82 protein-coding genes and 1 pseudogene (1 of these 83 only partly in view) are annotated in these 96,971 nt (G+C 60.4%); 47 read left to right on the forward strand and 36 right to left on the reverse strand.

Features of this window, described 5'->3' with window-relative positions; all coding sequences use genetic code 11:
- The 4 genes from AB4Z13_RS20165 to AB4Z13_RS20180 form a co-directional block, all read left to right on the forward strand.
- Positions 1–781, forward strand: the 3' end of a protein-coding gene (locus AB4Z13_RS20165) for a sugar ABC transporter ATP-binding protein (protein ID WP_162748091.1). 788 nt of this gene lie to the left of the window's left edge; only the last 781 of its 1,569 coding nucleotides appear in the window; the start codon falls outside the window, past its left edge; its stop codon occupies positions 779–781.
- Complete coding sequence (locus AB4Z13_RS20170; RefSeq protein ID WP_439018268.1) at positions 778–1,770, forward strand: ABC transporter permease; 993 nt, start codon at positions 778–780, stop codon at positions 1,768–1,770. Before AB4Z13_RS20165 ends, AB4Z13_RS20170 begins: the two co-directional genes overlap by 4 nt.
- Positions 1,771–1,823: 53 nt before the next feature.
- The gene (locus AB4Z13_RS20175; protein ID WP_113324382.1) at positions 1,824–2,771 is read left to right on the forward strand and encodes a substrate-binding domain-containing protein; all 948 of its coding nucleotides are present in this window, start codon (positions 1,824–1,826) and stop codon (positions 2,769–2,771) included.
- Between the two features lie 62 nt (positions 2,772–2,833).
- A complete protein-coding gene (locus AB4Z13_RS20180) occupies positions 2,834–3,448 on the forward strand; it encodes a DJ-1/PfpI family protein (protein WP_112972442.1) in 615 nt (204 codons plus the stop codon).
- Between the two features lie 274 nt (positions 3,449–3,722).
- Here AB4Z13_RS20180 and AB4Z13_RS20185 read toward each other — a convergent pair whose 3' ends face one another.
- Entirely contained in the window at positions 3,723–4,469 is a 747-nt protein-coding gene (locus AB4Z13_RS20185; protein WP_113324381.1) for a FadR/GntR family transcriptional regulator, read from the reverse strand.
- Positions 4,470–4,607: 138 nt separating this feature from the next.
- Here AB4Z13_RS20185 and AB4Z13_RS20190 point away from each other — a divergent pair, with 138 nt between their 5' ends.
- Together AB4Z13_RS20190 and AB4Z13_RS20195 are read left to right on the forward strand one after the other, a co-directional pair.
- Positions 4,608–5,894 (forward strand): extracellular solute-binding protein, encoded by a 1,287-nt coding sequence (locus tag AB4Z13_RS20190; protein ID WP_442206618.1) that lies wholly within the window; start codon positions 4,608–4,610, stop codon positions 5,892–5,894.
- A gap of 212 nt (positions 5,895–6,106) precedes the next feature.
- The gene (locus AB4Z13_RS20195) at positions 6,107–7,258 is read left to right on the forward strand and encodes a mandelate racemase/muconate lactonizing enzyme family protein (RefSeq protein ID WP_113324379.1); all 1,152 of its coding nucleotides are present in this window, start codon (positions 6,107–6,109) and stop codon (positions 7,256–7,258) included.
- A gap of 165 nt (positions 7,259–7,423) precedes the next feature.
- Here AB4Z13_RS20195 and AB4Z13_RS20200 read toward each other — a convergent pair whose 3' ends face one another.
- Together AB4Z13_RS20200 and AB4Z13_RS20205 are read right to left on the reverse strand one after the other, a co-directional pair.
- On the reverse strand, positions 7,424–8,473 hold the full coding sequence (locus AB4Z13_RS20200; RefSeq protein ID WP_442206619.1) for an ABC transporter ATP-binding protein: 1,050 nt from the start codon (positions 8,471–8,473) through the stop codon (positions 7,424–7,426).
- Entirely contained in the window at positions 8,473–8,934 is a 462-nt protein-coding gene (locus AB4Z13_RS20205) for an HIT domain-containing protein (RefSeq protein ID WP_442206620.1), read from the reverse strand. Before AB4Z13_RS20205 ends, AB4Z13_RS20200 begins: the two co-directional genes overlap by 1 nt.
- A gap of 167 nt (positions 8,935–9,101) precedes the next feature.
- Between AB4Z13_RS20205 and AB4Z13_RS20210 the strand changes: the two genes are divergently transcribed.
- From AB4Z13_RS20210 to AB4Z13_RS20240, 7 genes are all read left to right on the forward strand, one after another.
- Complete coding sequence (locus AB4Z13_RS20210) at positions 9,102–10,385, forward strand: ABC transporter substrate-binding protein (protein WP_439018262.1); 1,284 nt, start codon at positions 9,102–9,104, stop codon at positions 10,383–10,385.
- A gap of 48 nt (positions 10,386–10,433) precedes the next feature.
- The gene (locus AB4Z13_RS20215) at positions 10,434–11,369 is read left to right on the forward strand and encodes a carbohydrate ABC transporter permease (protein WP_113324817.1); all 936 of its coding nucleotides are present in this window, start codon (positions 10,434–10,436) and stop codon (positions 11,367–11,369) included.
- Positions 11,362–12,225 carry a carbohydrate ABC transporter permease gene (locus AB4Z13_RS20220; protein WP_439018260.1) on the forward strand — a complete coding sequence of 288 codons (864 nt, stop codon included), beginning with the start codon at positions 11,362–11,364 and terminating at the stop codon, positions 12,223–12,225. Before AB4Z13_RS20215 ends, AB4Z13_RS20220 begins: the two co-directional genes overlap by 8 nt.
- Before the next feature lie 37 nt (positions 12,226–12,262).
- Positions 12,263–13,018: an SDR family NAD(P)-dependent oxidoreductase gene (locus AB4Z13_RS20225; RefSeq protein WP_442206621.1), complete on the forward strand. Its 756-nt coding sequence runs from the start codon at positions 12,263–12,265 to the stop codon at positions 13,016–13,018.
- An 86-nt stretch (positions 13,019–13,104) separates the two neighbouring features.
- A complete protein-coding gene (locus AB4Z13_RS20230) occupies positions 13,105–13,935 on the forward strand; it encodes a TIM barrel protein (RefSeq protein ID WP_162748120.1) in 831 nt (276 codons plus the stop codon).
- Positions 13,936–13,951: 16 nt separating this feature from the next.
- Positions 13,952–14,950 carry a Gfo/Idh/MocA family protein gene (locus tag AB4Z13_RS20235; RefSeq protein WP_162748121.1) on the forward strand — a complete coding sequence of 333 codons (999 nt, stop codon included), beginning with the start codon at positions 13,952–13,954 and terminating at the stop codon, positions 14,948–14,950.
- Between the two features lie 23 nt (positions 14,951–14,973).
- Entirely contained in the window at positions 14,974–15,699 is a 726-nt protein-coding gene (locus tag AB4Z13_RS20240) for a FadR/GntR family transcriptional regulator (protein ID WP_162748122.1), read from the forward strand.
- A 35-nt stretch (positions 15,700–15,734) separates the two neighbouring features.
- Here AB4Z13_RS20240 and AB4Z13_RS20245 read toward each other — a convergent pair whose 3' ends face one another.
- From AB4Z13_RS20245 to AB4Z13_RS20280, 8 genes are all read right to left on the reverse strand, one after another.
- The gene (locus tag AB4Z13_RS20245; protein WP_113324823.1) at positions 15,735–16,547 is read right to left on the reverse strand and encodes an ABC transporter ATP-binding protein; all 813 of its coding nucleotides are present in this window, start codon (positions 16,545–16,547) and stop codon (positions 15,735–15,737) included.
- Positions 16,544–17,533, reverse strand: coding sequence for an ABC transporter ATP-binding protein (locus AB4Z13_RS20250; protein ID WP_113324824.1), 990 nt, complete (start codon positions 17,531–17,533; stop codon positions 16,544–16,546). The genes AB4Z13_RS20245 and AB4Z13_RS20250 overlap by 4 nt, the downstream gene beginning before the upstream one ends.
- A gap of 2 nt (positions 17,534–17,535) precedes the next feature.
- Positions 17,536–18,393, reverse strand: coding sequence for an ABC transporter permease (locus tag AB4Z13_RS20255; RefSeq protein ID WP_113324825.1), 858 nt, complete (start codon positions 18,391–18,393; stop codon positions 17,536–17,538).
- A 3-nt stretch (positions 18,394–18,396) separates the two neighbouring features.
- Complete coding sequence (locus tag AB4Z13_RS20260) at positions 18,397–19,401, reverse strand: ABC transporter permease (protein ID WP_113324826.1); 1,005 nt, start codon at positions 19,399–19,401, stop codon at positions 18,397–18,399.
- Positions 19,402–19,510: 109 nt separating this feature from the next.
- Positions 19,511–21,415, reverse strand: a complete 1,905-nt coding sequence (locus AB4Z13_RS20265) for an ABC transporter substrate-binding protein (RefSeq protein ID WP_113324827.1) — start codon at positions 21,413–21,415, stop codon at positions 19,511–19,513.
- A gap of 196 nt (positions 21,416–21,611) precedes the next feature.
- Positions 21,612–23,120, reverse strand: coding sequence for an arabinosylfuranosidase ArfA (gene arfA / locus AB4Z13_RS20270; protein WP_442206622.1), 1,509 nt, complete (start codon positions 23,118–23,120; stop codon positions 21,612–21,614).
- Between the two features lie 206 nt (positions 23,121–23,326).
- Positions 23,327–24,250: an ArsR family transcriptional regulator gene (locus tag AB4Z13_RS20275; protein WP_113324828.1), complete on the reverse strand. Its 924-nt coding sequence runs from the start codon at positions 24,248–24,250 to the stop codon at positions 23,327–23,329.
- Between the two features lie 169 nt (positions 24,251–24,419).
- Entirely contained in the window at positions 24,420–25,358 is a 939-nt protein-coding gene (locus AB4Z13_RS20280; protein ID WP_442206657.1) for a LacI family DNA-binding transcriptional regulator, read from the reverse strand.
- 210 nt (positions 25,359–25,568) lie between these two features.
- Between AB4Z13_RS20280 and ltnD the strand changes: the two genes are divergently transcribed.
- The 7 genes from ltnD (at position 25,569) to AB4Z13_RS20315 (ending at position 33,154) form a co-directional block, all read left to right on the forward strand.
- Positions 25,569–26,495 (forward strand): L-threonate dehydrogenase, encoded by a 927-nt coding sequence (gene ltnD / locus AB4Z13_RS20285; RefSeq protein WP_113324830.1) that lies wholly within the window; start codon positions 25,569–25,571, stop codon positions 26,493–26,495.
- 277 nt (positions 26,496–26,772) lie between these two features.
- Positions 26,773–27,759, forward strand: a complete 987-nt coding sequence (denD, locus tag AB4Z13_RS20290; RefSeq protein ID WP_113324831.1) for a D-erythronate dehydrogenase — start codon at positions 26,773–26,775, stop codon at positions 27,757–27,759.
- Complete coding sequence (locus AB4Z13_RS20295) at positions 27,756–28,529, forward strand: SDR family oxidoreductase (RefSeq protein WP_113324832.1); 774 nt, start codon at positions 27,756–27,758, stop codon at positions 28,527–28,529. Before denD ends, AB4Z13_RS20295 begins: the two co-directional genes overlap by 4 nt.
- Positions 28,530–28,606: 77 nt before the next feature.
- Positions 28,607–29,674, forward strand: a complete 1,068-nt coding sequence (locus AB4Z13_RS20300; protein WP_442206623.1) for an ABC transporter ATP-binding protein — start codon at positions 28,607–28,609, stop codon at positions 29,672–29,674.
- 152 nt (positions 29,675–29,826) lie between these two features.
- The gene (locus AB4Z13_RS20305; RefSeq protein WP_113322551.1) at positions 29,827–31,131 is read left to right on the forward strand and encodes an ABC transporter substrate-binding protein; all 1,305 of its coding nucleotides are present in this window, start codon (positions 29,827–29,829) and stop codon (positions 31,129–31,131) included.
- A gap of 81 nt (positions 31,132–31,212) precedes the next feature.
- A complete protein-coding gene (locus AB4Z13_RS20310; protein WP_113322550.1) occupies positions 31,213–32,145 on the forward strand; it encodes a carbohydrate ABC transporter permease in 933 nt (310 codons plus the stop codon).
- A 109-nt stretch (positions 32,146–32,254) separates the two neighbouring features.
- The gene (locus AB4Z13_RS20315; RefSeq protein WP_113322549.1) at positions 32,255–33,154 is read left to right on the forward strand and encodes a carbohydrate ABC transporter permease; all 900 of its coding nucleotides are present in this window, start codon (positions 32,255–32,257) and stop codon (positions 33,152–33,154) included.
- A 30-nt stretch (positions 33,155–33,184) separates the two neighbouring features.
- On the opposite strand, the gene AB4Z13_RS20320 is transcribed toward AB4Z13_RS20315, so the two are convergent.
- Positions 33,185–33,907, reverse strand: a complete 723-nt coding sequence (locus tag AB4Z13_RS20320) for a ribonuclease activity regulator RraA (RefSeq protein ID WP_442206624.1) — start codon at positions 33,905–33,907, stop codon at positions 33,185–33,187.
- Positions 33,908–33,924: 17 nt separating this feature from the next.
- Positions 33,925–35,661 (reverse strand): L-arabinonate dehydratase, encoded by a 1,737-nt coding sequence (gene araD / locus AB4Z13_RS20325; protein WP_442206625.1) that lies wholly within the window; start codon positions 35,659–35,661, stop codon positions 33,925–33,927.
- Positions 35,662–35,817: 156 nt separating this feature from the next.
- Here araD and AB4Z13_RS20330 point away from each other — a divergent pair, with 156 nt between their 5' ends.
- Entirely contained in the window at positions 35,818–36,510 is a 693-nt protein-coding gene (locus AB4Z13_RS20330) for a GntR family transcriptional regulator (protein ID WP_113322547.1), read from the forward strand.
- On the opposite strand, the gene AB4Z13_RS20335 is transcribed toward AB4Z13_RS20330, so the two are convergent.
- Positions 36,473–37,351, reverse strand: coding sequence for an SMP-30/gluconolactonase/LRE family protein (locus AB4Z13_RS20335; RefSeq protein ID WP_442206626.1), 879 nt, complete (start codon positions 37,349–37,351; stop codon positions 36,473–36,475). The two genes, AB4Z13_RS20330 and AB4Z13_RS20335, sit on opposite strands and share 38 nt — an antisense overlap.
- Before the next feature lie 261 nt (positions 37,352–37,612).
- On the opposite strand from AB4Z13_RS20335, the gene AB4Z13_RS20340 reads away from it, so the two are divergent.
- Entirely contained in the window at positions 37,613–37,855 is a 243-nt protein-coding gene (locus AB4Z13_RS20340) for a hypothetical protein (RefSeq protein ID WP_442206659.1), read from the forward strand.
- A gap of 75 nt (positions 37,856–37,930) precedes the next feature.
- Here AB4Z13_RS20340 and AB4Z13_RS20345 read toward each other — a convergent pair whose 3' ends face one another.
- The 3 genes and pseudogenes from AB4Z13_RS20345 to AB4Z13_RS20355 form a co-directional block, all read right to left on the reverse strand.
- Complete coding sequence (locus tag AB4Z13_RS20345) at positions 37,931–38,611, reverse strand: peroxiredoxin-like family protein (protein ID WP_113325555.1); 681 nt, start codon at positions 38,609–38,611, stop codon at positions 37,931–37,933.
- A gap of 73 nt (positions 38,612–38,684) precedes the next feature.
- Positions 38,685–41,933, reverse strand: coding sequence for an adenylate/guanylate cyclase domain-containing protein (locus AB4Z13_RS20350; protein WP_442206627.1), 3,249 nt, complete (start codon positions 41,931–41,933; stop codon positions 38,685–38,687).
- Positions 41,934–42,106: 173 nt separating this feature from the next.
- Positions 42,107–42,281: pseudogene (locus tag AB4Z13_RS20355) on the reverse strand (histidine/lysine/arginine/ornithine ABC transporter ATP-binding protein); the annotation flags it as partial.
- A 568-nt stretch (positions 42,282–42,849) separates the two neighbouring features.
- Here AB4Z13_RS20355 and AB4Z13_RS20360 point away from each other — a divergent pair.
- Positions 42,850–44,964 (forward strand): carboxy terminal-processing peptidase, encoded by a 2,115-nt coding sequence (locus tag AB4Z13_RS20360; protein ID WP_442206628.1) that lies wholly within the window; start codon positions 42,850–42,852, stop codon positions 44,962–44,964.
- A gap of 112 nt (positions 44,965–45,076) precedes the next feature.
- On the opposite strand, the gene AB4Z13_RS20365 is transcribed toward AB4Z13_RS20360, so the two are convergent.
- Positions 45,077–45,376, reverse strand: a complete 300-nt coding sequence (locus AB4Z13_RS20365) for a GCG_CRPN prefix-to-repeats domain-containing protein (RefSeq protein WP_113325552.1) — start codon at positions 45,374–45,376, stop codon at positions 45,077–45,079.
- Between the two features lie 1,206 nt (positions 45,377–46,582).
- On the opposite strand from AB4Z13_RS20365, the gene AB4Z13_RS20370 reads away from it, so the two are divergent.
- The 8 genes from AB4Z13_RS20370 (at position 46,583) to AB4Z13_RS20405 (ending at position 56,492) form a co-directional block, all read left to right on the forward strand.
- A complete protein-coding gene (locus AB4Z13_RS20370) occupies positions 46,583–48,118 on the forward strand; it encodes a histidine kinase dimerization/phosphoacceptor domain -containing protein (protein WP_113325551.1) in 1,536 nt (511 codons plus the stop codon).
- Between the two features lie 296 nt (positions 48,119–48,414).
- Entirely contained in the window at positions 48,415–50,469 is a 2,055-nt protein-coding gene (locus AB4Z13_RS20375; protein ID WP_442206629.1) for an ATP-binding protein, read from the forward strand.
- A 339-nt stretch (positions 50,470–50,808) separates the two neighbouring features.
- Positions 50,809–51,870 (forward strand): LacI family DNA-binding transcriptional regulator, encoded by a 1,062-nt coding sequence (locus AB4Z13_RS20380; RefSeq protein ID WP_113325549.1) that lies wholly within the window; start codon positions 50,809–50,811, stop codon positions 51,868–51,870.
- A complete protein-coding gene (locus AB4Z13_RS20385; protein ID WP_113325548.1) occupies positions 51,867–52,817 on the forward strand; it encodes a substrate-binding domain-containing protein in 951 nt (316 codons plus the stop codon). Before AB4Z13_RS20380 ends, AB4Z13_RS20385 begins: the two co-directional genes overlap by 4 nt.
- Complete coding sequence (locus AB4Z13_RS20390; protein WP_025668588.1) at positions 52,814–53,623, forward strand: ATP-binding cassette domain-containing protein; 810 nt, start codon at positions 52,814–52,816, stop codon at positions 53,621–53,623. The genes AB4Z13_RS20385 and AB4Z13_RS20390 overlap by 4 nt, the downstream gene beginning before the upstream one ends.
- Complete coding sequence (locus tag AB4Z13_RS20395; protein WP_025668589.1) at positions 53,620–54,624, forward strand: ABC transporter permease subunit; 1,005 nt, start codon at positions 53,620–53,622, stop codon at positions 54,622–54,624. The genes AB4Z13_RS20390 and AB4Z13_RS20395 overlap by 4 nt, the downstream gene beginning before the upstream one ends.
- A complete protein-coding gene (locus AB4Z13_RS20400) occupies positions 54,624–55,694 on the forward strand; it encodes a phosphotriesterase family protein (RefSeq protein WP_442206630.1) in 1,071 nt (356 codons plus the stop codon). Before AB4Z13_RS20395 ends, AB4Z13_RS20400 begins: the two co-directional genes overlap by 1 nt.
- A 27-nt stretch (positions 55,695–55,721) precedes the next feature.
- A complete protein-coding gene (locus AB4Z13_RS20405; RefSeq protein WP_442206631.1) occupies positions 55,722–56,492 on the forward strand; it encodes a glutamine amidotransferase in 771 nt (256 codons plus the stop codon).
- A gap of 3 nt (positions 56,493–56,495) precedes the next feature.
- Here AB4Z13_RS20405 and AB4Z13_RS20410 read toward each other — a convergent pair whose 3' ends face one another.
- Positions 56,496–57,398, reverse strand: coding sequence for a PfkB family carbohydrate kinase (locus tag AB4Z13_RS20410; protein WP_113325544.1), 903 nt, complete (start codon positions 57,396–57,398; stop codon positions 56,496–56,498).
- 26 nt (positions 57,399–57,424) lie between these two features.
- Here AB4Z13_RS20410 and AB4Z13_RS20415 point away from each other — a divergent pair, with 26 nt between their 5' ends.
- From AB4Z13_RS20415 to AB4Z13_RS20425, 3 genes are read left to right on the forward strand one after another with little or no spacing between them, the layout of a single operon-like run.
- Complete coding sequence (locus tag AB4Z13_RS20415; protein ID WP_113325543.1) at positions 57,425–58,267, forward strand: BtpA/SgcQ family protein; 843 nt, start codon at positions 57,425–57,427, stop codon at positions 58,265–58,267.
- A gap of 5 nt (positions 58,268–58,272) precedes the next feature.
- Positions 58,273–58,914, forward strand: a complete 642-nt coding sequence (locus AB4Z13_RS20420; protein ID WP_442206632.1) for a TenA family protein — start codon at positions 58,273–58,275, stop codon at positions 58,912–58,914.
- Between the two features lie 11 nt (positions 58,915–58,925).
- The gene (locus AB4Z13_RS20425) at positions 58,926–60,176 is read left to right on the forward strand and encodes a Zn-dependent hydrolase (RefSeq protein WP_442206633.1); all 1,251 of its coding nucleotides are present in this window, start codon (positions 58,926–58,928) and stop codon (positions 60,174–60,176) included.
- 143 nt (positions 60,177–60,319) lie between these two features.
- Here the strand turns inward: AB4Z13_RS20425 and betC are convergent, their stop codons facing one another.
- Entirely contained in the window at positions 60,320–61,834 is a 1,515-nt protein-coding gene (betC, locus tag AB4Z13_RS20430; protein ID WP_442206634.1) for a choline-sulfatase, read from the reverse strand.
- A 416-nt stretch (positions 61,835–62,250) separates the two neighbouring features.
- Here betC and AB4Z13_RS20435 point away from each other — a divergent pair, with 416 nt between their 5' ends.
- Positions 62,251–63,165, forward strand: a complete 915-nt coding sequence (locus AB4Z13_RS20435) for an alpha/beta hydrolase (protein WP_442206635.1) — start codon at positions 62,251–62,253, stop codon at positions 63,163–63,165.
- Between the two features lie 3 nt (positions 63,166–63,168).
- Here AB4Z13_RS20435 and AB4Z13_RS20440 read toward each other — a convergent pair whose 3' ends face one another.
- Positions 63,169–65,172 (reverse strand): CocE/NonD family hydrolase, encoded by a 2,004-nt coding sequence (locus AB4Z13_RS20440; protein WP_442206636.1) that lies wholly within the window; start codon positions 65,170–65,172, stop codon positions 63,169–63,171.
- 21 nt (positions 65,173–65,193) lie between these two features.
- Complete coding sequence (locus AB4Z13_RS20445; protein WP_442206637.1) at positions 65,194–66,774, reverse strand: ABC transporter substrate-binding protein; 1,581 nt, start codon at positions 66,772–66,774, stop codon at positions 65,194–65,196.
- 121 nt (positions 66,775–66,895) lie between these two features.
- Between AB4Z13_RS20445 and AB4Z13_RS20450 the strand changes: the two genes are divergently transcribed.
- Positions 66,896–67,681, forward strand: a complete 786-nt coding sequence (locus tag AB4Z13_RS20450; RefSeq protein ID WP_442206638.1) for a helix-turn-helix domain-containing protein — start codon at positions 66,896–66,898, stop codon at positions 67,679–67,681.
- Between the two features lie 59 nt (positions 67,682–67,740).
- Here AB4Z13_RS20450 and AB4Z13_RS20455 read toward each other — a convergent pair whose 3' ends face one another.
- From AB4Z13_RS20455 to AB4Z13_RS20495, 9 genes are all read right to left on the reverse strand, one after another.
- A complete protein-coding gene (locus AB4Z13_RS20455; protein ID WP_442206639.1) occupies positions 67,741–69,372 on the reverse strand; it encodes an ABC transporter ATP-binding protein in 1,632 nt (543 codons plus the stop codon).
- Positions 69,365–70,192: an ABC transporter permease gene (locus AB4Z13_RS20460; RefSeq protein WP_113325142.1), complete on the reverse strand. Its 828-nt coding sequence runs from the start codon at positions 70,190–70,192 to the stop codon at positions 69,365–69,367. Before AB4Z13_RS20460 ends, AB4Z13_RS20455 begins: the two co-directional genes overlap by 8 nt.
- Positions 70,189–71,196, reverse strand: a complete 1,008-nt coding sequence (locus AB4Z13_RS20465) for an ABC transporter permease (protein ID WP_113325141.1) — start codon at positions 71,194–71,196, stop codon at positions 70,189–70,191. Before AB4Z13_RS20465 ends, AB4Z13_RS20460 begins: the two co-directional genes overlap by 4 nt.
- A gap of 97 nt (positions 71,197–71,293) precedes the next feature.
- On the reverse strand, positions 71,294–72,883 hold the full coding sequence (locus tag AB4Z13_RS20470) for an ABC transporter substrate-binding protein (RefSeq protein WP_113325140.1): 1,590 nt from the start codon (positions 72,881–72,883) through the stop codon (positions 71,294–71,296).
- Between the two features lie 121 nt (positions 72,884–73,004).
- On the reverse strand, positions 73,005–73,787 hold the full coding sequence (locus AB4Z13_RS20475) for a carnitinyl-CoA dehydratase (protein WP_442206640.1): 783 nt from the start codon (positions 73,785–73,787) through the stop codon (positions 73,005–73,007).
- 6 nt (positions 73,788–73,793) lie between these two features.
- Positions 73,794–75,848 carry an acetate--CoA ligase family protein gene (locus AB4Z13_RS20480; protein ID WP_442206641.1) on the reverse strand — a complete coding sequence of 685 codons (2,055 nt, stop codon included), beginning with the start codon at positions 75,846–75,848 and terminating at the stop codon, positions 73,794–73,796.
- A gap of 3 nt (positions 75,849–75,851) precedes the next feature.
- Positions 75,852–77,012 carry an acyl-CoA dehydrogenase family protein gene (locus AB4Z13_RS20485; RefSeq protein ID WP_439018891.1) on the reverse strand — a complete coding sequence of 387 codons (1,161 nt, stop codon included), beginning with the start codon at positions 77,010–77,012 and terminating at the stop codon, positions 75,852–75,854.
- A gap of 10 nt (positions 77,013–77,022) precedes the next feature.
- Positions 77,023–78,513, reverse strand: a complete 1,491-nt coding sequence (locus tag AB4Z13_RS20490) for a carnitine 3-dehydrogenase (protein ID WP_439018224.1) — start codon at positions 78,511–78,513, stop codon at positions 77,023–77,025.
- Positions 78,514–78,520: 7 nt separating this feature from the next.
- Positions 78,521–79,423, reverse strand: coding sequence for a 3-keto-5-aminohexanoate cleavage protein (locus AB4Z13_RS20495; RefSeq protein WP_439018223.1), 903 nt, complete (start codon positions 79,421–79,423; stop codon positions 78,521–78,523).
- Positions 79,424–79,464: 41 nt separating this feature from the next.
- On the opposite strand from AB4Z13_RS20495, the gene AB4Z13_RS20500 reads away from it, so the two are divergent.
- On the forward strand, positions 79,465–80,514 hold the full coding sequence (locus AB4Z13_RS20500; protein ID WP_439018890.1) for a GlxA family transcriptional regulator: 1,050 nt from the start codon (positions 79,465–79,467) through the stop codon (positions 80,512–80,514).
- Here AB4Z13_RS20500 and AB4Z13_RS20505 read toward each other — a convergent pair.
- Positions 80,489–81,364 (reverse strand): LysR family transcriptional regulator, encoded by an 876-nt coding sequence (locus AB4Z13_RS20505; protein ID WP_442206642.1) that lies wholly within the window; start codon positions 81,362–81,364, stop codon positions 80,489–80,491. The two genes, AB4Z13_RS20500 and AB4Z13_RS20505, sit on opposite strands and share 26 nt — an antisense overlap.
- Before the next feature lie 114 nt (positions 81,365–81,478).
- Here AB4Z13_RS20505 and AB4Z13_RS20510 point away from each other — a divergent pair, with 114 nt between their 5' ends.
- On the forward strand, positions 81,479–82,384 hold the full coding sequence (locus tag AB4Z13_RS20510; RefSeq protein ID WP_439018222.1) for a DMT family transporter: 906 nt from the start codon (positions 81,479–81,481) through the stop codon (positions 82,382–82,384).
- An 89-nt stretch (positions 82,385–82,473) separates the two neighbouring features.
- Positions 82,474–84,516 carry an oxidoreductase gene (locus AB4Z13_RS20515; protein ID WP_442206643.1) on the forward strand — a complete coding sequence of 681 codons (2,043 nt, stop codon included), beginning with the start codon at positions 82,474–82,476 and terminating at the stop codon, positions 84,514–84,516.
- Between the two features lie 54 nt (positions 84,517–84,570).
- Here the strand turns inward: AB4Z13_RS20515 and AB4Z13_RS20520 are convergent, their stop codons facing one another.
- The 4 genes from AB4Z13_RS20520 to AB4Z13_RS20535 are packed head-to-tail and all read right to left on the reverse strand — an operon-like array spanning position 84,571 to position 89,556.
- The gene (locus AB4Z13_RS20520; RefSeq protein WP_310381816.1) at positions 84,571–85,092 is read right to left on the reverse strand and encodes a sarcosine oxidase subunit gamma; all 522 of its coding nucleotides are present in this window, start codon (positions 85,090–85,092) and stop codon (positions 84,571–84,573) included.
- Positions 85,085–88,018: a sarcosine oxidase subunit alpha family protein gene (locus AB4Z13_RS20525; protein ID WP_439018220.1), complete on the reverse strand. Its 2,934-nt coding sequence runs from the start codon at positions 88,016–88,018 to the stop codon at positions 85,085–85,087. Before AB4Z13_RS20525 ends, AB4Z13_RS20520 begins: the two co-directional genes overlap by 8 nt.
- A complete protein-coding gene (locus AB4Z13_RS20530) occupies positions 88,015–88,293 on the reverse strand; it encodes a sarcosine oxidase subunit delta (RefSeq protein ID WP_439018219.1) in 279 nt (92 codons plus the stop codon). Before AB4Z13_RS20530 ends, AB4Z13_RS20525 begins: the two co-directional genes overlap by 4 nt.
- Positions 88,294–88,305: 12 nt before the next feature.
- Positions 88,306–89,556, reverse strand: a complete 1,251-nt coding sequence (locus tag AB4Z13_RS20535) for a sarcosine oxidase subunit beta family protein (protein WP_113325129.1) — start codon at positions 89,554–89,556, stop codon at positions 88,306–88,308.
- Positions 89,557–89,644: 88 nt separating this feature from the next.
- Here AB4Z13_RS20535 and AB4Z13_RS20540 point away from each other — a divergent pair, with 88 nt between their 5' ends.
- From AB4Z13_RS20540 to AB4Z13_RS20575, 8 genes are all read left to right on the forward strand, one after another.
- On the forward strand, positions 89,645–90,604 hold the full coding sequence (locus AB4Z13_RS20540; protein ID WP_439018218.1) for a GlxA family transcriptional regulator: 960 nt from the start codon (positions 89,645–89,647) through the stop codon (positions 90,602–90,604).
- 72 nt (positions 90,605–90,676) lie between these two features.
- The gene (locus AB4Z13_RS20545; protein WP_025668617.1) at positions 90,677–91,360 is read left to right on the forward strand and encodes a helix-turn-helix domain-containing protein; all 684 of its coding nucleotides are present in this window, start codon (positions 90,677–90,679) and stop codon (positions 91,358–91,360) included.
- 90 nt (positions 91,361–91,450) lie between these two features.
- Positions 91,451–92,347 (forward strand): class II glutamine amidotransferase, encoded by an 897-nt coding sequence (locus AB4Z13_RS20550; RefSeq protein ID WP_439018217.1) that lies wholly within the window; start codon positions 91,451–91,453, stop codon positions 92,345–92,347.
- 54 nt (positions 92,348–92,401) lie between these two features.
- A complete protein-coding gene (locus tag AB4Z13_RS20555) occupies positions 92,402–93,088 on the forward strand; it encodes a protein GlxC (protein WP_439018216.1) in 687 nt (228 codons plus the stop codon).
- Positions 93,089–93,106: 18 nt separating this feature from the next.
- Positions 93,107–94,435, forward strand: coding sequence for an FMN-binding glutamate synthase family protein (locus tag AB4Z13_RS20560; protein ID WP_037098381.1), 1,329 nt, complete (start codon positions 93,107–93,109; stop codon positions 94,433–94,435).
- Between the two features lie 80 nt (positions 94,436–94,515).
- A complete protein-coding gene (glnT, locus tag AB4Z13_RS20565; RefSeq protein WP_113325125.1) occupies positions 94,516–95,823 on the forward strand; it encodes a type III glutamate--ammonia ligase in 1,308 nt (435 codons plus the stop codon).
- 102 nt (positions 95,824–95,925) lie between these two features.
- Positions 95,926–96,810 carry a formyltetrahydrofolate deformylase gene (purU, locus tag AB4Z13_RS20570; RefSeq protein ID WP_439018215.1) on the forward strand — a complete coding sequence of 295 codons (885 nt, stop codon included), beginning with the start codon at positions 95,926–95,928 and terminating at the stop codon, positions 96,808–96,810.
- Between the two features lie 3 nt (positions 96,811–96,813).
- The coding region (locus AB4Z13_RS20575; RefSeq protein ID WP_442206658.1) for a tetrahydrofolate dehydrogenase/cyclohydrolase catalytic domain-containing protein at positions 96,814–96,971 on the forward strand (158 nt) is incomplete at its 3' end.

The raw sequence follows: 96,971 nt of genomic DNA on the forward strand, positions 1-96,971 counted from the left end.
TCCTGAGAAGACCGTAAAGCCGGCTTTACAGGCGATGCTTGAAGTCCGGGACCTTAGCGTTCCTGGCTTTGCAAGCGACATCTCGTTTACCGCCCACAAAGGCGAAGTCCTCGGATTTGCTGGCATGATCGGTGCTGGCCGCACCGAAGTGTTCGAGGGCATCATGGGCCTGCGTCCCGCCACGGGAACCGTAAAATTGCAGGGCAAGGCGATCGACATCAGGCGCCCCCGGGCGGCGATGGATGCCGGCATCGGTTACCTGACTGAAGACCGCAAGGGTAAGGGGCTGCTGCTGCAAGAGCGGCTCGCGCCGAACCTCACGCTGTCCGCCCTCAGCAGGTTTCATCCCGGCCTTCTGATGCACCGCCGCCGCGAGCGGGGCGCGCTTGTCGAGGCCGTCAGCGCCTACGACATCCGCCTGAAAAGTTACGCGCTCAAGGCGGGCCAGCTTTCCGGCGGCAACCAGCAGAAGCTTCTGCTTGCCAAGGTGCTTCTCACCGACCCATCGGTCGTGGTCATCGACGAGCCGACGCGCGGGATCGACATCGCCAATAAGGCCCAGATCTATGCCTTCATCGAGCGCCTCGTCGCAGAGGGCAGGACTTGCATCGTCATCTCGTCCGAAATGCAGGAACTGATCGGGATCTGCGACAGGATTCTTGTGATGCGGGAGGGGCGCATCACAGGAGAGGTGACGAGCGACAGAATGACGGAACATGAGATTGCGCTTCTTGCCACCAGCGAAACGACGCTTGTGGCGAAGCAGGGAGGAAGGCAATGACTGTGATTACGGGTTCGACGCCGGTTCGGCCGGAACGGGAATGGAACATCGGCTGGTCGGATGTCGGTCCTTTCCTTGCGCTTCTGGCGCTGCTGGTGATCGGTTTTTCGATCAACTCGGATTTTCTCTCTGCGACCAATCTCGGCAATGTGATCACGCGAAGCGCTTTCATTGCCATCATCGCAGTCGGTGCCACCTTCGTTATCTCGTCCGGCGGACTGGATCTGTCCGTCGGTTCGATGGCCGCATTCATCACCGGCATAACCATCATGTTCATGAATAGGATGGCTCCCGACTGGGGTGTCCTGGCAATTCCCGCCGGCATGGCGGTCGCGCTCGTCGTCGGGCTCATCTGCGGGCTGATGAACGGGGTCATCGTTACGGTCGGAAAGATCGAGCCCTTCATCGCAACGCTCGGCACTATGGGGATCTTCCGGGCCCTCATCACCTATATGTCGGACGGCGGAACGATCCCGATCGATCGCAGTCTCCGTGACGCCTATCGGCCCGTCTATTTCGGGACCCTCGGCGGTATTCCTTTTCCGATCCTCATCTCGATTGCCGTCGCCGCCATCGCATCCTTCATCCTCTACAAGATGAAATATGGCCGGAAATGCGCCGCCGTTGGTGCGAACGAGGACGTTGCTCGCTATTCAGGCATTTCTATCATCAAGACGCGCACGATCGCCTATGCGATCCAGGGCGCTTGCGTTGCGATCGCCGCGATCTGCTACGTGCCGCGCCTGGGTGCGGCAACGCCGACCACTGGCGTGCTGTGGGAATTGCAGGTCATCACTGCGGTCGTCATCGGCGGAACCGCCCTGCGGGGTGGCAAGGGCCATGTCTGGGGCACGGTCGCCGGAGCGGTCATCCTCGAACTCATTGCCAACCTCATGGTGCTCTCGGATTTTGTGTCCGAATATCTCGTCGCCGGCGTTCAGGGCGTCATCATCATCATCGCCATGCTCATACAGAGGTTCTCGAAGTAACCGCGTCCGGACCGCGCGGATTGATGTTTGTGGTCCGATTCTGGGAGGAATGAATGTCTAGTAAATGGATTGCGGCCTTGGCCGTCAGTACGGTGCTGCTTGCCAGCCAGGCCCTTTCGGCAGACAAAAAGGTCGTCGCAGTGTCGATCCCGGCAGCCGACCATGGCTGGACGGCGGGCATCGTCTATCACGCGCAGGCCGCCGCCAAGGAAATCAATGCCGCCTTTCCGAATGTCGAGGTCGTCGTGAAGACCTCGCCCTCGGCAACGGCGCAGGTGAGCGCGCTTGAAGATCTCTCCGCAGGACGCAAGCTCGATGCGCTGGTCATCCTGCCCTATACGTCGGAAGAACTGACGACGCCGGTCAAGGCGGTCAAGGATGCAGGCACCTTCATCACCGTCGTGGACCGTGGCCTGAACGATCAGTCCATCCAGGACCTCTATCTTGCCGGCGACAACATCGCGGTCGGCCGCAATACGGCGAAGTTCATGATCGACAAGCTGGGCGGCAAAGGCAACCTCGTCGTTTTGCGCGGCATTCCGACCGTCATCGACGATGAACGCATACAGGGCTTCCAGGACGCCATCAAGGGAACCGATTTCAAGGTTCTGGACATCCAGTACGCGAACTGGAACAGTGACGACGCCTTCAAGCTGATGCAGGACTATCTCGCAAAATACCCGCAGATCGACGCTGTCTGGGCAAATGACGATGATATGCTTCTTGGCGTGCTCGAGGCCGTCAAGGAATCGGGCCGCAAGGACATCAAGCTCGCCCTCGGCGGCAATGGTATGAAGGACATCGTCAAAAAGGTCATCGACGGCGATCAGATGACGCCGGTCGAAACACCCTATCCGCCATCGATGATTAAGACCGCCATCTACATGACCGTTGCCAATATTGTCGGCCAGGCGCCGGTGCGAGGCACTGTCAAGCTGGATGCGCCGCTGATCACGCAGGAGAACGCCAAGGAATATTACTTCCCCGACTCTCCGTTCTGACAATACCTGAAACCGGGGCGGCCGCAGCCGCCGCCCCATTGCATGAAGAAGAGGAGCAAATCATGCCTGGTAAGAAGATACTGATGCTGACCGGTGAGTTCACCGAGGAATATGAAATCTACGTCTATCAGCAGGCGATGGAGGCGGTCGGCCATACGGTCCACGTGATCTGCCCCGACAAGAAGGCTGGCGACCTGATCAAGACCTCGCTCCACGATTTCGAAGGCGATCAGACCTATACGGAGAAGCTCGGGCACTTCTTCACGATCAACAAGACCTTCTCGGAGGCCGAGGCGCAGCTCGACCAGTATCATGCAGTCTATTGCGCAGGCGGTCGCGGCCCCGAATACATCCGGACCGACAAACGCGTCCAGGCAATCGTGCGTCATTTCCACGAGAAGCAGAAGCCGATCTTTACGATTTGCCACGGCGTCCAGATTCTGATTGCCGTCGATGGCGTGGTTCGCGGCAAGAAGGTGGGTGCCTTGGGGGCTTGCGAGCCGGAAGTCACGCTTGCAGGGGGTACCTATATCGATCTGTCGCCGACGGAAGCCTATGTCGATGGCACCATGGTCTCGGCGAAGGGATGGACTGCACTTGCGGCATTCATCCGCGAATGCCTGAAGGTGCTGGGCACCGAAATCCGCCACAGTGACGATATCGCCAAGGCTGCCTGAGCCTTCTCTCTTGCTAAAGCTTGTTTCCTTGGTCTGATGATCAGGCAATCCTCGCAGGACGCGGGGGTTGCCTTTCCGGGGACGGTCCTTGCCTGCCCTCGGGAGGCAGATGCATGCGCAGCATCATTTGCGGGCAGCAATCATGGCGGCGCCGAGAGCGCCCGCCGCAATCCGCCGGCGCTCGCTTCAATCCAAACTATAAATCCCATCTAGAAGATTCTGGGCGAGTGGTCGCGATGTCGATCCACGGTTTGAGCAATCCGAGCGACTTCCCTCATGATCCGAGGGTGGGATCCAAAGATAAGGTCCTTCCGTTCTTGCTCGCACGCTCCAGGCGATCGGCGCCCTCGGAGCCGCGTGCGATCATCGCCATCGCAATATGCCGCGCCTCTTCGGCGAAGCCACCAAGGATCGCATTGGCGAGCGCGAGATGGATCGTCGGGTTTGGATCGTAGATCAAATCGTGCTCGTCGAGCGCAAGGTCCGCGGTAAAGAGCGTCCGCAGCATGATTTCCAGCGAGCGCCCGATCCCCTGCAGCAGGCTGTTGTGACTGGCCCGCAAGATGGCAAGGTGAAAAGCTATATCCTGCTCGATTGCCGCGATGGACGGCAAATCCTGCATCGATCTGGCCATAGAGAGGAGTGTCTGCCGTTCCTCGATGGTCGCGTTTCGAGCAGCCATTGCGGCTGCGCCGGGCTCGATCATTTCGCGCAGTTGCGCGACTTCGCGGCGGAAGGATGCGTGCGATTTCCGGTCTTTGAGCCTCCAGCGGATGATGTCGGCGTCCAGGCCGTTCCAGTCCTCGGTCGTGGCGACGCGCGATCCGTAACGGCGGGCGGTCCTGATCAGGCCCTTGCCTGCGAGGACTTTGACTGCCTCTCGCAGGGCGTTCCTCCCGACGCCGAAGCGGGCGGCGAGTTCCGGTTCCGGCGGCAAATGTTCCCCCGGCTGCCAGTCACCTTCGACGATTGACCTGCCGAACCTCTCGACCGTATCGGCGATCACCCCCTTCGGCAGCATGATGTTGTCCTTCTTGCAAAGTCTTTAGATCCCATCTATAAGCCCGATCAGCTTGAGGAGGCTTCGCGCGTCGCAGGCAATGATGCGGTGATCAATCGATATGTCAACCGGATCAGACATTCAAACGGGGGAAGAAGCATGGGTTTGAGAATATCCACGATGATCGGCCTTTCGACAGCTATCGCCGGCGCTGCAATTTCGCTGTGGCCGTCTGCGGCGGCGGCCGAGACCGTGATCAAATGGCTTCATCCAGAGGCCCAGCCGAAGGTTGTGGCGGTCTGGCGGGGAATTGCCGATGCGTTCGAAAAGGATCATCCGGGTGTCAAGATCCAGATGCAGTTCCTCGAGAACCAGGCCTTCAAGGCCAAGCTGCCGACCCTGTTGCAGTCGTCTGACGCCCCGAGCATGTTTTACAGCTGGGGTGGCGGCGTATTAAGAGCGCAGTCTGAGACTGGGATGCTTCGCGACGTGACGCCGGCCCTGGACGCGAATGGCGCGGCCTGGAGGGCATCGCTGAACGCCGCTGCAATTGACGGCCTTTCGAGCGGCAACAAGGTCTGGGCAGCCCCCTTCAAGGTCAGTCTGGTCTCTTTCTATTACAACAAAGATCTCTTCGCCAAGGCGGGCGCTGATGCCAGCTCGATAACGAGCTGGGAGAAATTTCTCGACGCCGTGAAATCACTCAAAGCTGCCGGCATCACACCGATCGCGGGTGGCGGCGGCGACAAGTGGCCGCTGCATTTCTATTGGGGTTATCTCGCCATCCGCGAAGCCGGCAAGGATGGGTTCAATCAGGCAAAATCCGGCAACGGAGACGGCTTTGTCGCGCCCGCATTTGTGGAGGCCGGCAACCAGCTCGCCGCGTTGGGCAAGATCGAACCTTTCCAGAACGGTTACCTCGGCGCAACGTGGAACGATGCCCTCGGTGCCTTCGGCAATGGCAAAGCCGCAATCATCCTCGGATTTGAAAACACGCCGGGAACGCAGGCCGTCAACGCGGCCGACGGAAAAGGACAACCCCTGTCCAACATTGGACGCTTCGCATTTCCTGCCGTCGACGGTGCACCCGGTCTTGCAACCGACAATCTTGGCGGCATCAACGGCTGGGCGATCACCAAAAACGCTCCGCCCGAAACGGAACAGTTCCTGCAATATCTGAGTTCCATCGGACCGCAGCGCATCCTGGCAAAGGAAACCCGTGTTCTGCCTTCGGCAAAGGGTGCGGCCGATGCCATCGACGAACCGACGGTAAAGGCGGCGGCCGACGCCGTGGCGGCCGAAACCTGGCATCAGAACTTTCTTGATCAGGATCTCGGGCCGAACGTGGGTGCGGTGGTCAATGACATGTCGGTCGAAATCGTCTCCGGGGCCGTGAGCCCCGCTGATGCGGCCCAACAGATACAGGACGCTTTCTCGCTCGAGTAGCCTTGAGCTCTGAGATCAGCAAAAGTCAGCCGCCTCGCGAAAACGGGCGAGGCGGTCAGCTGGTTCATCTCGTCACCGCTGCCTGACTTGGCCGACAAACTCTCCTGCGGGTGGATTGCTGAGGGCGTTCCCGTCAAGCTTAAATTGCATTCGATAGCGAGCGGATCTTAAACTGCTTGAAACGGTCTGATCAATCTGACGGATGATGCAAGATGAAAATCGAACGAATTGAGTGCTTCACGCCAAGGGTGGGGCATCGTAACCAGTTGCTCGTCAAAGTCACGACCGCAGATGGGATTCATGGCTGGGGAGAATCCGGCCTGACGGGTCGGGAACATGCCGTCATTGGAGCGATCCGGCATTATCAGGAATTTCTCGTTGGGCGCGACGCCCGCAGGGCGGGTGCACTATGGCAGGAAATGTACCGCAGCCAATATTTCGAGGGCGGGCGTGTCCTGACAGCGGCGATTGGTGCACTCGATATTGCCTTCCACGACATCCGCGCCAAGGCGCTTGGCGTGCCTGTCCACGAGCTTCTCGGCGGCAAACACCGTGACCGTGTTCCGGCCTTTGCCACCGCGCCGGCCGATCCCGGTCCGGAGATGATGGAGCAGGCCAGGATCCTGATGGACGCGGGCTGGAACTCCATCCGTTTCGTGCCGTGGGGACAGCATTCCCTCGACGTCTTCGAGCCGAGAGAGTCGATTGCACGCACGGCGCCGTGGATGGTCAAGGTCCGGGAAGAATTGGGCGCCGAGGCTGTGCTCGGCATCGACTACCATCATCGGCTGAGCGTCGCCGAGGCGGCGTCCTTCTGCCAGAAAATGCCGTCCGGAACGCTCGATTATATCGAGGAGCCGATCCGGGACGAGACGCCGGAAGCCTATGAAGCGCTTCGAAAGATGACGGATGTGCCGTTTGCGATCGGCGAGGAGTTTTCTTCCAAGTGGCAGTTCCTGCCCTATATCGAGCGCGATATCCATCAGTTCAATCGACTGGACATTTGCAATGTCGGCGGGTTCACAGAGGCCATGAAGGTCGCCGGCTGGAGCGAAGCCCACTATGTCGATCTGATGCCGCACAATCCGCTTGGTCCCGTCTGCACGGCGGCGACAGTGCATCTTGCTGCGGCGGTGCCGAATTTTTCCTGGCTGGAATGCCGTGCTTCTCCCGTCGAGCAGCTCGGCTTCGATTCCCGCGAGCTCTTTCCGCAGCAGGCAGAGTTGAACGGCAGTCACTACGACGTCCCGGAGGTTCCGGGCCTGGGGATCGAGGTGAACGAAGATGCGCTGAACAAGCTCGACTTTCAATATTTCGAGCCCCCGCATCTGCGCCGTCGCGACGGCAGCTTCACCAACTGGTAGCGACAAAAACAGGAATGGTGATTTCAGCATCTTCGTCGCGTGAACGCGGACGGCGACAGGGCCCTTTAAGCCCGATGCGCAAAATCTCCCTTCAATCATCACCTGCTTCCTCAACATTGACGGGTGAAAGCCGCGGGCGGACCGCTGCCTTCCAGTGCGCTCGGCTCATGCGTCGTTTGCGAGGCGGTGGCCTTGCGCATCGAATAGGTGAACTGCCGAGGTATCGATGGAGATCCTGATCTTGACGCCGGGCGCGAATCTCACCCGTTCGCGAATGAGTGCGATCAAGTTCTGGCCACCCAGCCTGACGACGACTTGCGTTTCGGAGCCGGTCGGCTCAACCAGAACGACGTCCACTTCCAGCCCCGATGGATCAAGACCGATCGCTTCGGGGCGAACACCCAAGACTGCTGCTCGTCCATTCGTCGAGTTGACCGGTAGAAGAACGCCATCGGCTGTACGAAACCCCTCGTCGGTCATAAGTCCCTCAAGAAAGTTCATGGATGGCGAACCGATGAAACCAGCGACGAAGGTGTTGCAGGGACGATCATAGAGTTCGAGAGGCGTGCCGATCTGTTCGATGACGCCGCCGCGCATGACGACAATCCTGTCTGCCATCGTCATCGCCTCCATCTGATCGTGCGTTACATAGACCGTTGTCGTGCGCAGGCGTTGATGCAATTCCTTGATTTCGGTACGCATCTGCACGCGCAGCTTCGCATCGAGATTGGAAAGCGGTTCGTCGAACAGGAAAACTGCAGGGTTGCGGACGATGGCGCGGCCCATGGCAACACGCTGGCGCTGCCCGCCCGACAATTGTCGGGGATAGCGCTCCAGGAGGGGCTGAAGGCCCAGGATCGCCGCCGCCCTCTCGACTTTCGCTCGGACCTCGCCACTCGTCTCTCCACGCAGTTTGAGAGAAAATCCCATGTTTTGCGCAACCGTCATGTGCGGATAAAGCGCGTAGTTCTGGAACACCATTGCGATGTTGCGATCCTTGGGCGGCAGGTCGCTGACGATCCGTCCGGCAATTTCGATATCGCCCGAGGTGATGTTTTCAAGGCCGGCAATTGTTCTTAGAAGCGTCGATTTTCCGCATCCCGAGGGGCCGACGAGCACGACGAATTCGCCATCATCGACCTTGAGCGATATGTCTCTCAACGCCTCGAACGCGCCGAAAGTCTTGCGTGCTTCGCGTACGATGACATGCCCCATTATCGCGTCTCCGCGACGGCATTTTGCGGGCTGGTCGTCGCCGGACCGAGCCGTTCGGCGAGGCGGCGCTGCATGCGGCCATGAAACCCGTCAGGAAGGGAACGCGCACTCGCCCTTGAAGGCGGCAACCAGACCGGGTCGGGAAAGGTCGGATCGCCCTCAAAGCGCGGTATGACATGAAAGTGCAGATGCGGTGCTGCCGTCCCGAGCGAGGCGATGTTGATCTTGACGGGCGACAGTTCAGCCCTGAGCGCCTCCTCAAGCGCCACGACGGCCTCCAAAACCTCGCGTCGATCGCCTTCTGAGAGATCGGTGAGTTCCGAAACGTGCTCGTTCCAGATGACGCGGCACCATCCTTCGAAGCCCGTCTCATGGACCAGCACCACTCTGAACGTGGGACCCTGCCACAGCCGATCCTCACCTTTCGCTTCGCAATGAGCGCAGCCTTTCTTGATAGCCATGTTCGGTTTCCTCCCTGCTTATGGCTCTTCAAACATCATACGTAGAATGTTTGAAGTCAAACATATTATGTTATTGACAGGATCGCTTATGTGTTGTTGTCATTGGGAGGGAGAGACGAGGGAGTGGGCTTGCTCAGACCCTCATTGGAGGAAAAGAGGAGGAAATCATGCTTCGAAAGATGGGCTTTATTGCTGCGTTGATGCTGTCGGCGGCCGGTGCCGCTCATGCAGTCGAACTGAAGGTGCTGGTGCCTGCTACCTATTCGCCCTCATCCGGTTTCGTACCGGGGGCCGACATTCACAAGCAGCTCTACGAGAAGTTCCAGGCCGCCAATCCTGATATCAAGATCGATTACGAAGTCTTCGATACAGGCCCGGCCGGCCTGCAAAAACTGCTGACGGCCGCTGCCTCGAATACGCTGCCCGATGCCGTCATCGTGGATGGTCAGTGGATTGCTCGGCTTGTTCAGTCCGATGTCCTGCAGTCACTCGACGGTCTTTGGCCGAACGACGACCAGACGGATTTTCATCCCGCCGTCCTGGCAGCCGAGACCGTTGACGGAAAGCCCTATGCCATCATGTTCCAGACCGGCATGCGCGGCCTTCTCTATCGTCCGAGCGTCATGGCCTCGGTCGGGCTCAAGGAATTTCCCAAGAGCTTCGACGATTTCATGACCGCGTCCAAGACCTTGAAGGAAAAGGGCATCACTGCCGAACTCGTGCCTGCAAAGGCTAACGATGAGCCGGCCACCCTGCATATGCTCAGCATTTTCTGGGGTCTCGGCGGCAAGCTGGTGGACGACCAGGGCGCGCCTGTCTTCTTCGAGGGAAAGAACGGTGAATCCCTGGCCAAGGTCTACCAGATGTATCACGATATGGCGGCTGCGGGGGCAATATCGCCCAATGTCACGACCATGGACGAAACCGCGTTGAGGCCGTTCTTTTATGGCGGCGAGGCTTTTTCGATCGGTGCAAGCTCCTCGGGCATAAAGCAGATGTGGAGCGAACTGCCCGATCTCCAGAATGACCTGGCTGTGGCCCCCTATCCGATGCCCGACGGCAAGCAGCCGGTGACCGTGCTTGGTGGATATGCCTATGCCATCGCAGCCAAGGACGAGGACAAGAAGGCGGCTGCGTGGAAGTTTGTGCAGTTCATGACATCGCCAGAGAACATGACAGCCGTCAATGAAACGCTCGGCCAGCTGCCGGTGCGAAAATCCATCTGGAACACGAGTACGTTCTTTTCGCAGAACGCGCTCATGAAGAGCTACAAGGCGATCTACGACGGTGAGATGCAGACCCGGCCGGCCGTGCCGATCTATACGGCAGTCTCATCGGCTATTTCCTCCCAGCTTGCGGCCGTCATCGGTGGCCAGCTGACCCCAGCCGACGCAGTAGCGGCGGCGAAAGAAGCCGTCATGCGCGAATATGACCGTCAGAAGTCGCGCTGAACTGAGCTCAATCGGCGGGAGCACCTGCTCCCGCCTTGGGAGGAAACAATGAGTTACAACACGCTCGCACAACATCCTGCAAAAACCGTCACGAAGACGAGAAAGAGACGCTTTGCCGTCAATGGCTACTTCTTTTTCGTCCTTCCGGGGGTCGCGATCGTACTCGGCCTGACGCTATTTCCGGCGGTCTACGGTATCTACATCAGCCTGACCAATCTCAATCTCGGCTATGTCGGATCCTCTTTCGTCGGTTTCGAAAACTACATCCGGTTCTTCACGGCCGCCGATCTCGGCCTGATTACGCGCAACACACTGTCCTTCGTGGCAGCTTGCGTGATCCTTCAGGCCTGTCTGGGTTTGGCTGCCGCCGTGCTGCTTGAACAGCGCCTGCCGGGCCATCAGCTGATGCGGTCGATCGTCATCCTTCCGTGGGTCCTTCCTTCGGTCGTCGTCGGTCTCGTCTTCGCGCAGATATTCGGCGGTAGCCGCCTCGGCATCGCCAACTATCTCTTGTCGCTCTTCGGCATTGGTCAGATGTCCTGGTTCTCCGACCCGTTGCTGGCGATGATCATCCTGATCGGCGTATGCACATGGCGCGGCATCCCCTTCACCGTCATCATTCTGCTCGGCGGCTTGCAGACCCTGCCGCGCGACGTCTATGAGGCGGCCGCGATCGACGGAGCAACAGCCTGGCAGCGGTTCCGCTACATCACCGTCCCGCTCCTGCGACCCATCATCATGATCAGCATCATCATGGGAACCGGCGGTGCACTCAACAGCCTCGACATCCCGCTCGCACTGACGGGTGGAGGGCCGGGGAACGCGACCGAGCTCATCTCCATCGCCCTCTACAAGCAGTCTTTCTTTCAGCTCGACGTCAGCTATGGCGCAAGCATCGGTACGGTCATGCTGATCGTCAATATTCTGCTGATCATGCTCTATCTCGCCGTCCTTCAACCGAGGCGGAGGAATGAGGATGGCTGAGGCTCGACCCATATCCCGTCGGCGCCTGCGCCGGCCAATGGAGCCCAATCCGGCTGCCTATATTTTCTATCCGTTGCTTGCCGGGGCAGTTCTGCTTCCCTTGAGCTGGGCCCTGCTCGGCGGATTTAAGAATCCCAACGAGCTCTTCACCTATCCGCCGACCATCTGGCCGAGATCGCCAACCTTCGCCAACTTCATCGATCTCTTCACGCGTCTGGATTTCGGCCACTATATCTGGAACACCGTCATCGTGGCCGTCTTGACGGTCATATTCACGCTGTTCTTCGGCGGGCTGGCTGGATACGCGCTCTCGCGCTGGGATTTTCGCCACAAGGACGTCCTGCTCCTGGTCCTGCTCGGCCTCCAGCTGATACCGAGCACGGTCAACATCGTTCCCTACTACATGATCATGAACCAGTTGGGTCTGCTCAATACGCTGACCGCGCTGGTAATGATCTATACCGCGACCCACATCCCGATCACGATATGGGTGCTCAAGGGGTTCTTCGATACGGTACCCCGCTCGCTCGATGAGGCGGCTGCGATTGACGGCTGCTCCAAGTGGCGGACCTTCTGGAGCGTCATCATGCCGCTCAGCCTGCCCGGCCTTTCAGTCGCAGGCTTCCTGGTCTTCGTGTCGGCCTGGTCGGAGTTCCTGGTGCCTCTGGTCATTGCCGGAGGCAAGGACGTGGCGGTTGCCAGTGTCGGCCTGTTCACCTTCTTCGGCCCAGACTCGGCGACCGCCTATACCTCTCTCTTCGCAGCCACGTTGATCACCGTGCTTCCGGTTCTCATCGGCTATCTTTTTGCCCAGCGTTTCATCGTTTCGGGGCTGACCGCCTTTGCCGAGAAATAGGTCGCGTCGACCCTCTCGTCAGTTTGTAAGGAGAAGAATGGTGACAGAATTAACAGGGACAGTCTCCGTCGTTACCGGCGGTACGTCCGGGATCGGCCTGGCAACCGCAATGGCTCTGCTGACGAAGGGCAGTAACGTGGTGATCAATGCCAGGGCCGAAAAAGGTGATCTCTTCGATAAGCTCTGCGCACTCGGCGCGCCGTCCGGTGCCCGATGCGTCTTCGCTGCCGGCGATGCGTCGGCGCCCGAAACGTCCCAAAAAGTCGTTTCGGCTGCCCTGGACGCCTTCGGCAGGGTCGATGCGGTCGTCCACTCTGCCGGCGGACCGGCAGCGGGTACCATCCTCGACCTGAGCCCCGAGCGGTGGATGGAAGCCTTTGCTGTCCACGTCCATTCCGCCTTCCACCTGTTCCGGGCCGCGCATGGTCCACTATCGGCAAGGGGAGGCTCGGTCACCTTTCTATCGTCGGCAGCCGCACTTCGTGGCTGCCCCGGAACCGTCGCCTATCAGGTCGTCAAGGCCTCTCTCATCCAGCTTGCCCGCGCATTGGCGCGCGATCATGCGGCCGAAAACATCCGCGTCAATTGCGTTGCGCCCGGCATTATCCGCACGCCTTTTCACGATGCGATGAGCCAGGCCGCAAAGGAGAATAACCTGCGCAATCGCATTCCTCTTGGTAGGGAGGGGCGTCCCGAGCAGGTCGCGTCCCTTATTCTGCAACTGATCGAAAACGAGTTCATCACCGGCGAGACCTTTACCATCGACGGGGGCATGTCGATGCGGATGGTCTGACACCCGCTCTACCTTCGAGCCGCCGATGCCGCGGCGAGACCGCAGCAACTTATTCCTGTCCAGCAATTTCCAATTGGAGAATGAAAATGAGCGATATCAAATTCGGGGTGTTCACGAAGCCGTGGACGAACCCCATCGACGAGGTGGCGGAAAGAATGAATTCCCTGGGCGTCGAAGCGATCGAGCTGCCGATCCGGCCCGGCTATCAGGTCACGCCGCAAACGGTCAAGACCGCATTGCCTGAGGTCGTGCGTCGTCTGCGTGGCCACGGGCTGTCGATATGCAGCGTCGCCGCCCCGCTCGACGACGACATTATCTCGGCCTGTGGCGACAGTGGTATTGCGCTCGTGCGCACCATGGTCGGTATCGATCTGTCCAAGGCACGCTACGCCGATACGATCGCCGAGCATCGCGCCCGCTACGACGAGCTTATCCCATTGCTCGAGTCAAGCGGTGTGCGTGTCGGCGTCCAAAACCATTCAGGCAACTGCGTCGGTAGTGCCATCGGCCTTTTCCATCTGATGGAGCGTTATGACGCCAAGCATGTCTGCGCCATCCTCGACATGGCGCATTGCGGCATTGCCGGCGAACCGATCGAACTGTCCGTCGACCTGCTTTGGGAGCGCATCCCCAACCTCGTGAATTTCAAAAATGCCTACCGCGAGAGGATCAATGGGCCGGAAGAGCCGGAGGCCGTCTACCAGACCCATTGGACGACGGGGCGGCATGGCGCCTATTCGTGGTCGGGGCTTGTCAAAGAGCTACATCGCCGCGGTTTTACCGGAACCTTTGTGCTGCCGGGTGAATACAGCGATCCGAATGGTCAGCCGCAGCGCATGGGCGACGACGTCTTGCCTTATCTGTCCGCTGACGTCGCATATCTGCGCTCCCTTGTGTCCTCCGTCTGGTCGCATTGAGAAGGGGATCGATACGATGATCAAGGATCGCAAAGTCCGCGTCTGCATCATTGGCGCCGGCAACATGGCCAACAATGTCCACTATCCCTCATTGACCTCGTTCGATGATGTCGAGATCGTTGGTGTCATAGAAAGCCGGGCAGATCGGCTCAAGCAAACCTGCGACAAGTTTGCAATCCCCGAGACGGCACGTTTCGAAACCCGCCTCGATTCCGATTATCAGGATATCCTGACCAGGCTCAAACCCGATGGCGTCTATGTCATCGGGCAGCCCGAGATCATGTATCCGATCTGGCACTGGTGTCTGACGAACGGCTTCAATCTCTATATTGAAAAGCCGATGGGGCTGACGACACACCAGGCCGAAGCGCTCGCCCATCTGGCCAAACAGAAGGATCTGGTGACGCAGGTCAGCCATCAACGGCGCAATTCGCCGATCCTGCAGCAGGTCAAGGCCCGCCTTCTTGAGAAAGGGCCGATCATCCACGGGGTCGTCGAGTTCTTCAAATGCGATGTCACGCCGATGCTGATTGCCCGCGACCGGATGATGGACGATGGCACGCATGCAATCGACACGGCCCGATGGATCTGTGGTGGGGAGGTGGTCAAGGTCGAAAGCCAGTGCCGTCGGATCGGCGTGCCTGATATCAACTGGTTCGGCGCCACGCTGCATTTCGACAACGGATCGACCTGTTATGTCGTGTGCAATTGGGCATCCGGACGGCGCGTGTTTCGAACCCAGATGCACGTCCAGGGTGGATATGCTGATGTCGAGGTGGAGGCTGAGGCGAAAATCTACCTTGATAACAATTATCAAGGGGAGACGCTTTCGACGCAGCAAGCCGCCAATCACGACCAGAATTTCGTCTACGGAGGATTTGCAGCGAAGAACAGAGAGTTTATTGACTCCCTTAAGTCAGGCATTAATACGTGCTCCTCGCGCTTCGAGGACACGGTCAAGACGATGCGCGTATGTCAGACGATCCTCGCACAGGCACTCGCAGCCGGGGTCTGACATCCGCGAAAGGACATGAACGTATGGGAAGCCCTGTTTTGCTCAGCAAGCATCGCGAAAGCCGCTCGAACCTGCATCTGGCAGTTGCGGGCGAGATTGGCGCAGACATCGTCACCGGTCGCCTTCCAGTCGGCGGACTGGTGCCCTCAGAGCCGGAACTTTGCACTCGTTTCGGCGTCAGCCGGACGGTTATTCGCGAGGCCGTGAAGTTTCTTTCCTGGCGAGGGCTTCTGAAGACCGGCTCGGGTGTCGGAACGGTCGTTCTGCCAACAAGCCAATGGAATTTTCTGGATCCAGTTGTCTTCGGCTGGGTCCAGAAAACCTCCGACTCGCAAAATGCTATCCAGCAGCTCTTTGCGTTCCGCAGCGCCGTCGAACCCGCTGCGGCCGCGGAGGCGGCCAGAAATGCCACACTTGCGCAACTCTACGAGATCGAGGCGGCGCTTCAGGTAATGTCCGAAGCCAAGACGGATTTCAACAAATGGATCGAGGGCGACGTCGCCTTCCACACTGCAATCTACGTCGCGTCCAACAATGTCTTCATCGCTCCGTTGGCCAATCTGTTCAGACAGTATTTCCAGATGAGCTTCAGTGTCTCCAGCTCGAACTTCCACCATCAGCATTGCCTGCAGGAGCACCGCGACGTGTTCGAGGCGATCCGCGAGCGTGATCCTGAAAAGGCGGCGGAAACCGTCCGTATTCTACTTAAGCACGCCGACGAGGACGTGAAGTCGGTTCTGCAGAAATAAGCGAGCCGCGCACGAGACAATTCCGGTTCCCGCCTCTAGGCCGTTGCAGCGAAATCTGCGCTCAGCACGGCCTCCTTCAGCGCTCGCGAGTAGGGGTGCTGAGGATTGTCGAGGACCTTGCGCGCCTCGCCCTGCTCGACGATCTCGCCTTTGCGCATGATGATGATCCGGTCGCTGATGTAGTAAGCGGTTGCGAGATCATGGGTGATGTAGACGATGGAAAGCCCAAGCTCGTGTTTCAGTTGTTCGAAGAGATTGACGATTGCCATGCGCAGTGACGCATCGACCATCGATACCGGCTCGTCGGCGATGAGCAAGCGTGGCTGAGGGATCAGGGCACGGGCAATTGCGGTGCGTTGGAGCTGGCCTCCGGACAGTTCGTGCGGAAACCGGCCCTTCACTTCAGCAAGACTGAGACCCACATGGCCGAGAGCCTCGTCGGCCAATCGTTCGACCTGCTGCCGATCCGGCTTACCCGCGCCAGCTGAGAAGCTCCGCGCCGTTTCGAAAAGGTAGCGATCCACGCGCTTGAGCGGGTTGAAGGCTTCGAAGGGGTTCTGCAGGACTGGCTGTACTTCCCTCATGAAGGCGCGACGCTCGGCCTTGCCGTGGAGGGCCACCGCTTTCTGACGAAATTGGAGTATGCCTTGTGTGGGCGCCGTCTGTCCGAGGATCATCGCTGCGATCGTTGATTTTCCTGAACCGGATTCTCCGACGATGGAGAGAATCTCCGGCTCGCTGCCGATCTCGAAGCTGACATCGTTGACCGCCACAATCTGCCGCCGGCCAAGCATGCCGCCCTGACGGTAGATCTTCGTGACATGAGAGAGAGTGAGAAGAGCGCTCAAGCCTGATCTCCCGTAACCGCAAAGCAAGCTACTCGCCGATCCGGCTCGACCGTGATCATCGGCGGGACCTTCTGCGAGCAGATCTCCATCCGCTTCGGACAGCGCGGATGGAACCGGCAGCCCTCCGGCGGCATGGCAAGGTTCGGCGGACGTCCCTCGAGTGAAGGCCGGGCCTTCGCATCGCCGATACGCGGCAGGCTGCCGACCAGATGCTGCGTGTAAGGGTGCAGCGGCAGGGCGAAGAGCTTCCGGGTCGGCGCTTCCTCGACGAGGCGACCGGCGTAGACGATGCCGACGCGGTCAGAAACTGTCGCATGTACCCCCATATCGTGCGTGACGAATAAGAAGGAGGAGCCTATCTCGCGCTGGATTTCGCGGATCATCGATAGCACGTCGCGCTGGACGATGACGTCGAGCGCCGTCGTCGGCTCGTCGGCAATGATGAATTCGGGTGTCAGGATCGTTGCGAGCGCGATCGTCATACGTTGGCGCATGCCACCGGAGAGTTCGTGAGGATAGGCCTGGAGCAGATGCGGATCAAGTTTCAATCTTTGGAGATGCGAGCCGACTTTTGTGAAGAACTCATTCTTGCCGACCTTCATGTGACGGAAGGCGAAATCGGTGAAGGAGTGATGGATGCGCCGAACCGGGTTCAGCACATTCATCGACGCCTGCATGATATAGGATAGGTACAGCCAGCGAAGCGCCATACGCTCGTCAACCGTCATGGCGTACATGTCCTGCGTGCCACCGGCAAAATGGAATACCACCTTGCCCGATACGACCTTGAGCGGTGGCCGGATGGCGCCAGCAATCGTCTTGATCAAGGTTGTCTTGCCACTGCTGGATTCGCCGGCGATCCCATAGATTTCGCCGCGCCCGATCGTAAGAGTAATGTCGTCGACGGCGCGCACCTCGCGATCGACTCCGTAAAGGAAGGCGCGGTAATAGGCTTTCAGGTTCTGGACTTCGACCAGGGCATCCATGGCTAACCTCCCATCCGGTTCAGCCGGCTGCGCGGATCGTTGTATTCGTTCATCGACATGGACAGGAGAAACAGCGCCAGGAAGAGAACGACGATGACGGCAACGGGTGCGGCCACCCACCACCATATTCCCGATATCAGCGCCGAATGGGCATTCGCCCAGTAGATCATCATGCCCATGGTCGGCGTCTCGATATCGGTGAAGCCCAGCACCGACAGGGTGATCTCCATACCGATCGACCAGATCATGTTGTTCATCGTGGTGGCGAAGACGATCGGCAGAACATAGGGCAGGTGCTCTTCGACGAGGATCTTGCGCATGCTCATGCCTGAATAGACGCTTTGGGTGGTGAAGGGTCTGGTCTTCAGACCGATCGCGACCGAACGGATGAGACGGGCATCGTAAGACCAGCCGAGCGCCGCCATAATAACGATGAGCGCAGTCCAGGTCATGCTGTCCTTCAGCACGAAATAGAACAGGATCAACAGAGGGAACTGCGGGATGACCATGACGCTGTCATTGATCGCCATCAGCACCCGGTCGACCGCGCCGCCGGCGTAACCGGCGACGAGGCCGACGACGAGCGATATGATGCGCGAAAGGAAGGCGACGCCGACGCCGAAAAACAAGGTGTTGCGAAGGGCCGTCGTCAACTGCCAGAAAACGTCCTGGCCACGTGATGTCGTGCCGAGCCAATAGTCGCCGTCAGGTGGCATGTCAGGCGGCAGAAGATAGATGTCCGTGGGACCATAGGGCGAGAAATAGGATATGACTACCAATCCGACTATGACGGCAAAGAGCAGCAGGCCACAGAGGAACTCCATGTTCTGGCGTGCGAGGTCACGGATGATCGTAAACATGCTCTATTCCACCTTGATGCGCGGATCGATCAGCGGGCTCAGAATGTCGATGATGAACACGGCGGCGGCGACGCCGACGATCGACAATGCGCTGAGGCCGAGCACCAGGCTGTAGTCGCCGGCATGCACCGCCGAAATCAGCAGGTTTCCGATACCGGGATAGCCGAAGACGATCTCCGTGATGACGGTGCCGTTGAAGATCCCGCCGAGTGACATCGCAAGCCCGGTGAATTGCGGCACCATGGCATTACGGGCGATGTAGGAGCGGAGAATTTTTCGCTTCGGAACGCCGCCGAGCTCGGCGAAGACGACGTAATCATCGGTGATGATGTTGGAAACAAGCGCGCGCATCCCGATCAGCCAGCTGCCGGCGCCGACTAGTATCAGCGACAGCGCCGGCAGGATCGAGTGTTTCAGGATATCGAGGACGAGCGCGAAGGAGAGGTCCAGATTGGTGTTCATCTCGTAGCCGCCATTGATCGGCAGCACCGGCCAGAGATAACCGAACACGATGAGAAGGACGAAAGCAAGAATGTAATAGGGAATGGGAAGCAGGGCGATGAAGACGAGGCTGACGGCCTTCAGCAGCATATCCTTCCTGTAGTAGCCGGCGAGCGCGCCGATCGCATTTCCGAGCACGAAGGTGATCAGGGTGGAAACCGTCATCAGCCCGATGGTCCAGGGCAGGGACCGCAGAATGATGGTGGAAACAGGTGTGGGAAAAGCCGAGAGCGAGGGGCCGAGATCACCGGTCGCAAGCCGCAGCCAAAAATGCAGATATTGCTGCCAGATCGAACCCTCCATTCCGTAGAGCTCTCGCAGCGACTGACGCATCAGTTCAATCGCATTTGGATCGGATTGCCCCATCTGCGTGATGGCGCCTATGCTTTCTTCGACCGGATCGATCGGGGTCAGGTGGGTGACGAAGAATGTTATGGTCACGCCAAGAAATACGACGAGCAGAAACTGACCGAACCGCTTCAGCACAAAGATCAGATAGGACGTCATAGAGCAGTGGTTCCTCTCTGGTTCCCTTTTTCGAAAGGATTGACGGACATGGGGCGCATGCCCGTCAATAGGGGGCCGGCGCGACATGATCGCGCCGGCGTTGGGAGGATTATTTCGGTTGTGCCGGCTTCAATTTGACCATCATGAGCCTGGAATTCGCCCAATTCGGAACCGGGTCGGTATAGGGGTCTGATATCGTCGGATAACCGGTCCAATACGTCGTATCCATCGAGGTGAAGACGTTATAGGACATCAGCGGGATCGTCGGCATTTCACGGGCGACCAGCTTCAGATAATCGTTGCCGAGTTCGATGCCCTTCGGATCGTCGGCGCTGATGCCGCGGATGCTCTCGATGATCTTGTCGAGCTCCGGATTGCTCCAACGCTGCCAGTTGCGTGGCGGCTGATTGTCACCTTTCTTTGCCACGAATTGCGAGTGCCAGCTGTCGAGGAAGAACGACAGGTCGGGATCGCCGCCCCAGGTCTCGACGCTCCAGGCAATCGCCACTTGGAAATCGCCGGGCTGCAGTGCAACCTGCCACAGTTTCGTGGCGGGCACGGCTTTGGCGTCGATGCCGAAAGAGGCCCATTGCTGTGCGATCAGGGTGCCTGCCCGGGTGAAGACGGAGCGCGTGTCGCCCTCAACCGTCATCCGGATCTTGAACGGCTGGCCGTCCGGGGTCATCCATTTGCCGCCGGTTTTCTTGAAGCCTGCCTTTTCCAGAAGTTCGGCTGCTGCCTGCGGATCCGGTTTCCACCAGCCGTAGCCGAATGCCGTGCTGATCGCTTCCGGATCGGTCGGGATCTGGTCCTTGAACTTCGGCTGCTTGCGCAGGATATCGGCAACCTGTTGTCCGATTGTTGGATCATAGGGTTTGATCTTTCGTTTGCCGGTATCAATCTCGAAATTCTTCAGCCAATCCTGCATCGGCGCCTGGTAGTCTTTCATGGTGGCCGCCGTGGGCGGTACGCCGAGCGCCGACAGCGTGGCAGCGCCGCGGTAGCTCGCCATGTCTACGGCCTTGATGTCGATCAAAAGGGCAAGCGCCCAGCGGACATCGGGATTGGCAAAGGCCGGATCCTGGTTGTTGAAGATCACTGCCGGAAGCGTCGGATCCGGATGGGCAAAAGGAAAGCCCGGGAACCAGGTCTCGACCGACTTTGACTTCTCCTTGAGGGTGAACATGCCCTCGGGCGTGTTGTCGTGAATGATATCGAGATTATGCTCGAGCTGCGCGATGGTGCGTTTGTCCGGCGGGCCGGGATCGACATAGGTCACGTATTTCGGGCCCGGCTCGCCGAAGCGCGCGAGCGATGTTCGCTGCCAGTCGTCACGTTTCTCCCAGGTATACCATTGGCCCTGAGGATCGTACGCCTTGAGCTTATAGGCGCCGAGTGAGACCGGATTGGCGAAATCATAGCGAAGCGGATCGGCCACCTTCTCGAAGACGTGCTTGGGCATGATCCAGGCACCGTTCCAGCGCACGGTGAAGATCGCATGGAAACGGGAATTGGGCTTTTTCAGCTTGAAGACGACCGTATAGGGATCGGTCGCTTCAACGCTCGCCACCTGCACGGAAAAGGCAGCACCCCAGACCATGCTGGGATGGTCCATCTGTGTCTTGACCGTATAGACGAGGTCGTCGGCGGTGAATTCCACGCCGTCGCTCCAATAGAGCCCCTTGCGCAGCTTTACCGTCATCTCGGTAAAGTCGGCATTGTATTGCGGTTTGTCGGCGGCAAGGGAATTGTCCCAGGTCGAGCCGCCGAGACCTTTTTCCGGATCGATGTACCAGAGCGTGTCCATGGTCAACTGTTGCAGCCCGGTTGAAACGCCGCCGCCGCCGTTGACCCAAATATTGAACCAGCCGGGATTCTTGATCGTGCCTTCCGGATTTTCGACGATGAGGGTGTCCTTGCGAGGCAAGGATTTATAGTCATCAGCCTTAGCCGCGGCCATCAGGCCGAGCGTCGCCAAGGCGACGCCGAATGCAAGCTTCTTCCAATGCTGCATAATCTCCTCCCTTTGAATGCGACGAGCGCGCGGCCGCAATGGACGCATGGGACGTCGCGGTTTTGGGTTCGTAGCAGCATTGGGACTTGCGCTTGTCAGGTCCGATGCTTCTGCGAACCATTCCTCCGGCTCGGCTGCCTCCTCGCAGCGAGCGGATATTCTCCAGGCCAGCACAAGTGTGATGGCCGGAAAGGTGTCAGACCGACAGCCGGATGACGCTATAGGACTGGGGCTTTAACGTTGCGCGCAATCTACCATCCTCTATTTTCCCGTTCTCGACTTTGACGGGGGCGACTGTCTCCGGCTGCCGCGCCGTGTTGACGGCCTGCAGGTCCGGATGCGTCATCTCCACCTGTTCCAGCACGCGGGCGTTGGCAAAGCCATCCAGCCGGGCGTCGAGGTCAAGCGCGTTTTGCGGATGACGGTTGACGACAAAGAAGGTCAGCGTCTGGCTGTCATCGGAAAGGACCGCTGATGCGTCGAGATAGGGGACGTCGTCCGCTTCTTCGCAGTCATAGGTCGGCGCGTCGGTAATGAGCTGCAGAGCCGATCCACGGCCGTATTTTGATGCGAAATAGAATGGGTAGTAGATTGTCTGACGCCAGGCCGGACCGCCATTCTCGGTCATGATCGGAGCGATGACGTTGACGAGCTGGGCAATGCAGGCAATGCGCACGCGATCTGAACGGCGAATGAAGGTATTGAGAATCCCGCCGACCTGCAGCACGTCCTCGAAATTATAGACGTCTTCGAGAAGGTGAGGGGCATCGGGCCATTCGTTCTTCGCGAGGATATCCTTGTCCTGCTGGTTGGAATGATACCAGACATTCCATTCATCAAAGGAAATACCGATCGTCTTCTTCGACCGCTTCTTCGCCTTGATATAGTCGATCACGCCGCCAATGGTGGTGATGTAACGATCAAGTTTGGTCGTGCGGGCAAGGTAATTGAGCGTATTTTTCTCGCGGTTTGCGAAATACATATGCAGCGAAATATAGTCGGCGCTGTCATAGCACTCGTCGAGGACCTGCGCTTCCCAGTCCGGATAGGTCTTCATATCGGAATGTGACGAACCGCAGACCACCAGTTCCAGCGATTTATCGAAATTGCGCATGGCCTTTGCCGTTTCGTCGGCGAGCCGGCCATATTCGTGCGCCGACTTGTGTCCGACCTGCCAGGGGCCATCCATTTCGTTGCCGAGGCACCACAATTTGACATTGTGGGGCGCTTCCCAACCATGCTTGCGACGCAGGTCCGACCAGTAGGTGCCGCTGGGATGGTTGCAATATTCGAGGAAATTGCGGGCCGAATCGAGCCCGCGTGAGCCGAGATTGACGGCGAGCATCGGCTCGGTCTTCGCCTTCTTGCACCAGTCGACGAATTCGTTGACGCCGATCTGGTTGCTTTCACGGGTGCGCCAGGCAAGGTCAAGACGGACAGGGCGCTCCGAACGCGGGCCGATGCCATCTTGCCAATCGTAGGCGGACACGAAATTGCCGCCGGGGTAACGGCAATAGGGCGTATCGAGTTGCTGCACGAGATCGATAACGTCTCGCCGGAAGCCGTCCGCATCGGCTGTTGGATGCCCCGGCTCGTATATGCCGCCGTAAACGGCTCTCCCGAGGTGCTCGAGGAACGAACTGTAAAGTCTGGGGTCAATGTTCGCGACCCGAAAATCGCGATGAACGATAACATTCGCCTTCAACGAACCCTCCCTTAAATATCGATTTCTTCGTTCTTATACAGCTATCTTGATGGCTTGATGGAAGCGAGTCAATTGAACAGCGCGTGCGCTATGCGCCGCTCGGGCGCCAGAAATAATTATTATTTCACAATGATTTAGATCGGAATTGTCGTCTTTTGGCAGAAAAAATATCGCATTATTGAAATCAGGATTTCCGATATTGTTCGTTAAATGTAGAGCCGCATAACGATGTCGCGGCCATGATTCCCAAATCCACGGCCGAATATATTCACGCCGCCGGTATGGCTAGCATTCTCGGCAATGCCGACGCGCAGACGGATCGAGGAATGCTGCGCGAGAGCGAGGTCTCCAACCGTGACGTTGGAGGTTGAGACGCCGTCGATGAATGTGCCTCGTGTGGAGATGCGCCAGGTTTTCAGGTTGCCGTATTGGGAGCCTTTAAGCTTCCACCAGTCAGGCGTATAGGCGCCTCGCTTGTCACCATAATCGCCCGGGGAAGTCCAGGTGCCGACCGGCATTCCGTTGACCCAAAGCGTGATGTCGGAGGGCCAGTCGGGATTGGTTCCCGGTACTTCCGAAGACAGTTCCATCGAAAACTCGATGGCGCGCACGTCCTTGTTCAAAACCTTGGCATTGTTCGGGAACTTGTATTCGACAAAGCCCCTTCCGAACCACACGAGACCGGCCTGCATACGCTGTGGATCAAGGAAATAGTCAGGGACGTCGAGCAGGCCGATGACACTGTCGCTTGAGCAAAGGCCACAAGGGGCGTGGATATCGCAACTCGTATAGAGCCCAACCGGCATCTCAACTTCGATGACGTCGTCTGCCTTGTTGACGGACTTGTCCTCAAAGCTGATGAGGATTTCATCATAAACTGCAGAGCAGATTTTCTGATTGCCCTTCCGCCCTTTGGCGAGGCGAGATTCGACTAGTCCCACGTCCTCCAGAATTTGAATTCCGGTTGCGACGGTTGACTGCGGCAGCGACAGAGCTCGAGCCATGTCGTTGACGTTCATGGGACCCTTTGAGCACAAAAGTTTGAGGAGTTGCAGGCGTCCCGGCGCAGAGAGAGCTTTGATAACGGTGTCATTGACTCCGGCATCAATCGTCAAAAATGAGCGTTCCATGATTGCTCCATGCTGCGTCACAGACGGCTTTATATCGACAATGCTGATACAGCAAGTTGCCAGAGGCGATATAGATCGATTTCTTTGATTTAAATCTCAGTATTCGTTTAAAATGATAGTCGCTTTTTCTCCGCAGCCATCTGGTTGCCGGCTCGAGCGGCGACGCAAGCTATACAATCCCCGTAATCTCAGGGACGAAGGCGGTGATCTTGCTGACCGATGGGGCGTTCGGCGCCATGGAGCCGCGTGCCAGACGCGCTGCGACTTCGCCGATCATATGGCGGGGTGATCTGGATGTGGCGATCCTCACCGGAAGCGCGGCCGCCAGTTCCAGTCCGTTAAAGCCTGCCATCAAAATGTCGTCGGTGCGAGAAGCCTCCATGCTGGCGAATGCGCCTCCGGCTGCCATGTCGTCGTTGGAGTAATAGATGCAGTCGAGGCTCGGCTCGGAACTCAGCAACTGGTGCGTCAGATATTTGCCGAGGCTGACGGAGGAAAGGGTGTCGCCGAGCCTTTGCCCGATGAAGGCGAGACGGTTCTCATGCAAGACGCGCTCGAAGCCGGCCTTGCGTTTGCCGGCGCGCAAGTCCCGGTCCAGTGCACTGCCGATATAGCCGAAACGCTTCCGGCCGGCGGCAATCAGTGCCCTTGCCATCTCCTCGCCCGCCTTGCAGTGCGAGAGCCCAACGTTAAAATCGATCGGCGTGCCATCGAGGTCCATGATTTGAATGACGGGGATAGCCGCGTTCTTCAACATCCTCACGGTCTCATCCGGCTGGTCCAGACCCGTAACGATGATGGCAGAAGGCCGCCAGGAGAGCATGTCTCTGATAACGTTGCGCTCCTTGGTCACATCGTAGTCGGAAATGCCGAACACGGCCTGCATGCCCGACCCTTCCAGGCCGGTCGAGATGCCGGCAAGGACTTCGGGAAAGACGATGTTGGACATGCTTGGAACCACGACGGCGACAAGGTCGGTTCGCTGCGACGACAGCGACAGAGCCAGGCGATTGCCGAGATAATTCAGCCGCTCGGCCGCTTGCAGCACTTTGTCCCGCGTTTTTATCGAGACGTCGGGCGCGCCGCGTAGGGCTCGCGATGCAGTCATCTTGCTGACGCCGGCTGCCGCAGCGACCTCTTCCAGAGTGGATTTGTGCGTATGCAAGGGATCTCCCGATAGCAGGGCGTCTGCCGCGCCAGTATTCATAAGCTTGTTGAGGTTGAAGTGGAACTGGCAGCGCTTGACATTTGCAGCGATTCTAGCGCTTGGTATCGATACCGGTATCGGTAACGGAAGATCAATCGACGGATTGGTATTATGGAGACAACTTTGCAGGACGCCGGCAAGGCTGCAGTCATCGGCCTCGGTTCGATGGGATGGGGTGCTGCCCTGTCCCTCTTGCGGGCAGGATTTGTCGTCAGCGGATGCGATGTCCGTCAGGATGTTCTTCAGCGCTTTTCACAGGCCGGCGGCAAATCGTGTAAAAGCCCGTCTGAAGCTGCCAGCACAGCCGCCGCGGTTTTCGTGTTTGTCGTCAACAGCAGCCAGACCGAGGACGTGTTGTTCGGGCCTGGCGGCGCGCTGGAGACGGCTCGTGCCGGTACCGTCTTCCTGCTTTGCACCACCATGGCGCCAAGCGCCACGGTCGCGATTGCCGACCGGCTCGAAACCGCCGGCATGCTTGTCGTCGACGCGCCGGTTTCCGGCGGTCACGCCAAGGCACTTTCCGGAGAGATGGTCGTCATGGGTTCCGGTTCGCCAGAAGCTTTCGCGCGTGCCAAACAGGCGCTCGATGCGGTCTCCGGCAAGGTGTTCCGGCTCGGGGACAGGCCTGGTCCCGGCTCGCAAGTGAAGATGATCAACCAGCTCCTTGCCGGGGTGCATATCGCGGTGACCGCCGAGGCGATGACGTTTGCAGCCAAGACGGGCATCGACCTGAAGACGCTCTACGATGTGCTGCGGGTTTCGGCCGGCTCCTCCTGGATGTTCGAGAACCGTGGCGAGCATATCGTCTCGGGTGACTATGCACCGCGCTCGGCGGTCGATATCTTCGTCAAGGACCTCGGCATCGTCACCTCTGAAGCAGATCGGGCAGGTGCCTTCACGCCGCTCGCAGTGACCGCGCTCGATCTCTTCCGGCAAGCGTCCGACGCTGGTCTCGGCCTCGAAGATGATGCCGCGGTGGCAAAGATCCTCGCTGAAAAGAGCGGTGTCGTCCTGCCGGGCATGGCGGTTATGGGCTGATGGCGGCACTGGGCAAAATGCGCATGAGACTTATGTTCGATTGCTACCGCCCGCAGATCATGCAAGTTAAGTTGACCTGCAAGTTGCAGTTTTGTTTGGTTTCGTCTGGCCGCTAACATTCCGGAATATCGGTCCGAGGCAGTGGAAAATTTGAAGGAGCAGATGGCGTTGCGCCTGGCGTGACGTGCGCGGAATCCGACTGGGGAGAACGGATTCCGATCAAACATCGAGATCGTCTCGAAAAAATGACGCCGGCAGCGCTGGGAGGTAAACCAATATGCATGTGATGATTTTGGGTGCGGCAGGCATGATCGGCCGCAAGCTGGTCGAAAGAATTGCCCGCGAGCCTGGTGTGCTTGGCGCCGCGATCAGCCGACTGACGCTGGTAGATGCAGTTCAGCCGCCGGTGCCCGAGGCGCTTCGATCCGTGTCGAGCACGCTGACGATCGACCTCGCCCAAGCCGGCATCGCCAAAAAGCTGATCGAGACCCGGCCCGGTCTGATTTTTCATCTGGCGGCGATCGTTTCCGGTGAGGCGGAGGCCGATTTCGATAAAGGCTATGCCGTCAATCTCGATGGTGTGCGCGCTCTGTTCGAGGCGATCCGCCACCAGGGCCTGAAGTCCGCCTATGTGCCGCGCGTGGTCTTCGCCTCGTCCATCGCCGTGTTCGGCACGCCTTTTCCCGATGTCATTCCGGACGAATTCTTCTCCACGCCGCTGACGAGCTACGGCACCCAGAAGGCAGTTGCCGAGTTGCTGCTTGCCGATTATTCGCGCCGTGGCTTTTTCGATGGCATCGGCATTCGCCTGCCGACGATCTGCGTGCGGCCGGGTGCACCGAACAAGGCGGCCTCCGGCTTCTTCTCCAATATTCTGCGTGAGCCGCTCGCCGGCAAGCCAGCGGTGCTGCCGGTCAGCGATAGCGTCCGGCACTGGTTCGCGAGCCCACGGGCGGCAGTCGGTTTCTTCGTTCACGCGGCGAGGATCGACACGGCAAAGGTGGGGTCGCGGCGCAACCTGACCATGCCGGGTCTCTCGGCTCTGGTTTCGGAAGAGATCGAAGCGTTGCGCCGGATTGCGGGCGACAAGGCCGTTGCGCTGATCAAGCACGAGACCGACCCGGTGATCGAACGCATCGTGGCCGGTTGGCCGACGCAGTTCGATGCGAAGAGAGCGTCCGCGCTCGGCTTCAGGGCGGAGACGAGTTTTGACGAGATCCTGCAGGTGCATATCGAGGATGAACTCGGCGGGAGGATTGCATGAGTGAAAGTACCGGCACGCAATCGAAGATTGCCCTGGTGACCGGTGGCGGCACGGGCATCGGCCGCGCGATCGCAAAGGGGCTAGTGGCTGCCGGCTACAGGGTCGTGATCTCGGGACGGCGTGCCGAGATTCTCCAAAAAGCCGCCGCCGAACTCGGCAGCGAGACGGGTGCGGAAGTTACCGCAATCCGGGCCGATGTCGGCGATCCGGTCTCGGTCAGAGCATTGTTCGATGCGATCGCAAATCAGCATGGTCGCCTCGATCTGCTGGTCAACAATGCCGGTGTCTCGGTGCCGGGCATGCCGCTGGAGGATGTGTCGTTCGAAGACTGGAGCGCCATCGTCGCGGCCAATCTGACAGGCGCCTTCCTCTGCACGCAGCAGGCGTTCAGGCTGATGAAGAGCCAGACACCACGTGGCGGCCGCATCATCAACAACGGCTCGGTTTCGGCAACGACGCCACGCCCCAATTCCTCGCCCTATACGGCGACCAAACACGCCATCACCGGCCTGACGAAATCGACCGCGCTTGATGGGCGCGAATTCGACATCGCGTGCGGCCAGATTGATATCGGCAATGCGGCAAGCGACATGACAAAAAGGATCGCCGCCGGCGTTCTTCAGGCCAATGGTACGACTGCCGCGGAGGCGACCATTGATCCTGCCCATATCGCCGATGCGGTCGTCTATATGGCGGGCCTGCCGCTCAGCGCCAACGTGCTGACGATGACTGTGATGGCGACGAAAATGCCCTTTGTCGGGCGTGGATAACTGGCGGTGCTTGGCCGAAAAAGCCGTGAGAATACATATACATAGCGTACGATGCTCGATATCTGGGAGGAGGGAGTATGGCAGGTGTTCAATTCGCTGATGTGCGCAAATCGTTCGGTGCGTTTCCGGTCATCAAAGGCGTGAGCATCGATATTGCCGACGGAGAGTTCGTGATCCTGGTCGGGCCTTCCGGCTGCGGCAAGTCCACGCTGCTGCGCATGCTGGCGGGGCTGGAAAACATCTCTGCCGGGGAAATCCGGATCGGCGGGCGGGTGGTGAACACTTTGCCGCCGAAGGATCGCGACATCGCCATGGTCTTCCAGAATTATGCGCTTTACCCGCATATGACGGTGCAGCAGAACATGGGCTTTTCGCTGATGCTCAACAAGGCGCCGAAGGCCGAAGCCGAAAAGCGCGTGAAATACGCCGCCGGCATTCTCGGGCTCGATGCACTGCTCGACCGGTATCCGCGCCAGCTTTCCGGCGGCCAGCGCCAGCGTGTCGCGATGGGCCGCGCCATCGTGCGCGATCCGGAAGTCTTCCTCTTCGATGAGCCGCTCTCCAATCTCGATGCAAAGCTGCGTGTCGCCATGCGCGCCGAGGTCAAGGAACTGCACCAGCGGCTGAAGACCACCACTGTCTACGTCACCCACGACCAGATCGAAGCGATGACCATGGCCGACAAGATCGTCGTCATGCATGACGGGATTGTCGAACAGGTGGGCTCGCCTCTGGAACTCTACGACAAGCCGGCCAATCTCTTCGTCGGCGGCTTCATCGGCTCACCTGCGATGAACATGATCAAGGGCAGGCTCGATCCCGAGAATCCCATACGTTTCATCGCCGCCGACGGCACGGCGCTTCCGGTCGCCAATCCTCCGGACAGCGCAAAAGGGCGTGACCTCGTCTATGGGCTCCGCCCGGAATATATCTCGCTCGACGCGGGCGGCCTGCCTGGCGAGATCGTTGTGATCGAGCCGACCGGCTACGAGACGCATCTCACGCTGAAGTTCGGCGGCAGCGATCTCAATTGCGTCTTCCGTGAACGCGTCAACGCGCGCCCAGGCGAGAGCCTGAATGTCGCAATCGACGCCTCGCATGTTCATCTTTTCGATGCCGAAGGTGGCCGGAGATTGACCAACTGACGTCTTCAGGCGCGGCGCGGGAGAGGAGGGGGCTTCCCGTTCAGTCGCCAGATGGCAGGCATCCCATTTCCGGATGCAGATACCGTCGTTCATCAAGCGGGAGATGAATGTCGGAGAATTCTCTCCCGCTTTTTTCAAGGAGGAGGAATATCATGACGATCAAGAGACGTGAATTTCTTGCTGCTTCGGCAGCCGCAGCCGGCGTCGCCGGTCTGGGCATCAGGCCTTCTTTCGCACAGGCCGAACCGACCTATAAGCCGGAAAACGGCGCGAGCCTGCGCCTGCTGCGCTGGACACCCTTCGTGAAAGGTGATGAGGAAGCCTGGCTTGCAAACACCAAGAAATTCACTGAGGCGACCGGTGTCGAGGTCCGCGTCGACAAGGAGAGCTGGGAGGACATTCGCCCAAAAGCTGCGGTTGCGGCCAATGTCGGTTCCGGTCCTGATCTCATCATGTGCTGGTTCGACGATGCTCATCAGTACCCGGACAAGCTGGTCGACCTGACCGAACTCGCCAATTATCTCGGCAACAAATATGGCGGCTGGTACGATGGCGTCAAAGGTTATGCCTCGCGCGGAGATACGTTCATCGCCATGCCGCTGACGGCGATCGGCAATGCCGTGGTCTATCGCGACAGTCATGTGAAGGCGGCTGGCTTCAGCGAATTCCCCAAGGATACTGCAGGCTTCCTTGAGCTTTGCAAGGCGATGAAGGCTAAGGGCACGCCCGCCGGCTTCCCGCACGGAAAGGCTGTCGGCGACGGCAACAACTATGCCCATTGGCTGCTCTGGAGCCACGGCGGCAAGATGGTCGATGAAGGCGGCAAGGTGACGATCAACAGCCCGGAAACGCTGGCTTCGATCAACTATGCCAAGGAGCTCTATGCGACCTTCATTCCGGGCACAGAAAGCTGGCAGGACGTCAACAACAACCGCGCCTTCCTCGCCGGCCAGGTTTCGCTGATCGCCAACGGTGTGTCGGTCTATTACACTGCCAAGGGCGATCCCAAGCTCGCAGAAATCACCAAGGACATTCGCACGACGAACTTCCCGATCGGCCCGGTCGGCCAGAGCGTCGAGCTTTACCAGACAAGTTCGCTGCTTCTCTTCAAGCACAGCAAATATCCTGAAGCAGCAAAGGCCTACATCAAGTTCATGATGGAAGCCGATCAGATGAATGCCTGGATCCAGGGCTCCAGCGCCTATTGCTGCCAGCCGCTCAAGGAATTCGCCAAGAACCCGATCTGGACTGCTGATCCGATCCATGCGCCTTACGCGCGCGCCTCGGAAAAGCTGCGCCCGAACGGCTATGCCGGCCCGCTCGGCTATGCCTCGGCCGCGACCATGGCCGACTACGTGCTGGTCGACATGTATGCCGCGGCCGTCACCGGCCAGAGGTCGCCAGAGGATGCAATGAAGGAGGCCGAGCGCCGGGCGAACCGCTACTATCGCGTCTGATCCTATTTTTCCAAGACTTGCGGCATGCCGGAAACGACGTGCCGCAAGTCTCTAGGGCATATCGCAATCTGGAGATAAGCAATGTCGACGGTGAATTCCGGAGATACGCGCGGACCGACATCCTCGCTCCTGCAGAACAACAACGTGCTCGGCTTCCTGTTCATGCTGCCGGCGGCGGTCTTCCTGGTCTGCTTCCTGACCTATCCGCTGGGGCTCGGCGTCTGGCTCGGCTTCACCGATACGCGCATCGGCCGCGACGGTATCTTCATCGGGTTGGAGAACTACCAATACCTGATGGAGGATGACGTCTTCTGGCTGTCGGTCTTCAACACCGTCCTCTACACCTTCGTCGCTTCGATACTGAAATTCGTGCTTGGTCTCTGGCTGGCGCTGCTTCTGAACCAACATTTGCCGTTCAAGAGCTTCTTCCGGGCGATCGTGCTTCTGCCCTGGGTCGTGCCGACCGTTTTGTCCGCCCTGGCCTTCTGGTGGATCTACGATTCCCAGTTTTCGATCATTTCCTGGTCGCTGATGGAGCTTGGTCTCATCGACGCGCCGATCAACTTCCTCGGTGATCCCACAAATGCGCGCATTTCAGTCATTATCGCCAATGTCTGGCGCGGCATTCCCTTCGTGGCGATCTCGCTGCTTGCCGGCCTGCAGACCATTCCGGTCTCGCTACAGGAGGCAGCGTCGCTTGACGGGGCGACCAGCTGGCAGCGCTTCCGCTATGTGACGCTGCCGATGTTGACGCCGATTATCGCCGTCGTGATGACATTCTCAGTGCTCTTCACCTTCACGGATTTCCAGCTCATCTACGTGCTGACCAAGGGTGGGCCGGTCAACGCCACGCATCTGATGGCAACATTGTCCTTTCAGCGCGGAATTCCCGGCGGCCAGCTCGGCGAGGGTGCCGCGATCGCAGTCGCGATGATCCCCTTCCTGCTCGGCGCGATCATGTTCAGCTTCTTTGGCCTGCAGCGCCGCAAATGGCAGCAGGGCGGACAGGATTAGGGAAATTCCAGCAAAAGCGTGCAGCGGTCTTGCGTCAGAATTGCGTGAAAACAAAGAGACAGGGCATTTCCATGGATCGAAGAAACGGAAATGCTCTAGGGAGGAAGATATGTCGACCAATTCCAACACCGCCAATGTCGTCCTGACCGACAATGCCGAAGGTATGAGCTACCTGAACCGCCTGCCACGGCGGGTGGTGATGCTCTACCTGCCGATGGCGGTTTTCGTCTTCGTGCTGCTCTTCCCATTCTACTGGATGGCGGTCACCGCGGTGAAGCCGAACGAACAACTGACCGACTACAGCAATTACAGCCCGTTCTGGGTGGTCGGGCCGACGCTTGCACATATCAAATATCTGTTCCTCGAAACGTCCTATCCGGGCTGGATGTGGAACACGATCCTCGTCGCAGTCTGCTCGACCCTCCTGTCGCTTGTTGCGTCGGTCTTCGGCGCCTATGCGATCGAGCGCGTGCGCTTCACCGGCTCCCGTTCCATCGGCCTCGTCATCTTCCTTGCCTATCTCGTGCCGCCGTCGATCCTGTTCATTCCGCTTGCCTTCATCGTCTTCAAGCTCGGGATCTATGACTCGCGGCTCGCGCTGATCTTCACCTATCCGACCTTCCTCATTCCCTTCTGCACCTGGCTTTTGATGGGTTACTTCCGCTCGATCCCGTTCGAACTGGAAGAAAGCGCACTGGTGGATGGCGCCAATCGCTGGCAGATCCTGACGAAGATCATCCTGCCATTGGCAGTGCCCGGCCTGATCTCGGCCGGCATCTTCGCCTTCACTCTGTCGTGGAACGAGTTCATCTACGCCCTGACCTTCATCCAGTCGTCGGAGAACAAGACGATCCCCGTTGGGGTGCTGACGGAGTTGGTGCGTGGCGATGTGTTCGAATGGGGATCGCTGATGGCGGGAGCTCTCTTCGGCTCGCTGCCCGTCGTCATCCTCTATTCATTCTTCGTGGACTATTACGTCTCGTCGATGACAGGCGCCGTCAAGGAATGAAAAAGGGGCAAAAGCTGCTCCTTTTCGCTCCTAACGGTTATTCCTCTTACGCCATTGCGCAAACTTTTCGCGCGGTGCTTCGCTGGTCGCCGGGTAGAGCCCGATGATGGTCGCGCCGCCGAGCACCTCCTCGGTAACGAAATCCTCGTAGGCCGTCATCTCGACGGCCTCGTCGGCGATTTCCTCCGCAAGATACAGGGGGATGACCACGACGCCCTCATTGTCGCCGACCACAACGTCGCCGGGGAAGACAGGAACATCGCCGCAGCCGATCGGGACATTGATCTCGATCGCCTGATGCAGGGTCAGGTTGGTCGGCGCCGAAGGCCGGTGATGATAGGCAGGAATATCGAGACCGGCGATTTCGGGGCTGTCGCGGAAACCACCGTCGGTCACGACGCCGGCAACACCGCGCACCTGCAGGCGCGAGACGAGGATCGAGCCGGCGGAGGCAGCACGCGCATCCCGCCGGCTATCCATGATCAATACGGCGCCCGGCGGGCAGCGCTCGACGGCGGCGCGCTGGGGATGTTCCGGATTGCGGAAGACATCAAGCGTGTTCAGGTCTTCGCGCGCCGGGATATAGCGCAGCGTGAAAGCCTGACCGACCATGTTGGTCTTCTTCGGTGAGAGCGGGCGCACGTCCTGGATGAACTGGTTACGCAGGCCGCGTTTGAAAAGAGCGGTACAAAGGGTCGCAGTCGAAACGCCCTTCAGCTTCTCACGCGTCTGCTGGCTCAAAGTGGTGGTCATATCTTGTCCTCCTGAAATCAATAGATATCCGGCTCGTCGGGGGTGGGGCCAAAGCCGGTTTCCAGAAAATCGAAATCGCAGCCCCTATCGGCCTGGGCGATGTGGCGTGCAAACATCCAGCCATAGCCGCGGCCAAACTTTTCCGCCGGCTTGACCCAGGCTGCACGGCGGCGCGCCAGTTCATCATCGTCGACAAGCATGTCGATACGGCGGGCTTCAAGATCGAGGCGAACGATATCGCCGGTTTTCAACAAAGCGAGCGGGCCGCCCACATGCGATTCCGGCGAAATATGCAATATGCATGCGCCGTAGCTCGTACCGCTCATGCGTGCATCCGAGAGGCGCAGCATGTCGCGATAGCCCTTCTTCAGCAGCGCCTTCGGCATTGGCAACATGCCCCATTCCGGCATACCAGGGCCGCCCTGCGGGCCGGCGCCACGCAGAACCATGACGTGATCCGGGGTAATGTCGAGGGTTTCGTCGTCGACAGCCTTCTTCATATCCGGATAGCTGTCGAAGACGAGGGCGGGGCCCTCATGCTTGTGAAAGCGCGGATCGCAGGCCGCGGGTTTGATGACGGCGCCGGTCGGTGCAAGATTGCCTTTCAGCACCGCGAGCGACCCCTCATGGTAGAGCGGATTGTCGAGAGAGCGGATGACATCGTCATTATAACATCTGGCACCCTCAAGCGTTTCGCCGAGTGTTGCACCGGTGACCGTCATCGTCGAGAGATCGAGCTTGGAGGAGAGCTTTGCCATCAGCGCCCTCAGGCCGCCGGCATAATAAAAATCCTCCATCAGATAGGTCTTGCCGGTCGGGCGGATATTGGCGAGCACAGGCGTTGTACGGCCTGCATGGTCGAGATCGTCAAGCGTCAGCGGTATGCCTGCACGGCGTGCCATCGCGACCAGATGCACGATGGCATTGGTGGAACAGCCTGTCGCCATGGCGACCGTCACGGCATTGTCGACTGCCGCCTGTGTAACGATCTTAGCGGGCACGAGGTCTTCGAAGACCATCTCGACGATGCGCCGGCCGACCGCCGACGACATGCGGATATGGTTGGAATCGGCGGCCGGAATGGAACTCGCACCCGGCAGCGTCAGCCCGAGCGCTTCGGCGATTGCCGTCATCGTGCTCGCCGTGCCCATAGTCATGCAGTGGCCGTAAGAGCGGGCGATGCCGGCCTCCACCTCGACCCACTCGGTTTCGGAAATCGTGCCGGCACGGCGCTCGTCCCAGAATTTCCATGCATCCGAACCGGAGCCCAGATATTCACCGCGATAATTGCCGCGCAGCATCGGGCCAGCCGGCAGGTAGATCATCGGTAGGCCCATGCTGAGCGCACCCATGACAAGACCGGGAGTCGTCTTGTCGCAGCCGCCCATCAGCACCGCACCATCGACCGGATGTGAACGCAGCAGTTCTTCCGCCTCCATGGCGAGCAAGTTGCGATAGAGCATGGTCGTCGGCTTGACGTAGCTTTCCGACAGCGACAGTGCCGGCAGTTCGAGCGGGAAGCCGCCGGCCTGGAAGATGCCGCGCTTCACATCCTCGACGCGATGCTTGAAATGCGCATGGCAGGGGTTGGCATCTGACCAGGTGTTGAGGATGGCGATGACGGGTTTGCCAGCCCATTCCTCCGGCGCGTAGCCCATCTGCATGGTGCGCGAACGGTGGCCTGAACTTCTGAGGTCATCGGGCGCGAACCATCTGGCGCTGCGCAGCTTGGAAGGTGTCTTCCTGGCCTTCATTGTTTTGAAGTCCTGTCTCGAACTGAAGAAAATGCCGTCCCGTTTCTGGCGCAACGGCTTTGCATTGGCTTAACTAAAGCACTAATGTATCAGTGCATCAAGTCACAAAATATGTTTAAACGGTCGGCAGTGCTTCGACAGGATGGATGGCCAGGCGTGAAAGTTAACCGGACGCAATTTGCCCTCGACCGAACGCGCCAGGTCGCGCCGCAAATTCTTGAAATCCTTCGTTCCCGCATTCTCTCCATGGATCTGACGCCGACAACGGTTCTGTCCCGCATCGCGCTGCAGAGCGAGTTCAATGTCAGCCAGACGCCGGTGCGCGACGCCCTGATACGGCTTGAAGAGGAGGGACTGGTCGAGGTCTATCCGCAATATGCGACTGTTGTCGCCAAGATCGATATCGACCACGCCACCCAGGCGCATTTCCTCAGGCTGTCGATCGAACTCGAGGCGGTCCGCCGGCTGACGCTCGAAAGCCCGGCCGAGACGGCGCAGGTATTGGAGCGGGTGCTTCGGCAACAGGAGGCGGTGGCCTCGGCGGATCAGTTTGACCAGTTCGATTCATTCGACAGGGATTTCCATCGCACGCTCTTTGAGCGCAGCGGCATTCTGGGCCTCTGGGCAACGGTGCGGCGTCTGAGCGTCCATCTCGACAGGCTGCGCCGCCTCAACCTGCCGATGCCCGGCAAGTTGGAGACGGTGCTTGCCGATCATCGTGCGATCATTGAAGCGGTTCGCTCCGGCGAGCCTGAATGGGCGGTCGCGGCCATGCGCAAGCACCTGTCCGGCACGCTGTCGATCATCGATCTCATCTGCGAACAATATCCCGATTTCGTCCAGCGCTAAGGACAGCCTCAGGGAGCAGGCAGCGCAGCAGATGGCCGGAGGCGTCGCTCTGCTCCGGATCGGCCATGCGTCGCGTGGTGACGAAGACCGTGCGCGGCATTGTCCGGTTCATCACGAGCTTGGTCGGGTGGGTTACCGGTAGCTCCACCGGCTCAAGCGGCTCACTCGATGGCGCAAAGCGCAGCAACTGCGAGCCGCCGACACCGGCAATCCAGTAGACGCCGTCCTCATCGACGAATGCGCCATCGGGCCGTCCAGCAAAGGCATGCGTGGTCGCAAAGACCCGCCGGTTGGACGGCGTGCCGGTGGCAAGATCGTAGTCGCAGGCCCAGATGGCCTGAACCGAAGGATGGGAATCGGAAAAATACATTCTCTGCCGCATCGGATCGAAGGCCAGGCCATTCGGTGTCCAGAAATCTTCGAAGACCCGGCGGTGGCTAAAATCGGGCTCGATGCAGAAGATTGCTCCCGCTGGCGCTGCCATCTCCCGCTGCATCGTGCCGGCCCAGAGCCGGCCGGCGGGGTCGAGCGTCCCATCGTTGAAGCGGACATCCGCGCGGCTTTCCGGCGCGCAGACGCGCTTGAACAGGCCTGTCCGCTGATCAAAGAGGAAAATGCCGGTCGCAAGGCCTGCGAGCAACGTTCCATCTGTCCGCAACGCGATGCAGCCGACTGCTTCGGGTGCGTCCCATGTCGAGGTCTTGCCGGTTGCCGAATCGGTGCGAAGCAGCCTGCGGCCATCGGTATCAACCCACCAGATGCAATTTTCATTCTCCGACCAGACCGGGCTCTCGCCGAGATGCGCCCAGTGGTCGGAGAAGACTTCGAATGTGATCGTCATTTCGCCCCAGGCTTGCCTCGCCGTGTCCGCACCAAAAGAAGGGAATTCTGGATCAAAAAAAATCGTAATTCTAGCTAAGCTTATTGGAATTCCAGAATCGTATTCTCAAACGCCGACTGCGTAGGACCAATAACTTAAGTAGGTGCCCGCGACCTGCGTTTCCAGTTTCAGCCCTGCGATGACATCCAAACTAATTGAGATTTTATCCAAACGAACGGGATTTTGGCGTGGGCGGCGGACAAGGATCCTCTGGGGAACGACGTGAGCATTACCATCAAGACTGGCCTTATGGCGCTCGCCCTGCTTGGTTCGACGGCACTGACCGCGGTCACGGCCCAGGCAGCCGACAAGGAAATCAGCTGGATCTATTGCGGCGACACGATCCTCAGGGATGAGGTTTGCGCGGCAGCTTTTTACGCGACGGGTGGTAGCGGCTGTCAGGACTGCGGGTGTGGGATCCGCCACGATGAATGGTTGTGTTTTCCCCATCCATGTTCTCGGTAACCAGAAGATCGGTCACCATCAGTCCTTCAAGCGACGACATAATCTTGTCGTCGCTTGTCGCACCAGCAATTCGTCTCAGACTGCCATGTTCGAAGCTGCCGACATCACCTCCCGCGGGGCGGGGCCGCCGAACATATGGCGGCCACCATCCTCGACTTCGGTGAAACACCAACGCACGACGCCATCTCGATCGAGCAGAAATTCGCCGACAAGTTGGCCGTGGCCGGTGGCGATCATCTGCGTGTCGTCCTCGGTGAATTCATAGCCATCCGCCTTGTCGAGATATTCCACCGCCTCCATCACGCCCATGGGCGCCGGAAGCTCGCCCGGCATGTCGATCTGCATCGAGGACACAGTGCTCATGCTGACTTTGTGCGGCCAGTCGTTCTCGTTTTCCGTGAACTGAAGGTTCGGCAGGCCGAAGGCCTTGTGCGATACCCGTTCCGGATCGGAAGCCGCCAGCAGATTGGGAAGCGGGTGGTAGCGGAAATAGAGGCGGGCGCGATCGATCGGCGTGTTGACGACGGTCAGGCTATCGATGCCTTTCTCCTGTAGGGCATTGGTGAGTTCGGCCATAGCGGCGATCTGCCGGCGACAGAAGGGGCAATGCAGTCCGCGGAACAACCCGACGAGCACCGGCTTCTGGCCGCGAAAATCGTCAATAGCGATCTTGCCCTGGCGGGTGATCGCATCCAGCACTACGTTCGGCGCGCGATCTCCTGGCTGCAATGGTTTTGCTACGTGGTTCTCCTGCATCTTTCATTCCTCCCTTTATGCGTTGGATACGATTCTCCTCATCGATCTCCTGCAGTCGTTGCAACGGGGACAGTCAGTCGAGGAACGGCAATACGACGAGCGTGGCTGGATCGAGGTTGTGGCGGATGCATACATCCTGTGCCAGCGTGAAATACCGTTCCGCCTCGTCTATGTCGTCATGCTCGAGGCTGAGTGTCGCCAGACCATCATAGCACGGAAAGAGCAATTGCGGCTCGTCAATTTCCTTCGCAACCTCAAGGGCTTCCTCGTAATACTTACGAGCTAGCTTCGGCTGCCCATGGCACTGATGAATCTGGGCGAGCACAATCAGCGGCACGGAGAGATGATCGCGCTGATCGAGCGCCCGGTCGATTTCGACGGCCTTTTCCGCCGCCGGCACGCCTTCGGCGGCGCAGCGATCGGTGAAAGTGCAGCAGGAGACTGCGAGATTGGCGAGAAGGCGCGCCTGGAAGCCGAGATCGCCGATACGGGTCGCCACCTCTAGTCCGCGCCGGCAGATCCTGATGGCGTTGCCCGGATCGACGATGGTGTAGAGGACACCGAGATTGGAATAGGCGCGACAGGCGGCACTTTGTAGATCGGCCTTTTCGGCGACGGAAAGACTGTGTTCCACTTCCTGCACGGCATCGCGCCGCCGCCCGAGCCGCGCAAGTGCGACACCCTTGGTGTTCAGCGCCTCCGCCATCGCGCGCGCTGCCTCCCGTCCGGCCTCAGTCGTTCCGTCGATCGGTAGCGTTTGCAGGCGTTGTAGGGCTTGCGTGGCCCACTCGGCGGCAGCGGCCTGATCCCCCATGCGGAAGGCCAGATGACCGCGCTCCTGTAGAAGATGCGCATGTTCGACCGGCGCATCGATCGCCGCGATCAGTGCTTCAGCCTCGGCGCAATGTGTCTCCGCTTGATCGCGGCGCCCGGCATCGAGATGCAGGCGGCCGATCTTTCGCAGTATCCTAGCTGCGGCGATAGGGTCGTCCTTGGAGCGATGGATCGCAAGCGCGCATTGGTAATGGTTCAAGGCAGCGTCGCGCAGACCGGCCGGGCCGCAGAGATCGGCAAGGCGCTCCAGGAGTGCCGGTTGCTCCGGCGTCACCTCCGCTTCGTTTGCGAAGGCAGCAAGCGCCTGGCGGTAAAGGCGCATCGCATCGTCATTGGCGTAGGTCTTGCGCGCCAGATCGCCCGCCGCCATCAGATAGGCTGCTCCCTTGGCTCTTTCGGTGGTTAGGCTGAAGTGGTGGCCGAGCAGCGCCAGATGCTCGGGCCGGTCGGGAGAGGCGCCATATTGGCGTTCCAGAAACTGGCCGATCCGTCGATGAAGCTCCATGCGTCTTTGCAGCAGGAGATTATGGTAGATGACGTCATGCATCAGCGTCTGGCTGAATCGATAGCCCGGCGATACAGCGGCATCGGGGCCGCGCAGTTCCTCGATGATATTGGCGTCGCAGAGGTAATCCAATGCAGCATCGATGCCGGCCGGATCGGTGGCGACGGTGCGCAGGAGCGCGGTATCGAACTTCGGTCCCACCACCGCCGCCTCTTGCGCCGACCGCCTTATCTCCTGCGGCAGACGATCGACGCGGGCAAGCAGCAGCGCTTGCAGATTGACCGGGATATCGACATCCATGTCTTCGGCCGCAACATGCCAGTGCTGACCGTCATGATGCAACGTGCCAATGTCGATCAGTCCCCGAAGGATTTCCTCGATGAAAAGCGGATTTCCACTGGCCCGCTCAAGGATGCGCTTTCGCATCGAGATCGGCAGCTTTCCGTGAGCCTCGCCGAAAAACGCGGCAAGCAGCTTCTGCCCGTCGGCTGCCATGAGCGGACCAAGGCGTTGCACGGTGACGCTGACACGATCGGAATTCAGCGGGTCGGTCTGCGATGTCGGCCGGTAGATCGCAAGCAGCATCAGCCGGCTGCGCTCCAGCCGGTCCATCATGAAGCGAAGCACTTCCAGCGAGGCGGCGTCCGCCCAATGCAGATCCTCGATAACGAGCAGCAGCGGACCCTGTCCCAGCCGCCGCTCGAAGACGGTGCGGACCGCATAGAAGATCTGCCGCCGCAACTGCTCCGGCTCGATATGCCGCAACGCGCCGTCGGGGTCACCGAGGCCGAGGACATGCAGGAAGAGCGGCAAAAGCCCCTCGACTTCCTCCTGCGTGAAATCCAACGCGCGAAACCCCGTCGACAGCAGTTGCCGCGTCCTGTCGGGATCATCCCGCTCGCCGACGCTGTAGGCGCTCCGCACCACGGCGGCAAGCGTACCATAGGATTGTTCGCCGAGGGGAGAGCAAGTGGCTTTGCGAATGGCGAGGCCCGGGAAACGGCCGGCATTGCCGGCGATTGTCACGAATTCATTCGCCAGGCGTGATTTGCCGATGCCCGCTTCGCTGATCAAGCGAACAAGCTGTGCCGTGCCGCCGCAGGCAAGATCGAGGCATGTCAGCAACCGCGACAGTTCCGCGTCCCGTCCGATCATCGGCGCTTGCAGGCCGAAACTTTCAAGCCCCCGCGCGGTATGCGGCGCTTCCAGGAGCCCTGTCAGTCGATGGACATGGACGTTACCACTTTTGCCCCGCAGTGTCTGTGCGCCGAGACTATCGAAGGCAAAGGCATGACGGGTGAGGCGATAGGTCAGCGGCCCGACGAGGATGTCGTTTTCGCCGGCCATGGACTGCAGGCGCTGTGCCGTATTCACCGTGTCGCCGGTGACAGAATAGGACTTTGCGCCAACCGCACCGAAACCGCCGGTGACGACAGGTCCGCTATTGATGCCGATATGCAGCCGCAGCGGTACGCGGGCGCGTGAACGCCAGCGCGTGCCGACCTCGGTGGCCCGATCGATCATGTCGAGCGCCGCGTTAAGCGCTCGGATCGGATCGTCCTCATGCGCCACAGGCGCGCCGAACAACGCCAGCAGCGCATCGCCGACGAACTTGTCGACGAAGCCTCCATAAGTTTCAACCGCCCGGGTCATCTCTTCGAACAATTCGTTCTGCAGCGCCCGCATGACTTCGGGGTCGATCTGCTCGCTCAGAGTGGTGAAGCCGCAGAGATCGGCAAAGAGCACGGTCACCGGCCGCCGATCGGCATCGCTGTCTGATTTTTCCGGTACCGCCACCTCGGTACTTGACTTCAGGACGGGCTGCATTTTGCTGGCAAGCGACGCGCCGCAATGGGGGCAGAAGGCGAAATCGGGCTGACATGAGTAGCCGCAGCCAGCACACAAGAGCGGCTGCTTTGCGCCGCATCGCGGACAGAAAGCAAAACCCCTTTGAATGTCGAAACCGCAGCCGGCGCATTCCATCGCACGCGTCTCACGACGAGCCCACTTTGTTCGGCTGATCAGCCGCTACTGGCGGGCTTCAAAAGCGAAGACAAGCATGAACCTGCTGCCACTTGCCTGCAAGCACTAAACAAGTGGTCGGATTGACGTGTCAGCGTTGAATATCAGGCTGCGAACGGGATCTGAAGCGCACGTCAAACGGCGTCGCCTCGCCCTGACAGAAACTGCCGAAATCGTTCGGATTTCGGCTGCGTGAAAAGCTCGGCAGGCGCGCCGGCTTCTTCGATGACACCCTCGTGAAGAAACTTTATTGGAAACGTCGCGCGCAAACGCCATCTCGTGCGTCACGATCAGCATAGTGCGGCCATCGGGACCGTCGACCACCGTCACCACCTTCATCGAATTCTCCTCTTCTTCCGAACGGGGATCATAAGTGGAAAATCCCAGGTCTGAATGGCCCAATTTGACGGGGGCACGTCATGCTACGCAAAGAGGTTCTAAAGCGCTAATGCATCAATATATCACTACGACATGCGTCGGTAGGCGGTCACTTGCCGAACCCGGGGTGAACTGAAGAAGGTGAGGCAGTGCTGGCTGGTTGGCAGGTGTGAGGATCGCGACTTGTGGCGAGCGCGGCCCGAAGGCGGAACGCGAAGTCCTAGGGCAGTTGGCCCCGCTTCCCTGCGGACCGCTATCCTGAAGCTCCTGCGGCTGCCCTTGTCACGACCTCGTGTGACGCGAATTCCCGCTTTCCCGCGCGCTTTGCGTGGTGCTATGTTGAAGCCCCGATGGGCTTCACTGCCTCCCGACTGATCGTGCCGGATGGTTTTTCGCGGCTTTGCAAACCATGCCGTTTACCATTTGGTTGCCAAAAAACCATAATTACCCGCCTAGATCGCACATCGACAACAGGCACTAAGAATTGGATCGAAGCTGAATGCGCATACCATACCTTTTTCTTGCTGCATTTCTTGCAGTCGCGCAGTCCGCCTATGCTGAAGTCGCATCACCTCCTGTTTTGGCGCCGCTAAAGCAACAGGCGCAAGCCGCGCAGTTGAGTGCACAACTTCTCACGCGATACAGTTACAGGCCCATTGCACTCGACGATGCCTTGTCGGCCAGAATTATGGATCAGTTTATCAAGTCACTGGATCCGGACCATGTGCTCTTCCTGCAAGCCGACATCGACAGGTTCATGTCTGACCGCAGCGAGATCGACGACGCCATCGAACAGAAGGATTTGAAGATCCCGTTTGCGATCTTCAACGCGTATGAACAGCGTATTGTCGATCGCATGAACTACGCGCGCAATTTGCTTAAGCAGGACTTCGATTTCAGTGTGCAGGAAAATTATTCCGTACTGCGCGACAAAGAGCCCTGGCCGCAGTCGGAAGCCGAGAGCAATGAGCTTTGGCGCAAGCGCGTCAAAAGCGATTGGTTGCCGTTGAAACTCGCCGGCAAAACCGACGCGGCTATTCGCGAAACGCTCGACAAACGCTACGCAAACGCTCTTGAGCGCGCCTACCAGTATAAAAGCGACGACGTTTTCCAGTTGTTCATGGATGCCTATGCGACGTCGATCGATCCGCACACGGACTATTTTGGCGCGAACGCTTCGGCCGACTTCAATATCTCGATGAAGCTTTCACTGTTTGGTATCGGTGCGGTACTGCAGGAGCGCGACGACTACACGACGATCCGCGAGCTCGTGCCTGGCGGTCCGGCCCAGTTGTCCGGCAAGCTCTCGGTCGGAGACCGCATTACCGGCGTCGGTCAAGGCAAGGATGGTGCGATAAAAGAAGTGGTAGGCACGCGCCTTGATGAAGTCGTGCAATTGATACGCGGGAAAAAGGGCTCCGTCGTGCGCTTGGACATCCTGCCGGCGGATGCCGGCGCAGATGGCGCACACCGCGTTGTCAGCCTTGTGCGCGATAAAATCAGTCTCGATAAGCAGGCCGCCAGAAAGACCGTGCTGTCCGTGAACGTGGGCGACGTCACGCGCAAAATCGGGGTGATTACTCTGCCAACATTCTACGAGGATTTTGAGGCTCGGCACAAAGGCGACAAGGACTATAAAAGTGCAAGCCGCGATGTCGCCAAGCTTCTCGATGAACTGAAGCAAGAAAAGGTCGATAGCGTTCTCATTGACGTGCGCAACAATGGCGGCGGTTCATTGGACGAGGCGATTGATCTGACCGGTCTGTTCATCGGCAATGGCCCGGTCGTTCAGCAACGCGGCAGCGATGGTAAGGTCGAGGTCAGAAGCGCTGAGTTTGCAGCACCTGTCTGGACAGGCCCGATGGGTGTCCTGATCAATCGCGGGTCGGCATCGGCTTCAGAGATTTTTGCTGCGGCAATCCAAGATTACGGTCGAGGCGTGATCGTCGGCGAACCCAGTTTCGGGAAGGGGACGGTTCAGACCGTCGTCGACCTTGACCAGATGGTTCGCAACAGCAAACCCGAATTCGGGGAACTGAAAGTGACGATTGCCCAGTTTTTCCGGGTCAACGGCGGTACGACGCAGTTGCGCGGTGTGACGCCTGATATCAGTTTGCCTGGACTTTCAGATCCGACGAGCTTCGGCGAGACCAGTTATGACAATGCCCTGCCGTGGGCGCAGATCAAGCCCGCGAACTACACGCCCGCCGACACGGTTACGAAGTTGCTGCCGACATTGCAAAGCCGCCATGACGGGCGGGTTGCGAGCGATCCGGACTTCCAAGGTCTCGTAAAGGATATTGCCGACCTCAAGGCGCAGCGCGAGAAGGGGATTATCTCTCTCAATGAAGCCGAACGTCGCAAGGAAGCGACCGCTCGAGAAAATCGACGGAAGTCTCGAGCCGAGTTAGGCGATGGCGAAGATCCTGGTGGAGATGATGGCCTGGAGTCAAACGAGCGCAGCCTGAGTGCCGATATTGCCATTGAAAATGCACGCAAGAAAGCAAAAGACGTCTTGCTGAACGAGGCGGCGGCCATTCTTGCTGACGAGGCGGATTTGCAGAAAGGCGTGTTGCGGGCAGCTACGAAACAATCGGGGGATACGGGCAAATAGTCATGCCCGATCAATTTCGTGGTGCTCCGGGTAGTCCAGCCATGACGGCGGCGGTCGATCACCGGCATGAACTATAGCAGGTGATCGAGATTCCGGCCGGCGAAAGGAGTGCTCACCGCCAGTCGCGATCGCGATCCCAGCGCTCGTAGCGCCTGTATTCGCGCCAGCCGCGATGGGGACGATCCCAACCGTAGCTGCGATCCCAACCGTAGTAGCGTCGCGGCGGCGGTGCCCACCGATTGGGTCGGCAAAAGCCGCGCGGGCTCAGGTGATAACCGCGGCCACATGCAAAATCGACGGTTATGATGTTCGAGGCTGCTGGCGCCGTCATGCTGCCGACAGGCGCGGCATTTGCGGCTCCAGCCGTTATTCCGGCTGCGAGAAGGGCTATAGTGACTAGAAGTTTTCGCATCTTCTTTTCTCCGATTGTCGGAGGGATTTAGCGCCTGTCCTGGTGAACCGAGGCTGAAAACGCCGTTCACCTGAGGGACAGCTTTAGCTGCTAGTCGCGCTCCCAGCGATCACGTCGGTCATCGCCGCGTCGATCGTTGTTGCCGGAATTGGACGTTTGCAAATGCTCCAGCACCTGCAGAACTGCGTCGGCGCAGTCCTTCGTGGAGTCCCCGTCGGCGCACCTGAGGTCGATCCTGGTCTGGCCGTTCTCGATGTGGAACCGGGCGCCGCGCTCCCTCGGCTGCGACCGCCAATCAGCGTCCGCTCGGTCTTCGTTTTTGCGTGAAGAATTCGGCGGAGGTGGTGGATTTTCCCTACTGGATTCTGGCGATGCGGGTGGAGGCGGCGATGGTTCAGCTGGTGCCTGCGCAAAGGCGCAAGTGGAGATCAATCCAAAGATCGCCGCCGATAGTCCTATGATTTTCTTCATGACGTTACCTCGCTTTTGTGCGGAGGTAACGATGGGTCGAGGCGATAGTTCCTATTGTGGGGCTGCGACTGGGTACGTGACGATGCGGACGACTGTATCGTTCAGTCCGATCTTGTCTGTCGCGAACAGATCGCATGCTGCCGCAAGCACTGTCGCACCTGTCGGCTCGCAGAAAGGTCCTGCCTTGCGGATTGGACCTCGCGCAAGAGAGCGCGTACCACCTTTGTGGTCGATCAATAACTCAATGAAGGCCCTGCAGCCGATTTCGCCGCTCATTCAACAATTCATGTTGAACCAGGTCTCTCGCTTCGTTCGAAAGACCATTCGGCCCGGATAGTCCGAGCTCGGTTAACCTCGCTTCGATCGCCTTGGGAATGCTATCCGCTTCGTGCTGGCAGAGCCGCACAAGCCACTTCCATTCGTCGCTTGTCATGTCCCTTCGCGCGACCATCAACTGCCTCCCAGCCAAGGATAACCGTAATTTTGAGAATACCATAATTCTCGTCGAGAGGCAGCAATGTCAGCCGCTTCACAATCGAGCCTTCCGGACTCGTCCGATCGCTTGCCTTCCACGCTGACCCTGAGCCGGAGCCGTCGGCCACCAAGCTCGCAAAGCGTGTGTTGGTCCACTAAATCGGGTTGCGGCTAATGGGAGGAGCGGGACGGCTGCAACCTATCCTTGACTCTGATAGCCTGCTATCCGACAGTGCTCCCTGTTAAATCCATGGGGATTCGATGGGCCTCACCAAAGGCTTCACGATTGTCGGCAGGGCTGCGATAGCCGCCATCGTGTCAATGTTCCTTGCGCTCTCGCTTGTCTTGGGCTTCTGGCTGCATTCGAGCTACATCTCCGCCGTTACGCGTGGGGAAGATCAGGTCACAGCCACGGCCAAGATCGTTGCAGCCAACGCGATCTGGATCAACTCCCTGGCGCGCCAGACCCTTCACCGCATGGATGATGCCTTCGGAACGGCGGAGGCCTTATCAGGCGGGGAGCGCATTCGAAGGTTCAACGCCGCGACGGCCGAATTGCCGACCACTGCAACCGCCTATGTGGTCGCCGCGGACGGGACCTTACTTTATTCGACCGACCGGGAAAGCAGCCCGGCCGACATCGTCGACCAGACCTTTTTCCGTCGCTTGGCCAATGGCGCAGAGGACCATACGTCGGCGATGACGGTCATGCGCAACACAGATCGCCACGTCTTCCTCTCGGCTGCGCGCATCGAGCGGAACGACAAGTTCGAAGCCGTCGCGATCCTGGCGTTTGATGTCGGGATGTTGCGATCGATCTGGGACGCTGCGTCGCTCGGGCCAAACTCGACGGTGAGCTTCCTGAGGCGCGATGGAAAGCTGATCGCCAGATATCCCGAGCCGAAAGAAGCTGTCGATCTCGGCAACTACGTCCTGTTTACCGACTATATGCGTAAGGCAACGTCGGGCTCTTATGTGTCTGTCTCACCCGTCGACCAGGTCGAAAGGTTGGTGGCATACCGCATCGTCGAGCGCACACCCTTCGTCGCCATCGCATCGGCCGACACCGCGGCAATCCTCAAGCCTTTCTGGACCGATGTTTCGATTGCCGCGCTGATCGTTCTTCTGGCCCTTTGCGCGGCCGTGATCGGCGGATTGAAGATCCTGAGGCTGGCGCATGCGGACGCGCGCCACACCGCCGAACTTGCCGAGGCGCTTCGAACCAATCAGGTGCTGATGCGGGAAATTCATCATCGGGTGAAAAATAATCTCCAGACCGTGATGGCGCTCATCCGGCTGCAGGGCTTGCGGCCTGAAACCGTCCGGAGGGTGAACGAGCGGATCGTCGCCATGTCGGCGGTGCACGAACAAATGTACGGCTTCGATCAGTTCAGTAGCGTCACTGCACGGCAGTTCGTCCCAAACCTGGTTCGCACGCTGGTCGGGCTGCATGATCGCGAAATCAAGCTGACCTTCGAGATCGACGACATCAGGATCGATGCGGACAAGGCCACACCATTTGCATTGCTGCTGAACGAACTTCTGACAAACAGCATGAAATATGCCTTTGTCGGCCGGGCCGACGGACATATCCGCATCAGGCTGCTTCAGCGCCCCGACGGCAAGGTCCTGCTTGAAGTGGCGGACGACGGCGTCGGATATGAGCCGGTTGCAACGGAAACCGGCATGGGAAGCAGGTTGATCAAATCCTTCGTCGGCCAGATGGATGGGACCTACGGGACCGAGCGGGCGCAAGGTACCGTCTTCACCGCCCTGTTGTCGATTGCCGCACGATGATGTGGGCGGCGTGGGGGAGGCCGAGTGCCGGACATTTGAAACGGCGGACAACGTGTGCGGTTGTCCTGGCGATCTGGAAGACGTAGGCAAATGACGTGCGCGGTTCGCATCGAAGGCCGGCTGCCGACACGGTCTGACGGGTCGAAGCACACCCATTCGAAAGCCGAGTTGCGATACCGGCTCTGCTGTCACCGCTTATCTTTAGGGGGAAAGCTCAGTCTTTTCGCAGCTTGGCATTGCAAGTTTCGTGCCCTGGATTATTTGATGGGGCTCGAAGAACATATCCGGAGTGTCTGTTGAACAAAACCCGGCCAGCGCTCCTTCTCATTACGGCGTCGCTCATTCCGGTCATCATACTGGCGGCGCTGATGGGAAGGTTCTTCATCAAGGAGCAGCAAGCCGCTCTCGACGATGACATTCGCGGCCGGGCAGCTACGCTGGCCGCCACTCTTCAACGTGAACTCAAGAGCCAGATCCAGTTGCTCTCGATCGTCGCCGACTCTCCCCGCCTCGACCCACCGATTCCCCGTGCCGCCTTTGCCGAGACTGCGCGGCGTCTGCGCGATCGGGTGCCCGAATGGGAACAGATCCGGATTTCGAACGAGAAGGGTGAGGTGGTTCTGTCGTTTCCACCGCTCGATCCGTCGGCTGATACGCACGTTGTGGACATGGAAAGCCACGACGACCTGGTTCGCACAGGTGCGGCCCTGGTCGGCAATATCGCCATCGGGCCGAAAGGCCAGGCGGCCTTTGCGTTGCGCGCCCCGATCCAGAGAAGCGATCGTTTGAGAGCCGTCCTGTCGGTGGTTATCCGTCCAACGATCGTGACCAAACTGCTTTATGCCAATGGACTTCCAGGATCCTGGTCGGCCTGGATCGTCGATGGACGGGACCGTCTGGTGGCATCGACCGGCGCTCCCGCGCTTGCCGGTAATCCGGCCAGCGAATTCGCAACCTTTTCCGGCCAGGACATTGGCGCGGCCACGCTCAAGGACGGGATGGAGCTTCGGGTCGCCGAAGTCGCGCTCGCCGACACGCCCTGGCGGGTAAGGGTTGGCCTGCCGGTCTCCGACTATGAGCGGCTGGCGCGCAGGGCCACCATGCTACTTGTGACGGCGAGTTGTTTCACGCTCCTGCTGTCCGGCTCGGCTGTATTCCTCTTCTATAGGGAGGTGCGCGCCAGAAACCGGGAATGGGAGAGCATGGCCAATTGGCAGCGGATGGATGCGCTTGGAAAGCTGACGGGGCAGGCGGCCCACGATTTCAACAATCTCCTGATGGTTTTCCAGTCCGGGGTGGAGGGCATCAAGAGGCGACGAAATGACGAACAGCGTGTGACGCAGCTTCTGGCGCATATGAGCGATGGAGTCGCTCGGGGAAAGGCGATCACGCAAAGGCTGCTGTCGTTTTCAAGACGCTCAAACCAGGGCGCCTCCCAGGTCGAGCTGGACGTCAGGCTTGCCGAATTGTCTCCGCTGCTGCGCCAAGCCGTCAACGACGCGATCCTGATGGAGATCAGGGTTCCGGAAGATACCTGGCCGGTTCACGTCGATCCTGCGGGGCTTGAAATTGCCCTGATCAACATCCTGACGAATGCGCGCGAAGCCATGACGGCAGGCGGAAAGGTAACCATTTCAGCCCGCAATGTGCTCGACGCCGCCACGGAGGATTCCGGGCTGAAGGGGCCGTTCGTCGCGCTGACGATTTCCGACACCGGGACAGGTGTCGCCCCGGAAAATCTGGCACGGGTGTTCGAGCCGTTCTTTTCTACCAAGAAGAATGGTGGCTCGGGCCTTGGTCTGACGCAGGTCCACAGTTTCGCCACCGGCAGCGGCGGTGCAGTCAAGGTCGCAAGTTTGGCCGGCCATGGCAGCGCCTTTACCTTGCTTCTGCCGCGATCAAACGAGCCGCGGGCGGCGCGTGCGGATACAGCTCCTTCGGTGAGCCTTCCCCGTACGATCATGGTCGTCGACGACACACCGGCATCGCTGGAATCCGTGCGACTGGCGCTCGACGGCATCGTGCCGACGATCTTCATAGCTGCAGGTGGCCCCGAGGCGATCGAGATCCTGGACCGTCATCCTGAAATCGAGGCGATCGTCAGCGATATCATGATGCCGGGCATGTCGGGCATCGAGCTTGCCGAGGAGATCCGCCGCAGAGATGCGTCTCTGCCCGTCGTGCTGATGACCGGCTACAGCGACAGGCTGGAGGCCGGTACGGAAGTCGGACGTCCGGTCGTCCCGAAACCCTTCAAGGTCGAGGATCTGGCGGCCTGCCTCGAGAAGGCGAGGACCTCGGTGATCCAATCGGCAAACGTCGTGCGTCTGGAAATTCCGACGAAGGGCTGATCAGCTTCGACGTCTGTGTGATACGCATTTTTTGCGCGGTCGCGACCGTTGCTGGCGGCTTCGCAGCGCGCAATGGTCTGCGACTTCGAGAAAGAAGAGATCGCCCTATTCCTCCAGAAGCTAACCAACTGATTTAAAGAGCCCTTCGCCTGCCCACGAATTCATGGCTCGTCGAACGGCTGCCGAGGCGCGCAGTCGAAACCGAAGCGGCGCATTTCCACGAGGCGGCTTAGTTGGCCTCCCAAATCCTATCGTCCGCAGCTGACAACGCCTCTTGACAGGCAATCCCTTGTCATGGAGTGTAAGTAAAGCGTTTTACTAAAGCGGTTTACAAAGCTGATGGCGCATGGACGTACCCCAGGATTGAAGGATGTCGCGAAAGCTGCCGGCGTGTCGGTGACGACCGTCTCGCGGATGCTGAACGGTTCGCTGGATTTGCCTGCGCTTACCAAGCAGCGTATCGAAAATGCTATCACTTCCCTCAAATACCAGCCGAACCCCCATGCGCGGCGGCTGAGCCGCGGTCGTTCCGACACGATCGGGCTGGTTGTGCCCGATATCGCCAACCCATTCTTCGCGACCATGGTGGCGGCGGTCGAAGAGGAGGCGAACGACCGGGGGCTTGCCGTTTCGCTCTATGCCACTCTCAACCGGACCGGCCGCGAAGTCGCCTATCTCCGGCTGCTCGAGCACAATCACGTCGACGGCTTGGTTTTCGTCACCAACCATCCCGACAACGGGGATCTCGCAGCTCTCATCAATCGAACAGGCAAGGTCATCGTCGTCGACGAAGACGTTCCGCTTGCCAGTGTCCCGAAGCTTTTCTGTGACAACTTCCAGGGCGGCCATCTCGCAGGACGCCATCTGGCGGAGTTCGGTCATCGCGACGTGCTCTATGTCGGCGGCCCCGATGCGATGATCAGCACGCAGCGGCGCTTCAACGGATTGCGCAAGGGCCTGCAGGAGCGTTTCGGCGACGATACCTCGATTAGGCGCTACAGCGGCGAATATACGATCGCCTGCGGGCGGGACATGGCGCGCCGCTTCCTGGAAGAAGGCATGCCGGCGACCGCAATCTTTGCGAGTTCCGACGAAATCGCGATCGGCATGATCGAAGTCCTGAGGGAGAAAGGAATATCGATCCCCGACGACCTGTCGATCATCGGCTTCGACGATGTCAGTCCGCTGCACCTCTTTGCGCCGCCAGTGACCGCTATCCGACAGCCGGTGCGCGCCATCGGCCGGCGTGCGCTATCTCTTCTTCTCGAAACAAACTGGCAGGAGAGCAAATCGCTCGCCACCGAGGAACTCGTGCCAGTCGAAATCGTCGTGCGGAACTCCGTTGCGCCGCCGTCGACCCATAATAAGCAACGAGAACAAAACCAGAGGATGAGAACATGAAACAGATCAGACGTCGGGCGTTTACCGCCGCTCTTGCCTTCACCGCGCTGGCCAGTGCAACGCTTGGAGCCTCACTTGCTCAGGCTGCAGGCAAGACCTATGCGCTGGTGCAGATCAACCAGCAGGCCCTTTTCTTCAACCAGATCAATGAAGGCGCACAGAAGGCGGCGGATGCTGCTGGCGACAAGCTCGTCATCTTCAACGCCAACAATGAAGCGGCCGCGCAAAACAGCGCCATCGAAAACTACATTCAGCAGAAGGTCGATGGCCTGATCGTCGTCGCAATCGACGTCAACGGCATCATGCCCGCCGTCAAGCAGGCCTCGGATGCCGGCATTCCGGTTGTCGCCATTGACGCGATCCTGCCCGACGGCCCGCAGAAATCGCAGATCGGTGTCGACAACGGCAAAGCCGGCGCCGACATGGGCGCGTATTTCCTCGACTACGTGAAGAAGAACATGGGCGGCAAAGCCAAGTTCGGCGTGGTCGGCGCCCTGAACTCCTATATTCAGAACGTTCGCCAGAAGGGCTTTGAGGATGCTGTCAAGAGCGACGGCATTGAGGCGGCTGGCGTCGTCGACGGCCAGAATATTCAGGACAACGCACTTGCCGCTGCCGAAAACCTGATTACCGGCAATCCCGACATGACGGCGATCTATGCAACCGGTGAACCGGCTCTCCTCGGCGCGATCGCCGCTGTCCAGAGCCAGGGCAAGCAGGACAGCATCAAGGTCTTTGGATGGGATCTGACCGCGCAGGCGATTTCGGGTCTCGACGACGGCTACGTGGTTGCCGTCGTCCAGCAGGATCCTGCCGGTGAAGGCAAAGCCGCGGTCGAGGCTCTTGCCAAGCTGACCGCAGGTCAGAGCGTCGAAAAGAGCATCTCCGTTCCGATCACGATCGTGACGAAGGAAAATGTCGAGCCGTACCGGGCCGTCTTCAAATGATGACGGACAACCGGCCTGTTTATGCCGGGGCCGGGGAGGCGCAAGCCTCCCCGCATTCCTCTGGCTCGTCCGCCCGGACACCTGCTGTTTCACTGCGCGGGATCCGCAAGACTTTCGGCTCGCATCAGGCGCTGCGTGGCGTCGATCTTGACCTCTTTCCCGGTGAGTGCCTTGGCCTTGTCGGTGACAACGCAGCCGGCAAGTCAACACTTACCAAGATCATCTCCGGAACCTATCTGCCGGATGAGGGGACGATTTCGCTGAACGGTGAGGAGGTTCATCTCTCCGGACCTGCGGACGCCCGCGGCCGCCATATCGAAATGGTCTTCCAGGATTTGAGCCTCTGCGACCATATCGATGTCGTTGGCAATCTCTTTCTTGGGCGCGAACTCACCAGGGGTCCGTTCCTCGATCGTCAGAAGATGATGAGCGAGGCGCGCAAGATGCTGGATGCGCTGGAAATCCGCATTCCGCGTCTCTCCGCCAAGGTCGAGAAGCTGTCTGGTGGCCAGCGCCAGGCGATCGCAATCGCCCGTGCCGCTTCCTTCCAGCCCAAGGTTCTGATCATGGATGAACCGACATCGGCCCTTGCTGTTGCCGAAGTCGAAGCCGTGCTCTCGCTGATCAACCGGGTCAAGGCGAAGGGTGTATCCGTCGTCCTCATTACCCATCGCCTGCAGGATCTGTTCCGTGTTTGCGACAGGATTGCCGTCATGTACGAAGGCACCAAGGTTGCCGAGCGGGATATCGGCAAGACCAATCTCGAGGATCTCGTCAAGCTCATCGTCGGGGGAGAAAGACATTGACCGTCTACACCGAACGCGCCAAGGGCTCACCGATGGCCGACTTTCTGGGGGAGAACGCCCAGGTCCTGTCGATCGCTTTCTTCTTTCTGGCATGCCTCGTCTTCTTTTCACTGACGACCACCACCTTCATGACGACGGGCAACATCCTGAACATCGTGCGCCAGGCGGCGCCCATCCTCGTCGTCGCCATCGCCATGACCCTTGTCATCGTGACCGGCGGGATCGATCTGTCCGTCGGTTCGATGCTGGCCCTGATCAACGCCGTCGCTGCCATTACTCTTGCGACAGGCATACCCTGGCCGGTCGTCTCGATCGGCATGCTCGCTTTCGGCGGCATCGTTGGTCTGCTGCAGGGCTGGTTCATCGCCTACCAGAACATTCCAGCCTTCATCGTCACCCTTGCCGGGCTTTCCATCCTGCGTGGCGTGGCCCTCTACCTGACGCAGGGCTATTCCATTCCGATCAATAACGAGCCCGGCTTCTTCTACCTGGGGCGCGGCGAGCTGGCGGGCTTTCCCGTTCCGGCACTGATTGCGATCCTGGTTGCAATCGTCGGCTACGTCATCATGGCGGTCACCAAATATGGCCGGCAGATCATCGCGGTGGGATCGAACATGGAGGCAGCGCGCCGCGTCGGCATGCCGGCCAAATGGATCGTTGCCTCGGTTTACCTCGTATCGGGCGTTGCCTCGGCGCTCGCCGGTCTCTTGATCGCGGCCCGTCTCGGCTCCGGCTCGTCGAACGCCGCTGTCGGCTTCGAACTGCAGGTCATCGCCGCGGTCGTGCTCGGCGGCACCTCCCTGATGGGCGGGCGCGGCACGATGATCGGCACGGTGCTCGGCACGATGACCATCGCCGTCATCGGCAACGGCCTGATCCTCATGCATATCTCGCCCTTCTTCACCCAGATCGTCACCGGCGCCATCATTCTGGTTGCCATCTGGCTGAACACTCGCATCTTCACCGCAAACTTCCGCCTGGCCGGCAGGAGGAAAAGCTGATGGCAACGGATGAGCTTTCACCGGGTCACGTGCGATCCGGGAAGGTGATGACGGTCTCGGGGCCGATTCCCGTATCGGAGATCGGCGTCACGCTGATGCACGAGCATATCCTCAACGATTGCCGCTGCTGGTGGCACGCGCCGAAGACACCTGAGCGGCAATATCTTGCCGAAGGTTTCGTCTGCATGGAGATCCTCGGCGAACTCAGGCAGGATCCTTTCGTCAACAAGCACAACATCACCCTCAACGATGAGCAGCTTGCCGTGACGGAACTCCAGGACTTCGCCGGTCTTGGCGGTCGAACGGTCGTCGAACCCACGTGCCAGGGCATCGGCCGGGATCCTCTTGCCTTGCGTCGGATTTCCAGGGCGACGGGACTGAACATCGTCATGGGTGCCGGCTTCTATCTTGGTTCCTCGCATCCGGCCAAGGTTGCCGGCATGTCTGCTTCCCAGATCGCGGACGAGATCGTCTCCGAAGCCACCGTCGGCGCCGATGGTACCGACGTGAAGATCGGCCTGATCGGCGAGATCGGCGTGTCGTCCGATTTCACCGCCGAGGAGGAAAAGTCGCTGCGCGGTGCTGTCCAGGCGCAGGTGCGCACCGGTCTGCCTTTGATGGTCCATCTCCCCGGCTGGTACCGCCTGGGCCACAAGGTTCTCGATATCGTCGCCTCCGAAGGCGGTGATCTCAGGCATACCGTGCTCTGCCACATGAACCCGTCACATGACGATCTCACCTATCAGTCCGAACTTGCCGTCCGCGGCGCGTTTCTCGAATATGACATGATCGGCATGGATTTCTTCTACGCCGATCAGCAGGTGCAATGCCCGAGCGACGAGGAGGCGGCTCGCGCGCTCGTCAAACTCGTCGAGATGGGGCATGCCGATCGCCTCCTGCTCTCCCACGACGTCTTCCTGAAGATGATGCTCAAGCATTACGGAGGCAACGGCTATGCCTATATCCTGCGCCACTTCCTGCCGCGCCTGAAGCGTCACGGTCTCGATGACGCGACGCTCGATATCTTCATGCGCGCCAATCCGAAATCCGTCTTTCAGGCCAGCGCCTGACCGTGACATAAAAGAAATGGAAACATCATGACAAAGAAGGTTCTTCTCGTCGGCGAAAGCTGGGTTAGTTCCGCCACGCACTACAAGGGTTTCGACCAGTTCGGAAGCGTCACGTTTCATCTCGGCGCCGAACCGCTCGTTGCGGCACTCAAGGATAGTGCATTCGAGCTCACCTACATGCCGGCCCATGAAGCGGTCGAAAAATTCCCCTTCGATATGGCGGGGATCGACGCCTTCGATGCGATCATTCTTTCCGATATAGGCGCTAATTCCCTGTTGCTTCCCCCGGCGGTCTGGCTGCATTCGAAGACGGTTCCGAACCGATTGAAGCTGCTCAAGGCTTGGGTTGAAAAGGGCGGCGGTCTGCTGATGGTCGGCGGCTATTTCTCGTTCCAGGGCATCGACGGCAAGGCGCGCTGGCGCCGTACGCCGGTCGAGGATGTCCTGCCGGTCACGTGTCTGCCCTATGACGACCGAGTGGAAATTCCGGAGGGAACGACGCCTGTCCTCGTCACGTCCGATCACGCCACGGTTGCCGGCCTGTCAGGTGAATGGCCTCTGCTTCTGGGCGTCAACGAGGTAGAAGTGCGCGAGCGCGACGATGTCGAAGTCATTGCTCGCCTGCCGGATACGGAAGGCGGCCATCCGCTCCTGGTGACCGGACGCTTCGGTAAAGGCAGAACCGCCGCCTGGACTTCGGATATTGGGCCGCACTGGCTTTCGCCTGCCTTCTGCGAGTGGGAAGGCTATGGGCGTCTCTGGAAGAATATCCTCGGCTGGCTGACAGAGGCGAAGTAGGCGTCATTCGCCGGCGAGGATGCCGGCGAGTTCCGCCTTGGTCGGGAAGGCCGAACGCGTCCCCCGGCGACTGACGGTAATGGCCGCCGCCGCAGTCGCATGATGAATGGCTTTGGTGTCGAGCGTGGTCGATCTGAGTGCGGCAGAGGCGAGGGCGACGGCCATGAATGTGTCGCCGGCGCCGGTCGTGTCGACGACCTCTGTGGCACGGGCAGGAATGGTTGCCAGCACCTGATTTCCGCTGGCAAGGATTGCCCCATCGCCGCCGAGGGTCAGCACGGTCTGTGCCACCCCGGCTTCGGCGAGGCGGTGGATTGCGGCCTCGCCGGATGATCCGGTCAGGCTTTCGGCCTCGCCCCGGTTGAGAAAGGCGATGTCGATGAGCGGCCAGAGCTCGGCGAAATAGGGCCTGAGCGGCGATGGATTGAAGGCGGTCGTCAGGCCGCGGCGTCTGGCCTCGGCAAGAATGCCGCGGGTCACGTCTTCGCTGAGGTTGCCCTGCAGGACGACGAGGTCGCCGCCGACCGCATCGTCGAGCGGCGCAAGCGCCTCGGACAGGGTCAGTGCCTCTGCCGAGTCCGTCGTCGTGACGATGGCGTTTTCGCCATCGGGCGTCGTGAAGATGATGGAGAAGTCGCTGGAGCGGTGAGGGCTGCCCAACAATCGGGCGTCCAGCGCTTCACCAGCAAGCTGGTCGCGGATCGTCTGGGCGCGAAAATCCTCGCCGACGGCTGTGACAAGCGTCGTGGGAAGGCCGGTGCGGCCCATTACGACGGCCTGGTTGGCGCCCTTGCCCCCGAGGTCGCGGGTTTCTTCCCGACCGAGGATCGAGGCACCCGCTTCGGGCATGGACATTACAGAAATGGTTTCGTCGATGGCGACGTTACCGATGACATAGGCACGCATGGCGGGCTTTCAGAAGGGAAAGAAAAATGCAGCAGATATCGGATAAGGCCACAAGCGCCATACGGGAAATATTCGGCACTGACAAGGCGCTGATCGGCATGATCCATTGCCCGCCCTTCCCGGGTGCTCCACGCTACCGCAACGCGGCAATGGATTCCATCTACGACACCTGCATGCGCGATGCCGAGGCGCTTGTCAAAGGCGGCATTCATGGATTGATCGTCGAAAATCACGGCGACATCCCCTTCTCCAAGCCCGAGGATATCGGCCACGAAACTGCGGCCTTCATGTCTGTTGTAACCGACCGCATCGCTCGTGCTGTCGGCGTGCCGCTCGGCATCAATGTGCTTGCCAATGCGCCGATCCCCGCTTTCGCGATTGCGGCCGCCGGCGGCGCACGCTTCATCCGCGTCAACCAGTGGGCGAACGCCTATGTCGCCAATGAAGGCTTCATGGAGGGCCGTGCAGCCGAGGCCATGCGCTATCGCTCGCTGCTGCGTGCCGAACATATCAAGGTGTTTGCCGACAGCCACGTCAAGCATGGGGCACACGCCATCACTGCCGACCGGACGATCGATGAACTGACCCGCGATTTGGCCTTCTTCGATGCGGATGTGGTGATCGCTACCGGCCAGCGAACGGGCAACAGTGCAACGATGGAGGAGATCGAGGAAATCGGTGCTGCAACCCATCTACCGTTGCTCGTCGGCTCGGGCGTGACCAAGGATAATATCGTCGAGATCCTCAAGCGCACCAACGGCGTCATCGTCGCCTCTTCGCTGAAGGAGGGTGGCGTCTGGTGGAATCCTGTGGAGCCGGCCCGTGTCGCAGCCTTCGTCGAAGCCGCAAAACCCCGTCTGGAGTCGTGACGATCATGGTATCTCTCTCCGAACAGATGCTCGACGAGAACCGCGACGTCTTTGAAGCCATGGTCCACCACCGCTTCGTCGAAGACATCAAGGCTGACCGTCTCCCGAATGAGGCCTTCGAACGATATCTGGTCTTCGAGGGTGCCTTCGTCGATACGGCGATTGCGATCTTCTCCTATGCGACCGCAAAGGCCGGCACCATCGAGGAGAAGCGCTGGCTGATCGGTGTGCTGGACGCGCTTGCAAACCAGCAGATTGCCTATTTCGAGAAGACCTTTGCAACTCGCGCCATCGACCCCGCCCGCCATGACACCGGCCGAGCCGATGTCGCTGCGTTCCGAGAGGGAATGCTGGCGATTGCCCGTGACGGCGGTTTCCTCGATACGATCGCCGCCATGTTTGCCGCCGAATGGATGTACTGGACCTGGTCGACCGAGGCCGACCGGATGGCCATCAGCGATCCACTTCTCAAGGAATGGGTCAGGCTTCATGCCGAACCGGAATTCGAAGCGCAGGCGCGTTGGCTGAAGGCGGTGCTGGACGAGGCTGGCGAGACAATGGATATTGCCGAACGCAAGCGATTGAGCGCCATTTTCGGCCGTGCCCAACGCCTTGAGATCGACTTCCACGACGCAGCCTATTCCTGAGGGCCCGCGCCATGACTGGCAATCCCGTTATCAATGGAAAACGTCTGCTGGAACGCCTGGATCGGTTTGCCGAGATCGGCGCGACCGCGGGCGGCGGCGTCAATCGCCAGGCTTTGACGGAGCTGGATCGAAAGGCCCGGTTGCTGCTGGCAGAGTTGGCAGAGGCGCGCGGTTTCGGCGTGTTCCAGGATCCCGCCGCCAATCTCTTCATCCGCCGCCCGGGCAGGGACGAGGCGGCACCGCCGCTCCTTATCGGCAGCCACCTCGACAGTCAGCCCTCCGGCGGCCGCTTTGATGGTGCGCTCGGAACACTGACGGCCTTCGAGGTCCTGGAAAGCCTTGACGATGCGGGCGTTGAAACCGGAAGGCCGATCGAGGTGGTTGCCTGGACCAACGAGGAGGGATGCCGCTTCGCACCCGGCTGCATGGGGTCATCAGCCTTCTCGGCAGGCGAAATTCCGCTTGCATGGTCCGACCTCATCGCAACCGATGGCGCAAGGTTTGACGACGAGTTGAGAGCAACCGTTGCCAGTCTTCCGCAGGCCGCGATGCGCGATCTCGGCTTTCCTGCTTACGCATATCTCGAAGTGCATATCGAGCAGGGACCTTCTCTGGAGAAAGAGGATATCCCTATCGGTATCGTCACCGGCATTCAGGGGACGCGGTGGCTGGAAGTGACAGTCTCGGGCCAGACCGCCCATGCTGGGACGACCGCGCTCAACTATCGTCGAGATCCGCTTCGCGCGATGATCGCGGCTCTCGACGGACTTTACGCCAGTATCATGCCTCGGGACGATCGTGCCCGATTTACCGTCGGACGTATCGCCGTAGAACCCGGTGCCATCAACGCCATCCCGCAGATAGCGCGATGCACCATCGACATCCGTCACCCGGATCCATCGGAGATCGAGCGGCTGAGCGCGACCATCGAGCAAGTCTTTGGCGAACAGGCCCAAGCAGAACGTTGCCAGGTTGCGCTCAGGCAGACCTTCAATATGCCGCCGGCCAACTTTCCTCAAAAGGTGCTGGATGCATTGGACAGGGCCGCGGTGAAAGGCGGACTGGCAACCAGGAGAATGTTGTCAGGTGCCTTCCATGATGCACTGTTCGTCAACCGGGTCGCGCCCGCGGCAATGATCTTCGTGCCTTGCCGCGACGGCCTCAGTCATAATGAAGCCGAATATGCGGCGCCGCATCATGTAGTCTCGGGCGCGCGCATGCTGCTGCTATCGACGATCGAAATCCTGGAAGCCGAGGTTTGAGCAAGGCTTTGGATCGGGATTGATGGCGACAAACGCCGCATTGAAAGATGGCCTGTCGCGCAGATGATTGCACTTGAGGAAGGTTCGGTGTGCGGGTGGTCGGGCCCGTGGACACGTGTGGCGCCCAATGGTGTGCCTGAGCGTCATTCGCCCCGAGGAAACCGCTGGTTTTCCTCCAGTACGTTCAGATCCATATGATTGCGCATATATCGCTCGGCGGCTTTCTGCAGGGGTTGATAATCCCAGGGATAGTAGGCTCCCTCGCGCAAGGCCGGATAGACGACCCAGCGCCGTGCCTGGCTTTCTCGAACCGCTTCATCGAAAGCTGCAAGGTCCCAACGTAGCTTCGCCTGATCGAGAAGCGTGCCCAGCGTGTTCGCATAGGCCGGATCTCCGGCCAGATTGACGAGCTCGTGGGGATCGGCCTGAAGGTCGAACAGCAGGGGGGGATCCTTCTCGCAGACCGTCAGTTTGAAGCGCCCGGCGCGAATGCCCACCAGCGGTGCTATCGATCCTTCGGCCGCATATTCCATCAAAACCGGACCGCGGGCTTTCGCGCCATTCAACAGCTGTGCCAAATCTTCGCCATCCGTCCATTTGGCAATCGCCGAAATATCCAGGCCGGCAAGGCATGCGAGCGTCGGTGTAACGTCAAGAGTGGAGACCGGCTGATCGATCAAGGCGGGCTGCCAGTCGGGTGCCGATATCATCAGCGGGACGCGCGCAGACCCGTCGAAGAAGCACATCTTGAACCATAGGCCGCGCTCGCCGAGCATGTCCCCATGGTCCGAGACGAACAGGATGACGGTATTGTCGCGCATCCGCCCCCGCTCCAGCACCTCGAGGATTTCTCCGACTTTCTCGTCGATATAGGAGATGTTGGCGAAATAGCCGCGCCTGGCCCGGCGAATCTCCTCGGTGGTAATATCGAAGGCCGTATGGTCGCAGGCCTCGAGCAGGCGTTGCGAATGCGGATCCGTCTCGTCGAAAGGCAGTGCCGGAACAGTCGGGTCAAGGGCCGGGCAGTCCTCGTAGAGATCCCAGAATTTGCGCCTGGCGACATAGGGATCGTGAGGATGGGTGAAACTGACGGTCAGGCACCAGGGACGCTCGTCTTGCCGGCGTGACAGGTCGTAGAGCTTGCGGGTGGCGTTGTAGGCGACCTCGTCGTCATATTCGAGCTGATTGGTGATCTCGGCGACCCCCGCGCCGGTGACCGAGCCGAGATTGTGATACCACCAGTCGATCCGCTCTCCAGGCTTGCGGTAATCGGGCGTCCAGCCGAAATCTGCCGGATAGATATCCGTCGTCAGACGCTCCTCGAAGCCGTGCAGCTGGTCGGGGCCAACGAAATGCATCTTACCCGACAGGCTGGTGTGATAGCCGGCTGACCGGAGATGGTGCGCATAGGTCGGAATTTCGGAGGCAAATTCGGCCGCATTGTCGTAGACGCGCGTTCGGCTCGGCAACTGGCCCGACATGAAGGAGGCGCGCGCCGGCGCGCAGAGGGGGCTCGCCGTATAACTATTGGCAAAACGGACCGAACGGGCAGCGAGTGCCTTGAGATGCGGTGCATGCAGGAAATCGGCTGGCCCGTCCGGAAACAGCGTGCCGTTCAGTTGGTCGACCATGATGATGAGAATATTGGGACGGGCCATGATATTCGATGCTGCTCACGTTCAGGGGCTTTTCGGGGGAAGGGGTCTACGGATGCATCCGCCACCAGTTCGCCTGACGGAACCGGCTGTTGCCGGCGGGTACTGGTCTGGCTCGTGAGCGCCGATCAGGTCCATTGTCCTCTTCAGAAGCGGCACTGGTCGTCGCATGAGTGATCCTCTCGGCGGCGTGGGTCGCAGTTGTCACTTCACGATAGCCAACTTGATGATTGCACACTATCGCCTTGCCGACATCCGTTGTTCCGGGCGCTCATGCGTGCCTGTTTTCCAAGGGCGGACTTGCCGGCGACACCGGGGGTCGCAGCAAGGCAGGCGTCGTGGCGGAGCGCGTGCATGATGCAGTATCGGCTAGCTGGTTGCCGCCTGACAGCATCTTGCGAGCACGCGGAAGGATCTTCATGTCGATCGACCGACCGATGCCCACCGAAGAGGGCATTCTGGAATTTCTTGAGATTTGCGAAGGCTTCTATCCGCCGGACGCGGTCGAAGCATCGATCGAACAACAACGGCAATGGTACGATGCGCTTTGCGCACGGTTTGACCGCCCGTTGCCGCAGGCGCTGGTCTATGCCGATGGCATGGTGCTGCGGATACCGATCCGCCGGTATCGGCCACGGACAATAACCACATCAACCGTTCTCCTCTATCTTCACGGCGGAGGCTTTGTTGTCGGCTCGCTCGAAAGCCATCACTCGATCTGCGCTGAAATCGCCGATTTTGCTGGCGCCGAACTCGTTTCCGTCGACTACCGGCTGGCGCCCGAGTACCGCTGGCCGGCGCAGAGCAAGGATTGCTTCCTCGTCTTGAAGCATCTGCTGTCGTCCGCCGGTAGCAAGGTCGTCATCATCGGCGATAGCGCCGGTGCCAACCTGGCGGCAGGGCTCGCCATCAGGGCGCTGGAAGAGCCCCTGCCTGGTATCGCCGGTCAGGTTCTCGTCTATCCGGCGCTGGGTGGCGACTTGCAGAAAGGTTCCTATGTTGAAATGGCAAATGCACCGGGTCTGACCACGGCTGATGTCGCCTATTATCGCAGGGTTCTGCAGACACCGTTGCACCATCCCGTCGCCGCACCGCTTCACGCCACATCGGTCGAAGGTCTTGCTCCTGCCTTCATCACCGTCGCGCGGTTCGATCCGTTGCGAGACGATGGACGAGCCTACGCTGCCCGGCTTGCGGAGGCTGGCGTGGAAGTCTGGTTCCGGGAGGAACCGCAGATGGTGCATGCTTGGCTGCGCGCCCGCCATATGAGCGAGGGTGCCCGGGCAGGCTTCAAGGCGGTATGCGAGGCGGTGCGGCTCTTCGCGTCGCGCTGACGGCTACATCAGATCGCGGGCGATTGCCGTCTCGCCAAAATCCTTTTCAAAGACTTTTACCCCGCCTTCATAGGCGACGACCGAGGCGGCGATGATCCAATGCGTTGCCGTGCAGCCGATCGATGCGGTCGTAACCGTCGTCACGGACCAACCAGGCCGCTGCATGTCGCAAGTCCAGGTCGAGGTGCCCGTCATCGATAGCGGATCGTGCGGCGCGATTGACCAGGTTTCCTCACGCAGCTGCCGGGTGGAAAGACCGGTGCCGGGATGCTCGAAAAGGCCGGTATCCTCATGGATTTCATAGCGCGTGACCCCCGCCGAGAGATCGCGCACCACCTGCCGTTTTGTGGAGGCGGGTGCGTGTTCGATATATTTCGGCAGGGGATCGGGATTGTCGGGCTGCTTGGTGTCGATGATCTCATGCGCGCCGAGCTTGGGCAAAGCTAGACCGATGGAGGCGATGTCGATTGTCAGCCCCGGATCTTCCGGCGGTGGCAGTACCATCGGCCAATAGGCCGTTGATAGCGACAGGCGGATACGATGCCCCTTGCGGAAACGATAGCCGCAGGCATCGAGCGTGATGGTAATGGTTGTCAGTTCCCCCTTGCTCAGCGGCTCCGGTGCAGCATTGCCATTGCGATGAGCGAGATTGAGCACGCCGAAGGAGACGCGCGTTGCCGTGCCGTCTGGATGGATATCGATGAGCCTTGCGCAGAGATTGGCGGTTTCGGCGTCGCATCTGAGCGTCAATCTGACCGCTGGGCGTCCGAGATAATCATGGTCCTCGACCAGCGGCGCGGTTTGGAAGGTCAGCGATCCGGCGTCATCGAGGCGCTGATCGATCGCCAGTTCCGCATCCGGCTTCAGGGTGAACCATTCGCCCGAGGCCGTGCCCGTATCGAGCGGCGAGCGCAGATAAACGGGATGTTCCGGCGCATGTGGGATCGGCATGCCTTCCATCAAGGCGCCGAACTGCTCGACATAGAAGCACTGCATGTCCGGCTGCTGCCAACTACGCTTGGCGATCCAGAAACCGGGGTCGAAATCGCGGCGCGTGGCGGGCTTTATGGCATCGAGAATATAGGCGCGTAAGGATGGCATGGTCTCCGCGCCGTTGCGCTCGCCGCGCAGCCAGCGGTTCCACCAGGCGATAGCTTCGCCATGAAAATCGACCCGCGGCTTCGGCCAGGCGAAATGCGGATACTTGTGGATCCATGGACCGATCAACGCCTTCGCCTTCTCGCCGAGACCCTCGACGGCCAGCAACGGCGTGTTGCGATAGCCATCCGCCCAGCCGGCGATGACGATGGCGGGAATATCGAAGCCCGCGAAATCTTCGCAGATCGACCCATGCCGCCAGAAATCGTCACGCCGCTGATGCTCCAGCCATTCTTCCATGAAGAAGGGTTCCTGCTCCAGGCGCTGCCGCCACATATCGCGCCAATCGTCGCCGACGATGGCCGGATCGGGGGAGCGCGATTGGTAGGCAAGCATGGTCGCCGCCCAGGAAAGCTGGGCGGAGAGGTGGCAACCGTTCTTGTAGTGGATGTCGTCATTATAGCGGTCGACCGTGGAAGCGATCGAAATCACCGCCTTTAGCGCCGGGGGCTTCAAGGCTGCGACCTGCAGGCAGTTGAAGCCGCCCCAGGAAATACCCATCATGCCGACCGAGCCGTTCGACCAGGGTTGCGCTGCGATCCAGGCGATCAGCTCACAGGCATTGGCAAGCTCAAGCTCGGTATATTCGCCATCGATAATGCCACTGGATTCGCCGGAGCCTCTGATGTCGACACGCACGCCGGCAATCCCGGCTGCAGCGAAGACCGGGTAGGTGGATTCATCACGCGGGCTTGTCCCGTCGCGCTTACGATAAGGCAGGAACTCGAAGACCGCCGGCACGGGATCCTTCTCCGCGCCGTCGGGCATCCAGATGCGTGCGGCGAGCCGCGTGCCGTCCTTCAAGGTGATCCACTGATTTTCGATAGTCGTGAAGCTGCGGTCTGACATGGTCATATATCCAGAAGAGCTTTAGGCATTAAGCCACACACGGCTGCCGATGTAGCCGTTGGACATATCGTTGCCGATGTCGTCGACATAGCCCTTCAGCGTCTTCGAAGAGGCCATGATGTTGTCGTTGAAGACGGGCAGGATCAGACCGCCATCGTCTCGCACCATCAGCGCCAATTGCCGATAAAGCACCTTGCGCTTGGCCTCATCGAGTTCAGACCTTGCTTGCAGAACCAATTTGTCGAAGTCAGGGCGCTTGAAACGCGTGTCGTTCCATTCTGCGGTCGACAGGTAGGAGGTGGAATAGCGCGAATCCTGGGTCGGACGACCGCCCCAGAACGAGGCGCAGAAGGGCTGCTTGTTCCAGACATTGGTCCAGTAGCCGTCTTCCGGTTCGCGCTTGACGTCGATCGTGATGCCGGCCTTGCCCGCGCTTTGCTGGAACAGGATCGCCGCATCCACGGCGCCCGGAAAGGCTGCGTCTGACGTGAGCAGCTGAATGGAGCGGTCGAGACCCGATTTCTTGAAGTGGAAGGCGGCCTTGTCCGGATCATAAGGGCGCTGCTCGATATCGGTCGGGGCGAGGGCGTAGTTGGAATTGACCGGATAGTCGTTGCCGATCGTTCCGTAGCCGCCCAGAACCTTGTCGAGGATCGCCTGACGATCGATGGCATATTTCAGCGCAAGCCGAAGATCGGCGTTGTCGAAGGGAGCCGTGTCGCAATGCATCAGGAAACAATAGAAGCCCTTGCCTGCATTCCGGAGGATGTCGACGGTCGGTGCTCGCTGCAGCATCGGGACGGTCTTGGGGTCGACATTGTTGACGAAATGGACCTGGCCGGAGGCAAGTGCGGCAACGCGGGCGGTGTTGTCGTTGATGACGAGGATTTCGACGCTGTCGACAAAGCCGCGGTCGGAGCGCCAATCCTTCGGGTTCTTCTCGAAGGTTGCCCGCACGCCCGGTTCGAAGCTTTTCAGAATGTAAGGACCTGTACCGATGGCCGCCGCAGGCTTGTCGACACCGCCCTTCGCCTGGATGATCAGATGGTAGTCGGTCAAAAGCAAAGGCAGGTCCGCATTGCCTTCCGAAAGCGTCAGGACAAGGTCGCCCGCTTTTTCTTCGATACCGATGATCGAGGCCATGAGCCCCAGAGCACCCGACTGCGAATTCTTGTCCGCATGTCGCTTCAGTGTCGCGACGATGTCCGCGACGGTCATCTTGCTGCCGTCGTGAAACTGCACGTCGTTCCTGATCTTGAAAGTCCAGACGGACGCGTCCACCGATGGCGCCCAGGAAGTCGCCAGCGACGGCAAGGGCGCACCGGTCTTGGGGTCGGATTCGACAAGTGTGTCGCCCCAGAGACGGCCAATGACGAACAACACGGAGGCGCTATAGGTCGCAGGGTCGAGCGCATCACTGGTGGCGCCGCCCTTGAGGCCGAGTTTCAGATGACCACCGCGCTTCGCTTCCTGCGCGCGGGCCTCGCGCGGCATCAGGAGGCCGGAGGCGAGGGAAGGCAAAGCGCCCAGCGCGACGGCGCCGCCCAGGAAGTGACGGCGGCCGATACTCAGCGGCGAAGATTGATCCTTTTCACGTGTCATTGCAGTTCCCTTTTTCAACTTTATTAGAAGGGAACGTAGAGGTCAGGCTGCTTCACACAATTTCGCGACTTGACGCATCTTTCAGCGAGTTTACGCTACTACCATTAAGACAGAGCCGCCGATGCCTCACCTGGTCGAGAACCTCAAGATTGCCTGTGCCACGCAGCGTTCCATTTCGCATCTGTGCCGCGCGATCGATATCAATCGGCAGCAGTTCAATCGATATATCAACGGCCAGACGAGGCCCTCTGCCCATAATCTCGCGCGCATAGCCAAGTATTTCGATCTCGACGCAGCCGACTTTGGTCTCGCTCCAAGGCTCTTTCGCGAGCGGCTTCGCAAACCGACTCTAGACCTCAATCAAAGTTCCGAACTGTTAAAGGCGTTCCCAGGAGATCTGACCGCGCTCCGGCGCCATATCGGCTATTTCCAGACATATCATCGCTCACCGTCCTGGCCGGGAATGGTTGTCTGTTCGTGCAGCCGCATTGTCGAGAAGGGTGGGCTTGTGCATGTCAAATCAATGGAGCGTCTGCGGGATCCTGGAAACGGCATCCAGCAGTTTTCGAAATATGTCGGCCTTGCGGCCTTCTATCGAAACCGGATCTTCATTACGGAGCGGGTCGTCGGCCCGAATCCGATACTGTCACAGACGATCCTCCTGCCATTCGACGAGTACCAGCGCGTCTATCTGCGCGGGACGACAATGGGAGTTTCCTGGCGAAGGGAAAATCTCCCTTATGCGTCGCGGATGATCTGGCGGCATGTCGGCGCAGAGCCCGACCTGCGCGAGCTTCTGTCGCGCTGCGGCCCACTGCCGCTGTCTTCACGCCAGCTGCCACCGACGGTGCGCTCGTTCCTCGCAGATCCGTCCGCGGAAGTGTATGCGGTGCCGGCAGAGTATTGAAGACACCGATTCGCGACGAAGCCATCAGATCCGGATGAGTGCCGGAAGATTTCGAGCCTTCAATTTCCAGCGCTTGCCATCTTCCGCGTCGTCAGTACCCGCTCTAGCCAGCCGATCTCCATCTCGGGCACGGATTTCAGCAGCAGGTCGGTGTAATCGTCGAAGGGCGGCGATAGCGCTTGGGATTTGGGACCGAAGCGGACGAGCTTGCCGCGATGCATCACCGCGACGCTGTCGGCGATGGCGCGCACGATAGCGATATCATGGGTGATGAAGACGTAGGAGAGATGTTCCTCTTCCTGCAGCTTCAGCAGCAGTTTCAGAATGCCTTCGGCAACCAGCGGGTCGAGTGCCGAGGTCGGCTCGTCGCAGAGGATGAGTTCCGGCTTGGCCGCAAGCGCGCGGGCGATGGCGACGCGCTGCTTCTGGCCGCCCGAGAGCTCTGCCGGGTAGCGGTTCAGGAAGCCGTTGCCCATCTCGATCTGGTCGAGCAGTTCCTTCACGCGGCCCGTCTTCGCAGCTCCCCTGAGGCCGTAGTAGAAGGTCAGCGGTCGACCGATGACGTCGCGCACGGTCTGGCGCGGGTTCATCGCCGTGTCGGCCATCTGATAGATGAGCTGGATACGGCGCAGATCGTCGCGCGAACGATGCCTGACCTCGGCGGTCAACGGCTTGCCGGCAAAGGAGATCGTCCCGGCGCTGGGCGCCAAGAGCCCGGTGATGACGCGGGCGAGCGTCGATTTTCCCGAGCCCGATTCACCGACGATCGCTAGTGTCTGTCCCTTCGGTAGATGGAGGCTGACATCGTTCAGGACCTTGAAGCCATTGGAATATTCCGCACTGACGTTTTCGACTTTCAATAAAGTGTCGGACTGGTCGGTTGCTTCCTGTCGCAAGCTCTGCCGTACATTGACGAGGGCGCGGGTATAATCCTCCCGTGGCTCTTCGATGATCTGCCGGACGCTGCCATATTCCACCGTCCGACCATGGCGCAGCACCATGATGTCGTCGGAGATCTGGGCGACGACCGCAAGGTCGTGGGTGATGTAGAGAGCCGCGGTATGGGTCTCCTCGATGGCGTGCTTGATCGCTGCCAAGACGTCGATCTGGGTGGTGACGTCAAGTGCCGTGGTCGGTTCGTCGAAGACGATCAGTTCGGGGTTGGAGCAGAGCGCCATCGCCGTCATGGCGCGCTGCAGCTGGCCGCCCGAGACCTGGTGGGGAAAGCGCTCGCCGAAGCTTTCGGGATTGGGCAGGCCGAGAACGCCGAACAGATAAAGCGCGCGCTTGCGCGCCTCGTCCTTACTCATCAATCCATGTTTGATCGAAGCTTCGACCACCTGATCGCCGAGCCGATGCGCAGGATTGAAAGCAGCGGCAGCCGACTGCGCGACGTAGCAGACCCGCGCGCCGCGAATTTGACGGATGCCGTTCTTGCTGAGCGCCAGGATGTTGGCACCGTCGAGCAGCACCTCGCCGCCGGTGATTTCGGCTCCACCCCGGCCATAGGCGAGTGCGGAAAGGCCGATCGTCGACTTGCCGGCGCCCGATTCCCCGATAAGGCCGAGAACCTTGCCCTTCTGCAGGTCGAAGGAAACCCCATCGACGATCGTCACCCGCCTGGGCGGTTCGCCCGGCGGATAGCTGGTGGCTTCGATCTTCAGATTGCGAACGGAAAGAAGCTCAGGCATCGCCGCGCCCTCCCTTGAGGCTGGATGTGCGTTTTAAGAGCCAGTCGACGACGAGGTTGACACAGACGGCAAGCACGGCGATCGCCGTGCCCGGCACCAGCGCTGCGGAGATGCCGAAGATGATGCCGTCCTTGTTGTCCTTGACCATGCCGCCCCAATCGGCCGCGGGCGGTTGAATGCCGAGGCCGAGGAAGGAAAGTGTCGAGAGGAACAGGATCGAGAAGGCGAAACGCAGCCCGAATTCGGCGAGCAGCGGCGACAGCGTGTTCGGCAGGATCTCGCGGAAGATGATCCAGAGCTTGCCTTCGCCGCGAAGTTTCGCTGCCTCGACGAATTCCATCACCGCGACATCGAGCGCCACGGCGCGGCCGAGACGATAGACGCGGGTGGAATCGAGGATAGCCATGACGAGGATCAGAACGATGAGGTTTTGCGGCAGCACCGCAAGAACCACGAGCGCGAAGATCAGCGTCGGGATCGACATCATTAGATCGTTGAAGCGTGAGAGGACGGTGTCGATGAGGCCGCGCGAGACGGCGGCGGTGAAGCTTAAGATGACGCCGAGCGAGAAGGAGATGACGGTGGCGGCGGATGAGACCAGCAGCGTCGTGCGTGCGCCGTAGATCAGGCGCGAGAGAATGTCGCGGCCGAGATTATCGAGACCGAAGATATATTGATCATCAGGCAACTGCCAGACGTCGCCGACGACCTGCGTCTCGCCATAGGGCGCGATCCAGGGTGCGAAGATCGCGAAGATGAAGGCGACGGCGATGCCAAACATGCCGATCCAGGCGGTGATGGGGATATCTCGCAATCTCATCTTGGATGCCTCAACCTGGGATTGGCGATGATCGCGAGGATATCGGCCATCATGTTGAGGAAGATGTAGACGGCGGCAAAGATAAGGCCACAGGCCTGCACCACCGGCATGTCGCGCACGGTGACTGCATCGACCATGTATTGCCCCATGCCGGGATAGACGAAGACGACTTCGACAACGACGACGCCGACGACGAGATAGGCGAGGTTTAATGCGACGACGTTGATGATCGGCGCGAGCGCATTGGGGGCGGCGTGTTTGACGATCGCGCGGAAGGCGCTAAGGCCCTTCAGCTCAGCGGTTTCCATATAGGCCGAGGACATGACGGAGAGGATCGCAGCCCGCGTCATGCGCATCATGTGCGCGAGCACGACGAGCACGAGGGTCGCCGTCGGCAGCGCGATCGCCTTCAATCGCTCGACGAAGCCCATGCTGTCGTAGACGGTCGCCGGAAATGTGGCCATGCCGAACTTCACCGCGAAGAACAGGATCAGCAGGTAGCCGATGAAGAATTCCGGGAGCGAGATCGCCGCAAGCGAGATGACGTTGATGATCTTGTCAGGCAGGCGGTTGCGGAAGTGCACCGACAGCATGCCGAGGCCGATGGCGAGCGGCACGGATATCACCGCTGCGAAACCGGCCAGAAAAAGCGAATTGCCGAGGCGTTTGCCGATCTGTTCGCTCACCGAATTCTTGCTGGCCCAGGAGGTGCCGAAATCACCCTGAATGGCGTTGCCGAGCCATTCGACGTAACGCGTCGTGACCGGGCGGTTCAATCCGAGATCTTGACGAATATTGGCAACGGCCTGCGGCGTCGCCGACTGGCCGAGATAGGTGGTAGCAAAATCGCCGGGCAGGGCTTCCAAGCCGCCGAAGATCAGGATGGAAACGGCAAAAAGCAGCACGAGGCTGAGCACGAAGCGCTCGAGGATGAGGGCAAGCAGCGGAAAACGCTGCCGGAACCTGAGGCCGGGCAAGATATTGCTTGAGGCAGGATTGGTCATGGCGAGGACCTCGCGCTAAAACGTCGGGAGGACCGCGGGTTTTCATCCCACGGTCCCGGCTTCGTTGAAGGTCGGAGGGGCATGTGCCCCCTTGCCATCAGGCGTCCAGCCAGACGCGCGTTGCGACGTAGCCGTTCGACATGTCGTTGCCGATGTCGTGCACATAACCCTTCACCTGCTTGGTGGAGGCGTTCACGAAATCGTTGAACATCGGCAGGATCACGCCGCCCTCGTCGCGTACCATCATCGCCATGGTGCGATACATGTCCTTGCGCTTGGCTTCATCAAGTTCGGAGCGGGCCTGCAGCAACAGCTTGTCGAAGTCAGGACGCTTGAACTTGGTGTCGTTCCAGTCCGCCGTCGAGAGATAGGCGGTGGAATACATCTGGTCCTGCGTCGGACGGCCGCCCCAATAGGAGGTCGAGAAGGGCTGGACGTTCCAGACGTTGGTCCAGTAACCGTCGCCCGGCTCGCGCTTGACCTCGATCTCGATGCCGGCCTTCTTGCAGCTTTCCTGATAGAGGACGGCCGCGTCGACACCGCCGGGGAAGGCGACTTCGGAAGTGCGTAGAAGGACCGAACCGCTGTGGCCTGATTTCTTGTAGTGGAAGGCCGCCTTGTCGGGATCGTAGACGCGCTGCTCAATGCCCTCGGGGAAAAGCGCATAGGTGCTGTTGATCGGGAAGTCGTTGCCGACCTTGCCGTAACCGCCGAGGATCTTCTCCACCATGGTCTCGCGGTCCATGGCGTATTTGAGCGCCAGGCGCAGGTCGTTGTTGTCGAACGGCGCCTTGTCGCAGTGCATGATGAAGACGTAGTGGCCGCGGCCGGCGGTCGAGAGGATCTCGACGTTCGGAGCGCGTTTCAGCAGATTGACGGTCTTCGGATCGACGCGGTTGATGTAGTGGACCTGGCCGGACGACAGTGCCGCGATGCGGGCGGTGGCGTCGTTCATGCCGATGATTTCGATCGAATCGACATAACCCCGGTCCGTGCGCCAATCGTCCTTGTTCCTCTCGAAGGTGGCGCGGACGCCGGGCTCGAAGCTCGTCATCTTGTAGGGGCCGGTGCCGATCGAGGCCAGCGGATCGTCGACGCCGCCGTTCGGCTGGATGACCAGATGGTAGTCCGACAGCAGCAGCGGCATGTCGGCATTGCCTTCGGAAAGCGTCAGCACGAGATTGCCGCCGTCGGCCTTGATCTCCTTGATCGAACCGAGAACACCGAGCGCGCCGGATTCCGACTTCGCGTCGGTGTGACGCTTCAGCGTCGCAACGACGTCGTCGATGGTGAGTTCCTTGCCATCGTGGAACTTGACGCCCTTGCGGATCTTGAAGGTCCAGGTCGCCGCGTCCTTCGACGGCTCCCAGGATTCGGCAAGCGACGGCACGGCAGCCCCCGTCAGCGGATCGGATTCGACCAGCATGTCGCCCCAGCAGCGGCCGATGCAGAACATGACCTGCGACAGGAACTTCGCCGGATCCTTCGAATCGGTGGCGGCACCACCTTCGAGGCCGAGCTTCAGATGACCGCCACGCTTCGGTTCGGCGGCCTCGGCACTTTCGGTAAAGAGCTTATCGGCAACAGCAAGCGTCAGGCCGGCTGCCATGGCGCGTCCCAGGAATTCGCGGCGGCTGAGGCCACCGGCGGTCACCCGGCTTGCGAGATATTTCGTGTAGTCGTTCATTCCCCTTCTCCTTCTTATGGTGCGTTGACTTCGGTTTTTGGGCATGATCCCCGAACGGTTTCCTCTTCCGTTCGCGGTGCCCGCACGCTTGCGGGAAGATGATGCGGTTGCCGCCGCCTTGTTACCGTCCTTTCCAGTTAGGGCTTCGTTTCTCGGCGAAAGCCCGGGCGCCTTCCAATTGGTCCTCGCTCGAATAAAGTCGGTCGACCGTCGCAAACTGCCGTTTGGTGATTTTGTTCATGGCAGTCTGGAAGGTCGAACCCTCCGATTCACGGACGATTTCCTTGATTGCCGCGTAGACGAGCGGCGGTCCGCTTTCGAGCCGGCGGGCGAGATCCCAGGCCCGCTCCATCAGCTTGTCCGCTGGCAGGATCTCGTTGACAAACCCCCAGCGATGCGCCTCCTGGACGTCAAGCCAGCGGCCGGTCAAAAGCATGTCCATGGCGATATGATAGGGGATGCGCTTCGGTAGCTTCACCGAGGCGGCATCGGCAACCGTGCCGGAGCGGATTTCCGGAAGGGCGAAGGTAGCATGTTCGGCTGCGAGGATCAGGTCGGCGGAGAGCGCGATCTCCAGCCCGCCGCCGCAACAGATGCCGTTGACGGCACAGATGACCGGCTTGTTGAGATCGCGCAGTTCTTGCAGCCCGCCGAAACCGCCGACACCATAGTCGCCGTCGACCGCGTCGCCTGCTGCGGCAGCCTTCAGGTCCCATCCGGCACAGAAGAATTTCTCGCCCGTGCCGGAGACGATCGCCACGCGGAGCAAGGGGTCATCGCGGAAATCACGGAATACCAATCCCATGGCGCGGCTGGTCGCAAGGTCGATGGCATTTGCCTTCGGCCGGTCGATGATGACTTCCAGCACTGCGCCAACCTGTCGGGTGCGAATGGGGTCGCTCAACCTATGCTACCTCCTTCGCCGGATCAGGGCATCGACTGCGGCAACGCCGCGACTTTCGGGAAGAACCATCAATGGATTAATGTCGAGTTCCTCCAGCCGTGCCGCATTCATTACGACATAATCTGCCGCCCGTGCGACAGCCGTCACGGTCGCTTCGAGGTCGCCCTTCGGGCCTCCACGATATCCTTCAATCAATTTTGCGATCTTCAGGCGTGAAATGGCTTCTGAAATATCCGATCTCGTCGTTGGCAGTGGCAGAATGACGGAATCCTCCAGCAATTCGACGAAAATCCCGCCGGCGCCAAGCGTCAGCGACAATCCGAAAACCGGGTCGCGGGAGGCGCCGACAATCAGCTCGGCGACGGGACGGTCGATCATCTGCTCGACCAGAAAACCGCTTGTCACAGCCATCTTTGATGCGGCATCCGATACGGCCCTTGCATCCTTCAGGTTGAGTACGACCGCTCCTGCTTCGGTCTTGTGTGCGACGCCGAGCGCTTTCAGGACGACGGGAAAGCCGATCCGCTCAGCACAATCTGCCGCCTGAAGGGGCGTACTCGCAATCAGGCCTTTGGGTATCCGAAGGCCGGCGAGGTTGAGTTCCATCTTGGCATCGGCCTCCGTCAGCGTTTCGACGGCGCCTTCAACGGACGGCATATTGAGAAGCGGCAGGGGAGGCGGTTTGCGCCAGGCATGGCCGATGCCGGCTGCGACTTCCGCGGCAATCAGGGTTTCATCAATGCCGCAGAAGGGAACGACGCCTTCGGCGATCAGGCGGCTGGCGACGGCCTCCGGCATGGTCTCGGGCAGGGTCGCCAGGACCCCGGCAAGCGCGCCTGTCGCAGAGGCAGCGGCAATGACGGCATCCGCCGTCGTCACCCAGTCGGCTGTGCTGCACCGGTCGGTGCGGGGAAAATCGAGTACGACGAGATTAAGGGCGTAGCCGCCCTCGAACATGGCAGTGAAAGCCTCTGTCTGGCGCGCGAGATCGCCCCACACGAACGTGTGGTAGTCGAGCGGATTGGAGAGCGTCACCATGTCGCCGAGGATGCGCCTCAGACGCGGCAATTGCCTTGGTTCGAGTTCCCGGAACGTGACGGCGCGCCCGACTGCTGCATCCGCCATCAACGAGGCCTCGCCGCCTGAACAGCTCATCGAGGAGATCGAAGGGTCTGGCAGCGGGCCGGCGACATGCAGGAGCTTCAGCGTTTCAAGCAGCGCTGGCAGCGTTTCGACGCGGCCGAGGCCGAGGCGGGCAAGCACCGCATCGGCCAGAGCATCGCCACCGGCAAGCGATGCGGTATGGGAAAGCGTTGCCTGTCTTGCCTGTTCGGACCTGCCGACTTTCAGCACGACAACAGGCTTTTTCGTCAGGCGGGCAGTGGCGGCGAGGCGTTCGAGCGCGGCCGGCTCTCCAAAGCCTTCGACATGCAGGCCAAGCGCCGTCACGCGCGGGTCGGAAAGCAGGCCGCAGGCGACGTCGGACAGCGAAGTTTGCGCCTGGTTGCCTGATGTCACGACATAGGCGATCGGCAGACCGCGCGTCTGCATGGTCAGGTTGAGCGCTATATTCGACGATTGGGTCAGGATCGCCACGCCGCGTTCGACGCGCATCATGCCGTGCTGGTCGGGCCAGAGCAGAGCGCCGTCGAGGCCGTTGATGAAGCCGTAGCAGTTCGGCCCTAGGATCGGCATGTCGCCTGCAGCGGCAATCAGCGCCTGTTGCAGGTCGGCGCCATCGGCAAGTTCCGCCACGGCCTCGCTGAAGCCTGAGGCATAACAGACCGCGCCGCCGCCGCCAGCTGCCGACAGGCTACGGACGATCTCGATGGTCAATGACCTGTTGACGCCGACGAAGGCCGCGTCTGGCGGAGAGGGCAGTTCGGAAACGTTTCTGTAACACCTCCGTCCGAGGACCTCATCGAGCGTCGGATGAACCGGCCAGATCTCACCCGCAAACCCCATCCGGTCGCACTGTTCGATCACCCGGCGCGCCTCACGGCCGCCGAAGACGGCGATCGTTTGTGGTCTGAACAGGCGATCGAGCGGGCGGGACGTCATCGGCTACGCTCCCAGAGGCCGCAGGAGATCGCGGCTGATGATATGGCGCTGGATCTCCGACGTGCCGTCCCAGATGCGCTCGACGCGCGCATCACGCCAGAAGCGGGCGAGCGGCAGGTCATCCATCAGGCCCATGCCGCCATAGATCTGGATCGCCTCATCCGTGACGCGCGAAAGCATTTCAGAGGCGTAGAGCTTGGCCGAAGCGATTTCGCGATCGGAGGATAGGCCGGCATCCAGTCGCCATGCCGCCGAAAGTGTCAGCCAGTCGGCTGCGTCGATCTCCGTGATCATGTCGGCAAGCTTGAAGGAGACACCCTGGTTGGCGCCGATCGGTCTGCCGAACTGCTTGCGCTCGGCGGCATAGGACAAAGCCATGTCGAAGACGCGCCGCGCCCGGCCGACGCAGGTGGCGGCGACCGTCAGCCGCGTGCCGTAAAGCCATTGGTTGGCAAGCTCGAAACCGCGATGCAGTTCGCCGAGCACCTGGGACTGCGGAATACGGCAGTCAGCAAAGCTCAGGGTGCAATTGTGATAGCCGCGGTGGGAGACAGAATCATAGCCTTTGAGAATTTCGAAGCCCGGCGTGCCGCGATCGACCAGAAATGCGGTGATCTTCTTCTTGAGGCCCTTTGGCGTTTCCTCCTCGCCGGTTGCGGCAAAGACGATGATGAAATCGGCGGCATCGGCATGCGAAATGAAATGCTTGGTGCCATTGAGCACGAAATCGCCACCGTTGCTGCGAGCGGTGCATTTCATGCCGCGCATGTCAGAACCGGCGTCCGGTTCGGTGATCGCCAGCGCGTCGATCTTTTCTCCGCGGACGGCAGGAAGCAAATAACGTTCGCGCTGCTCGCCCTCGCAGGCCATCAGGATGCCGGAGGGACGGCCGAAAAAGACTGTTAGCGCCATGGAGCCGCGGCCAAGTTCGCGCTCGACCAGCGTGAAGGTGACATGGTCGAGGCCGGCGCCGCCGGCCTCTTCGGGGAAATTGCAGGCGTAGAAACCGAGGTCGATGCATTTGCGTCGGATCTCAACCGCGAGATCTGGCGGGACGATGCCGGTGCGCTCAACCTCGTTTTCATGCGGATAGATTTCGGTTTCGACGAAGCCGCGGACCGTCTCGACGATCATTTCCTGTTCTTCGCTGAGGCCGAAATCCATGACGATCTCCTTATCGTTTCTGGCCGACATGGCGGCCGGCCCCTTCCGGGAGAGGCAGCTTTGAGTGAGCCGCGGCAATAGCATTCGCCTTGTCGAGCACGGCGGCTGGCGCCAGCGTCGCCTTGCCGGCCTCGGTATCGACATGCAGCAGCATCTGCTCGGCAGTGGCGAGCACGGCGCCGCTCTCGGTGTCGCAGATCGTGTGGAAGAGATGCAGTCGCTTCTCATCGACTGCGAGGATCTGGCATGTCGAATGGATGGCCTGCCCGAGCTTTGCCTCGCCGAGATGGCGGATATGGGTCTCGACCGTATAGTAGCTCTGCCCGGCCTCGACATAGGCAAGATCGACCCCGATCAGGCGCAAGAGCGCGTCGGAGGTGTCGCCAAAGACCTGCAGATAGCGATGCTCCGTCATATGGCCATTATAGTCGACCCAGGCGGGGCTCACCTTCGTCTCGACGAGCTTCAGGGGTTCTGTGGGATCGACAGCAGCGGTTTTCCCGCCGCCTGCTGCCCAGAGGGCACGTTCGAAATCCTTCAGCAATTCGCCGGCACCCCAGCCCTTGCCGTCGTTTCCGGCCTTCAGCGCCTGCAGGATGCCGACGAGGTTTTCGTCGCGGATGCGCTCCAATGCGCGGATTGAAAGGCCGGCAGCCTGTTCGTCGGATTGTTTTCCGATCTTCTCGATCAGCGCGTCGTCGAGATCGACGACGTCGGTTAGCTTCGTCCAGGGCCAGGCAAGGCATGGCCCGAACTGGGCCAGGAAATGGCGCATGCCGGCCTCGCCGCCGGCGATGCGATAGGTCTGGAACAAGCCCATCTGCGCCCAGCGCAGACCGAAGGAATAGCGGATGACGTCGTCGAGCGTTTCGACGGTGCAGATATCGTCATGGATAAGCCAGAGCGCCTCGCGCCAGAGCGCCTCGAGCAGCCGATCGCCGACGAAGGCCTCGATCTCCTTGGCGATATGGACGCCCTTCATGCCGATCGGGACCAGACACTCCATCGCTGCCTCGATGGTGGCTTTCGAGGTCTTCTCGCCACCGACAATCTCCACCAGCGGCAGCAGGTAGACGGGATTATAGGGATGGGCGACGAAGAGACGCTCGGGATGCTTCATGTCACGCTGCAGGTCGCTCGGCAGCAAGCCGGAGGTAGACGAGCCGATCAGGGCATCCGGGCGTGCGGCAGCGTCGATCTCGCTCAAGACGCGGCGCTTCAAATCGAGCCGTTCCGGCACGCTTTCCTGGATCCAGTCGGCACCGGAGACGGCCTCTTGCAGGGACTTTTCGAAGGTGAGCCGACCTCGCGGCGGCAGCGGGGCGCCGGTCAGCATCCCATAGGCCTTTTCCGCATTGGCAAGGACCTCGCCGACGATGCGGCTTGCTTCCGGATGCGGATCGAAGACGCTGACATCAATGCCGGCAAGCAGAAAACGTGCAATCCATCCGCCGCCGATGACGCCGCCGCCGATACAGGCCGCTTTGGTAATCCCTGTCATTTCGTCCTCAGCGCTTCGTCAGTTTCAGTTTCTTGCGGACGTCCTCAGGACCGATGATCCGCGCGCCCATGCCTTCGACCACCTGCACCGCCTTTTCGACAAGTTGCGCATTGGTGGCGAGAGCGCCCTTGCCGATATAGAGATTATCCTCCAGGCCAACGCGAACATTGCCGCCCGCCAAAACCGCGGCAGCCGGATAGGCCATGGCGTTGCGACCGATCGAAAAGGCCGAGAAGGTCCAGCTATCGGGCACGTTGTTGACCATTGCCATGAAGGTGTTGAGGTCGTCGGGGGCACCCCACGGAATGCCCATGCAGAGCTGGATCAGCACCGGATCCTCGATCAGGCCCTCTTCGGCGAGCTGCTTTGCAAACCACAGATGGCCGGTGTCGAAGGCTTCGATCTCGGGGCGCACGCCGAGATCGGTCATTTTCTTGGCCATTGCCCGCAGCATGGCGGGCGTGTTGGTCATGACGTAGTCGCCGAGATTGAAGTTCATCGTGCCGCAGTCGAGCGTGCAGATTTCGGGAAGGCATTCGGCAATATGGCTGACGCGCTCGGTTGCGCCTGCCATGTCCGTCCCCTTCGCCTTTAAGGGAAGGGGGCTTTCGACGTCGCCGAAAATCAGGTCTCCACCCATACCGGCCGTCAGGTTCAGCACCACATCGACGTCTGCCGAACGGATGCGGTCGGTGACCTCCCTGTAGAGGTCGTTGCGGCGGCTCGCGGCACCGGTTTCCGGATCGCGGACATGGCAGTGAACGACTGCCGCCCCAGCCTTGGCGGCGTCGATCGCGGAATCCGCGATCTGCTTGGGAGTAATGGGAACGTGGCTGGATTTCGAAACCGTATCGCCGGCACCGGTGACGGCGCAGGTGACGAAAACATCGCGGTTCATCGCAAGAGGCATGTTTGTTGTTCTCCCTCGTCTTGAGGGTATTACGCGCCAGGATGGGAGAGGATGCTTTGCATTTTCGGAATCGATCGATACATTATCGGAACACTAGGGAGGGGACTGTGCTGGAGCGATCGACGGAACGGCTCGACATCGATCTTCTCGTCCTGCCGGACACCAACCTGATCCTTATCGCTTCCGTCATCGAACCGCTGCGCGGGGCAAACCGCATTTCCGGCAGCGAGCTCTACCGCTGGCGCATCTTCACGCCTGATGGAGAAGCGGTGCCGACAACCAGCCACATTGCCATACCGACACAGGGAACGTTCCAGACCACGGCATCGGATACGCCGCTCTTCGTGCTGGCGAGCTACAACTGGCGGCAAAGCGCGACTGCTGGCCTGAAGATGCAGCTATCGCAGGCGGCACGCCACCGGACCATGATCGCCGGCATCGAATCCGGTACTTGGCTGCTTGCGGAAGCCTGCCTGCTCGACGGCTTGTCGGCGACCGTCCATTGGGAGGACTACGAGGATTTCGCGCTCGCCTATCCGCAGGTGTCGGTCGTCAAGGACCGGTTCGTCATCGACGGCAAGCGGCTGACCACATCAGGCTCGCTGCCGACCGTGGACCTGATGCTGGAGGTCATCCGGCGGCGTCAGAGCTATTCGCTGGCGCTCGAGGTCAGTCGGCTGTTCCGCTACGAGCAGCCATCCTTTCATGCCGACGAGGCGCTGTCGGCGGGCTTGCGCATGGATGATCCGCGGGTGGCCCACGCCGTGCGGCTGATGGAGGACAATATCGAGCAGCCGATCGTGCTGGCGCGTCTTGCCCGCAGGGTCGGGATCAGCGCCCGGCACCTGCAAGATCTCTTCCAGGCCTCGATCGGTGCGCCGCCCCATATCCATTATCTTGCCCTGAGATTGAATGCGGCGCGGCGCAAGGTGATCGAGACGACGGCATCCCTTGCCGATATTGCAGCCGCAACCGGCTTCAATTCTGCCTCCGCCTTCGCGCGAAGCTATCGGGCAAGCTATTCCGAAAGTCCCTCGGAAACGCGGCGACGGCTGCGGCATACGGTCAGGCCATCGGAGGCCCGGCCATAGGCTGGAAGGCGTCGCGCACCATCTCGGCAAGCTCGCGAACCGCTTCGCTCGACCGGAATGTGTTGCGACGAAGAACGACCCTGGAGGAATCAACCGGCAGGAAGCCGTCCTCGGTCGTCAGTTCCCGGCAACCGGGTGGGATGTTGCTGCGCGACAGCGTGGTGACGGCAAGACCGGCAGTCACAGCGTTCTTCAGTCCGGAGCTGGTATCGGCAATGAAAGCGACCCGGTAGTTGCGCCCGAGCTGGTGTAGGGACTTCAATGCAAAATCGCGACACCAGCTCGAGTCTCTATAGGTGGCGATCGGCAGCGGGTCGATGTCGTGCAGCCGGTGGACGATCGAGGTCACCCAGACGGTCGGGTCGATGCAGAGCACCTCGCCACTCATCTGATCGCTCCAGTCGAAGACGACGGCGAGATCGAGCTCGTCGCGTTCCAGGGCGGCGATGTTGCGGACAGTATAATCGCAGGAGATCGTGACCTCGACAGCCGGATGACGCACGGCGAAGGCCGCAAGCGCGGCAGGCAGCACCGTCTGGCTATATTCCTCGGGAATGCCGATGCGAACCGGTCCGCCGAGCGGTTTGCTCCGGATCGTCGCCGCCGCCTCGCTCAGGAGATCGATGACACGGCGGGCATAGGGGACGAGCTGGACGCCCTGACGTGTCAGCACCACCCCTCGGGCGCCGCGTTCGAACAGTGCTTCGCCGATCGTGTCTTCCAGCTTCTTGATCGCAGCACTGATCGCAGACTGTGTTCTGCCGACGCGCTGTGCGGCCGCCGAAAAATTGGTGGTCTCGACGACGACGAGGAAGGTTCGGAGAAGATCACTCTCGATGGGCTCGCGCATGGACAGCCATAGAAAAAATCGATGACATCCATCTCTACTATTCGTTTGTCTGATGTCAATTGCGGGTGCAAAAAGGAGGTGCGTTCGACTTTTCCTCCTTCGAGAATAACCTGCGTGACGATTGAACATCCGGCCAGGCACCTGGGTGCCGGCGAGCACGAGAAGGGTGTCCTTCTCGTCATCGGGGCGACGCTTGCCTGGAGCGCCAGCGGGGTCTACTCGCGGCTCCTGACGACAGACGTCTGGACGGCCATTGCCTGGCGCTCGCTGTTCGGCGGGCTGTTCCTGCTGATCCCCTGCCTGTTCCTCGAAGGCGGGATTTCGCGAAAGCAATGGCGTTCGGTCCTGCATCCATCCGGTCTGGCTATGATTGTCTGCCAGACCGTCAGTCAGGGCTGCTTCATCGGGGCGCTCTATATGACCAGCGTCGCGAATGTGACGATGATCTATTCGACCGCACCCTTCATCGCCGCCCTGTTCGGATGGATCATCCTGAAAGAGGGGGTCGCCAGGCGCACGCTGATTGCCGGGGGCATTTCTCTTCTGGGTGTTGTGGTCATCGTTGCCTCGTCGATCGGCGGCGGGACCGGGCTCGGCGACCTGCTGGCGCTCGGCATGACGGTTTCCTTCGCACTCGTCATCATCATTCCGCGCATCAATCCCGAGGTGCCGAGCCTGCCGCCGACCGTTGTCAGCGCCTTCCTGACGCTTATCATTTTCGCCCCTTTCGGCTCGGTCGGCTCGCTCGATCTTCACAACTGGATCGTGCTGGCAGCCTTCGGCGCGACCAATTTTTCGCTGGCGCTCGTGCTTTTCCTGGCTGGGGCGAGGCGAATGCCGCCGGCCGAAGCCGCACTGATCGGAACAATGGAGATTGTATTGACCCCGTTCTGGGTCTGGCTCATGTTTTCCGAACAGCCGCCGATTGCCACCTTCTTTGGGGGTGCCGTCATCCTTGGAGCCGTGCTCTGGCACACCGCAATCGACCTTAGCCGCAGCCGGCGGGCGCATGCCGGCTAGAATGCGGCGTCGGCCGGATCGTCATTCGTTGCGGCATCGGCCAGAATAGCGGTTCGATTGCCACTCCCACCCAAGCGACGAGAGCGGATATGACCTCTAGAGATCCCCTGCTGCAGCCTTTCCAACTCAAGCACCTGACGCTGAAAAACCGCGTCATGTCGACCGCTCACGAGCCGGCCTATTCGGAAAACGGCATGCCGACGGATCGCTACCGGCTCTATCACAGGGAAAAGGCGAGAGGCGGTATTGCACTCACCATGACGGCGGGATCGGCGGTCGTCTCGCCTGACTCTCCGCCATCCTTCGGCAATCTCCATGCCTATCGCGACGAGATCGTGCCCTGGCTGAAGAAGCTTGCAGACGACTGTCATGAGTTCGGTGCAGCGGTCATGATCCAGCTCACGCATCTTGGCCGCCGCACGGGCTGGAACAGGGGCGACTGGTTGCCTGTGCTATCAGCCTCGCCGATCCGTGAGCCGGCGCACCGGGCCTTCCCGAAAGAGGCCGAAGACTGGGACATCGAACGCATCGTCGCCGATTATGCCACGGCGGCGCAGCGCATGCAGGAAGCCGGCCTCGACGGTATCGAGATCGAGGCCTACGGCCATCTGCTGGATGGCTTCTGGTCGCCGGCGACCAATCGGCGCGAGGACGAATTCGGCGGTTCGCTCGACAATCGCATGCGTTTTTCGGTCATGGTCACGCGGGCAGTTCGCGAGGCGGTTGGGCCGGATTTCATCGTCGGCATGCGCCTTGTCGCCGACGAGGACTGGGAGAAAGGACTGCCACGCGAGGAAGGCATAGAGATCGCTTCACGATTCGCGCGATCCGGCGATATCGATTTTCTCAACATCATTCGCGGTCATATCGACAGCGATGTCGCGCTCAACGAGGTCATTCCGATCCAGGGCATGGCGTCTGCCCCGCATCTCGATTTTGCCGGCGAAGTGAAGGCGATAACAAAGTTCCCCGTCTTTCATGCTGCGCGCATCGGTGACGTGGCAACAGCCCGTCATGCGATCGCCGAGGGAAAGCTCGACATGGTCGGCATGACGCGCGCCCATATTGCCGATCCCCATATCGTGCGCAAGATCGAGAGCGGTGAGGAGGCTCGCATCCGGCCCTGTGTCGGCGCCACCTATTGTCTCGACCGTATCTACGAAGGCGGCGAGGCACTCTGTATCCACAATGCCGCGACCGGTCGTGAAGGACAGATCCCGCATGAGATCCCCAAGGCGGAGATCCGCCGCAAGGCGGTCGTGGTCGGTGCCGGACCGGCCGGTCTCGAGGCCGCCCGCGTGCTTGCCGAGCGTGGCCATGAGGTGGATGTTCTGGAAGCGACCGGAAAGGCCGGCGGACAGGTCAATCTGCTCATCCGCAATCCCCGGCGCAAGGAGATGATTGGTATCATCGACTGGCGGCTGGCGGAACTGGAGCGGCTGGGTGTTCGCATGCATTATGATGTCTACGCAGAGGCAAGCGACGTCATTGCTCTTGAACCCGATCTCGTTGTCATTGCGACCGGTGGCATCGCACAGCAGCCAGAACTCGATGCAGGCGATGAGCTTGTGACATCTTCCTGGGAAATCCTCGCCGGCGGTGTCAGGATCGCCGACACAGTATTGCTCTTCGATGACAATGGCGCACATCCGGGCATGTCGGCGGCTGAGGTGATTGCCAGAAGCGGCGCGGAGCTCGAGCTTGTGTCGCCCGAACGCTTTTTCGCGCCCGATATGGGGGGCATGAACCACGTGCCCTATGCCCGTACCTTCGCAGAACGGAACGTCAAGGTGACCATCAACACGCGGCTCAAATCCGTCCGGCGCGACGGCAATGCCCTTGTCGCCGTACTCGGGTCGGATTTTGCAGACGGCGCACAGTGGGAGCGGCGCGTCTCCCAGGTCGTCGTCGAACATGGCACGCTTGCCAATGACGGGCCCTATCTTGAGCTGAAGCCGCTTTCGCGAAATCTTGGTGCGGTGGACTATTCCGCCCTGATCAATCGTCAGCCACCGCTGCCGCTGCGCAATAGCGAGGGGCGTTTCGACCTCGTGCGGATCGGCGACGCGGTTTCCAGCCGCAACATCCATGCCGCCGTCTATGATGCGCTGAGGTTCTGTTCGTTGTTTTGAGCTCTTGACCGTGGGCCTGGCTTTTGTGTGTCTATGTGACCTCAGGGCCCGCGCTCAGGCCGCCGCGGCGTGTTCGAGCATCTCGTAGAGATCCTCGGCAAAGCTGCGCAGCACCGTGAGTTCGAAGCGCGTCGCCTGCGTCCGGGTCAGCTGGACGGAGACATGTCCGAAAAGCGTGACGGCCGATTGGCCGACGGGGAAAGCGGTGGGATCGATGTCGACTGCCGTTCCCCGAGTGAGCAGGTCCGCAGCGCGGGGACCGGAAAGAGCGATGCGGATGCGGCCATGGCTCTGATCGCAGACGAAGCCTCTGCCTCTTAAATGATCGGCAAGGAGCGTGATACGCGAGGGCGGCAGGCTTTCCTCGCCTGTTATATACCATTGCTGATAACCGGCCACTCGCGCAGCGCTCGTTGCCAGTCCAGCGGCAGAGAGCGCGTCGGCGAGGCTATCGCCATCAATTGCGGCCATGACATGCAGGAGATGGCCTTCCGGCAGCGGCTCCAGCCGGATGCCGGAGGCTTCAACTGTCGCCTTGCCGGCGAGGGCCGGCTTGTGTTCGGGACGTTCAGGCATGGAGCTTCTCGTTGTCGGGATCGATGAAGACGGGACTGCAGAGCACCGCCTCGGTGAATTCGTTTCTCAGGCCATTCCAGACCACGACCTTTTCGCCCATGCGCTCAGGCCCACGCTTGACGAGCGCAAGGCCGATCGTATGGCCAAGACTCGGTGAGAAGGCGCTCGAGGTCACATAGCCCTGGTCGTTTTCAAGGGTCGCTGCGGCATGCTTGGCAAGGATATGGGAACCGGTGCGGAAGCTCGTCGCCGGATCGAGCGGCTTGACGCCGACGAGGCGAGGGCGGTCCTCGGCCTGCAAACCTTCGCGGGCGAGCATCGCCTTGCCGATGAAGTCGGGCTTGGTGGCCGAAACCATGCGGGCGAAGCCGAGATCGCCTGGCGTAACCGTTCCGTTGATCTCGGCATGGGTGACATGGCCCTTCTCTATGCGCATGACCCCGAGTGCCTCGGCACCGTAGGGGCAGATGCCGTGCTTTTCACCCGCCTGCATGATCCGGTCGGCGACCCATTCGCCGTAGCCGGCCGGCACGGCGAGTTCATAGGCGAGTTCGCCGGAGAAGGAGATCCGGAAGAGCCGGCCCTCAAGCGAGCCGCCGAAGAGGGAGACCACGCGCGCGCTCATGAAGGGGAAGGCGGCATCGGAAATATCCGCGTCGACGATCTCGGAAAGGATAGCGCGCGATTTCGGGCCGGCGACCGCCATCTGCGCCCATTGGTCGGTCGAGGAGGCAAAACGGACATCAAGTTCCGGCCAGAGCGTCTGGGCGCAGAATTCGAGATGGGTCAGCACGCCGGCGGCGAGCGCCGTCGTCGTCGTCATGAAGAAATGGTCCTCGGCAAAGCGGCTCGTCGTGCCGTCGTCGTAGATCATGCCGTCCTCGCGCAGCATGATGCCATAGCGCGCCCGGCCGACCAGTAGCTTGGCAAAGCCGTTGCAATAGACGCGGTCGAGGAAGGCAGCGGCATCCCTGCCGAAGACCTCGATCTTGCCGAGGGTGGAGACGTCGCAAATGCCGGCATTCTGCCGGATGTTCAGCACCTCGCGGTCGACGCTCTCACGCCAACTCGTCTCACCCGCACGTGGAAACCAGGAGGAGCGGTACCAGAGCCCGGTCTCGACGAAGACGGCGCCATTCTTCTTGGCCCAGCCATGTAGCGGTGATCTGCGCACCGGCTGGAAATGACGGCCGCGCGAGCCACCCGTCAGCGCGCCGAAGGAGACGGGCGTATAGAAGGGACGGAATGTGGTGGTGCCGACTTCGGCAGGCGACACGCCGCGGGCCTCGGCCAGGATGCCGATCGCATTGATATTGGAAAGCTTGCCCTGGTCGGTCGCCATGCCGCTTGTCGTATAGCGTTTGGCAAGCTCGACATGCCCATATCCCTCGCGAACGGCAAGGCCGAGATCTTTGAGGTGTACGTCGTTCTGATAATCAACGAAGGCCTTGCCCTTTCCGCCCTTGACGGACCAAAGCGGCTTCGAGGCCGCCTCGGTTTCCTCGACGGGCGCGAAGGCGGGCTCAACGTTGACGAAGCCGATCGCCCTCAGTGCCTCAACGGCCTTCGCCGCGCCATCGCCGAGGCAGGCGCCCGTCGCGCCGAGCCCGGCCGCAGAGCCGGCAATCGACAGTCCCTGCTGGCGTTCCGGCGCCAGGAAGGCTGCCCTTTCCTCGGACCAGACCGGCTTGGCGCCCCGATGGCAGGCAAGATGGATGATCGGGCTCCAGCCGCCGGACATGGCAAGCGCATCCACCTCGATGCGCTGCACTGCCGAAGCGGTCTCGATCGTGACATGGCGCAGGCGTTGGCCGCCATGCGCGTCGCGCACGCGGCTGCCGTTCAGCACACGGGCGCGCCCGGACCAGGCACTGCCGGCCGCATCGCGGCTGTCGACGATGGCGGCGACATCGACACCTTCGGCTTCGAGGGCGGCCGCCGCGCGATAGCCGGAGGCATTGCTGGTGAAGATCACGGTGCGGGCGCCGGGCGTCACCGCCTGGCGGCTGAGATAGCTGTGCATAGCACCGGCCACCATCACGCCTGGAATATCGTTACCGCCGAAGACGAGCGGACGCTCTTCAGCGCCCGAGGCGAGGATTGCCTGTTTGGCGATGATGCGCCAGAGGCGCTCGACGGGCCGATGCGGATCGGGCAGCGCCACATGTTTTTGCACACGTTCGACGGCGCCGAAGACATTGTCGTCGTACCAGCCGACGACGGTGGTGCGCGGCAGGAGACGGACGTTCGGCAGGCCCTCGAGTTCGTCGAGCATGTCCTGCAGCCGGGTGCCGTTTTCGAGGAGCAGACTGCCGCCGAGCGCGAAATCTTCGTCGGCGAGGATGACGCGGGCGCCGGCGCGTCCTGCCGTCAGCGCCGCTGCGAGCCCGGCAGGTCCTGCGCCGATGACGAGCAGATCACAGTGAGCCCAGCATTTCTCGTAGGAGTCAGGATCGGGCTCGTAGGACGCCTTGCCGAGGCCGGCGGCCTTGCGGATCAGCGGCTCGTAGAGCTTTTCCCAAAGGGCGGCCGGCCACATGAAGGTCTTGTAGTAGAAGCCGGCGCTCAGGAAGGGCGACAGCAGGCCGTTGACGGCGCCAATGTCGAAGCCGAGCGAGGGCCAGCGGTTCTGGCTGCGGGCGATGAGCCCGTCATGGAGTTCGATCATCGTGGCACGCGTATTGGCCTCTGTGCGGCCGCCAGTGCTCGTCGTGACCAGCGCGTTGGGCTCGGCTGCACCCGCCGTCAGGATGCCGCGCGGCCGGTGATACTTGAAGCTGCGGCCGACGAGCTGGATGCCGTTGGCAAGAAGCGCGGAGGCGAGCGTATCACCGGGATGGCCGGCCAGTTGTCTGCCATCGAAGGTAAAGTTCAGCGTGCTCGATCGGTCGATCCGGCCACCGCTGGGAAGCCGCGAACTCGTCATGCCGCACCTCCGAGCTTGGCAAGCGCGGCATCGCTGACGGTGTGAACGGCATGGGTGACGGTGTCGCGCTCAACAGTCAGCCAGCGCCGGCAGCCGGAGGAATGGTGCCAGTACTCCTTGTGCCATCCCCTCGGATTATCCCGCAGATAGACGTAGTCGTACCAGGTGTCAGCGCCGGCATCGGCCGCCGGCCGGGTCAGGCTCGCATCGCCCCGGATGGTGAATTCTTCCTTGGGACGGATGCCGCAATGAGGGCAGGAAATCAGGCTTGCCATGGCTTCACGTCCTCAATGCAGGTTGGGCTGGGCGCCGACGCCCTTTTCATCGATCTGGTAGCCGCGCCGGAAACGGTCGAGACGCAGCTCGCGCGCCGTCTCGTGTGGCTCGTTGCGGGCAATCAGGTGGGCGTAGCAATAGCCGGAGGCGGGTGTGGCCTTGAAGCCGCCATAGCACCAGCCGGCATTCAGGTAGAGATTATCGATATGGGTGCGGTCGATGATCGGCGAGCCGTCCATGCTCATGTCCATGACGCCGCCCCAGCTGCGCAGATATCTGACCCGCGTCAGCGACGGGATCATTGCCACGCCGGCTTCGGCGACGTGCTCGACAGTGGCGAGATTGCCGCGCTGGGCATAGGAATTATAGCCATCAATATCGCCACCGAAGACGAGGCCACCCTTGTCCGACTGTGAAACGTAGAAATGGCCGGCGCCAAAGGTGACGACGGTATCGATGAACGGTTTCAGCCCCTCGGTGACGAAGGCCTGCAGCACATGGCTCTCGATGGGCAGGCGCAAGCCCGCCATGTCGGCGACCACGGTGGAATTGCCGGCGGCAGCGAGCGCCAGCTTGCCGCAGCCGATGAAGCCCCTGGTGGTCTCGACGCCTGTCACCCTGCCATTCTCGCTGCGAATGCCGGTGACCTCGCAATTGGTGATGATGTCGACGCCGCGGCTGTCGGCGCCGCGGGCATAGCCCCAGGCGACCGCATCGTGGCGCACCGTGCCGCCGCGCGGCTGGCGCAGGCCGCCCATGACGGGGAAGCGGGCATTGTCGAAATCGAGAAAGGGCAGCATCTTGCGGACAGCAGCCCGATCGAGGAGCTCTGCGTCAACGCCGTGCAGGCGCATGGCATTGCCGCGCCTTGTATAGGCATCACGCTGCGCATCGGAATGGAAGAGGTTCAGCACGCCGCGCTGCGAAACCATGGCGTTGAAGTTGAAATCCTGTTCCAGCCCTTCCCAAAGCTTCATCGACAACTCGTAGAAGGGGTTGTTGCCGGGCAGCAGGTAGTTGGAGCGGATGATCGTCGTGTTGCGGCCGATATTGCCGGAGCCGAGATAACCCTTCTCCAGCACGGCGACATTGGTGATGCCGAACGTCTTGGCGAGATAATAGGCCGTCGAAAGGCCATGGCCGCCGCCGCCCACGATGATCACATCATAATGCGGCTTCGGCGAAGGCTGGCGCCAGGCAGGCGCCCAGCCATTGTTGCCGCGAAGCCCGTTTAAGAAGATGGAGAGAGCGGAATAGCGCATGGATAGATCCGGTGGGAGCTGGTGCCATGATGCCAGAAAGAAGAGGCGTGACTTGCCTGTTTAGGACATTTATCGATAAGAAAGGGACATGGCGTCTGTCGAAGCAAAAAACCTGCATTCCATCGGCTTCATCCTTCTGCCGGGATTTGCCCTGATGTCCTATGCCTCGGCGAGCGAGCCGCTGCGCGCCGCCAACCTGCTCGCCGGGCGGGAAATCTACCGTATCTCATGCTTTTCGCCGGAAGGCGGGGTAGTGTTGTCTTCTGGTGGCGTACCAGTTCCAGCCGCGCCGCTTCCCGGTCGCGGTTTTGGGCTCGGCACTGTCTTCGTCTGCGCCGGCGGTTCGCCGCGCGACTGGCACTATCCGGCCGTGCTTTCCTGCATACGGCAGCTCGCGCGCGAAGGCGTGCGCATCGGCGGCATTTCGGGCGGCCCCTTTCTGCTGGCCGAGGCCGGGCTGCTGACAGGCCGTGACTTTACAATCCATTGGGAGCATGCGCCGACGCTTCTCGAAGCCTTTCCCGACCTGTCGCCGCGCCAGGCGCGTTTCGTCGTCGACGGCAACCGCATTACCTGCGGCGGCGGCATTGCGCCGCTCGACATGATGCATGCGCTGATCGCCGAGCGCATGGGACCGGATTTCGCCCGTCGGGTCAGCGACTGGTTCTTGCATACCGAGGTCGGTCAGCCGACAGCGCCGCAGCGCGCTTCCCTTGCCGAGCGCTACGGCGCGCACCATCCGGGTCTGCTGAGCGTCCTGGAGAAGATGGAGGAAACCATCGAGATGCCGCTCAACCGTGCAGCCATGGCTCGCATTGCCGGGGTGACGCCGCGCCATCTCGACCGTCTGTTCGCCGCTCACCTCGATACGACCTTCCTCGAGCAATACAGACGCATCAGGCTGCAGCACGCCCGAAGGCTCCTTGAGCAGAGCCCGCTGTCGATCTCCGAGATCGCCATTGCGACAGGTTTTTCCGGCGCCGCGCATTTTTCACGCCTCTTTCGCGGCCTCTACGGCACCAATCCGAGTTCAAGCCGCAAGCTCTGACTTTCTTCAGGGTTGAGAAGATTTCACTCTGACGATAGGATACTTGCAGAGAGAGTGCGCGAAGGACTGTGAATGAAGATCAAGCTGGATGAAACGTCGAGCCAGGAGCATGCCCATGCGGTTCGTCAGGCCCTGTCCCAGAATCCGCACGCGGTGCGCGAGCCGAAGGAAAACAATCTCGAAATGGCGATCGGCCATGAGGTTCGCGCCTATCGCAAGAAGCTCGGCATTACCGTGACCGACCTTGCCGCCGCGACCGGCATTTCGCTCGGCATGCTGTCGAAGATCGAGAACGGCAATATCTCGCCATCGCTGACGACCTTGCAATCGCTCTCGCGCGCTCTCGGCGTGCCGTTGACAGCCTTTTTTCGCCGTTACGAGGAGCCGCGCAACGCCGTCTTCGTCAAGGCGGGGCAGGGTATCGAGCTTGAGCGCCGCGGCACGCGCGCCGGCCATCAGTATAATCTGCTCGGCCATATCGACAACAACAGCAGCGGCGTGATCGTCGAGCCCTACCTCATCACGCTGACGACCGATTCGGATGTCTTTCCGACCTTCCAGCATGAGGGCATGGAGCTGATCTACATGCTGGACGGAGAGGTCGTCTATCGCCATGGCGACCAGCTTTTCCCGATGCAGCCGGGCGACAGCCTGTTTTTCGATGCCGATGCGCCGCACGGACCGGAAAAACTTGTGAAATTGCCGAGCCGATATCTCTCCATCATCAGCTATCCGCAACGCGGCAAGAATGACTGACTTGCCTTAAAAGAAAAAAATATTCCTGCAGGTTGAAAACCCAAAACAGACCTGATAGTCATTTTGCAGACGCGAAATGGAGGGTCTGTCATGTGCGGAATTGTGGGTCTCTTCCTGAAGGATAAAAGCCTCGAGCCGGAGCTCGGCGCGATGCTGTCGTCCATGCTGGTGACGATGACGGACCGCGGGCCTGATAGCGCCGGCATTGCCATCTATGGCGCAAGCAGCGGCGACAGCGCGAAGATCACCGTCCAGTCCGCCAAGCCGAAGAAGGATTTCTCGGGTCTTGAGGCCGAGCTTGAGAAGGAACTCGGCACGGAGGTCTCAATCGACATCAAGAGCACCCATGCCGTCGTCACCCTGCCGAAGGACATGCTCGAAGAGGGCCGTGCCGCCATCGCCGAGCTGCGCCCCGACATCCGTATTATGAGCAGCGGCGACGCGATCGAGATATACAAGGAAACCGGCCTGCCGAAGGACGTCGTTTCCCGTTTCGCCGTCAATTCCATGGCTGGAACACATGGCATCGGCCATACCCGCATGGCGACGGAATCGGCAGTCACCACGCTCGGTGCCCATCCCTTTTCCACCGGCTCCGACCAATGCCTCGTCCACAACGGCTCGCTCTCCAATCACAACAACCTGCGCCGCGAACTCAAGCGCGAAGGCATGACCTTCGAGACCGAGAATGACACCGAGGTTGCCGCAGCCTACCTGACCGCCGAAATGGCCAAGGGCAAGAATCTTGGCGAGGCGCTGGAAGGTGCCGTCGACGATCTCGACGGTTTCTTCACCTTCGTCGTCGGCACCAAGTCCGGCTTCGGCGTCGTGCGCGATGCGATCGCCTGCAAGCCTGCTGTCATGGCCGAGACCGACCGTTACGTCGCCTTCGGCTCGGAATACCGCGCGCTCGTCAACCTGCCCGGCATCGATGCCGCGCGCGTCTGGGAGCCGGAGCCCGCGACCGTCTATTTCTGGGAACGCTGAGAGCAACTTTTCTGCCTTCATCCCATCGGCTCGATTTCATTTCAGGACGATTTCATGCCCACATTCGATCTTGCGGCGACCCCGCTTCGTGACCTCAATCAAGCCCTGCATGACGTGGCGTCAGGCGACAACGACCTGCAGTTCGACGTCGTCAATCCGCGTGGCCACCATGCCGTCGCCGCCGGCGTGCATGCACCCGTCAGCATCGATATCCACGGCAGCGTCGGCTATTACTGCGGTGGCATGAACGAGGAGGCGGTCATCACCGTGCACGGCTCGGCCGGCCCCGGTGTCGCCGAAAACATGATGTCCGGCCGCATTACCATCAAGGGTGACGCCAGCCAGTATGCGGGTGCCACCGGCTGCGGCGGCCTGCTCGTCATCGAGGGCAATGCCTCTTCGCGCTGCGGCATCTCGATGAAGGGCATCGATATCGTCGTGCGTGGCAATATCGGTCACATGTCCGCCTTCATGGCGCAGGCCGGCAACCTCGTTGTGCTTGGCGACGCCGGCGATGCGCTCGGAGATTCCCTTTACGAGGCCCGCATCTTCGTCCGTGGCAAGGTCGAGAGCCTCGGCGCGGACTGTATCGAGAAGGAAATGCGGGCAGAACATCTTGAGCTTCTCTCCGCCCTGCTCGCAAAGGCAGGCATTACCGATGTGCGGCCGGAGGAGTTCAGCCGCTACGGTTCTTCCCGCAAGCTCTACAATTTCAACGTCGACAATGCCGACGCCTATTGAGTTTTATCGAGGTTCTCCATGAGCTATCATAACCCGCCCACAAAGCCTCGCCTTTCGGCAACCTTCGACGAATACACGATGTCGGAAATCCGCCGCGCTGCGGCGACCGGCATCTATGATATCCGCGGTGGCGGCGCCAAACGCAAGCTGCCGCATTTCGACGATCTCTTGTTCCTCGGAGCCTCGATCTCCCGCTATCCGCTCGAAGGTTACCGCGAGAAGTGCGGCACCAATGTCGTGCTCGGCTCGCGCTACGCCAAAAAGCCAATAGAACTCAAGATCCCGATCACGATCGCCGGCATGAGCTTCGGCTCGCTCTCCGGTCCGGCCAAGGAAGCGCTCGGCCGTGGTGCCACGATCGCCGGCACCTCGACGACAACAGGCGATGGCGGCATGACGGAGGAAGAGCGTGGCCATTCTGAGACGCTCGTCTACCAGTACCTGCCGTCGCGCTACGGCATGAACCCGCGGGATCTGCGCCGCTGCGATGCGATCGAGATCGTCGTTGGCCAGGGTGCCAAGCCCGGTGGCGGTGGCATGCTGCTCGGTCAGAAGATCTCCGACCGCGTCGCCGAGATGCGCACGCTGCCGAAGGGTATCGATCAGCGTTCGGCAAGCCGTCATCCCGACTGGACCGGCCCTGACGACCTCGAGATCAAGATCCTCGAACTGCGCGAGATCACCAACTGGGAAAAACCGATTTATGTGAAGGTCGGCGGTGCGCGCCCTTATTACGATACGGCCCTTGCCGTGAAGGCCGGCGCCGATGTCGTCGTGCTCGATGGCATGCAGGGCGGTACTGCGGCGACGCAGGAAGTCTTCATCGAGCATGTCGGCATGCCGACGCTCGCGTGCATTCGCCCGGCCGTGCAGGCGCTGCAGGATCTCGGCATGCACCGCAAGGTGCAACTCATCGTTTCGGGCGGCATCAGGAATGGCGCCGACGTGGCGAAGGCCCTGGCGCTCGGCGCTGATGCCGTGTCCATCGGCACGGCCGCCCTCATCGCCATCGGTGAGAATGATCCGCGCTGGGCGGCGGAATACGAGGCGCTGCATACGACGGCGGCCGCCTATGACGACTGGCACGAAGGCAAGGATCCGGCCGGCATCACCACGCAGGATCCGGAACTGATGAAGCGCGTCGATCCGATCACCGCCGGTCGCCGCCTCGCCAATTACCTCAAGGTCATGGCACTGGAGGCGCAGACGATCGCGCGCGCCTGCGGCAAGAATCATGTCCACAATCTGGAACCGGAAGACCTCTGCGCATTGACGATCGAGGCTTCTGCGATGGCGCAGGTACCGCTCGCGGGAACGAGCTGGATACCGGGCAAGGGAGGTTACTGATTTCTACCGGCCGGGCAAAAGGTCCGGCCGCTTCGCATCCATAACCAAAGTGTCTCTGAGAAATCCAAAGGGGAACGAGAATGACACTGGACCTTGCTGCTTTTGCGAAAGACAAAGGCATCAAATATTTCATGATCAGCTATACTGACCTCTTCTCCGGCCAGCGTGCCAAGCTGGTGCCGGCGCAGGCGATTGCCGGCATGCAGGAAGAGGGTGCGGGTTTTGCCGGGTTCGCCACCTGGCTCGACATGACGCCCGCCCATCCCGACCTCTTTGCCGTTCCTGATGCCACCTCCGTCATCCAGCTTCCCTGGAAGAAGGACGTCGCCTGGGTAGCCGCCGATTGCATGATGGAGGGCAACGTCGTGGCGCAGGCGCCGCGCAACGTGCTGAAAAAGCTCGTCAATAAGGCCGAAGCGGCGGGCAAGCGGGTCAAGACCGGCGTCGAGGCCGAATTCTTCCTGATCACCGCCGACGGCGAACAGATTTCCGATGGCCGCGACACTGCTGAAAAGCCCTGCTACGACCAGCAGGCCGTCATGCGCCGCTACGACGTCATCGCCGAGATTTGCGACTATATGCTGGAGCTCGGCTGGGGCGCCTATCAGAACGACCACGAGGATGCTAACGGCCAGTTCGAGATGAACTGGGAATTCGACGATGCGCTGAAGACGGCCGACAAGCATTCCTTCTTCAAGTTCATGGTCAAGTCGATCGCCGAAAAGCACGGGCTTCGCGCCACCTTCATGCCGAAGCCCTTCAAGGGCCTGACCGGTAATGGCTGCCATTGCCATATCTCGGTCTGGGACAATGATGGCAAGGTCAACGTCTTCGCCGACAGGGCAGCCGAATTCGGCCTGTCGGCGGAAGGCAGGCATTTCCTCGGCGGCATCATGAAACACGCTTCGGCGCTTGCCGCGATCACCAACCCGACCGTCAATTCCTATAAGCGCATCAACGCGCCGCGCACGACCTCGGGCGCCACCTGGTCGCCGAATACGGTAACCTGGACCGGCAACAACCGCACCCACATGGTACGCGTGCCGGGCCCCGGCCGCTTCGAGCTGCGCCTGCCTGATGGTGCGGTCAACCCCTACCTGCTGCAGGCAATCATCATTGCGGCCGGTCTTGACGGGCTGAACAGCAAGGCAGATCCCGGTCCGCATCACAATATCGACATGTATGCGGAAGGCCATCTGGTGAAGGACGCGCCGCGTCTGCCGCTGAACCTGCTCGATGCGCTGCGTGCCTATGACGCCGACGAGGGTCTGAAGGCTGCGATCGGAACCGAGTTCTCCGCCGCCTATCTCAAGCTCAAGCACCAGGAATGGAATGCCTTCTGCTCGCATTTCACCCAGTGGGAACGCGACAGCACGCTCGATATCTGAGCCGACCGGTTGAGGTTTTGACATCATGCGCCTGCGAGCCGGAGCATCAACGCACCGGCCCGGCTGATGGCCTATGCGTCAAGTGACGAAGGAAGAGATGGCATGAAGAGCTACGTACTGACAGTATCCTGCAAGTCGACGCGCGGCATCGTTGCGGCGATCTCGGGGTATCTCGCCGAACAGGGCTGCAATATCGTCGACAGCTCGCAATTCGACGATCTGGACACCGGCCAGTTCTTCATGCGCGTCTCCTTCATTTCCGAGGAAGGCATCTCCGGGGCCGATATCCGCGCCGGCTTCACCAGCATCGCCACGCGCTTCGGCATGACTTATGATTTCCATGACAGCGAGAAACGCATGAAGGTGCTGCTCATGGTGTCCCGCTTCGGCCATTGTCTCAACGACTTGCTCTATCGCTGGAAGATCGGTGCTTTGCCGATCGATATCGTCGGCGTCGTCTCCAATCATTTCGATTACCAGAAGGTCGTCGTCAACCACGACATTCCCTTCCACCATATTCCCGTCACTAAGGCCAACAAGGTGCAGGCGGAAGCGCATATCATGGACGTGGCCGAGCAGACCGGCACGGAATTGATCGTGCTCGCCCGCTATATGCAGATCCTGTCGGACGAGATGTGCCAGAAAATGTCGGGCCGGATCATCAACATCCACCATTCCTTCCTGCCGAGCTTCAAGGGCGCCAATCCCTACAAGCAGGCCTATGAGCGCGGCGTGAAGCTGATCGGCGCGACAGCGCATTACGTGACGGCCGATCTCGACGAAGGCCCGATCATCGAGCAGGACACTGCTCGCATAACCCATGCGCAGAGCGCCGAAGACTATGTCTCGATCGGCCGCGATGTCGAAAGCCAGGTGCTGGCGCGCGCCATCCACGCCCATATCCACCACCGTACCTTCATCAATGGCAACCGTACCGTCGTCTTCCCGGCAAGCCCCGGCAGCTATGCCTCCGAGCGCATGGGCTGAGCCATGGTCAAGGTAATCGACGGCAAGCAGGTTGCCGCTTCCGTAATCGAAACCGTTAAATCGGCAAATGCTGCGCTTGAAGCCGCCAAGGGCGTCCAGACGGGCCTTGCCGTCGTCATTGTCGGCGATGATCCGGCGAGCCACACCTATGTCAGTTCCAA

Origin of the sequence: Rhizobium sp. YAF28 (genome assembly GCF_052113285.1) — a bacterium.
Classification (GTDB): domain Bacteria; phylum Pseudomonadota; class Alphaproteobacteria; order Rhizobiales; family Rhizobiaceae; genus Rhizobium.

Excerpts from the sequence above, each read along its gene's own strand:
- AB4Z13_RS20190 (WP_442206618.1), top strand. The coding sequence starts at position 4,608 with ATGGGTTTGAGAATATCCACGATGATCGGCCTTTCGACAGCTATCGCC.
- AB4Z13_RS20215 (WP_113324817.1), top strand. The coding sequence starts at position 10,434 with ATGAGTTACAACACGCTCGCACAACATCCTGCAAAAACCGTCACGAAG.
- AB4Z13_RS20560 (WP_037098381.1), top strand. The coding sequence starts at position 93,107 with ATGAGCTATCATAACCCGCCCACAAAGCCTCGCCTTTCGGCAACCTTC.
- AB4Z13_RS20220 (WP_439018260.1), top strand. The coding sequence starts at position 11,362 with ATGGCTGAGGCTCGACCCATATCCCGTCGGCGCCTGCGCCGGCCAATG.
- glnT (WP_113325125.1), top strand. The coding sequence starts at position 94,516 with ATGACACTGGACCTTGCTGCTTTTGCGAAAGACAAAGGCATCAAATAT.
- AB4Z13_RS20185 (WP_113324381.1), bottom strand. The coding sequence starts at position 4,469 with ATGCTGCCGAAGGGGGTGATCGCCGATACGGTCGAGAGGTTCGGCAGG.
- AB4Z13_RS20205 (WP_442206620.1), bottom strand. The coding sequence starts at position 8,934 with ATGGCTATCAAGAAAGGCTGCGCTCATTGCGAAGCGAAAGGTGAGGAT.
- AB4Z13_RS20235 (WP_162748121.1), top strand. The coding sequence starts at position 13,952 with ATGATCAAGGATCGCAAAGTCCGCGTCTGCATCATTGGCGCCGGCAAC.
- betC (WP_442206634.1), bottom strand. The coding sequence starts at position 61,834 with ATGGCCCGTCCCAATATTCTCATCATCATGGTCGACCAACTGAACGGC.
- AB4Z13_RS20440 (WP_442206636.1), bottom strand. The coding sequence starts at position 65,172 with ATGTCAGACCGCAGCTTCACGACTATCGAAAATCAGTGGATCACCTTG.
- AB4Z13_RS20545 (WP_025668617.1), top strand. The coding sequence starts at position 90,677 with ATGAAGATCAAGCTGGATGAAACGTCGAGCCAGGAGCATGCCCATGCG.
- AB4Z13_RS20230 (WP_162748120.1), top strand. The coding sequence starts at position 13,105 with ATGAGCGATATCAAATTCGGGGTGTTCACGAAGCCGTGGACGAACCCC.
- AB4Z13_RS20255 (WP_113324825.1), bottom strand. The coding sequence starts at position 18,393 with ATGTTTACGATCATCCGTGACCTCGCACGCCAGAACATGGAGTTCCTC.
- AB4Z13_RS20350 (WP_442206627.1), bottom strand. The coding sequence starts at position 41,933 with ATGGAATGCGCCGGCTGCGGTTTCGACATTCAAAGGGGTTTTGCTTTC.
- AB4Z13_RS20550 (WP_439018217.1), top strand. The coding sequence starts at position 91,451 with ATGTGCGGAATTGTGGGTCTCTTCCTGAAGGATAAAAGCCTCGAGCCG.
- AB4Z13_RS20445 (WP_442206637.1), bottom strand. The coding sequence starts at position 66,774 with ATGACACGTGAAAAGGATCAATCTTCGCCGCTGAGTATCGGCCGCCGT.
- AB4Z13_RS20175 (WP_113324382.1), top strand. The coding sequence starts at position 1,824 with ATGTCTAGTAAATGGATTGCGGCCTTGGCCGTCAGTACGGTGCTGCTT.
- AB4Z13_RS20520 (WP_310381816.1), bottom strand. The coding sequence starts at position 85,092 with ATGCCTGAACGTCCCGAACACAAGCCGGCCCTCGCCGGCAAGGCGACA.
- AB4Z13_RS20300 (WP_442206623.1), top strand. The coding sequence starts at position 28,607 with ATGGCAGGTGTTCAATTCGCTGATGTGCGCAAATCGTTCGGTGCGTTT.
- purU (WP_439018215.1), top strand. The coding sequence starts at position 95,926 with ATGAAGAGCTACGTACTGACAGTATCCTGCAAGTCGACGCGCGGCATC.
- AB4Z13_RS20495 (WP_439018223.1), bottom strand. The coding sequence starts at position 79,423 with ATGCCTCTTGCGATGAACCGCGATGTTTTCGTCACCTGCGCCGTCACC.
- AB4Z13_RS20420 (WP_442206632.1), top strand. The coding sequence starts at position 58,273 with ATGGTATCTCTCTCCGAACAGATGCTCGACGAGAACCGCGACGTCTTT.
- AB4Z13_RS20200 (WP_442206619.1), bottom strand. The coding sequence starts at position 8,473 with ATGGGGCATGTCATCGTACGCGAAGCACGCAAGACTTTCGGCGCGTTC.
- AB4Z13_RS20390 (WP_025668588.1), top strand. The coding sequence starts at position 52,814 with ATGATGACGGACAACCGGCCTGTTTATGCCGGGGCCGGGGAGGCGCAA.
- AB4Z13_RS20410 (WP_113325544.1), bottom strand. The coding sequence starts at position 57,398 with ATGCGTGCCTATGTCATCGGTAACGTCGCCATCGACGAAACCATTTCT.
- AB4Z13_RS20275 (WP_113324828.1), bottom strand. The coding sequence starts at position 24,250 with ATGGAACGCTCATTTTTGACGATTGATGCCGGAGTCAATGACACCGTT.
- AB4Z13_RS20360 (WP_442206628.1), top strand. The coding sequence starts at position 42,850 with ATGCGCATACCATACCTTTTTCTTGCTGCATTTCTTGCAGTCGCGCAG.
- AB4Z13_RS20385 (WP_113325548.1), top strand. The coding sequence starts at position 51,867 with ATGAAACAGATCAGACGTCGGGCGTTTACCGCCGCTCTTGCCTTCACC.
- AB4Z13_RS20370 (WP_113325551.1), top strand. The coding sequence starts at position 46,583 with ATGGGCCTCACCAAAGGCTTCACGATTGTCGGCAGGGCTGCGATAGCC.
- AB4Z13_RS20345 (WP_113325555.1), bottom strand. The coding sequence starts at position 38,611 with ATGCAGGAGAACCACGTAGCAAAACCATTGCAGCCAGGAGATCGCGCG.
- AB4Z13_RS20260 (WP_113324826.1), bottom strand. The coding sequence starts at position 19,401 with ATGACGTCCTATCTGATCTTTGTGCTGAAGCGGTTCGGTCAGTTTCTG.
- AB4Z13_RS20555 (WP_439018216.1), top strand. The coding sequence starts at position 92,402 with ATGCCCACATTCGATCTTGCGGCGACCCCGCTTCGTGACCTCAATCAA.
- AB4Z13_RS20225 (WP_442206621.1), top strand. The coding sequence starts at position 12,263 with ATGGTGACAGAATTAACAGGGACAGTCTCCGTCGTTACCGGCGGTACG.
- ltnD (WP_113324830.1), top strand. The coding sequence starts at position 25,569 with ATGGAGACAACTTTGCAGGACGCCGGCAAGGCTGCAGTCATCGGCCTC.
- AB4Z13_RS20210 (WP_439018262.1), top strand. The coding sequence starts at position 9,102 with ATGCTTCGAAAGATGGGCTTTATTGCTGCGTTGATGCTGTCGGCGGCC.
- AB4Z13_RS20470 (WP_113325140.1), bottom strand. The coding sequence starts at position 72,883 with ATGAACGACTACACGAAATATCTCGCAAGCCGGGTGACCGCCGGTGGC.
- AB4Z13_RS20180 (WP_112972442.1), top strand. The coding sequence starts at position 2,834 with ATGCCTGGTAAGAAGATACTGATGCTGACCGGTGAGTTCACCGAGGAA.
- AB4Z13_RS20530 (WP_439018219.1), bottom strand. The coding sequence starts at position 88,293 with ATGGCAAGCCTGATTTCCTGCCCTCATTGCGGCATCCGTCCCAAGGAA.
- AB4Z13_RS20505 (WP_442206642.1), bottom strand. The coding sequence starts at position 81,364 with ATGCGCGAGCCCATCGAGAGTGATCTTCTCCGAACCTTCCTCGTCGTC.
- AB4Z13_RS20315 (WP_113322549.1), top strand. The coding sequence starts at position 32,255 with ATGTCGACCAATTCCAACACCGCCAATGTCGTCCTGACCGACAATGCC.
- AB4Z13_RS20540 (WP_439018218.1), top strand. The coding sequence starts at position 89,645 with ATGGCGTCTGTCGAAGCAAAAAACCTGCATTCCATCGGCTTCATCCTT.
- AB4Z13_RS20455 (WP_442206639.1), bottom strand. The coding sequence starts at position 69,372 with ATGCCTGAGCTTCTTTCCGTTCGCAATCTGAAGATCGAAGCCACCAGC.
- AB4Z13_RS20405 (WP_442206631.1), top strand. The coding sequence starts at position 55,722 with ATGACAAAGAAGGTTCTTCTCGTCGGCGAAAGCTGGGTTAGTTCCGCC.
- AB4Z13_RS20310 (WP_113322550.1), top strand. The coding sequence starts at position 31,213 with ATGTCGACGGTGAATTCCGGAGATACGCGCGGACCGACATCCTCGCTC.
- AB4Z13_RS20525 (WP_439018220.1), bottom strand. The coding sequence starts at position 88,018 with ATGACGAGTTCGCGGCTTCCCAGCGGTGGCCGGATCGACCGATCGAGC.
- AB4Z13_RS20450 (WP_442206638.1), top strand. The coding sequence starts at position 66,896 with ATGCCTCACCTGGTCGAGAACCTCAAGATTGCCTGTGCCACGCAGCGT.
- AB4Z13_RS20400 (WP_442206630.1), top strand. The coding sequence starts at position 54,624 with ATGGCAACGGATGAGCTTTCACCGGGTCACGTGCGATCCGGGAAGGTG.
- AB4Z13_RS20515 (WP_442206643.1), top strand. The coding sequence starts at position 82,474 with ATGACCTCTAGAGATCCCCTGCTGCAGCCTTTCCAACTCAAGCACCTG.
- AB4Z13_RS20380 (WP_113325549.1), top strand. The coding sequence starts at position 50,809 with ATGGCGCATGGACGTACCCCAGGATTGAAGGATGTCGCGAAAGCTGCC.
- AB4Z13_RS20265 (WP_113324827.1), bottom strand. The coding sequence starts at position 21,415 with ATGCAGCATTGGAAGAAGCTTGCATTCGGCGTCGCCTTGGCGACGCTC.
- AB4Z13_RS20170 (WP_439018268.1), top strand. The coding sequence starts at position 778 with ATGACTGTGATTACGGGTTCGACGCCGGTTCGGCCGGAACGGGAATGG.
- araD (WP_442206625.1), bottom strand. The coding sequence starts at position 35,661 with ATGAAGGCCAGGAAGACACCTTCCAAGCTGCGCAGCGCCAGATGGTTC.
- AB4Z13_RS20465 (WP_113325141.1), bottom strand. The coding sequence starts at position 71,196 with ATGACCAATCCTGCCTCAAGCAATATCTTGCCCGGCCTCAGGTTCCGG.
- AB4Z13_RS20460 (WP_113325142.1), bottom strand. The coding sequence starts at position 70,192 with ATGAGATTGCGAGATATCCCCATCACCGCCTGGATCGGCATGTTTGGC.
- AB4Z13_RS20335 (WP_442206626.1), bottom strand. The coding sequence starts at position 37,351 with ATGACGATCACATTCGAAGTCTTCTCCGACCACTGGGCGCATCTCGGC.
- AB4Z13_RS20250 (WP_113324824.1), bottom strand. The coding sequence starts at position 17,533 with ATGGATGCCCTGGTCGAAGTCCAGAACCTGAAAGCCTATTACCGCGCC.
- AB4Z13_RS20480 (WP_442206641.1), bottom strand. The coding sequence starts at position 75,848 with ATGACGTCCCGCCCGCTCGATCGCCTGTTCAGACCACAAACGATCGCC.
- AB4Z13_RS20535 (WP_113325129.1), bottom strand. The coding sequence starts at position 89,556 with ATGCGCTATTCCGCTCTCTCCATCTTCTTAAACGGGCTTCGCGGCAAC.
- denD (WP_113324831.1), top strand. The coding sequence starts at position 26,773 with ATGCATGTGATGATTTTGGGTGCGGCAGGCATGATCGGCCGCAAGCTG.
- AB4Z13_RS20435 (WP_442206635.1), top strand. The coding sequence starts at position 62,251 with ATGTCGATCGACCGACCGATGCCCACCGAAGAGGGCATTCTGGAATTT.
- AB4Z13_RS20490 (WP_439018224.1), bottom strand. The coding sequence starts at position 78,513 with ATGACAGGGATTACCAAAGCGGCCTGTATCGGCGGCGGCGTCATCGGC.
- AB4Z13_RS20425 (WP_442206633.1), top strand. The coding sequence starts at position 58,926 with ATGACTGGCAATCCCGTTATCAATGGAAAACGTCTGCTGGAACGCCTG.
- AB4Z13_RS20240 (WP_162748122.1), top strand. The coding sequence starts at position 14,974 with ATGGGAAGCCCTGTTTTGCTCAGCAAGCATCGCGAAAGCCGCTCGAAC.
- AB4Z13_RS20365 (WP_113325552.1), bottom strand. The coding sequence starts at position 45,376 with ATGCGAAAACTTCTAGTCACTATAGCCCTTCTCGCAGCCGGAATAACG.
- AB4Z13_RS20320 (WP_442206624.1), bottom strand. The coding sequence starts at position 33,907 with ATGACCACCACTTTGAGCCAGCAGACGCGTGAGAAGCTGAAGGGCGTT.
- AB4Z13_RS20485 (WP_439018891.1), bottom strand. The coding sequence starts at position 77,012 with ATGGATTTCGGCCTCAGCGAAGAACAGGAAATGATCGTCGAGACGGTC.
- AB4Z13_RS20415 (WP_113325543.1), top strand. The coding sequence starts at position 57,425 with ATGCAGCAGATATCGGATAAGGCCACAAGCGCCATACGGGAAATATTC.
- AB4Z13_RS20305 (WP_113322551.1), top strand. The coding sequence starts at position 29,827 with ATGACGATCAAGAGACGTGAATTTCTTGCTGCTTCGGCAGCCGCAGCC.
- AB4Z13_RS20195 (WP_113324379.1), top strand. The coding sequence starts at position 6,107 with ATGAAAATCGAACGAATTGAGTGCTTCACGCCAAGGGTGGGGCATCGT.
- AB4Z13_RS20500 (WP_439018890.1), top strand. The coding sequence starts at position 79,465 with ATGGGAGAGGATGCTTTGCATTTTCGGAATCGATCGATACATTATCGG.
- AB4Z13_RS20295 (WP_113324832.1), top strand. The coding sequence starts at position 27,756 with ATGAGTGAAAGTACCGGCACGCAATCGAAGATTGCCCTGGTGACCGGT.
- AB4Z13_RS20280 (WP_442206657.1), bottom strand. The coding sequence starts at position 25,358 with ATGACTGCATCGCGAGCCCTACGCGGCGCGCCCGACGTCTCGATAAAA.